Below are 113,071 nucleotides of genomic sequence, written 5' to 3' on the forward strand. Positions count from 1 at the left end.
TATAAGCGTGAAGACCATCGCGCAGGGAAGGCCGGGCGTTCTCGGCTGCACCTGTGGTACCTGCCGCCTGCATTTTTTCTCGCAGGCGGGCCGCAGGCGCCAGCCGGCGCCTGGCCTTCCCTGCGCCCTCCGACATTTCAGAGGGTGAGATCTGCAGCATGACCCGGGCAGGATCTGCCGCGGAGCGCGACGTCACGCGTCGTTCGATGCGCTCCCTCGCGCGGCATCAATGGCGTCGTCCCCGCGAACGCGGGGACCCATAACCCAAGGGAGCAGTTGGCTTGCGCAAGTCCAACCACCTCGCGTCACGACTTGGTTCGGTGGTTATGGGTCCCTGCGTTCGCAGGGACGACAGCAGTGTGTTTGGCCCGACGCTCAGCCCTGTCTTCTCACCCGTGCACCACCGCCTTCGCGATCATGCAATGAATGCCCTTGGAGCCGTTGACGGTCTGGGTCACCCGCAGGTCGGCGGCGAGGCTGCACAGGGTATAGGCGTCCTCGCGCGACAGATTGCGCTTCTCGCCGAGCAAGACGATCATGTCGCGCAGCGCCTTCACCGCGCACTGGTCGAGGTCGGGGTCCATCGCCATGGTCATGTAGTGGGTGGCCGTCTCGGCGCGCGGATAGTCGAATTTGAGATCCTTGCGCACAGTGAGACGGAAACGCCCCTGCAGCGCGGTCTCGATCGCGGTGACGCAGACCTCGCCGTCGCCCTGCACGCCGTGGCCGTCGCCGCAGGAGAACAGTGCGCCGGGCACGAACACCGGCAGATACAGCTTGGCGCCGGCGCCGAGCTCCTTGTTGTCGAGATTGCCGCCCATCGCGCGCGGGATCAGCGAGGTGATGCGGCCCCAGGCCGGCGGCGGCGCCACGCCCATCACGCCGAAGAACGGCGCCAGCGGCAGCTCCAGGCCCCACGGCAGCTTGCCGACCATCCGGTCCTTGTCGAGCGGGATGTTCATCAGCCGGCTCTCGTGGAAATCGTCGGGCAGGGTGCCCGCCAGCGGCCGGATGAAATTGTAGCCCCAGTCCTGCCGCAGCTGGACGTCGAGGATGTCGACCTCGAGCACGTCGCCGACCTCGGCGCCCTTGACCGCGATCGGGCCGGTCAGGATGTGGCCGGGCACCATGCGCTCGCTGCGGGCGTGGACGTCGAACAATTCCGGCGGCACATGGAATTTGCTGGTGTCGGGCACCACGTCGGGCCCGCCGCTGATCGAATCGATCGTGACCTCGTCACCGCTGTCGATCGTGAGCACCGGCTTCAGCCGGGATTCGAAGAAGCCCCAGTGGCAGGTCTCGGGGCTCGCGTGCAGATGGTGATGGGCCATGGTCCTCTCATTCGTACCGGTTCGGGACCAAGCATAGCGCATCCGCCGGCCGCCGCAGAGAGATGGCGACGCATGGCCGCTGTCGTGTATGAGGGCGGCCGTGGCACCTCACCCCGCGCCGGAGCTCGCAATGTTCTTTGTCCTGTCGAAGACGCTCGGCCTGCTGGCACTGCCGACCAATTTCATGATCGCGCTGGGCCTCGCAGGCGCCATCCTGATGCTGACCCGGTTTGCCGTGCTGGGGCGCAGGCTCGTGGTGTCTGCCATGCTGCTGCTGGCGATCGTCGGCCTGACGCCGCTCGGCAGCCTGATGCTCTATCCGCTGGAGAGCCGGTTTCCGAAATGGGACCCGGCGAACGGTGCGCCCGACGGCATCATCGTGCTCGGTGGTCCCGTCGATTCCGATCTCTCGGTGATGTACGGCATGCCGGTGACGGTGGCGGGCGCCGATCGGGTGATCCAGGCCGCCGCGCTGGCGCGGCGCTATCCGAACGCGCGCATCCTGTTCACCGGCGGCAGCGCCAATCTGATCGCGACCGAGGCCAAGGAGGCCGACGTCGGCGCCGAGATCCTGCTCAGCCTCGGCGTGCCGAAGGAGCGGCTGTTGCTGGAGCGGCAGTCGCGCAACACCTACGAGAATGCGATCTTCTCCAAGGCGATGATCTCCCCGAAGCCGGGCGAGCGCTGGCTGCTGGTGACCTCGGCCTATCACATGCCGCGCTCGGTCGGGCTGTTCCGCAAGGCCGGCTTTCCGGTCGAGCCCTATCCGGTGGACTGGCGCGTCGGCCGCGTGCTCGACTTCGACGGCATCTCGCTGCTCGGCCTGCGCCGCGCCGACATTGCGGTGCGCGAATGGGTCGGGCTCGTGGCCTACCGCCTGCGCGGCCGCATCGACGATCTGTTTCCGGGACCGGCCTAGGCAATCGTCTTGCAGAAGCTCGCCGCTTTCGCGGCCAGCTCGCCGCGCACGCGCGCGACGACCGGCTCGTAGCGGCAGCTCGAATCCTGCCGGAACAGCCGCGCGCTCGGATACCACGGGCTGTCGTCGCGATCCCTGAGCCAGCGCCAGTCGGCGAGGTGGGGCAGCATGATCCAGGTCGGCCGTCCGAGCGTCGCGGCGAGATGCGCGACGCTGGTGCAAACGGTGACCACGACGTCGAGACAGGAAATCAGCGCCGCGGTCTCGACGAAGTCGGTCAACTCGACGGTAAGGTCGCGGATGCCGCTCTGCTGCGCCAGCACCGCCTTGTCGGCTGGCCGCAGCTCTTTTTGCAGGCTGATGAAATCCGCCCCGAGATCGAGCAGCGGCAGCAGGGTCGCAAGCGGCATCGAGCGGTTGCGATCGTTGCCCTGATGCGGATTGCCGGACCAGACGAGGCCGACCCGCAGCCGGTCATGCGCTCCGAGCCGCCGCTCCCAGGCCGCGATGCGCTCGGCCGGCAGTGGCGGGAGATAGCTTGGCGGTGGAATGGTATCGAGCGTGGTGCCGAAGGCCAGCGGCAGGCTCATCACCGGGCAGTGCATGTCGAAGACCGGCCGCTGCAGGTCCGGCGCGTAGGCGAGGCATTGCGTCACACCGTCGATGCCGGCCATCAGCGGCCGCAGCGCCTCGCGCACCACCAAGATCACCTTGGCGCCGCGCGCGGCGACCATCGGCACGTAGCGGGCGAACTGGATGGTGTCGCCGAAACCCTCGTCCTCCTCGATCAGGATGGTCTTGCCGGCGATGTCCTCGTGGCCCAGACATTTGGACTCGGCAAAGCGCGGATAGTCGATCGAGAAATCCGGCATGGCCCAGCGCGCCTCGCGCCGGGCCCAGCCGGAGACGAAGTCGCCGCACTGCAGCTCGATATGCGCGAGCTGCCACGCCGCCTTGGGATGATCGGGGACGAGCGCGAGAATCTGCCGGTAGACGGCAGCAGCATCCTCGAAACGCAGGAGCTGCATCAGCGCAAAACCCTTGTTGAGCAGCACCTCGACGAAGTCCGGCCGCAACGCCAGGGCCTGATCGAACCACGGCAGCGCCTCCGCGCTGCGGCCGAGACAGACAAAGGCATCACCGAGATTGTTGCAGACCATCGCCTCGGTCGGCGCCAGCGCATGCGCGCGTTCACAATCGGCCAGATACGCGTCGTAGTGTTTGAGCTCGCGGAGGCACCGGGCGCGCATCTGCAGCGACTGCAGGTCATTCGGCTGCTGCGTCAGGCAGATCGTGAAGGCCTGGGCGGCTTCCTCATAACGCTGCTGCTGATGCAGCAGCAGGCCGCTCTGGAACGCGGCCTCGCGGTGCGAAGGATCGATCGTCAGCGCGTGCTGATAGCTCAGCAGCGCCTCGGCGCCACGGTCGAGCGCCAGCAGCACGCCGCCCATATGCTTCCACAACTCGGCCTCGTCGGGCTTGAGCTGGATCGCCTTGTCGAAGACGGCGAGGGCGTCGTCGAGCCGGCCCATCTGCTTCAGGGTGAAGCCGAGGCTGGTGAGATAGTCGATCTTCGGCGTCTGTCGGATCGCGCGCGAGAACCACGCGACGGCATGGTCGTGCTGGCCGGTTTGCAGCGCGATGATGCCCATCAGCGCAAGGCTGTCGGCGTGGGCCGGGTCGGCCGCCAGCGCCTGCTCGCAGCACATCTGGGCATCGAGCAGACGCCCTCCGCCGAGGTGATGCAGTCCCGCCTCGTAGAGCGCGGCGGGCGACAGCACGGGCGTTCCGCCGGGGCCGGCCGTTGCGCGCTTGGCGCCTTCCTTCCGGTCGCTGCGGGTCATCGACTGATCCTGTCCGAGGATCGAAAATTCATAAGTGATTCCCGTAATATCGAGAAGGATCATGGTATGGCGGGCGAGCCCGGAGGGCGGAAATACTGGCATCACGCGGTGCGAGGGTCTAACAAGCGCCCCGAAGTCGAACCACGCATTGGACCGGCAGGCGGTGCGGTAGGGAGGGAGCGCCACATGCAACAGCCGAACGGGACGGACAGGCTGGATCTGGCGGCCATGGTGGCCGATCTCAACGGCCTGCTGCGGCTGAAGACGACCGTGATCGGCATCAAGATGTTCGCCCGCGTCGAGGACATGGAAGCGGTGGAGAAGATCCGCCGGCCCAACGCGGTGCACACCACCGACCAGATCGTCAGCATGGCCTCGCGGCTCGGCTGGACAGTCGGCATCACCGGAGATGATCTGGTCGGCGCGCAGTGCCGCGCGGTGATCGGGCTCGGCCCGCAGGACGACACCTGGCTCGAGGGCGCGAACTATGTCGGCGTCTGGCACGGCACGGCGGAGGACGCGCGCAAGCGACAGGAGGCGTTGGATGTCGTGCCGTTCGGCCGCTACCAGGCCATGGCCGTCAGCCCGCTGTCGAGCGGCCGGCTGGATCCGCCGGACATCTGCCTGGTCTATGCGACGCCGGGACAGATGATCATCCTGATCAACGGCCTGCAATATGTCGGCTACAAGAAGTTCGAATGGGGCGTCGTCGGCGAGACCGCCTGCGCCGACTCCTGGGGACGCGCGCTGAAAACCGGCGAGCCGAGCCTGTCGCTGCCATGCTTCGCCGAGCGCCGCTATGGCGGCGTGCCGGACGAAGAGATGCTGATGGCGCTGAAGCCATCCGATCTCGCCAAGGCGATCGCCGGCATGAAACAGCTTGCCAGGAACGGCCTGCGCTACCCGATCGCCCCCTACGGCATCCAGAACGACGTCCGCGCCGGAATGAATGTGTCTTATGGAAAAAAGTAGACCCGCAAACTCCGTCATTGCGAGCGCAGCGAAGCAATCCAGGGCTGAGGACGGGACTCTGGATTGCTTCGTCGCTGCGCTCCTCGCAATGACGGGGCACTAAAATCGCAGCTGATCGCTAGGGAACAAGAATGACGTCATCCAAGTTCGATATCATCGTCTATGGCGCGACCGGTTTCACCGGGCAGCTCGTCGCTGAATATTTGGCCACGCAATATCGCGGCGACAGCTCGCTGCGCTGGGCGATGGCTGGTCGCAGCCTCGACAAGCTCGCGTCCGTGCGCGATGCGATCGGCGCGCCCGCCGATACGCCGCGGATCGCGGCCGATGCCGCCGATCCTGCATCCCTAAAGGCCATGGTGGCGCAGACGAAGCTGGTGCTGACCACCGTCGGTCCCTATCAGCTCTATGGCAACGAGCTCGTCGCGGCCTGCGCCGAGACCGGCACCGACTACGTCGATTTGTGCGGCGAGCCGGTGTGGATGCGGCAGATGATCGACAAGCATCAGGCCACCGCCGAGAAGAGCGGCGCGCGCATCGTGTTCTCCTGCGGCTTCGATTCCGTGCCGTTCGAGCTCGGCGTCTATTTCGTGCAGCAGCAGGCCAAGAAGGTGCTCGGCGCCGCAGCGTCGCGTGTGAAGGGCCGCGTCCGCGGCATGAGCGGCACGCTCTCGGGCGGCACCGCGGCGAGCGCCAAGGCGACCTTCGATGCGGTCGCCAAGGATCTGAGCCTGGTCGCGATCCTCAAGGACTCGTTCGCCCTGACGCCCGGCTTCAAGGGTCCGAAGCAGCCGTCGGGCAACAAGCCCGTCTATGAGGAAGATCTGCAGTCCTGGACGGCGCCGTTCATGATGGCGCTGATCAACACCCGCAATGTCCACCGCTCCAACATGCTAATGGGTTTTCCCTACGGGCAGGACTTCGTCTATGACGAGATGGTGCTGACCGGCCCGGGCGAGAAGGGCGAGGCCAACGCCAAGAAGGTGATGGCGGCGAATGCCGAGAAAACCGGCCCCAACGCGCCGAAGCCGGGCGAGGGTCCCTCGAAGGAGGAGCGCGAGAACGGCTACTACAATCTTCTCTTCGTCGCGATAGCCCCCGACGGCCGCCAGGTCCGCGCATCCGTGAAGGGCAACCGCGATCCCGGCTACGGTTCGACCTCGAAGATGATCAGTGAATGCGCCGTCGGCCTGTTGCGCGACGGCGCCGGCGTGAAGGGCGGGTTCTGGACCCCGGGCGCGGCGCTCCGCGACAGCCTGATCCAGCGGCTGGTGGACCACGCCGGCCTGACGTTCACGGTGGAGGGCTAAGAGCGGTGGAATCCATCCGCCGCGGCCCAGAGAGCAACCATGACGTCGGCTAAATTCGACATCGTCGTTTATGGTGCAACCGGTTTCACCGGCCAACTCGTGGCCGAGTATCTCGCCGCGCGCGGTAGCGGCGAAGCCAAGCTGACCTGGGCCATGGCTGGGCGCAGCCGCGACAAGCTCGCCAAGGTGCGCGATGCGGTCGGAGCGCCGCCTGATCTGCCGCTGATCGTGGCCGATTCCAGCGACCCCGGCTCCATTCGCACGATGGTCGATCAGGCTAGACTGGTGTTGACTACGGTCGGACCCTATCAGCTCTACGGGGCCGATGTGCTCGCCGCCTGCGTCGCTGCGGGGACCGATTATGTCGATCTCTGTGGCGAGCCGCTGTGGATGCGCCAGATGATCGAGAAGCATCGAGATGAGGCGGAGCACAGCGGTGCAAGAATCCTGTTCTCGTGTGGCTTCGACTCGGTGCCGTTCGAGCTCGGCGTGCTGTTCGTGCAGCAGCAGGCAAAACAGGTGCTAGGTGCGCCACAGCCGCGCGTGAAGGGGCGCATTCGCGGCATGAGCGGCTCGCTGTCGGGCGGCACTTCGGCGAGCGCCAAGGCAACAGCGGCGGCATTGACCGCCGATTTGAGCCTTGTGGCGATCATGAAGGACCCGTTCGCGCTGACGCCGGGATTCACCGGCCCGAAGCAGCCACCGGCCAACCGACCGATCTATGAGGAGGATCTCCAGTCTTGGGCCGCGCCGTTTGCAATGGCGCTGGTCAACACACGCAACGTCCATCGTGCCAACGTGCTGATGGGTTTTCCGTACGGGCAGGACTTTGTCTACGACGAAATGGTGCTGACGGGCGATGGAGAGGAAGGCCAAGCCAACGCCAAGTTGGTCATGGCGGCAAATGCCGAGAAGACCGGCCCGAATGCGCCCAAGGTCGGGGAGGGGCCCTCGAAGGAGATGCGGGACAACGGATACTTCGACCTGTCGTACGTCGCAGTGTCTCCCGACGGACGGCGCGTTTGCGCGTCGGTGAAAGGGAAGGGCGATCCCGGCTACGGTCTGACGGCGAGGATGATCAGCGAATGCGCCATCGGCCTGCAGCGCGATGGTGCCGTTGTGAAGGGCGGTTTCTGGACGCCCGGCGCCGCGCTCGGCGACAGCTTGATCAAGCGGCTGGTCGACCACGCCGGCCTGACGTTCACGGTGGAGGATTAGTAGGCTGCGATGTGCGGGCCGATCCCTGCGGATCGGTTCGCCTCGGCCTGATGGGCGCGCGTGGCGGCGATCATGCCCCACATCGTGCCGAGCATCAGGAAGAAATGCCGCCAGTGGTCGGTGTCGATGATGAAGCTTTCGCCGACGGTGCCGAGGAACGCCGAGAATACCGCGATGTAGGTGCGCTGCCAGGGCACGCGCACGAACAGATAGCGGAAGCCGAGAATGACAGTGGTGAACACCAGCGCGGGATAGCAGATGCCGGACAGCCAGCCACCCGACATGAAGGCGTTCAGATAGGAGTTGTGGGTGTCCTCGGGGAAGTAGTTGTGGAACTGCAGCGGCCCGATCCCGAACGGCAGGTCGAGCGCCATGTCGGCGCCGAGAATGTGGCGTCCGAAGCGTCCGAACCGGCCCTCGTCATAGCTCTGGTCGAAGCTTGCCCGCTGCTTGAACATGTCGGCGATGGAATCGATCGAGAGCAGAACGCCGATCAGGACGATGCCGGCCACGGCGGCCGCCAACGTCATGAAGATGATGCGGGAGCGCTCGCCCCGCGTCTGGCTGGTGAGCACCATCATTGCCAGCATGAAGGCGGCGGTGAGGACGAGGCCGCCCCAGGCCGCGCGCGAGAAGGCGAGCAGGATGGCGAGCGCCATCACGCCGAGCGCAAAGCTGGCGCGCAATGTCGCGGCGAAGCGGGCGGTCACGACGTTCTGCAGCGCGAGCAGCGCCGGCAGGATCAAGAACGCGCCGAGCACGTTGGGGTCCTTGAACGTGCCGCGCGCGCGGCCATACAAGGTGAGGAGATCGTAGCCACCGGGCACCAGATGGAAGTAGCCGGCGACACCCGCGAGGGCCGCGATCGCGCCGCCCATCACGAGGCCGCGCCGGAGCATGTCGAGCCGCGCTTCGGTGTCGTCCGACGTGAGCATGGCAATGAAGATCGCCGTGAACGCCATGTACCAGGAGGTGGCGATCCAGGTCGCGATCTTGGAATCGTCGAGCAGCGGTATCGCGCTGATCGTGTAGCCGAGATTGACCAGGACCAGCAACAGGAGGAGCGGCAGGAAGACGAGGCGCAGCCTGATGCCGGTCGCGAAGAACACCGCGGCGGAGGCGAGCGTGACGAGCTCATAGGGGCTCGGTTCGATGAACACGATGGCGCCGGAGACCCCGACCAGCCAGACCAGCGTGCGCTGCAGGGCGACGACGCCCGGAGGGGCCATCGGCCTGGATGCGAACTCTTCGGCTGCTGCCGTCACGGCCATCGCGAACTCACACTCATACGCAGCGCACGGCGGGATCGGCCAGACACACGCGCGAAGCGGACGTGGGCCCGCTCCGGATCCCCGCGATCAATAGGCGTTCTCGCTCTTGGTCATCAGCGCCAGCGGCGTCTTGAGCAGGATGTAGAGGTCGAACAGCACGGACCAGTTCTCGATGTAGTAGAGGTCGAACTCGACTCGCTTCTGGATCTTCTCCTGGTTGTCGATCTCGCCGCGCCAGCCGTTGATCTGGGCCCATCCAGTGATCCCCGGCTTGACGCGGTGGCGCGCGAAGTAGCCGTCGACGGCCTCGTCGAACATCCGGTTCTGCAATTTGCCCTGCACGGCGTGCGGCCGCGGACCGACCAGCGAGAGGTTGCCCTTGAACACCACGTTGAACAGTTGCGGCAGCTCATCGAGGCTGGTCTTGCGGATGAAGCGGCCGACGCGGGTCACACGTGGATCGTTCTTGGTGACGACCTTGGACGCCGTGGGATCAGCCTGATGGTGATAGAGCGACCGGAACTTGAAGACGTCGATGCGCTCGTTGTTGAAGCCGAACCGCTTCTGCCGGAACAGCACCGGTCCCGGGCTGTCGAGCTTGATCGCAAGCGCAACCAGCGCCATCACCGGCAGTGCGAGCAGCAGGATGAGGCCGCCGACCAGTCGATCGAACAGCATTTTCATCACCAGATCCCAGTCGGTGATCGGCGCCTCGAACACGTCGAGCGTCGGGACCGCACCGAGATAGGAATAGGAACGCGGACGGAAACGCAGCTTGTTGGTATGGGCCGAAAGGCGGATGTCGACCGGCAGCACCCACAGCTTCTTCAGCATGTCCAGGATGCGGGTCTCCGCCGAGATCGGCAGCGCGAACAGCACCAGGTCGACGCGGGTGCGGCGGGCAAACTCGACGATATCGTCGACCTTGCCGAGCTTCGGCGCACCGGCGCAGGCCTCGAGCGATCGCGAGTCGTTGCGGTCGTCGAACACGCCGAGGATCTCGATCTCGGAGTCGTCCTGCGCCTTCAGCGCACGCACCAGGTCCTCGCCGCTCTGGTCGGCTCCGACGATGATGGTCCGTCGATCGAGACGTCCTTGCCTGGCCCAGCTGCGGATCAGGTTGCGCAGCACGACGCGGCTCGCGATCAGCGCGCCGAGCCCCACGAAGAAGAACGCGGCGAGCCAGAGACGGGAGACTTCGCTGCCGATCTTGGCGAAGAAGGACAGTCCTATGAACAGCAGGAACACGAAGCAGTAGGACGAGATCATCCGGGTCATCTGCCGCACCTGGGCGCGGAAGACCTGGATCTGGTAGATGTCGGCGGCCTGGAAGCACACCACGGCGCTCACGGCGAGGCCGACGATGGCAACGAGATACTCCCAATGGAAGCCGCTGAGCGGAACCACGTAGCCGAAATAGACGACGCTGCCGACGACGCTCAGCAGCACGAAATCGGTGATGCGGACGATGCCGGCGAGGACGATCGGAGAGTAGGCGCGGTGAACCTTCTGATTGGCGACCGCCAGGGCCGCCGGCGACAGGCGGCGACGCCGTTCAACGGCCGGCTTGTCTGCCGCGGCCGTCGATGCGGCCGTGGCCGCAGCAGCATCCAACATCGAGCGAGCGTTGATCGGTTCCACAGTCGTACAAGCCCGGATTATGTTTGTTAGTATTTGTGGTCATGTAAGCGCTGATAGCGCCGGGGGAAATTCCCCACCGGCGGGATTAAGGGCCAAATCGGAAGAAACGGTTAGCGATGGTAAATGACGTCAGGTCTTGGTAAACGCCTCGCGGTAGCTGTCGAGCACGCCTTCGACCATCGCCTTCTGCGAGAAATGCTGGAAGATCCGCTCGCGCAGCGCCTTGGCGCGCAGCTGCGCGGTAGCCGGATCGTCCAGTGCGGCTGCGATGGCGTCGGCCAGCGCGGTCGCGTTGCCTGGCATGAACATCGCGTCGTCGTGCGCCCCGAAGATCTCGGGGATGCCGCCGACCCTCGCCGCGATCATCGGAACCCCAGCGGCTCCCGCCTCGATCACGACATAGGGCATTGAATCGCCACGCGATGGAACGACGAGCAGTCGTCCTTTGGAAAATCCGTCGCGGGCCTTCACATGGCCGATGAAACGCACTGCGGCCGCAAGACCGAGGCGTTCGACCTGAGCTTTGAGCTTCGACATCTCCTCGCCGTCGCCGCCCAAGGTCAGCGTCAGCGGCCGGCCACGGGAGCGCAACTGCGCGACAGCGTCGATCAGCAGATCCGTGCCCTTGATGTGCCTGAACTCTCCGACATAAGCCAGGTCGGTCTGGTCCTGAGCCGGCGTGACCGGGTCGAATTCGCCTGCAGTGACGCCGTTGAAGACGCAATTCACCAATCCGTTGGGATGGCCGATCATGCGCTCATAGGTATCGCGGGCGAAGGCGCTCTCGAACAGGAAGAGATCCGTCCGGTTCATCAGCGCACGTTCAAGCCGGCCATACAGCGCGCCTTTGAGCGTGTCGAGCGGGTAGTGCAGCGAGCCGCCGTGAGGCGTGTAGATGCGGATCGTTCCTGGCCGATGCGGCAGCAGGCGTACGAACGCGCCGGCTTTGGCGCCGTGGCCGTGCAGCACGTCGGGGGCGAGCGCGCGGGAGAGGCGATGGAATCGGCTGAGTGCCAGAATGTCGCTCGGCCAAGGCTCCCGATGAATGGGAACGCGGTGCACGCCGAGTGTCAGGCGAGGCGCGATCTGGGCCAGCGCGGCATCGGCGCGTTCGCCGCCGGTCAGGCTGTCCGCAATGATGCCCACGTCATGCCCGCGATCGACCTGGCCGTTGGCAAGGTCGAGGATGTGCCGAAAGATGCCGCCGACGGGAGCTCTGACCGCGTGAAGGATTTTGAGAGGTTTGTTCTGCGACGGTGCCATGTCGAACTCGCCCGCGCCTTCGGCCTGCGCGTGGTTTAGCCAGGCGTCGCTGCGCGAGCTGATCTGACGACTGGCGGATAGAGGAAGCACGGGCGCCTCTCGTCGCTGAATATTGGTAGCTCCAACCTCGATAGAGGCTTGATGGTTAACAAAGTCTCACTTGTCGTCACTGCCGGGCAGGTTCGCTCCAGCATTGTGACGATCTGGCGCAAGCCTACGTGTTGCAAGCAGCATTTGGCGAAGGATGACGATTGTTCGATAGGGCGAGGTTGCAGGCGCTCCGGTTAACCCGTCAGCAACCTTAATGGAGTGTAATTGTACCACGTATGGTAGCGGCGTGGCGTAGGTCTCGCGGGAGTGGATGATGCGGTTGGCGTTCTGGCGTGCCGGCGAGAAGACACAGGTTGACGGAGCCTCCGTCCGACCCGTGACAGGCTCGCCATCGTCGGCGGAGCCGGGCCCGGCCGGCGATCTCGATCTCCGGCTGGTCGGCCGCGCCTTGGCACGAAAGCGTGGCTTCATTCTTTTGCCGACGCTGCTCGCTCTCGTTCTGTCGATCACCGCGGTCAACATGATCACGCCGCGCTACAAGTCCGAAGCGCGGATCCTGATCGACGGACGCGAGAACGTGTTCGTGCGGCCGAACGGGGAGCGTACCGAAGAGCGGACGGCACTCGATGCCGAGGCGGTCACGAGCCAGGTGCAACTGGTCCTGTCGCGAGATCTGGCGCGCGACATTATCGCGAAGAACAGGTTGGGCGAGCTGCCGGAGTTTGATCCCGTCCTGCGCGGCGTGTCGCCGCTGAAGTCGGTCTTGGCGATGGTCGGGCTCGTGAAGGATCCGCTTGCCATGACGCCGGACGAACGCGTCATGGATGCCTATTACGAACGCCTGACCGTCTACGCCGTCGACAAATCGCGCGTCCTCGTCGTCGAGTTCCAGTCGCAGGATCCGGCGCTTGCGGCGAAGGTCGCGAATTCGATCGCGGACGGCTATCTCGTTGTTCAGCAGAACGCTCGGCAGGCGCAGGCGAAGTCCGCCAGCCAGTGGCTGGCCGGGGAGATCCAGGGCCTGCGCAAGAAGGTCGAGGAGGCGGAATCGCGGGTCGAGGAGTTCCGCGCCAAGTCGAATTCGTTCATGGGGACCAACAACACCTCGCTGTCCAACCAGCAGATGGGCGAGGTCAATACCCAGCTCAACAATGCGCGCGCCTTGAAATCGGATGCCGAGACCAAGGCGCGGCTGATCCGCGAGATGCTGCAGAGCGGCCAGCCGATCGAGGCGTCCGAGGTGCTCAATTCGGAGCTGATGCGGCGCTTGTCGGAGCAGCGCGTGAGCCTGCGCGCGCAACTCGCGGAACAGTCGTCGACGCTGCTCGACAATCACCCGCGCATCAAGGAACTGAAGGCGCAACTGGCTGATCTCGACCGCCAGATCCGCGACGAGGCCGGCAAGATCTCCCGCTCGCTCGACAGCGACGCGCGTATCGCCGACGGGCGGGTGCAGATGCTGAGCCAGAGCCTCGATCAGGCCAAGAAGCAGGCCACCTCCACCAATGGCCTCGATGTCCAGCTGCGGGCGCTGGAGCGGGATGCCAAATCGCAGCGCGACCTGCTGGAATCGTATCTCGCCAAGTACCGCGAGGCGAACACCCGTGAGTCGCTCGACACCCCGCCCGCGGATGGGCGGATCATCTCGCGGGCGGTGCTGTCCAACACGCCGGCGTATCCGAAGAAGCTGCCGATCGTGCTGATCGCCACATTGGCGACCTTGATGCTGACCTCGGGCGTGGTCATCACCGGCGAGTTGCTGCGCCTCACGGCTCCGCGTGCGGTGGGCCCAGCCGCCCCGGCCATGAGCAGCATGGCCGATGTCATGGTGCTCGCGGCGCGGGTCGAGCCGATGATCGCCCCGCGTACGGTCTCCGCATCGCCGGCCGTTGCACCACCATCGACGCCGGCGCCGGTTGAGGCCGCGCGTCCGGCTTCGGTACCGCCGCCCCCCACCGCCATGCAGCCAGCCGAGGCGCCGTCGGCCGAGCCGGTCAAGCCGGCGCCGCCACCGCCGAACGAGACCGAGCAACTCGCAGCCGATCTGCTCGGCGCGGGCGAGGGCGCCCGCAAGGTCACCGTGCTCGGCACGGTCGGCGGCGAGGCCGTCACGTCCACTGCGCTCGCGATCGCCCGCACCATGGCGGCGCAGGCGCGCGTGGTGCTGGTCGACCTCGCCGGCAGCCCGCAACTGCTTGCAGGCGTCTCGGTCGATCCGGCCGCGCCCGGGCTGATCGAGCTGATGCTGGGCGAGGCATCGTTCGCGTCCATCATCACCAAGGACCAGGCCTCGCGGCTGCACATCGTCAATGCCGGCCGTCCCGGCGCCGACCGCAGCCAACTGCAATCGCCGCGGCTCGCGCTTGCGATCGACGCACTGTTGCGCGTCTACGACCACGTCCTGCTCGACGCTGGCAATGCATCCGACCTGCCGGCCGAGCTGCTGACCGCGGGCGCGCGCGCCGTCGTCGTGCCCGATCCCAAGATGGCCGCCGAGGCGCGCAGCCAGATGGGCGAGCAGCTGCGCGAGGTCGGTTTCGGCGCCGTCACCATGCTGAAGGCACCGGCCGGAGGCGCCAACCGCAACCAGCCGGGGCCGCGCGGCGTCGCCGCCTAATCTTCGGCCCTCTCGTCAGCCTTGGCGGCGCCGCCACGCGATTGCAGCGCGCCGCGCAGCTGTTGCGCCAGACGGAACAGGGCAGGGCTGTGCTTGACGGCATGCTTGGCCCGTCCAACCGCAGCCATCGTCGTCGCGGCGACGCGACCCCGCGCGGTCAACGGCATGAAGCTGTCGAAGATCGGCTCGTCATCCTTGCAGAACATCCGCTTGTAGTCGTCCGATCCGATGCCGAGATCGAGGGCACGAAAATCCTGTTGCGCGTAGTGATCGATGATCGAGCGCATCAGGATCAGGCCGGGGCTCCAGCGCGCATTCTCCGACAACGTATAGGTGTTGAACATCATCGAGAAGCGCGCCCCGTCGGCGACGCCGGCAAACAATGCGATGATCTCGTCGTCGCAGCGCAGCGCGTGGATATCGATGGCGCGATGCCCGCAGTCGAGCTTTCCCATACAGGCGCTTCGCACGAATGCCTCGATGCCGGGCTCGGCGAATACGTTCGGCAGCCTCTGCTCGGCCATTCGGATCGGCTTGGTGCGGAAGAACCAGTCGAGCAGCTCGGCGATCTCGGCGTCGCTGCTTGCGACCATGTAGCGGTAGCCGGGCAGCGCCTGCAGCTTCTTTTCCTTGCTCTTCAGCCGCTTTCGGAACGAATTCGACAACAGCGCCGTCGGCGCAGCCCCCGGCGGCATCAACAGCACCGGACAGTCGTTCACCGACGGCTGGTGCGGCCATTGCGCCAGCGGATTGGCGAGATCGCGCCAGCGCTCCGGCTGCTGTGTCAAGGCGAGCAGGTCGACACCGCCGCGATCGCGCAGCCCTGCGAGCAGGACGTCGAGATCGCCGGCGCTGGCGCGCGCGGCGAATTCGCGATCCATCAGCGGCATGTTGAAGGTCGTATGCTTGCCGCCCATGAAGGTGGCGATGCGCACGCCGCGGGCGATGCGCACGCCGCGGGCGTGCCGCAACGTCAGCGGCAGCAGCAGCAGCGGGCGTTGCTCGGCATCACGCCCGATGACGATGAACGGCGTCGCATGTTCGCGCGCGCCGACGTCGCGCTGCCATGCGCCGAGCAGGTCGAAGCGCTGGTAGGGCGTCGAGACATGTTCGGGGACTTCGAGCGCGCGCCAGACCGGCTCGGCGGCAGCCAGATCGGACACGATGTCGACCCGCGCGAGCCCCGACGGCAGCCGCCGCGCGGGCGCCTGCGCCGTCCGGCTCTCGATCACGGCGGCCATGGTCATCGCGCTGCTCGCGTTGTCGTGGAATTTTGTTGCTTGACGTCCGGAGACCCTCGCAAAGAAGTCTCAACAAAAGGTAATGGCAATGACGTCGTCCCAAATCGGGAATGGCACAAACAAAGACCTGTTCAAATCGGCAGCGGCCACGCGATCTTGACGGCGGATGGTCGCTATCATCGGATGGCGGTGATCATGACGCGATCGCGCCACGGTCTGTCCGCATCAGGTGGGCGCGGACGGTCTGGTTTCAAGTGGGATTCGGGGAAGGGGCGCGGGAATTGTCGTCGGACAACAGGTGGCTGCGCAGCGCCCGGCTCGAGCTGGCCTATTTCAGCGGTGGCACGCTGCTCGCGTCGCGCGCCACGGGTGGCGCGGGCGCCGTGCTGCGGTTCGAGCGCGTGCGCCCGCGGCGCAAGGGCGCGTTCCAGCCGCTGAAATGCGCGGAGATCACCCCCGTTTTCCTCGACAAGGTGATCCGGGCGCTGAGGCGCTGGGGCTATGACATCGTCTCGCTCGACGAGGCCTGCGACCGCGCCGTGCGCCTTCCCCAAAGCAGCCGCTTCGCCTGCCTGAGCTTCGACGGCACCGCGAAGGACCTGATCACGCACGCCTATCCGGTGCTGGCGCGCCACGGCGTGCCGTTCACCGTTTACGTGCCCTCGGCCTTCCCCGATGGGCTCGGCGAAGCCTGGTGGCTGGCGCTGGAGGCCGTGATCGCGCGCGAGGCCCGCATCAGCCTTGTGATCGATCATCGTGAGCAGCGCTTCAACGTGGTCACGCCGGCCGAAAAATATGAGCTGTTCGCGTATCTTTCGGCGTGGCTGCGCAAGCTGCCTCCGGCCGAGCTGTCGATCGCGATCCGCGACCTCTGCGCGCGCCATTCGGTCGATCTCGCCGGCCTGAGCCGCGAGTCCTCGATGGACTGGACCGACATCGCCCGTCTCGCCGCCGACCCCAACGTCACGATCGGCAGTGCCACCGTGCACTATTCCGTGCTCGCCAATCTCCGGGATGCCGACGCCCAGCGCGAGATCACGATGGGCAAGGCGGTGCTGGAGACGGCGCTGCGCCGCCCGGTCCGGCACATGGCGTATCCGTTCGGCGACCGCTATTCGTTCCGCCGCAGCGACGTCGTGCTTGCGGAGCAGGCGGGCTTCGTCAGCGCGGCCTCGACGATGCCAGGCGTCGTGCAGAGCGAGGGCCGCACGCATCTGCACATGCTGCCGCGGATCGCCTGGGACGGCCGCTCGCGCTCGCTGCGCGCCTTGAAGGTGCTGATGGCCGGCATCACCCTGCCGCGGGAAAAATCCGCGCCGCAGCCGAAGCTCGATCTCGGCTGATCAGCCTTGCTGCCGCTCCGGATCCGGGCGCAGCATCCAGCTCACGATCGGCATCGCGGGCAGCACCCAGCCCATGCCGACGACGACGTAATAGACCGCCTGCAGCCAGCCGGAGTTGGCGATCAGGGGGAATTGCGCCATCACCATGCCCATCATCGACCAGGCGAAAGCGAGCAGGAGCAGCGCGACGGCGCCGATCAGTTTACGGGTGCGGATCGTCATGACGGGATTGTCAGCCTCGGCTGGGGGCGGCGCGGCTTGCGCGCGATTTCCCCGGGATTATAAGGGCCTGTCAGCCCCGGTTCAATCGAGCGTTCAACGTCCATGACCACGGTTCCCCGCACACGAGATCTCGCCGCGATCCGCATCTGGCTCCTCGCCGTGGCCGGCCTGATCGCGCTGATGGTGCTGGTCGGCGGCGCGACGCGGCTGACCGAATCCGGGCTGTCGATCGTCGAGTGGAAGCCGGTCACGGGCACCTTGCCGCCGCTGTCCGCGCAGGCCTGGACCGACGCCTTCGAGGCCTACAAGACCATTCCGCAGTATCGGCAGATGAACGCCGGCATGACCCTGCACGAATTCAAGACGATCTTCTGGTGGGAGTGGAGCCACCGGCTGCTCGGCCGGGTCATCGGCATGGTCTACCTGCTGCCCTTCCTGTGGTTCCTGTGGCGCGGCGCCGTCTCCGGGCCGCTCGGCCGCAGGCTGTGGCTGATCTTCGGCCTCGGCGCGCTGCAGGGCGCGGTCGGCTGGTGGATGGTGGCCTCCGGCCTCACGGAGCGCACCGAGGTGGCGCCGGTCCGTCTCGCGACGCACCTCTCGCTGGCGCTGTTGATCTATGCGTCGATCGTCTGGACGCTGCGGCGGCTCGCGCCGCGCGAGGAGGCCGAGGTGCCGGCGCGGCTGCGGCTGACGGCCTGGGTGCTGGTCGGCGTCACCTTCGTGCAGCTCTATCTCGGCGCGCTGGTGGCAGGCCTGCGCGCCGGCCTCGTCTACAACACCTGGCCGGAGATCGACGGCGGCCTGATCCCGAAGGCGGCCAATCTGTGGATCCATTCGCCGTGGTGGATCAATCTGTTCGAGAACGACCTGACGGTGCAGTTCATGCATCGCATGACCGCCTACACGCTGCTGGCATTGGCAGCCTGGCACGCCTTCGACGTGATGCGTGCCGGCGTCGGCCGCGACGTGGTGCGCGGCGCGCACCGGCTGCTCGCCGCGATCCTGGTGCAGGCCGTGCTTGGGATCTTGACCCTGCTGGCGCTGGTTCCGATCTCGCTCGCGCTGCTGCATCAGGGCACGGCCATCATCGTGCTGACGTTCGCCGTGCTGCAGGCCGAGCGCCTGTCGCCGCGACGTGTCGCTGTTGTCGCCGTGCCGCGGACGGCCGTGGCGGCCGGGCAGGCGGGGTAGGGCGTTCTCGTGCTCGCTGTTGCAGCGACCTCCGCCGTCATTCCGGGGCGCCCGCAGGGCGAGCCCGGAATCCATTGAGCCGCGAGACACGCTGGAAAATGGATTCCGGGCTCGTGCTGCGCACGCCCCGGAATGACGGTGGAGAGACATTCGCGCAAGCCAACAAGCGTGACTACGCACGCTGCGCAATGATGTGAAGACAAACATCCTCTTCCTCGCGCGCCATCACGCCGAGTTCTGCCGGTCGTTTCACCCTCGAAACACGCGAGGGCGCAGGGAAGGCCGGATGCCTGGCCGGCACCCATGGCCCGCGTGCAAAGAAAAGAGCACGCGGCGGTCACCACAGGTACGGCCTGATACATCCGGCCTTCCCCGCGCGATGGTTTTAACGCTTATACGCGATCTCCCCGGGGACCGGGCTCTCTTGCCCCCGTCATCTCGCGCGATGCGTTGAGCACCGACACGAGACTTAGCGCCAGCGTCGGGGCGCCAGGACCACGCGACTTCGCCGTCCGTGACGGATCGCTCGTCCGCGCGAACTTTCGTCCGCGCACGGCCCGCCACGTCCACCGCATTCCTGCCCTACGCAACTGGACGATCCGGAAGCGCCCCTCGGCTGGACAGGAACAAAAAGAGAACATAAGCTGATTTGCGTCGTTTGGCAAGCGTGGCGTGTCGCGGACATCACCGGGTGGGGCGGACCATGCAATTCGAGTTCGATTGGGATCCGGCCAAGGCAGAGAGCAATCTGCGCAAGCATGGCGTTGCGTTTGAGCGGGCGATGAGCATCTTCGGCGATCCGTTGGCGCTCTCGCGTCTCGATGACGGATCTGGCGCAGGCGAGGAACGATGGGTTACGATGGGACGCAATATTGCTCACGAGCTACTGCTGGTCGTGCATGCGTACACGGAGCTATCGGCAGACCGCGCAGCGATCCGCATCATTTCTGTCCGTCGCCCGACCCGGCGCGAAATCCGCTCCTACGAGAATGGGTGATCCGATGAAGGATGAATACGATTTCTCGAACGCCGAACGCGGCAAGTTCTTTCGCAAGGGCGCGCGAATGCTGCCTCCGGTGCATCTCGAGCCTGATGTGCTCGATCACCTGACCGGGCTGGCCAGCGCGCGGGGCGTATCGTTGACCGAATTGGTCAACACGCTTCTCAAGGAGGATATTGAGCGGATGGAGGCTGCGAAATAGCTCTTTGGGAGTTTATGCGAGCACCTCATGATGCCTTCGCGACCAGACTTCCGCGACACGGTTCGGGCGCGCGCGGACCGCGATCCGGCGTTTCGCGAGGCGTTGTTCCAGGAAGCCGTGAGTGCGCTGCCGCGCGGAGAGGTCGATGACGGCCGCGCCGGCCTGCGTGCGTATATCAACGCAACGATCGGCTTCGAGGCACCGAGCAAGGCGCTTGGCCGGCCGTCGAAGAGCCCGATGCGCATGTTAGGGCCATCCGGCAATCCCACGGCCGAGAACCTGCTTGGCGTGATCGGCGTGTTGCGGGCAGAGACAGGCGTGCAGTTCGACGTGCGCGTCGTGGCCGCGGAGTGAGTTACTGGCGCGCGCGGATCAACAAGATCACAGCTGCTCTCAACCAATGAAGAACGAATACGACTTCTCGAACGCCGCCGCTGATCTTGGCAATAGCCGAGGGCCGTCCGTCGCAGGCGACCGCGGCGGATGAGGCTGTCTCCGCCGTTGCCGTTGGCACGGATACCGCGGGCTTCAATCGGGCGCATACGCGTCCGGGTCGGGACTGCTGCTGGGCGACTTGAACGCCGCGCGTAAAGCGGCGGGCATCTGGTAGTTGAAGTTGATCCCGGTGGGCGGCACGGGTGACTCGAACCATTTCTTGTAGAGCACGTCGATGGCGGGGCTCTGATAGAGCTCGGCCGTGACGCGATCGGCGATGGCCTTGAACGGCGCATCGTCCTTGCGCAGCATGATGCCGAAAGGTTCGGGCTTGGAGAATGCGTCGGCGCTGATCATGTACGCCGCCGGGTCCTTCGACCGCGCGATGGCGACCGCGAGCTGGACGTCATCGAGCACATAGGCCTGAGCCCGGTCGGTCTCCAGCATCAGGAACGCTTCGGCCTGGTCCTTGGCAGGAACGATGTTGATGCCGAGCTTGCGTTCGACATTGACCTTGTTCAGCTGGGCGATGTTGGTCGATCCGGCGATCGCGACGGCCGTCTTTCCCCTGAGGTCGTCGATCGTCTGGAGCGAGAGCGATTTCTTGGCCGCATAGCGTGTGGCGCTGAGAAAGTGCGTATTGGCAAAGGTCACGAGTTTCTGGCGCTCGGTGTTGTTGGTGGTGGAGGCGCACAAGAGGTCGATCGTGCCGTTCGTCATCAGTGGTATGCGATTGGAGGACGTCACCGGAACGGTTTCGATCGTGAGGTTAGGAAGCCCCAGCTCCTTCTTGACCGCATCCGCGATCCGGGCGCAGATGTCGAGCGCGTAGCCCACCGGCTTCTGGTTGCCGTCGAGATAGCTGAACGGCACCGACGATTCCTGGAAGCCGATCGAGATCCTGTTCGTCTCCTTGACCTTCTGGAGCGTGCCCGTCAGTTCCTCGGCGCCGGCGGCGTTTGCAGCGAGCGCTGCCGTCAGCAGAAGTCCCCAAATGCGCATCAAGCCTCTCCTCGCAGCAACCCTCTTCGCGCGTGCAGCGTTGCCCGCGCAGCGGTGATGCAGCCTCGCTGCGTCCGGCCTGGATGAAAAGGGATAAAACCGCCTTATTTCTCATTCCTGGAAGTGATGGATCGCCGCGCCGGGCGTCGTCGCCGGGTTCACCTGCCCGGTCTAACCTTCGAGTTGACGGCCGAAATCGCAGGTCTGGCGCGCCAGCTCCGCTACGGCGGCCGCGAAGGCCGAGGGTCTGTCGTTGCGATACATGGCCGCATAGGGCACGGCCGGCAGCGTCGGCTTGACGGGCAGGATGACCAGCTTCTTCTGCTCGAAGAGAGGACGAAAACAGCGTTGCGGAAGATAGCTGATGCCGAGGCCGGCCACGGCGAGCCCGACCAGCGCGGTCAGATTGTCGACCGAGATGGCGCGCTTGAACGAGACGCCGTTGGCCGCGAGCCATTTGTTGACGAAGAGGCCGGAGCCCGAGCGACGGCCCTGCATCAGAATCGTATGATGACCAAGCTCGTCGAAATCGAGGCTCCGGCGCGCTCTGACCAGGCCGGGGCGCGCCGTCCACACGTTCTGCACTTCGGCAAGCCGCACCGACGTCACCTCCGGGTCGGAGAAGACGTCCGGGATGACGACGAGATCGAGGCTGCCCTCGATCAGCCGATCGTAGAGGCTTCGGGAGGTTTCGACTTCAGGCTCGATCATCACCGCCGGATGGGCTTCGCGAATCGCCGAAACCAGACGCGGCAGCCATGTCAGCGCTGACAGCTCCGTCGCCCCAAGCCGCAGGCGGCGGGCCGGTGACTGCCGGCCGTCCTTCAACTCCAGGATCTGGTCCTGCAACGCCAACATCTGTCGGCCAAGAGCAAGAATCTGTTCGCCACGTTCGGTCAGGCGAGCCCCGCGCTGGCTGCGATCAAACAGCGGAACGCGCGCGGAGGCCTCGAGCTCCTGGATGCGCTTCGAGATCGCCGATTGCGTCGTGTTCAGCTTGGCTGCGGCGCGTTCGAACGTGCCGAGCTCCGCGATCCAGTTCAAAGCTTCCAGCTGCTTCAGGGTGACCATGTTCGCATTCAAAAAAGAGATGGATCGATATCTCCATTTATCGGTTTTCTGAATTCAAGGCGAGTCCTACACCGCCGAGGCGGCGCGCCATCGAGCGACGCTCTGGACTGTGCAAGACGGGGAGCGAGAATGGGTGAGGGACAAGCGCAGCCTGGTGCGCCGATCGATGCGGCGGTCGTCGCCGCGTTCAAGAGCGTTTCCACGGCCGTGATCAGTGACAACCTTCAGCGGCTGCCTGGTGCAGCCAGTCTACGGCCATTCTATACGGGCTCGCCGATGGCCGGGATCGCGCTGACCGTGAATACGGCGCCGGGGGACAATCTCTTCATTCATCGCGCGCTCGATCTCATCACGCCTGGCGACGTCCTCGTCGTCAATGGCGGCGGCAACGAGACGCGGGCATTGGTCGGCGAGATCATCGCCGCCATCGCGAGGGAACGCGGCGCGGCCGGGATCGTCGTCGACGGTGCGATCAGGGACTCCGGCGTGCTGATGAAGTCCGACTTCCCCGTGTTCGCGCGTGCGGTCAATCACCGCGGCCCCTACAAGAACGGTCCCGGCGAGATCAACGTGCCGGTGTCGATCGGCGGCATGATCGTCACGCCAGGCGATATCGTGGTTGCCGACGCCGACGGAGTGGTCGCTTTCGCGCCGGCGATCGCACCCGAACTGCTCGCCTCCGCCCGCGCGCAGGAGCAGCGTGAAGCCGAAATCCTGGCGAGCATCCGCGCAGGGCGCTATGGCGGTGCCTACGCAAAATAGGCGTCTATTGCGGTCATCCGTACGAGCCTTGGCGGTATGCGGGACCTCGTCCTCGTCGTCCCGGATGTCGCTTCGCCCATCCGGGCTACTTGCATGCCAACGGCACCCCGCTCAGCAATACCCATACACGCCACACGCGTAGGGCAGGCGGAACATGTAGTTGGTATAGCCTTCGCCGCCGTAATAGGGGCCCTGGTAGTCGTAGGAGAAGGCGCGGCCGTAATAGCCGGGCAGCTCCTGGCGGCCGAACAGCAGCGGCGTCGAGGGCCACATCGGGGAGATCAGCGAGTCCTGGTCCCTGACGACGACGACCGTCGGCGGCGGCGCTCTCACGGCGCGGCGGGCCTTGGTGTGCACGATCTTGTCGTGGACGGCCGGCAGGTCGGCTGCGAGCACGACGCCGTTCGCCGCGATGGCCGCCAGCAGCATCATGATCACCAACGTTCGCATCCTGCTCTCCTCGACTTCTGTTCGGGTGGTATCGGCGCTTCGCGATACATCCACCGCTGCTTTCACGCGGGTCCGGAAGGCGATTCCACGGGTGGCAGGATGAGCCGGGTATGGTTAACGAAATCCTTCCGGCATCCGACGGTTGGCTGCAATCATCCGTAGAAGGACGGGCATTTTCAGCTTTTGTTAAGTTCTGCGGGTGCAAGCTTACTGCCGCCGGCGATTTTGAAGGTCGGCCGAATGCAGCCCGGCCGCTGCGTCCGGGCGCGAAAATCTCTGCTGCATTTCATCAGAGTCTCAGACCAGAAGGTTTCGAGCATGTCGGTGATCATGTTTTCGGCGTCGGCGCGCCAAAATCTCCAATCACGGACCGGCTTAGTCATCGCTGAACTCGCTGCCATCGACGAGCGCGCCGCCGGCCTGCAGGCGCTGTCGGCGAGCCGGCTGATCGCGGCCTCCGCGCTGCCTCTGGCCGGCCAGATGCACGCGCGCCTGTTGCAGCTGATGAGATGATCACCTGGAGTTAACGAGGGCGCGGTCCGAGAAGCCGGCAACGGCCCGGCCGTGGGACGAAGGAGAGCGCGGAAGCCCAAGGGGGCCGCCCGCGCTCTCTTTGTTTTCGGGGCCGCTTGCTGCCTCAGCTGTCAGTTGTTCGTCATGCGCGGGCTTTTCCCGCCTGCGGGGCCGAAGCCCCTTCGGCGCGGCGACGGCCCGCGCATCCACGTCGTCATTGCCGGGGCAAAGACATGAATGGCCGGGACAAGCCCGGCCATGACGTGGCGAGAGATGCGCTCGTCATGCCGCATGTCGACGCGCGGCGCGATCCGTGGAGCGAAACGCGCCTTACGCGCTCAGCGCCTGCTCGAGGTCGGCGATCAGGTCTTCCTTGTCCTCGATGCCGACGGAGATGCGGACGATGTCGGGGCCGGCGCCGGCCTTGATCTTCGCGGCGTCGTCGAGCTGGCTGTGCGTGGTCGAGGCCGGGTGGATCACCAGCGAGCGGGTGTCGCCGACATTGGCGAGATGCGAGAACAGCTTCAGGTTCGACACCAGCTTGACGCCGGCGTCGTAGCCGCCCTTGACCGAGAAGGTGAACACGGCGCCGGCGCCCTTCGGGCAGTATTTGCGGGCGAGCGTGTAATACTTGTCCTCGGGCAGGCCGGCGTAGTTCACCGAGGCCACGCCGGGATGCTTGCTGAGATATTCGGCGACCGCCTTGGCATTGTCGCAGTGCTTCTGCATGCGCAGCGGCAGGGTCTCGATGCCGGTCAGGATCATGAAGGCGTTGAATGGCGACAACGCCGGTCCGAGATCACGCAGGCCCAGCACGCGGCAGGCGATCGCGAAGGCGAAATTGCCGAACGTCTCGTGCAGCCGGATGCCGTGATATTCCGGTCGCGGCTGCGTCAGCATCGGATATTTATCGCCACTGCCGGCCCAGTCGAAGGTGCCGGCATCGACGATGACGCCGCCGATCGAGTTGCCGTGGCCGCCCAAGAACTTGGTCAGCGAGTGCAGCACGATGTCGGCGCCGTGATCGATCGGGCGGATCAGGTAGGGCGAAGCCAAGGTGTTGTCGACGATCAGCGGCACGCCCGCCTTGCGCGCCACCTGCGCGACCGCCTCGATGTCGGTGATGGTGCCGCCGGGATTGGCGATCGACTCGATGAATACAGCCTTGGTGCGTGGGCTCACCGCCGCCTCGAAGCTCGCGACGTCATCGGTGTCGGCCCACACCACGTTCCAGCCAAAGCTCTTGAACGAATGCGTGAACTGGTTGATCGAGCCGCCATAGAGTTTTCGCGCGGCGATGAACTCGTCGCCGGGGGACAGCAACTGCTGCAGCGCCACGACCTGCGCGGCATGGCCTGAGGCAACGGCAAGCGCGGCGGTGCCGCCCTCGAGCGCGGCGACGCGCTCCTCCAGCACGGCGTTGGTCGGGTTGCCGATGCGGGTGTAGATGTTGCCGAATGCCTGCAGCCCGAACAGCGAGGCGGCGTGGTCGGCATCGTTGAACACGAACGACGTGGTCTGGTAGATCGGCGTCGCCCGCGCGCCGGTGGTCGGGTCGGGCTGGGCGCCGGCGTGAATGGCAAGGGTGGCAAATCCCGGGGGACGTTCGGTCATGGTGTTTCCTCTTGGCTTGATCCGTTGCGCGCCGGCGCCGGCTGGCGCAGGGATCGATGATGGGAGACGGTGTCGATAGCGCGCATCGTGCGCCTCCGCGTCATCCCGGCGGAGGACATTTGCCAGCGGCCAGGATGGCGTCAAGGCTGCCGGCGCCGATCGCTCCGATTTGAAATGCGCTGCTGTGTCGCGCCGTCGTCGCGACACGTTCCTTTCGCAGATGCGTCAGGCGGGATCGCTTCTGTCCTTCGCGGCGCGGTCGGCCGCGGCCGTCGTGCCGCCGCCGACGCTGGTACGGTTCAGCGACAGCCGCATGCCTTGCGTCGGGATCGGCGCGCGCTTGGCGCTGATGGTGCGCGAGTTGACGCCCATCCAGGAGATCTCCGACGACAGCCGGCCATATTCGATCTTGGGGCAGCGGTTCATCACGACCTTCAGTCCAGCGGCCTCGGCCTTTTCGGCCGCCGCATCGTCACGCGCGCCGAGCTGCATCCAGATCACCTTCGGCAAAGGTGAGAGCTTCAGCGCCTCGTCGACGACGGGCATGATGTGCTGCGAGCTCCGGAAGATGTCGACCATGTCGAGCGGGCGGCCAATGTCGGCGAGCGAGGCGACGAAGGGGCGGCCCATCAGGCTCTTGCCGACATGGCCGGGGTTCACCGGGATCATGTCGTAGCCGCGCTGCACCAGATATTTGAAGGCGAAGAAGCTCGGCCGGATCTCCGACGGCGAGGCGCCGACCATCGCGATCACCTTCACGCCGTTGAGAATGCCGCGGATGTAGTCGTCGGGATAGGTGTCGTGATTCATGGCGGGACGCTTCTATTAGTTATTGTCATTCCGGGGCGTGCGCAGCACGAGCCCGGAATCCATACTCCCGATCGTGGTTATGGATTCCGGGCTCGCCCTCCGGGCGCCCCGGAATGACGAGCCAGTTTCAGTTTCTGTCATTGCGAGGAGCACTTGCGACGAAGCAATCCAGGGGCTCGAGCGGGACTCTGGATTGCTTCGCTGCGCTCGCAATGACGAAGGAGAGAGCAGGGCGAGCTTCACTCGTCCCGCCAATTCGGCGTCCGCTTCTCGATGAAGGCGCCGATGCCTTCCTCGGCGTCGCGGGCGAGCATGTTCTGCGTCATCACCTCTGCCGCATAGCGATAGGCGTCGGCAAGGCTCATCTCGGCCTGGCGGTAGAATGCCTCCTTGCCGAGCTTGATCGTATAGGCCGATTTGCGCGCCACTTGTTGTGCCAGCGCAATCGCGGTGTCGCGTTCCGTGCCGGCCGTGACCACGCGGTTGACGAGGCCCAATTCGCGGGCGCGGACAGCGGGAACCGGCTCGCCGGTCAGCAGCATCTCCATCGCCTGCTTGCGGGGTACGTTGCGCGACAGCGCCACCATCGGCGTCGAGCAGAACAGGCCGATGTCGACGCCGGGCGTGGCGAACGAGGCGCGCTCGGAGGCGACGGCGAGATCGCAGCTCGCGACCAGTTGACAGCCGGCGGCGGTGGCGATGCCCTGCACGGACGCGACAACCGGCTTGGGCAGATGCACGATCGCCTGCATCATCGCGCTGCAGGCGTTCATCAGCCGGGCGAAGAAGGCGCGGCCGCGGTCGGCCTCGCTGCGATGCGCGGTGAGTTCCTTGAGGTCATGGCCGGCGCAGAACGCAGGGCCATTCGCTGCGATCACCACGGCGCGCACGGCCTTGTCGGCGCCGATCTCGGCCAGGGCCCGATGCAGCTCTGCGATCAGCGGCTCCGACAGGCTGTTGCGCTGTGCCGGGCGGTTGAGCGTGAGCACGGCGACGGGGCCCGCCATCTCGCGCAACAGAATCGGCGTATCGGCGGCGTCGGCGAGGGCAGGGACGGACATTGCGATTTCCATATGGGCGCATCGATGCAGCTAATGTAACAGATGAGCAACGACGAGAGCAGGGGGAGAGATGACGGCGAAGATGACCATCGCGGAGCTGGAAACGTTCCTGCACGCGGAATTTCCCCAGGCGTTCCGCACCGGCGGTGACATTTCGATCGAGAGCGCCGACGGCAAGAGCTGCCGGATGCGCCAGCGCTTCAATGAGCGCATGTTGCGCCCCGGCGGCACCGTCTCCGGGCCGACATTGATGGCGCTGGCCGATTTCGCGATGTACGTGGTGCTCTTGTCGGCGATCGGTCCGGTCGGTCTTGCGGTGACCACGAATCTCAACATCAACTTCCTGCGCAAGGGCGCGGCCGGCGCCGATGTGCTGGCGGAGGCGCGGCTGCTCAAGCTCGGCAAGCGGCTCGCGGTCGGCGAAGTCACGCTGCTGTCAGGGGAATCGCCCGATCCGATCGCCCATGTCACGGCGACCTATTCCATTCCGAATGCGTAGGGTTTTCGAGGGTATTATTGCACCATATTTGCAAGCTACTGTTTTTGTTGCATTAATTTGACGCCGATGGCGTTGACGAATGCAGGCCGCTTCTCTAGAAGCTGCGACCAGTTCGGTGCGTCACCCGCGCCGCATTCTCCCTGTCACGGATATCTCTCATGAAAACCTTTTCGGCAAAGCCGGCCGAGGTCCAGAAGAAGTGGGTCGTGATCGACGCCAAGGGTCTGGTCGTCGGCCGTCTCGCCACGCTGGTCGCCATGCGGCTGCGCGGCAAGCACCTCCCGATCTACACGCCGCACGTCGACTGCGGCGACAACGTCATCATCGTCAATGCCGCGCACGCCGTGCTGACCGGCCGCAAGCGCGAGCAGAAGGTGTACTACAAGCACACCGGCTATGTCGGCCACGTCAAGGAGCGCACCGCGCGCCAGATCCTCGAGGGCCGCTTCCCCGAGCGCGTGATCGAGAAGGCCATCGAGCGCATGATCCCGCGCGGGCCGCTCGGTCGCGTGCAGATGGGCAATCTGCGTGTCTATGGCGGACCCGATCATCCGCACGAAGCGCAGAACCCCGAGAAGATCGACATCGCCAAGTTGAACCGCAAGAACACGAGGGCCGCATAAGATGGCCGAAAGCATCCAGTCTCTCGATCAGCTGTCGCAGCTCAAGGGTGCCGTCACGGCTCCCGACGCTCCGAAGTATGAGAAGAAGGTCGACAAGTTCGGCCGCGCCTATGCCACCGGCAAGCGCAAGGACGCGGTCGCCCGCGTCTGGATCAAGCCGGGCTCCGGCAAGGTCACCGTCAACACCCGCGACATCGAGGTCTACTTCGCCCGTCCGGTGCTTCGCATGATGATCGAGCAGCCGATGGTCGTCGCTGCCCGCAAGGGCCAGTACGACGTGATCTGCACGGTCGCCGGCGGCGGCCTGTCCGGCCAGGCCGGTGCGGTCCGTCACGGCCTGTCCAAGGCGCTGACGAATTTCGAGCCGGAGCTGCGCGGCGTCCTCAAGAAGGGCGGCTTCCTGACCCGCGACTCGCGCGTCGTCGAGCGTAAGAAGTACGGCAAGGCCAAGGCCCGCCGCTCCTTCCAGTTCTCGAAGCGCTGATCGCCTGGCTCCGGCTCCGTCCGGATCCATCAGCTTCAAATACGAACGGGCGCCCTCGCGGGCGCCCGTCTTGCTTTTGACGCAGGCTTGCGCGGGTCAGGCGCTAGCGCGGCGCGCGGTCAGCCATTGGCTCGGCGCCAGCGGTTTCGACACCACGCGGACCTCGCCGATGCTGCCGATGAAGCCGTCCGACGGCGCGCGGTCCCACCAGCCGCAGCCGAGTGCCCAGGGCTGCGACGCCGCCGTCGAGGCGATGCCGTTGCCGCCGATGACGCTGCGCACGACCGGCGCGCCCTCGATGTAGAGCACGGTCGAATTGTCGGCGGGATCGTTGACGATCGCGAGGTGATACCAGGTGTCGAGCATGATCTCGCCGGACCAGTCGGTCTGCGGCTGCCGGGTCGAACTCGACGGCACGATCTCCCACTGCACCTCGCGCAGGTTCGAGATCGCAAACAGGATCGGCGGCGATTCCGGATCGCCGCCGGCGTAGCCCGGCAGCCAGCCGCGGTTGCCGAAGCGGGTCAGGATGTTGCACCAGGCGTGGTCGGCGGCCTTCCAGTTCGGATCGATCTTGATGAAGGCTTCGACGGTGTAGCCGGATGCGAACGTTGCCGCGTTGATCGGCGCGTTGGCCGCGGTCGTGAACCAGCTGAAGCGGCCGGCGCCCTGCTTGGTCGTGTTGAGGAACTGCACGCTGCCCGGCGCCGACGACAGGCGATGCTTGTCGGCTGTGAAGACGACGTCGGCGACCTGGGCGGCACTCGCGAGCGTCGCGCGCTGCATCGGGTTGGCGGCGGTGAGGTCCGACAGCGCGGTGCCGGCGGCCACGGCCTTGCCGATCGCCGACGATGTGATCCGCCAATGCGCAACGGTCTCGGCCACGAGCGGATAGTCCTGCTCGTTCGCGGGCGGCACCACCACCGGTTCGGGCGCCTCGGTGTAGTTGGCGTAGAGATCCTGCTTGAGGCGCGGCAGGATCGGCGTGCCGGCGAAGGCCGGCAGATGGCAGAAATTGGTGAAGCGTGAAAACCGCCGGCGGAAGTCGATGGGAATCGAGAACGCGTGATTGTCCTCGGACAGCCAGGCGCGGTCGAACTGCTTCAGGCTGTCCTTCGGCTTCTCGACCACCCAGGGCGAGAACGAGGCGACGTCGATCTTGTTGGCCGTGAAGTCGAACTCGTACAGCCGCATCAGGCCGTTGCCGCCCTGATAGGCCATCTGATAGTCGACCACCATCTGGTGGACGGGGTTGTGGAAGTCGTTGATCTTCGTCAGCAGCGCGCCACCGTGATAGTGGCCGTTCAGGGTCATGAAGATCTGGTCGTTGCTGCGGATCAGCTTCTCCCACAGGTACTGGCCGTAGGCGACCTCGAGCGGGCTGACACCGTCATTGGCGATGTTCAGAAGCTGATGGTTGGCGAGGATCACCGGCAGCATCGGATGCCGCGCGATCATGCTGCGCGCCCAGGCGATCGCATCGTCCGAGGCGCGCCAGGACAGCGACAGCACCATGAAGCTGACGCCGCAGGCGTGGAACACATGCGCCTCGTGCCAGCCGCTCGGATGGCGCTCCAGGAAGGTCCGCTGCTTCGCCGCGCGGCTGGTCGGAAACCATGAGAGATAGGGCTCGGATGAAGCGCGCTGCGCATCGGTGCCCGCGCCCTGGCTCGCCGCGCTCTCGAACTCCAGCGCCGACAGCACGTCGTGATTGCCCGCGAGCACCGAATAGGGCCGGCCGGCATTTTCCAGCAGCTTCATCGCGGCATCGGCGACCGCCCATTGCTGCGGATGCTTGGACTGGTCGACGACGTCGCCGAGGTGGATCGTGAACGGGATGTGGTACTTCGCGGCGTTGTCGACGATGAACTGCGTCTGCGCGGGGTAGGGCGTGCTGCCATATTGGCGCTGATAGGACTGGCCTTCTTCTGACGTCGCATAGCGCGAGTAGAACTGCGTATCGGGAAGGACGGCGAGCGCGAAGCTGGTCGTGACGTGACGATGGTGATGGTGCATGCGCCAATGCGCGTGCGCCGCCTGGCCGGGCAGCAGGCTGGCGCCGAGGCCGAGCGCCGAGACGCCCATGGCATTGCGCAGCAGGGTGCGGCGATCGACGCCCTGCGCCGGCTGCGGATCACGCGCCGGATGATCGCCTGCGGCCGCCTTGTTGTTCGATGAATCGTCGTCGAAAGACATCCTTGTCCCCACCTCGAGCGGCGGATCGCGCCGCGGTCGGGACGTGTTAGGGAGAGATGATCTCAAATTTGAGAAGGTTTCTTATCGTTTCGATGAGTGTTCGCCGCAGGACGGGAAACCATTGATTCCGCACGATGGGGCGCACAACTATCAATGAATGACGCTGTGCCGTGTACAATCAGGGCGGGCGGTCGCGCGGATTGCCCCGGCATTTTTGAATCCTGTTTGCAGATTTCTTGCGCAGCAATTTGCTGACGAGTTGTGCCGAGCTTTTCGAGAAAACTTGGTATCCCAGGCAAACCTCTTTCCAACAAACCGCCCGCTAGGTTGATCGCGATAAGGCCGCGCTAACCCTGAATTTCCGCGCCGCCGCAGCAACCGAGGTGATCGATGGCGCTTGATAGCATGACGCTCGACATCGTAGCGACCATGGTCGCAGCGCTGCTTGGCGCTATGTTGCTCCACTTCGGCCGGCAGGAGAACACGCCGGCGCTGCGCTGGTGGGGCGCGGCCTACGTCCTCGGCGCGGTCGCGATCGCGCTGTGGACCTTGATCGGCGAGCTCTACGGCGAGGTGGTGTCGCTGTTCCTGAGCTCCATCGGCCTGATCGCCACCGCCATGGTGTGGAACGCCGCGCGCGTGTTCCACGGCAAGCCGGCGAGCGTGCCCGGGCTCGTGCTCGGCGCGACGGTCTGGATTGCCAGCGGCATGCTGCTCGATGCGTCGGCGCAGGCGCTGCGGCTGACGATCGGCGCAGCGATCGTCGTGATCTACGCCATGCTGACCGCGGCCGAGCTGTGGCAGGAGCGGCGGCGGACCCTGCACAAGCGCTGGCCGGCGCTGATCGTGCCGGTGATGCATGGCTTCGTGCTGATGCTGCCGATCCTGCTCGGCAACATGCTGCGCGATTCCGACGGCGCCTTCGCCGCGGCCTGGGTCACGATCTTCTCGATCGAACTCGTGCTGTATGCGGTCGGCACCGTGTTCGTGATCTTCATGCTGGTGTCCGAGCGCATCGTCAGCGCCCACAAGCGCGCGGCGACCACCGACCCGTTGACGGGCCTGCTCAACCGCCGCGGCTTTGCCGAGTCCTGCGCGCAGCTGATCGAGCGCGAGGCGCGCGAGCAGCGCCCGGTCAGCGTGCTGATCTTCGACATCGATCATTTCAAGTCGATCAACGACCGCTTCGGTCACGCCGAGGGCGACGAGGTCCTGAAGCTGTTCGCAAACGTCGTGGTCAACAATCTGCGCCTCACCGATCTCTCGGGCCGGATCGGCGGCGAGGAGTTCGCAGCACTTCTGCCCTGTTCCATCGAAGAGGCCATGGTCGCCGCCGAGCGTGTCCGCGAGGCGTTCGCGGCCTCCGGCGTGGTGTGCGAGGACAAGCCGGTCGATACCACCGTCAGCATCGGCGTTGCCGGCGGGCCGGGCGGGACCGATCTCGACGTGCTGCTCGCGGCCGCCGATACCTCGCTCTACAAGGCCAAGCGCTCCGGTCGCAACCGGGTCGAGGCCTCGGCGGAGCTGCCGCTGTCGCTCGACCGCTACCGCCGCCAGCGCGCTGCCGCGGCTGCCAGCCTGCCGCAGTCGGGAGAGGCGGTGTTGTCCAGCTGAGGTGCGGCTTTCGCTCTCCCGAGGTCTGGGCTAGACAAGCGGCCCACACCAGGGGAGGCCGACAGAACATGATCACGGAAATCGCCCAGATCGACGTCAAGCCGGGCACGGAGAAGGATTTCGAGGCCGCGGTCGCGAAAGCACGCGCCGCCTTCGGCCGCTCCAAGGGCTTTCACGGCTTCGAGCTGCACAAATCGATCGAGAAGCCGCAGCGCTACCGCCTGATGGTGAAGTGGGAAACGCTCGAGAACCACACGGTCGATTTCCGCGGCTCGGAGAACTTCACCGAATGGCGTGGCCTGGTCGGGCAGTATTTTGCCAATCCTCCGGATGTCGAGCACACCGAGACCGTGCTGACCTCGGCCGGCTGAGGCCGCGCGTCAGCGCTGCTCCGCCACGGAACACAACATGACGCATGACGATCTGGTCGAAGCCTACTCTGCCGGGGGACGGCACTACCACGATCTTCGCCACGTCCAGGATTGCCTGGACCAGCTCGATCGCGTCGCGGACCTCAGCGTCCGCGAGCGCGAGAGCCTGACGCAGGCGATCTGGTGGCACGACGCCGTGTATGATCCCACGCGGTCCGACAATGAGGAGCAGAGCGCCATCCTTGCCGAGCGTCACGTCGCGCCCGAGCTGCGCGACGAGGTCGGACGCCTGATCCGGCTGACCCGGACGCACGATGTCGCGCCCGACGATCGGCTGGGCGCGCTGCTCGTCTCGATCGATCTCGCCATTCTCGGCACCGACGAGGCCGGCTACGACGCCTATGCGGATGCGATCCGGCGCGAATATGCGCACGTGCCGGACGACGCCTACCGCGCCGGGCGCGCGGCGGTGCTGGACCGGTTCGCGCGGCGCCCCGTGATCTATCCGGATGCGGGCTTTGCCGCTGCGCTCGACCAGAAGGCGCGGGCCAACCTCGCGCGCGAGCTGCGCGGCCTTCGATCATAAGCAGGATCAGCTCAGGCGTTTCGCGCGGCCGCGTCGCCGCGGCAATGCAGGCTGCGCAGCATCGCATGTGCTGATAGCGCTTGTCTTTTGCCGTGGCCCGACATGCAATGGGATGACATGCGCGTCGCCATGACGTGCTCCTCATTTTCTGGAACTCCGTCATGCCGATCATCAACCGCGCCGCCGAGCTGGCGGAAGACGCCAAGGTCTGGCGCCGCGATTTCCACCAGCATCCCGAGCTCCAATATGAGGTGCATCGGACGGCCGGGCGCGTCGCCGAGCTCTTGACCTCGTTCGGTGTCGACGAGGTCGTCACCGGCATCGGCCGGACCGGCGTCGTCGGCGTCATCCGCGGCCGCGAGTCGTCGCCGCGGGTGATCGGCCTGCGCGCCGACATGGACGCGCTGCCGCTGCAGGAGGTCAGCGACATCCCGCACAAGTCCACCATTCCCGGCAAGATGCACGCCTGCGGCCATGACGGCCACACCGCCATGCTGCTGGGCGCGGCGCGCTATCTCGCCGAGACGCGCAACTTCGCCGGCACGGCCATCGTCATCTTCCAGCCGGCCGAGGAGGGCGGGGCCGGTGGCCGTGCGATGGTCGAGGATGGCCTGATGGAGCGCTTCGGCATCGAGGAGGTCTACGGCCTGCACAATGCGCCGGGCCTGCCGCTCGGAACGGTCGCGACGCGCACCGGCGCGGTGATGGCCGCTGCCGACACCTTCGAGGTGCGTCTGAAGGGGCTTGGCGGCCATGCGGCCCGGCCGAACAAATGCGTCGATCCGATCATCGCCGGCGCGCAGATCGTGACCGCGCTGCAGACGATCGTGGCGCGCAACGTCGATCCGGTCGAAAGCGCGGTGCTGTCGATCACGCGCTTTCACGCGGGGACGACCGCCGACAACATCATTCCGCAGACCGCCGTCATCGGCGGCACCGTGCGCACGCTCGATGAGGACATCCGCCGCTTGATGGACGAACGCTTCAAGGGCCTGGTGACGGCGCTCGCAAGCGGCATGGGCGTGGAGGCGGAAATCGACTACGAATGGGGCTATCCGGTCGTCATCAACCATGCGGAGCAGACCGCGTTCGCGGCCGACGTGGCGCGCAGCGTCGTCGGGCCGGAACAGGTCATCACCGACATGCCGCCCCGGCTCGGCGGCGAGGACTTCGCCTACATGCTGCAGGCGCGGCCCGGCGCGTTCGTCTTCATGGGCATCGGCGATGGGGCCGGCGTGCATCACCCGGAATATGATTTCAACGACGACGTGATCCCGCACGGCATCAGCTATTGGGCCAAGCTGGTCGAGACCGCGATGCCGGCCGGCTGAGCGGGCTCTGACCGGGCCTCAGATCGCGGCCGCGGCGTCCTCGGTGCGGCGGTCGCTCTTGAAATAGTCGATCATGACCTTGGCGATCGCCATCAGCGGCAGCGCCAGGGTCAGGCCCCAGACGCCGAACACGATGCCGAGCAGGATCTGGAACGCAAACAGCGTGGCCGGCGGGATGTCCAGCGCCTGGCGCTGGATCAGCGGCGTCAGCACGTAGCTCTCCATCGCGTGCACGCCGAGGAACAGCACGAAGGCGCTGACCGCAGCGACCCAGCCGGAGGCGAGGCTCGCCAGCACCACGATGACGCCGGCGATGATCGCGCCGACGGTCGGAATGAACGCCAGCAGGCCGGCCTGGATGCCCAGGATGAACGAGCTCTGCACGCCGATGATGGCGAGGCCGATCCAGGTGACGAGAAAGACTGCGAACATCGTCGTGATCTGGGCGATCAGCCAGCGTTCCAGCGTGTAGCTGATGCGGTCCACGATCACGGTGGCCTGGTCCCGGTACTTCGCCGGCGCCAGGAAAAGCAATCCGCTGCGGTAGACCGCCGGCTGGGCCGCGAAGGCCAATCCCAGGAACAGCACGATGAAGAAGTTGCCGACGGCGCTGACGGTGCCGAGCAGCAGCTTGAAGGTCTGGCTGACGATGGCGCCGCCGGAGGAGGCCAGCGCGCTCGGCGAGGGCAGGCCGCCCGGCAGGCCATGGGACGGCGTCTGGGTCGGTGTGGTCGAGCCGCCATCAGGCGCGGCAGTGGCCGTGCTCGCGGCGTTGAAGTCGAAGAAGCTGGTGTCGATGCCGTTGCGGTCGAGGAAGCCCTTGATGTTGCCGAGCTGCGACTTGATCGTATCGCTCAGCACCTTGGCCTGGTCTGCGATGGTGGTGCCGCCGAGGAAGACGATGCCGACGAGCACGGCGGCGAGCGCCAAGCAGACGATGACGAGGCGCGCCGGATGCGGCCAGGGCAGCACGCGGCCGAGCAGGCTGGTCATCGCGTTGAGCGCGACGCCGAGCAGCATGCCCGCGAACAACAGGAAGATCGCAGCCGCGTAATACCAGGTGAAGGCCATGCCGGCCATGAACAGGGTTACCCCGATGCCGCCCACGGCAATGGCCCAGGCCAGGTCGCTGCGGGCCTGGAGGCGTGGGTCGGCGGGGGCGGTCATGAGGCATCCTCTGTGCTGATCGGCCCCCACACATTGGCGAAAACGGCTGGCGGATCAAGCGCAGGCTTGGGGAAGCGGGGCGCTGCAGGACGCTTGCGGGGGTGTCGGAATTGGCATTGGGGACCCGCGTGGCCATATGTTGATCCTGCCGTGCGACGCAGGCATGATTTGTGCCTGCCACACTGGCGGACGCGGCCGCCAACGGCCACATAAGAGGGGAGAGAAACAAAAACAATGAAACGTCCGGTGGTCGGCGTGATCGGCAACAGCCATCGCGTCGAGAACAGGTTCACCGTGCAGATGGTGGGCGAGCGCAACCTGAGCGCCGTGGCCGAGGTCGCGGGCGCGCTACCGCTGATGTTTGCCGGCGTTCCCGAGATCACCGACATCGCCGCGCTGCTCGATGTCGTCGACGGCGTGGTGCTGACCGGCGCCCGCGCCAACGTGCATCCGACCCGCTTCAACACCGAGCCGAGCCTCAAGCACGAGCCCTACGACGTCCATCGCGACGAGGTCGCGCTGCGGCTGTCGGAAGCCTGCGTCTCCAGAGGCATCCCGCTGTTCGGCATCTGCCGCGGCTTGCAGGAGATGAACGTCGCCTTCGGCGGCTCGCTGCATCCGGAGATTCGCGAAATTCCCGGCCGCATGAACCACCGCATGCCCAGGTTGGAGAACGGCGAGATCCATCCCGATCCCAACGTCGTGTTCGCCGATCGCCACGAGGTGCGGCTCACGCCGGGCGGTGCCTTCGCCAGCATCCTCGGTTGCGACAGCATCAAGGTCAATTCGCTGCATGGTCAGGGCATCCTGGAGCCGGGCGACCGCGTCGTGATCGAGGGCATCGCCGAGGACGGCACCATCGAGGCCATCCGCATCGCGGACGCGCCATCCTTTGCGCTCGGCGTGCAATGGCATGCCGAATATGACCCGCAGAAGAACCCGATCAATCGCAAGCTGTTCGAGGCGTTCGGTGAGGCGGTGAGGAAGCGGCAGCTGTCATCCTGACGTCGGGGCTGAACCGGGTTTCCAAAACGGCAGACGAAGCTGCAGAGACGGCTCATCGTGAGCTCGTCACAAGGAAACCGTGATGCGCCACGTCCTGACTGTCGCCATTGTGCTCCGCGCCGCTCCGGCCTTGGCCCAAGGCACGCCGCCGATGGAAGGCCCGATCACCTGCTCGTCGCCGGTCGCGGCCACCGATTCGGCAAACAGCCTCAAGCAGCGCTATGGCGACGAGGCCGTGGTTCAGGATCTGCCGGGCGCCGAGGGCGAGACCTACAAGGGCCTCGTGCTGTTTCCGCGGGCGATGGACCGGCGCATCGAGGTCGGCTTCATCGACGATAAGGTCGCGACGGTGTCCGGGCTCACCTTGCGCGATACGGCCAAGACGAGCCGCTGGAGCGTGGCCGGCATCACCATCGGGGCCAGCCTCGTCGAGGTCCAGAAGGCCAATGGCAAGTCGTTCGTCGTGAGCGGCTTCGGCTGGGACTATGGCGGCTTCGTCACCGACTTCAAGAACGGCGCGCTGGGACGCATCCTGCCGGGCGGCTGCTCGATCACCGTGCGCTTCGGCAAGGACAAGGACCCACCGCGAGCGCTCTCGGGCGATGGCGTGAAGGTGTCGTCCGACAATCCGGCGCTGGTGAAATTCGCGCCCGTCGTCACCGAGATCGGCATCAATTTCGCCGCGAAGTGATGGCTTCATAGTCGCAGGACTGACCGGGATGAGCATGCGCCGAACGAGCTTGTTGTTGATGCTTCTGGCTGCGCCGGCATGGGCACAGACCGCGCCGCCTGCCGATGGGCCGATCACCTGCACCTCGCCGGTGTCGGTCACGGACTCCGCCAAGAGCCTGATGCAGCGCTACGGCCAGGAGGCGGTGACAGACGACCAGTTGTTCACCGGGGTGGAGGACATCACCTATCAAGGCGTCGTGCTGTCGCCAAAAGTGCCGGACTGGCGTATCGAGATCGGCTTTGCTGACGAGACGATGCGGCGGGTGTCACGTCTCACCTTGATCGACTCCAAGACGAGTCATTGGAACGTTGCCGGCGTGACGCTCGGCTCCACTTTGGCCGAGGTGCAGAAGATCAATGGCAGGCCGTTTCTGATCCGCGAGTTCTTCACCGATGGTGGCGGCTTCGTTGTCGACTGGAAAGGCGGCACGCTGAGCCGTCCTTTGCCGGGTGGATGCTCCGTCAGCGTTCGCTTCGGCAGTGACGACCACGAGGGAAATCCGATCGGTGATCGCATCGCATCCGACAAGGCGGAGTTGCGCAAATGGGGACCGGTGGTCGAGCAGATCGTGGTGAGGTTTCCCGAGAAATAGCGGCTGAGTGCGCCCTCGGGCCTCATGGTTCGAGACGGCGCGCACTTCTGTCGGATGATCTCATTGACTCATGGGCGCGCGCCTCCTCACCATGAGGAGAAACCACGGCCTCGCGCGACCTCCATCTCCTCATCCTTAAGGAGCTTGGCGATAGCCGAGCGTCTCGAAGGACGAGTCCCGTTGGATCATCGCAGATGAGCAGCCACCAACAAAAGGCGCCCGGTGAAGGGCGCTGGGGGCAGGGGTGGTGCGGCAAGATCTCCATCAGGAAAGCTTGCCGCGTTTCTCGATAGCCACGACAACGCAGCGCTCGTCAATGGGCGCCGGTCGCAGGCGCGTCCGGCGGATTCTCCGAGAGCGGCCGTCTCCTACGGCCAAGCCCAATCCGTGCAGTTCGTCCCGCGCGTGGCGAGAGCGCAGCTCCGCTCAGGGCTTTGCGAGATGCCAGGCGTTGTTCAGGAAGCCGTCGCCTGTGATGTCGCCGGGCTTCTGATCCTTGGCGAAGGTGTAGAGCGGCTTGCCCTTGTAAGCCCACTGCCTGGAGCCGTCGTCCCGGGTGATGATGGTGTAGTTGGCGTCGGCCTTGTCGCTGGCTTCGGCTTTCAGGACCGGCCAGTTGGTCGCGCAGGGACCGTTGCAGGCTGATTTGCCGTCGACGTCCTTGTCGAACGTGTAGAGCGTCATGCCCTTGTTGTCGGTGAGGATGTCACCCTTCGTGCTGCTGCCGCTCTTGGTTGGAGGCGCCGCGCTGGCGGACGAGATCGCCGTGAGTGAGATTGCGGCGGTCAGGAAGAGGCGCGAGATCGAAAGCCTGGTCATTCGAAATCTCCCAATGCATGTGGATCACAGGGATAGAAACTCATTCCGGCCCGATCTATTCCTTGCGCCTGTCCCTATTCGTCATTGGGAGGAATGTCGTACCGCCGTTCTGGCGCTCATGCCGGCCTTGGCATTCGCAGCACGGCACTGCGACACCAATGAAAAGGGCGCCCCGTGAGGGGCGCCCTGGTGTCGTCATCCGCCGATCAATCGGGCTGTCAGCCCGAGTAGTACATGTCGAACTCGACCGGGTGCGGGGTCATTTCGAAGCGCTCGACCTCGGTCATCTTCAGCGCGATGTAGCTGTCGATGAAGTCGTCGTCGAACACGCCGCCGGCCTTCAGGAAGGCGCGGTCCTTGTCGAGGTTCTCGAGCGCCTCGCGCAAGCTGCCGCAGACGGTCGGGATCTGCTTCAGCTCTTCCTTCGGCAGGTCGTAGAGGTCCTTGTCCATCGCCGGGCCCGGATCGAGCTTGTTCTTCACGCCGTCGAGGCCGGCCATCAGCATCGCGGCAAAGCCGAGATAGGGATTGGCGAGCGGATCGGGGAAGCGGACCTCGACGCGCTTGGCCTTCGGCGACGAGGTGTAGGGGATGCGGCAGGACGCCGAGCGGTTGCGCGCGGAGTAGGCGAGCAGCACCGGCGCCTCATAGCCCGGGACCAGACGCTTGTAGGAGTTGGTCGACGGGTTGGTGAAGGCGTTGATGGCCTTGGCGTGCTTGATGATGCCGGCGATGTAGGACAGGCAGGTCTCCGACAGGTCGGAATACTTGTTGCCCGCGAACACCGGCTTGCCGTCCTTCCAGATCGACTGGTGGACGTGCATGCCCGAACCGTTGTCGCCATAGACCGGCTTCGGCATGAAGGTGGCGGTCTTGCCGTAGATGTGGGCGACCTGATGGATGCAGTATTTGTAGATCTGCATCTGGTCGGCCATCAAGGTCAGCGTGTCGAACTTCATGCCGAGCTCGTGCTGGGCCGAGGCGACCTCGTGATGGTGCTTCTCGACCTTGACGCCCATGCGGGCCATGGCGCCGAGCATCTCCGAGCGCATGTCCTGCACCGAGTCCTGCGGCGGCACCGGGAAGTAGCCCGCCTTGGTGCGGATGCGGTGGCCGAGATTGCCGCCCTCATATTCGGTGTCGGAGTTGGTCGGCAGCTCCGAGGAGTCCAGGCGGAAGCCGGTGTTGTAGGGCGACGAGCTGTAGCGCACGTCGTCGAATACGAAGAACTCGGCTTCGGGGCCGACGAACACGGTGTCGCCCACGCCCATCGACTTCACCATCGCCTCGGCCTTCTTGGCGATGCCGCGGGGGTCGCGGTTGTACGGCTCGCCGGTGGTCGGCTCGAGCACGTCGCAGGTGATGATCATGGTGGTTTCGGCGAAGAACGGATCGATCGTCGCGGTCACCGGGTCGGGCATCAGGCACATGTCGGATTCATTGATCGCCTTCCAGCCGGCGATCGAGGAGCCGTCGAACATCGTGCCTTCGGCAAAAATGTCTTCGTCGATCATGCTGACGTCGAAGGTGACGTGCTGCCACTTGCCCCGCGGGTCGGTGAAGCGGAGGTCGACGTATTTGACGTCATTGTCCTTGATTGCTTTCAAGACGTCCTTGGCGGTCTTCATGAATACCCCTCTTGGCTTATAACGTCACGGCCCGGCGCGGGACGGCGTCCGCGGGTCATGCTCCATAGCCTCGTGCGGGAGCCAAGACAACATCGGAAACGGCAAAACGGCCGCGTGCAAGCGCCTCGCAGAGGACACTCGAGCTGCCGTGGGGGCTGCTGGCGCAGCAAACGTTCCGTGGGGGGCCTGGAGCGGACGGTCCGTTGAGGCCCCCCGGTCAGGCTAGATCGCGTCCAGCCCGGATTCTCCGGTTCGGATGCGGATGGCTTCCTCGATGTTGGACACGAAGATCTTGCCGTCGCCGATGCGGCCGGTCTGGGCGGCGCGGCGGATCGCCTCGATCGCGCGCTCGACCAGGTCGTCGCCGATCACGATCTCGATCTTCACCTTGGGCAGGAAATCAACGATGTATTCGGCGCCCCGGTAGAGCTCGGCATGGCCTTTTTGCCGGCCGAAACCCTTCGCTTCGGTAACGGTGATGCCCTGAAGTCCCACCTCCTGAAGCGCCTCCTTCACCTCGTCGAGCTTGAACGGCTTGATGATGGCTTCGATCTTCTTCACTGAGCGCCTCCCGGGCATTCCGCTATAAACAACATGTGGGTCATCGTCAGGCTGCGCCCACGCGCAAGTCGTTCGATCATTTCGTTACCGGGCCCAACACGCTCCGGCGGAGGCCCGGTGATTGATTGCCCGACTTGCCCCGTGCCGAAGTGGCTCCACAAAAGCAGGGTCTATGCCAAGTCGTTAACGGGCCCAAATGGAGCCGATATTCAGGCATTTCACCAGCACCCGACGATTCCCTCAAGGAACGTCTAGAATACCGGAGCCTTGAGATTAGGCAAACAGATCAAACATTGTGCAGGTCTTGACGGCGGGGCCGCGCGCTGTCCGAAATGCCCAGGGAAAAGGCGACGTGCCGGGTTTCGTCGCGTCTTGCCAGATGTGCAGCGCCCTTGGAAGTTGCGGGCTGGCGCGGCAATAGGGAGCGCGGGATTCGCCCGCACCGGCTCCGAGGGACGGGGCGCCGACGTCCGCTGCGAGGCGACGGGGACGACATCACGCAGCCGGCGCAAGACGGCGGCTGGGGACGAGAGCGGTAATGGACATCTTGACCACGAGCGAAATGGAGCGCGCCGACCGGCTGACCATCGCGGCCGGCACGCCGGGCTTTTCGCTGATGCTGAGCGCCGGACAGGCGGTGGCCGAGGCGGCCATGGACCTGGTCGAGACCGGGCCGATCGTGGTCGTGTGTGGGCCGGGCAACAATGGCGGCGACGGCTTCGTTGCCGCGGCCGAGCTCGCCGCGCAGGGCAGGGACGTGTCGGTCATCCTGATGTGCGAGCGCGACGCGCTGCACGGCGACGCGGCCTCCGCCGCCAAGGGATGGAAGTTTCCGGTGCTGCCGTTCACGCCGCAGGCGATCGGCAAGCCGGCGCTGATCATCGACGCGCTGTTCGGCGCAGGTCTCAGCCGGGCCGTCACCGGCGAGCCCCATGACGTCATCGCAGCGATCAACGGCAATGGCGCGCCGGTGCTCGCCGTCGACCTGCCGAGCGGCATCAACGGCACCACGGCCGCGGTGATGGGCATCGCGGTCCGCGCCACCGAGACGGTGACCTTCTTCCGCAAGAAGCCGGCGCACCTGCTGCTGCCGGGCCGCCAGCATTGCGGGCGCGTCCGGCTCGCCGACATCGGCATCGATCCCCAGGTGCTCGCCGAGATCAGGCCGCAGGCCTTCGAGAACGATCCCGAGCTGTGGCAGGGCCATTTTCCGGTGCCACGCATCGACGGCCACAAATACGCCCGCGGGCACGTGCTGACGATGTCCGGCGACGTCACCGCCACGGGCGCGGCGCGGATGGCCGCGCGGGCCGCATTGCGGGCGGGCGCCGGCCTGGTCACGCTGGCCTCGCCGCGCGATGCGCTGGCGGTCAATGCTGCGGCGCTGACGGCGGTGATGGTGCGCGCCGCCGACACCGCGATCGCGTTCGGCGAATTGCTCGGCGACAAGCGCTACAACACCTGCATCATCGGACCCGGCACCGGCGTCAGCGAGCGCACGCGCGACCTCGTCTACACCGCGCTGACGGCGCAGCGTCATCTCGTGCTCGATGCCGACGCATTGACGAGCTTCGCCGATGCGCCGGAGCGGTTGTTCGAGCAGATCAGGGCGATGACCGAGGCGCAGATCGTGCTGACGCCGCACGAGGGCGAATTCCCGCGGCTGTTCTCGGATCTCAGCAACAAGCATCCCGGCCGCTCCAAGCTCGAGCGCGTCCGCGCGGCGGCCGTGCGCTGCGGCGCCGTGGTGCTGTTGAAGGGCGCCGACACGACGGTGGCCGCGCCCGACGGCCGCGCCGCGATCGCCGCCAACGCGCCGCCATGGCTCGCCACCGCCGGCGCCGGCGACGTGCTCGCCGGCATCATCGCCGGCTTGCTGGCGCAGGGTGTGCCGGCGTTCGAGGCCGCCTGCATCGGCGTCTGGATGCATGGCGAGGCGGGCAACGAGGCGGGACCGGGGCTGATCGCGGAGGATCTGACGGAGACCTTGCCTGCGGTGTTCCGGCGGCTCTATGACCGGTTCGGCGTCGAGTATTAATAGGGGCGAGTCGTCGCCTCAACCACGCTGTCATGCCCGCGAAGGCGGGCATCCAGTACGCCGCGGCCTATCGATTTAGCCACCGATGTCTCGGCGTACCGGATCGCCCGGTCGCGGGTACGGGTGATGACAGTTGAGGGTGAGGCGGCGACGGCGCGTCCTGCTCTTGGCTGTGCTCACGTCACCTGATATTTCGCCACCGCGCTCTCGTTCCAGGCGAGCCCAAGGCCGGGACCTTTGGCTGTCACCTTGCCATCCACCACCAGCAGCGGCTCGGCGAGAATGGCGCCGGCGAAGTCCAGCACCTCGAGCCAGTGCGCCGTCGGCGTCACTGCCAGCACATGGGCGCTCGCCTCGGGCAGGATGTGGCTCGACATCGGGATCGAGGCGGCGTCGGCTTGCCCCGCGACGTTGAGCCAGCCGGTGATGCCGCCGACCTTCATCAGGTCGGGCATGATGAAGTCGGAGGCGCCGGCGGCGATCGCCTCGGCAAAGCCGCGCGGAAACCACCAGTTTTCGCCGGCCTGGATCGGGATCTCCGAGCGCTCGCGCACCCGGGCATGGCCGGAGAGGTTTTCCTGCGGCACCGGCTCCTCGATCCAGGTCAGGTCGTAGGCAGCAAGGTTGGTAATTCGACGTGTCGCCTCAGCGGGATCGAGCGACTGGTTGAAGTCGAGCATCAGCGCCATGTCCGGGCCGAGCAGGGCGCGCAGGCCCTTGGTCATCGCTTCGTCGGTCGCGAGATCGCCATGACCGCCCTTGGTCTTGATGGCGCGGAAGCCGTGCTCGTCGCGCGCGGCGCGCAAGGTGCGCTCGTCGTCCTTGGCATCGAGCACGCCATAGCTGTCATAGGCCGGAATCGGCCGCGCCGTGCCGCCGAGCAGCTCGACGACGGGCTTGCCCGCGAGCTGACCGAGCGCATCCCAGAACGCCATGTCGAGGCCCGAGACGGCCATGCCGACGAGGCCCTGCCAGCCGAGCAGGCGGAATTTGGCGTCCATGAGTTTCATCAGGTCGAACGGGACCAGGGCTTGGCCCTTGAGCTCTCGGCCGATCTCCTCGACCAGATGTAGCAGCGGTTTCAAGGCGAGCCTGGTGTAAGCGAACAGGTAGGAATGGCCGGTAACCCCCTGATCGGTTGCGACGTCGATCAGCACCAGCGGTCCGGAGTCGATGATCCCGAACGCGTTGCGCAGGGGGCGCTTCATGGGCGTGATCACGGCGCGCGCCGTGACCCCGGTGATGGCGGCAGTGGTCATGGGGACTGTTCCCTCAGGTTCGTTTCCTCACCTGATCTCATACCACCGCAGCAGCCGCGGCGCCGCCCAGTTGGTCGCCATGCTCTCGACCAGGAACCGGCCGGATTGCTCGGCAAGGAATGCAATGCGCTGGGTCTGGCCGGCCTCCAGCGCCAGCGTGTCGAGCCAATAGGGCTTCCAGCCGTCGTCGAGCCGGTCGAGCAGCCGAAACGGCTGGCCATGAAGGTGGACCACATGGGTGCCGGCGGTCTTGTTCGCCAATGCCAGCACGACCACTTGGCCGGCCTTGGCCTGGAAGGTGGGGGCGCCGGCGGCGTTGAACGCGGCGGGCGGTTGCCAGCCGGCGCCGTCGAGCGCGAGCTCGGCCCGAGCGGCGGTCCTCAGGTCCAGCTTGTCCGGCAACCCGTTCGACGGCAAAGGCGGCGCCGGCGGCAGTGGGGCGGCACGGAGCGGCGGCTCGCTCGACGCCACCAGCCGGGCGAGGGGACGCGGATTGCTGCCGTCGTGCAGCAGCACGGCCAGCACCGTCTTGGCGGCGGGCATGTCGATGAAGACGTCGGTGCGGCCGCCAGGCGGCAGCACCACCGCGCCATTTCGAGCCAGGAAAGGCTCGGCCGGCTGGCCGTCGATGGCCATCACGCGAACGGCGTCGAGGTCGGCGATTTTGATCGCGATCACAGCGCGTTGACAGCCGTTGATGAACCGCAGCCTGACCCGCTCATGGGTCCGCAGCGCGATCTCGGGCTGGACGTGCCCATTGATGGTGTAGATGAGCTCGGTGTCTCGCGCTTCGGTTCCTGGCGCAACCGCGGTGCCGTCCGCCTTGAGCCTGAAATCCTCGACCAGGAAAATTTCGTCGCGGTCGACAGTTACCGTCGCGGCCTCATCGACGATGACAGGCAGCGGGCGGATCGGCACGGCGTCGGCGAGCAGCCGCAGGTCGAGCAGGCCGGTCCCGGCGCGCGACGCCAGGGCTGGAATGGTGGCCCGGCCGCCGGGGCCGATCTCCGCCTGCGCCAGCAGCGGTGCGGGCAAAGCGAGGCCGCGGCTGGACAATGCGGCCGGGATCGAAAGGCCATTCGAAAGGTCAAGATCGAGCGCCGTGCCGCGGGCGAGCCGGACCACCGGGGCCGGTGCAGCCAGCCGCCAGAGCGGGCTGGCCGAGCGTCCCTGGGCCAGCACCAGAGATTCGCCGCGAGCGTTCAACGAAACCGAGATTCGGCCACCGGCCCGAGCCGAGCGGGTAAACGAGGCCGCGCCGGCTGCCGCAAGGCCGCCGAGCAGGGCGCGGCGGCTGAGCCCCTCCGACGGTTCCGTCATGCGACAAAACATCGTGCGATGAGGGGGATGCGGATCATGCTGTTTTCCCTTATCTGTGCGTGCGACACGGTCGATCGGCCTGCCGGTGGTGCTTTCGACAGCCCATTTTTTTGCTGCGGACGGTTTCGTGCGTGGTATAAGCCGCGCCGCCCGCGGCACCGCGGCCGGGCTATCGATGCAGTTCACGCGGGCGTGGCGGAACTGGTAGACGCGCTGGATTTAGGTTCCAGTGACGAAAGTTGTGGGGGTTCGAGTCCCTCCGCCCGCACCAAGCGCTTCTCCGGCGTTTGCCCCAAGTTTTACCGGCAGACCCGCTCTCTCGCACAGAGAAGCGGGGCCGCCGATCCCACCGGCGCAAAGCCTTTTGCTGCGCGTCGTCCACAATTGAGTCAGATGTGTCCGGATCGCAAGGGTTCGGACCGAAGCGGAAGAAGATTGACGCCATGCAGGTCACAGAAACCTTGTCGGAAGGCTTGAAGCACGAGTTCCAGATCAGCGTTCCGGCGGCGGATCTCGACGCCAAGGCGGACGCCAAGCTGGTCGATCTCAAGGACAAGGTCCGCATCAACGGCTTCCGCCCCGGCAAGGTGCCGGTCGCGCATCTGAAGAAGATCTATGGCAAGTCGGTCATGGCGGAGACCATCGACCAGACCATCCGCGACACCAACACGCAGATCTTCACCGAGCGCGGCTTCCGCCTCGCCACCGAGCCGAAGGTGACGATGCCGACGGAGGAGGCCGAGGTCGAGAAGATCCTCTCCGGCCAGTCGGACCTGACCTACACCGTGGCCGTCGAGGTCGTGCCGGCGATTGCGCTCGCCGACTTCAAGACCTTCTCGGTCGAGAAGCCGGTGGCCGACATCACCGATGCCGATGTCGACGAGGCGATCAAGCGCCTGGCCGATGCCAACCGCAGCTACGCGGCGAAGGCCGAGGGCGCGAAGGCCGCGAGCGGTGACCGCGTGAAGATCAACTTCAAGGGCACGATCGACGGCGTCGCCTTCGAGGGCGGCACGGGTGAGGGCATCGACGTCGTGATCGGCTCGAACACCTTCATTCCCGGCTTCGAGGACCAGCTGATCGGTATCGGCGTCGGCGAGACCCGCACGCTGAAGGTCACGTTCCCGACCAATTATCTCAACAACGAGCTGGCCGGGAAGGCGGCGGAGTTCGAAACCACCGCCACCGCCATCGAGGCGCCCGAAGACAAGGTGGTGGACGATGAGTTCGCCAAGACGCTCGGCCTCGAATCGCTCGACAAGCTGAAGCAGTTGATGCGCGATCGTCTCGCCGGCGAGTTCAGCCAGGCGACCCGCCAGCGCGTCAAGCGCGCGCTGCTCGACCGTCTCGACGAGACCCACAAGTTCGATGCACCGCCGTCGCTGATCGACGAGGAGTTCAACCTGATGTGGAATTCGGTCAAGGCCGAGATGGATTCCAGCGGCAAGACCTTCGCCGACGAGAACACCACCGAGGACAAGGCGAAGGAGGAGTACCGCACCATCGCCGACCGCCGCGTGCGCCTCGGCCTCGTGCTGTCGGAGATCGGCGAGAAGAACAAGATCACCGTGACCGACGACGAGGTCAGCCGCGCCGTGATCGAGCGTGCGCGCTCGATGCCGGGCCGCGAGAAGGAGGTCTGGGACTTCTATCGCAGCAACCCGCAGGCGCTCGCGCAGCTGCGCGCGCCAATCTACGAGGACAAGGTCGTCGACTTCATCCTCGAACTCGCCAACGTGACCGAGAAGAAGGTCTCCAAGGACGAGCTGTTCAAGGACGACGACAGCGACAAGGCGGCCTGATCAGGCTGTCCATCGTAGGGTTCGCGACATAAGCGCGAGATTAAGGTTGACCGGCGAAAGCGCCGGTCGTCCAGGTTCCGGCGCTGGCCGCCGCCGCGGGAATCAGCTTGAACAGGGCAACGACCTCGCTTGCGGCGGCCCAGGGCACCCGGTCTTGTCACCGGCAAATTGGTCCATATCTGTGGGCTCGGTCTTGAAGTTCTGCATCACGGGACACCTGTCCGTCGCTGCTCGTTGAAATGAGCCTCACCTGCGGCGGCCGGTCGTCTCAACTGCTGGTCCAACCCTTGGGTGATTCATGCGCGATCCCGTCGAAACCTATATGAACCTTGTGCCTATGGTGGTCGAACAGACCAACCGCGGCGAGCGCGCCTACGACATCTTCTCACGCCTCCTGAAGGAGCGCATCATCTTCGTGACCGGTCCGGTCGAGGACGGCATGGCGACCCTGATCGTCGCTCAGCTCCTGTTCCTCGAGGCCGAGAACCCGAAGAAGGAAATCGCGATGTACATCAACTCGCCCGGTGGCGTGGTGACGTCGGGCCTCGCGATCTACGACACGATGCAGTTCATCCGTCCGGCGGTGTCGACGCTGTGCACCGGCCAGGCGGCCTCGATGGGCTCGCTGCTGCTCTGTGCCGGCCACAAGGACATGCGCTTCTCGCTGCCGAACTCGCGCATCATGGTGCATCAGCCGTCCGGCGGGTTCCAGGGCCAGGCGACCGATATCATGCTGCACGCCCAGGAGATCCTGAACCTGAAGAAGCGGCTGAACGAGATCTACGTCAAGCACACCGGCCAGCCCTACAAGGCGATTGAGGACGCCCTGGAGCGCGACAAGTTCCTCACGGCGGAAGCCGCCCAGGAGTTCGGCCTGATCGACAAGGTCATCGACAAGCGGCCGGAAGATCCGGCGGCGATGGGCAAGTGAGCCAACAGTAAGCGACGCGGGGCCCGATGGACGGGCCTGGGGGATGTAACGGCGGCTCCTTTACCGGCTTCGGTCGGCAAAGGTGCTGAGGTAGGGTCCCAAAAGAGCCGCAACCTTGCCGTGCGGCCGGCAAATAGGCGTGGCAAACACGCAACGCTCCGCTGATTTCGCGTGTTATTGCCGTGTCAAGCCCCAAAATCACGGTAATGTCACGGTCTAGGGTCTGTGCTCCGATTAGCGAATTCTTGATAGTCGGATGACAGCATGATTGGCTAGAGTGTCGAGTTATGGATCGTGGGGGATTCGCGTAGGTCGTGGGTGCACGACAGGTGAAGAACAAGGTGTTAATTTTGGTACGAAATTTGCTCTTTCACCAGTCTGGTCCGGCCCGTGCCGGATCGGGACGAACGAGCGGACAAGAGCGAACCGCGGACGGAGACAGGAATGAGTAAGGTCGGCACGAGCGACTCGAAGAACACGCTATATTGCTCGTTCTGCGGCAAGAGCCAGCACGAAGTCCGCAAACTGATCGCAGGTCCAACCGTCTTCATCTGCGACGAGTGCGTCGAACTCTGCATGGACATCATCCGCGAGGAGAACAAGTCCTCGCTGGTCAAGTCGCGCGACGGGATTCCGACCCCGAAGGAGATCTGCAAGGTCCTGGACGATTACGTCATCGGCCAGAACCATGCGAAGAAGGTGCTCTCGGTCGCCGTCCACAACCACTACAAGCGGCTGAATCACCAGACCAAGCACTCGGACGTCGAACTCGCGAAGTCGAACATCCTGCTGATCGGTCCGACCGGCTCGGGCAAGACGCTGCTGGCGCAGACGCTGGCGCGCATCCTGGACGTGCCGTTCACGATGGCGGATGCGACGACCCTGACCGAGGCCGGCTATGTCGGTGAGGACGTCGAGAACATCATCCTGAAGCTGTTGCAGGCGGCCGACTACAATGTCGAGCGCGCGCAGCGTGGCATTGTCTACATCGACGAGATCGACAAGATCAGTCGCAAGTCGGACAATCCCTCGATCACCCGCGACGTGTCGGGCGAGGGCGTCCAGCAGGCGCTGCTCAAGATCATGGAGGGTACGGTTGCGTCGGTTCCGCCGCAGGGCGGCCGCAAGCATCCGCAGCAGGAGTTCCTGCAGGTCGACACCACCAACATCCTGTTCATCTGCGGTGGTGCGTTCTCCGGCCTCGAGAAGATCATCTCGGCGCGCGGCCGGTCGACCTCGATCGGCTTCGCCGCCCAGGTTCTGGCGCCGGAGGACCGCCGCACCGGCGAGATCTTCCGTCACGTCGAGCCTGAGGATCTCCTGAAGTACGGCCTGATCCCCGAGTTCGTCGGCCGTCTTCCGGTCGTTGCGACGCTCGAGGACCTCGACGAGAACTCGCTGAAGAAGATCCTGACCGAGCCCAAGAACGCGCTGGTGAAGCAGTATCAGCGGCTGTTCGAGATGGAGAACATCGAGCTCACCTTCGCCGACGAGGCGCTGGGCGCGGTGGCGCGCAAGGCCATCGAGCGCAAGACCGGCGCGCGTGGTCTGCGGTCGATCCTCGAGAGCATCCTGCTCGAGACGATGTTCGACCTGCCGGGTCTCGAGGGTGTCGAGGAAGTGGTCATCTCGCGTGAAGTGGTCGAGGGCACCGCCCGCCCGCTGTACATTTACGCCGATCGCTCCGATCGCGCGGTGGAAAGCAGCGCCAGCGCGTGAGGCGCGCTGGTACGAGAGACAGAAGACCTCGATTTATTAGATCGGCGATCGCCGCGGACGTCATGTCCGCGGCATCGCAGCGTTTCAGCGTCCCGCCGCGTAAAGCCATTTTTGGCGGGTGTTTACCGATACTTGACACCCCCCGGGTCGATAGCCACCTAATGTCGCGTGGCGATACAAATCTCAATCCCGGGATTCGCCTCAACAACGATCCGAAACAAGCGGGCGATATCGACGCGTCAGTGATGTCCGGATCAGATCGCACCTTGTGGCGGTTGCGCACGATGGCGGACTGCGTGCAAGGGGGCTAAACAAAAGGAACAGGCCATGACGACCCCCAAACCCCGGCCGACCATCGTTTACGGCGAGAGCCACGCCTATCCGGTTCTGCCGCTCCGCGACATCGTCGTCTTCCCGCACAACATCGTTCCGCTGTTCGTCGGCCGCGAGAAATCCATCCGCGCCCTCGAAGAGGTGATGAAGAACGACGCGCTGGTGATGCTCGCGACGCAGAAGAACGCGTCCGACGACGATCCAGCTCCGGATGCGATCTACGAGACCGGGACGCTCGCCAGCGTGCTGCAACTCCTGAAGCTGCCCGACGGCACCGTGAAGGTGCTGGTCGAGGGCCTGGAGCGCGCGCGCGTCGAGAAATACACCGATCGTGCCGACTACTACGAAGCCACTGCCGTTGCGCTCGAGGACACCGACGCCAAGTCGGTCGAAGCCGAGGCACTCGGGCGCTCCGTCGTGTCGGACTTCGAGAGCTATGTGAAGCTGAACAAGAAGATCTCTGCAGAGGTCGTCGGCGTCGTTCAGTCGATCACCGATTTCGGTAAGCTGGCCGACACCGTCGCCTCGCATCTCGCCGTCAAGATCGCCGATCGCCAGGGCATCCTGGAGACGCTGTCCGTCACCACGCGCCTGGAGAAGGTGCTGGGCCTGATGGAGAGCGAGATCTCGGTGCTGCAGGTCGAGAAGCGCATCCGCTCGCGTGTCAAGCGCCAGATGGAGAAGACCCAGCGCGAGTACTACCTGAATGAGCAGATGAAGGCCATTCAGAAGGAGCTGGGCGACGAGGACGGCCGCGACGAGCTCGCCGATTTGGAAGAGCGCATCAACAAGACCAAGCTCTCCAAGGAAGCGCGCGAGAAGGCCCAGCACGAGCTGAAGAAGCTACGCCAGATGTCGCCGATGTCCGCGGAAGCGACTGTCGTGCGCAACTATCTGGATTGGCTGCTGTCGATCCCGTGGAACAAGAAGTCCAAGGTGAAGAAGGATCTGGAGGCCGCGCAGGCGGTTCTGGATGCGGATCATTATGGGCTGGAGAAGGTCAAGGACCGCATCGTCGAGTACCTGGCGGTGCAGTCGCGCGCCAACAAGCTGACCGGCCCGATCCTGTGCCTGGTCGGACCTCCCGGCGTCGGCAAGACCTCGCTCGGCAAGTCGATCGCGAAGGCCACCGGCCGCGAGTTCGTTCGCGTGTCGCTGGGCGGAGTGCGCGACGAGGCGGAGATCCGCGGTCATCGCCGGACCTATATCGGCTCGATGCCCGGCAAGATCATCCAGTCGATGCGCAAGGCCAAGACCTCGAACCCGCTGTTCCTGTTGGACGAGATCGACAAGATGGGCTCGGACTTCCGGGGTGACCCGTCGTCGGCGCTGCTGGAGGTCCTGGACCCCGAGCAGAACACGACCTTCAACGATCACTATCTGGAGGTCGACTACGACCTGTCGAACGTCATGTTCATCACGACCGCGAATACGCTGAATATTCCCGGGCCGCTGATGGACCGCATGGAGATCATCCGCATCGCAGGCTACACCGAGACCGAAAAGCTCGAGATCGCCCGCAAGCACCTGATCCCCAGCGCGATCTCCAAGCACGGACTGGACTCGAAGGAGTGGTCGATCGACGACGACGCATTGCTGCTCGTGATCCGGCGCTACACCCGCGAAGCGGGCGTACGTAATCTGGAGCGTGAGATTTCCACACTGGCCCGCAAGGCCGTGAAGGAGCTCATGATGTCCAAGAAGAAGTCGGTGAAGATCACCGAGAAGACCGTTGAGGAATTCTTGGGTGTTCCGAAGTTCCGCTTCGGTGAGATCGAGAGCGACGATCAGATCGGGATCGTCACGGGTCTGGCATGGACCGATGTCGGCGGTGAGCTGCTCACCATTGAAGGCGTCATGATGCCCGGCAAGGGCAAGATGACGGTGACGGGCAATCTGCGCGACGTCATGAAGGAGTCGATCTCGGCGGCGGCGTCCTACGTCCGCTCGCGGGCGATCGTCTACGGCATCGAGCCGCCGATGTTCGACCGCCGCGACATCCACGTCCACGTTCCGGAGGGGGCGACCCCGAAGGACGGTCCGTCGGCGGGCGTCGCGATGGCAACCGCAATCATCTCGGTCATGACGGGCATTCCGATCCGTCACGACGTCGCGATGACCGGTGAGATCACCTTGCGTGGTCGCGTGCTGCCGATCGGCGGTCTGAAGGAGAAGCTCCTGGCCGCGGCCCGCGGCGGCATCAAGACGGTGCTGATCCCCGAGGACAACGCCAAGGATCTCACGGAGATTTCCGATGCGATCAAGGGCGGCATGGAGATCATCCCGGTCTCCCGTCTCGACGACGTCGTCGCCCGGGCCCTGGTCCGCAAGCCGGTGCCGATCGTCTGGGAAGAGGACACCAAGGTCCCGGTGAAAGCCGATGGCGACGAAGCCGCCGGCGGCCTGACCGCCCACTGAGGTCCGAACTGATCCAAGAAAACGGCGCCCGTAAGGGCGCCGTTTTCGTTTGGGGGATCGAGCCACCGACCCTTCGAGCGTGCGTGGTCTGCCCCCACCGTTCCCGCTGCGGCGGTTTCTCGCTGCCGCCGCGTGGTTCCGGCGTTGATTGAGGATCGGGCAGGGGGTAAAGAAGCGCGACGTGAGGGCGGCTAGCTCAGCTGGTTAGAGCATCTCGTTTACACCGAGAGGGTCGGGAGTTCGAATCTCTCGCCGCCTACCATTAGCATCCGCTGGGACGCACCCTCGCAATGGTGACGCTGCTATTGTGGTGCGTCGATTTTCCAAGCTGATGGCGATCCTCTCCAGAAGCGCGTTTGTGCGTCGGGTTTCATCGATCTGCTGCTCTCCAAGCTGAGCCACCTTGCCATCGAGCCTCGGCGGCTGAGCCAAACCCACGTCCCGATCACGATGATGGCGCCGCCGAGTGCTCAATTCGGACAAGGGTTCAAAATCCTTTGCGACAGCTGGTGCGAAGCGCCCGGACGATTTCGCGTGGCGATGAACCGTTCTTCGGCTAGCTTAGCGCGCGGCGTGAACATCGCGGGCGAACCGATGACCGACTTCCTGCGCCACTGCACCGGCGGACATGAGCGCGCCATTCCGGCGGGCACCATGCTGCTCGAGGAGGGGCACAACACTGGGCATCTCTACATCCTGCTCGACGGAGAGCTGGAGGTGATCAAGGCCGGCGCCACGGTGGCCGTCATCTCCGAGCCGGGCGCGCTGTTCGGCGAGATGTCGCTCCTGCTGGAGCAGCCGCACACGGCGACCGTGCGGGCGCTCGTCGATTGCCGGATCTACGAGATCCCGGATGCGCCACGCTTCCTCAGTGAAAATCCCGAGGCGACGCTCGCGATTGCGCGCATGCTGGCGCAGCGCCTCAACGTCGCCAACAGCTATCTCGCCGACCTGAAGCGGCAATATGCCGGCCACGGCACCCATCTTTCGATGGTCGGCGAGGTGCTGCAGAGCATGATCAACCTGCCGCCGCAGCAGGTTTCGCCAGGAACGGATCTGGAATCCGATCCACGACTCTGAGCCAGTCCGGCGCCGCCGTCACGGGCTGCGCCGGGCGTTGCAGGGGGCCGGCGAGATCGATCCATTCGGCTTGCCCCGCCGCCAACCAGAAGGCGCGCCCTTCGTCGGTGTCGAGCACCATGTAGGTCGGCGGTCGCCCGGGTTGCCGCCCGGTGTTGAAGACCCAAGTCTCACCGACGCGATCGAACCAGGACCCATCCGTGATGAAGGGCGACTGGTGGACGTGGCCGGAGATCACCATCGCCGGGCGGTGCCGCGCGATGAAGCCTTCGAGCTCGGTGTCGCCGAAGAAGCGCTTGCCGCCCCAGCTCACCGGCGAGTTGGCCGGCGGCGCATGATGCACCCAGATCCAGCGGGCTGTGTCGCGCGTCGCGGCGGCATCGAGCTGGCTTGCGATGGCGGCCTTGACGATGGGGCCGTCCCACCACGGGCAAACCGAGAACAGCGTGTCGCCGATCAGAAGGTCATCGCCGTCGGCTGCGATGCCGAGCTCGCGGACCGTCCTGATCCAGGCCGCGATCTTCTCGCCATCCGGGTTGCGCTCCTCCAGGTCATGATTGCCCGAGCAGATCATGACCCGCGTCTTGGCCGCCAGGAGCGCGAGATATGTCTTCACGACCACGATCTGGGCGCGAATGTCGACGATCGAGGCGAGATCGAGCGCATCGCCGGCGAACACCACCGCATCAAAATGATCGGCAGCCGCCACCAGCCAGTCGAACTGCGGCAGCGAGTAATGAAGATCGGCAACGATGAGAGTGCGCATGTGGCTCCTGACGCGCCTGATCGAAGCAAGAGCGAGACCAGACCCGGCGACACCAGAGGCTGTCCCGCTATTGCATTGCGCTACGGCGCTCGCCAGCAGGTCCGCGTGCATCTATCGATCCCTCACCCGCGGCGGTATGATTGGGCCGTTGTTCAGCCGCAGCTGCCAATTGCGAGTGTCCCATGTCTCGTCGTCCGCGACCGCCAATGACTGTTTCCTTCGTCCGCACCGGAGAGCGCCGCTACGCGGTGCGCGCGATGCTCGGTGATGGACGCACCCTCGAAATGAGCCCGGCGCCTGGCTTCGATCCCTGGATGCCGCATGATCTGCAACACTTCATCGTCGAAAAGCATCTCGGGATTGACGGCGCCGTATTCGGGCGGCTCGCGGCCGGCGGCACGGCCGGGACCTTTCATTTGGTCCCGCATGCGACCTCGTCCCGCGAGGCCGCGCGGCTGCGTCGCAGGCATGAGACCAGGGACCAGCGCCTGATGCCGGAACGCAGCGAGGACTATGCCCGCTCCGAGCGCGCTACATATGTGTGCTGGCAGGACTGGCTGCAGCAGGCTGACGATCCGGCGCTGCGGGCGCGCGGGGCCGAGATGGCACCGTCGGCGCGCAGCCTGCTGGACGGGATGTCAGCGGAGGAGCGCGCGGCCTACACGCCGGCGCGGCGCGACGCCATCCGACAGGAGTTCGCGCGTCTGAGCCGACGTTGGAGCGCTCTCGCCATCGGCGAAAGTCTCTCCGAACCGTGGTGAGGACCGGCCCATTTTCTTCCTCAAGCGCATCGCGGCCTCGTGCCTTGACAGGACAGGCGGCTGCATGCGCCATGCCGGCTCTTGCGATGACCTCAATCAGACAGGGCACATCATGCAATTGCCGGCAGGGGACGACCGCAACGCCGACCAGATCGCCTATTGGAACGGGCCCGGCGGCCAGCGCTGGTCCGATCGCCAGGAGGCCCAGGACATCCTGCTCGCGCCGGTGTCGCAGATCCTGATCGAGCGTATCGCCGCGAAGCCGGGTGATCGCATTCTCGACATCGGCTGCGGCTGTGGTGGTTTGTCGATCGCACTGGCCGGGCAGGTGGCGCCCGGCGGCTCCGTTCTCGGCGTCGACATCTCCGCACCGATGCTCGAGCGGGCGCGCGCGGTGGCGCCGGCCGGGCTTCCCGCCGAGTTCGTGCTGGCCGACGCGACCGTGTATCCGTTCGCGCCGGCGAGCTTCGATCTGCTGGTGTCGCGGTTCGGGGTGATGTTCTTTGCCGATCCGGTGGCGTCGTTCGCCAACATCCGCCGCGCGCTGAAGCCGAGCGGCCGGGTCGTGTTCGCCTGCTGGCGCGAGCCGAAGGCCAATCCCTGGATGATCGCGCCGCTGCAGGCGGTCTATCGTCACGTCCCGAAGCTGCCGGAGATGGCGCCGGAGGATCCTGGCCCGTTCGCCTTCGCATCCGAAGCGCGAGTGGCGCGGATCCTCGGCGAGGCCGGCTTCAGCGACGTCGCGCTGGAGGCGCATGCGCTGTCACTCGACATCGCCCGCGGGCAGGGTCTCGAGGCGGCAGTGGAGTCGGCGTTCGAAATCGGCCCCGCCAGCCGCGCGCTGGAGGGGCATCCCCAGGAGACGCGCGAGGCGGCGCGGCAGTCGGTCCGCGAGCTGCTGACGCAGTATGTACGCGGCGACAGCGTGACGCTCGCCGGCTCGATCTGGCTGGTGACGGCGCGCGTCTGACGCGCGCCGGACGGCGCTCAGGATCGCTCTTCCCAGATCATCGCCAGATGGACGATGGTCTGCGCCGCCTTCTCCATGTCCTGGACGCTGACCCATTCGAGACGCGAGTGGAAGGCATGCTCGCCGGCAAAGATGTTGGGGCAGGGCAGGCCCATGAACGACAGCCGCGAACCGTCGGTGCCGCCGCGGATCGATGTCCTGACCGGCGTCAGGCCGGCGCGGCGGATCGCCTCCTCGGCATAGGTCACGATCTCCGGATGCAGATCGATGACCTCCTTCATGTTGCGGTATTGCTGCCGAACCTCCATCCGATAGCTCGAGCGCGGATAGTCCTTCAGGACATCCCTGACGATGTCCTCGAGCAGCGCTTCCTTCTGCCGCAGGCCCTGCTCGCTGAAATCGCGCACGATGAAGTCGAGTCGCGCCTGTTCGAGCGCGCCGGAGATCCCGACCGGATGCAGGAAGCCTTCCTTGCCCTCCGTCGTCTCCGGCGAGCAGCCATCCTTCGGGAGCCGATCGACGATTGCGGACGCGATCTTGATCGCGTGCTCCATCTTGCCCTTGGCAAAGCCGGGATGGGCGCTGACGCCGTTGATGAGGATGGTGGCGCCGTCGGCGGCAAAGGTCTCGTCCTCGATGTTGCCGGCGGTTTCGCCATCCATCGTGTAGCCGAAGTCGGCGCCGAGCTTCTTCAGGTCGACCCGGTCGACGCCACGGCCGATCTCCTCGTCCGGCGTGAACAGGATCTTGATGGTGCCATGCTTGATCTGCGGATTGCTGATCAGGAACTGCGCCGCGTCCATGATCTCGGCGATGCCGGCTTTGTTATCGGCCCCGAGCAGGGTGGTGCCGTCGGTGGTGACGATGTCGTTGCCGATCTGGTCCTTCAATGCAGGATGCTCAGCCGCACGGATGATCTGGCTCGGGTCCCCCGGCAGCACGATGTCGCCGCCCTGGTAGTTGCGCACGATCTGCGGCTTCACGTTGGCCCCGGAGCAATCGGGCGACGTGTCCATGTGCGAGCAGAAGCAGATCACCGGCACGGCCTTGTCGGTGGTGGCGGGGATGGTCGCATAGACGTAGCCATGGTCGTCCAGGTGGGCGTCCGAGAGGCCCATTGCCTGCAGCTCGGCTGCGAGCATCCGGCCGAGATTCTTCTGTTTGAGCGTCGAAGGACAGGTCGGCGACGTCGGGTCCGACTGGGTGTCGATCGCGGCGTAGCGGAGCAGGCGCTCGGTGACGGAGTGGGTGTAGCTGCGAAGCGGGTCGGACATGGGCACCAAGAGAGAGAGAGGGAGACGTTACTGGAGGTATCAGTATACTAATATATCAGTTATTGCATGCCAGATACCAGGGGGTGGCAGGCTATCAAGGGTTTCCGCTCTGATCAAAGATCGTCCGCCAGCTCCCGTGCGGAATACGGCGGGTCGCGGGCCGGCGTTGATCAGCACCGCCTCGCCGACAGCAGGATTGCGCACTCCGGCGCGCGCCACCTGCAGGATACCGACTCCGGCGATTCGAAGCTCATCTTCCTCGCACCGGTGGCGGGCGATTCGTGGGCAGCGTCCGCGAGGATTCTCCTCTCACTCGCTTCCTGGTCAGCAAGTGCGCCTCGGTGGGGACCGCGGCCGGAAATTTCAATGCCCGGTCGGAAGCATGCGCGGTCGGACTTGGCGCCCATTTTGCCATATCCGGCCTGCGACGTCGTCGCGAAGCGACCGCCAGCGCCGCCGCCGCGGGGCGGGGTTGCTGCGGTCCGGAAGGAGAGACGCGGGACAGGTCGATCTGGCCCATCATCGTGCGGCGACTAACGTCGGCTGCCTGGGCCCAGCCAAGGAGATCGGGCGTCCTGCATTGCTCCCCCATCAAGGACTTCGCACAGCTGTCGGTTCATTGTCCTTGACTTCGAAACATCGCCCCTTTAAGTCGCACTCCTCCGCGGATTTCGCGATCACGCGGGAGTAGCTCAGTTGGTTAGAGCGCCGGCCTGTCACGCCGGAGGTCGCGGGTTCGAGCCCCGTCTCTCGCGCCATGTTTTCAATGGCTTAGCTTTTGATGTGATCTGTCCGCTGGCGCAATCAGCGCCGCCGCGCGATCCCCTCCCGTCTACGACCTGGCGCTCCGCCGGACTGCAAGTGCTCCGTCGCCGATTTTCCGATCGGGCATGAAAAAGGCCACCCGGCGGGTGGCCTGCGATTGCCGTCAGATGGCAGCGGAGCAGTGGCCTCAGCGGACGACCATCGAGTCGCTGGAACTCGTCATGGTCACCGGCTTGCCTGCCTTCACGACGTGCGATGCCGTCTGGCTGTAGTCGACGTTGGCGCGGGTCGCGATGCCGAAAGCGGTCACCGCGATGCCGGCGACCAGGGCAACGACGACGATCTTCAGATGGGTCGATCGGTCTGCGGAATGCAGCGAGTGGTTCATGTCAGCCTCCCGGCGTCTCAGAGCGCCACTTTGTTGCCTGGACATGTACCCCCGCTTTGTTTCGATCCCGTTTCTTCGTTTCCTCAAAATGGTTTCATCGGTTGCAGCCGTCGCGGCGGCAATCGGGAGTATGCGGCCGGGGCTAACAGTGCGCGGCGGTGCCGGTATCGACGGCGGCCGTGGATGATCTTGATCCGGCGGCCCTTCGTGACCATCTCCCGCGGTAACGGAAGCCTATCGGGTGACGGTCCCGTCGCCTCGTTTGGATCTCCCGATCGAGCGCTGATCCGCATCCGTCTCCGACCAGCCAGCCTGCGCACACCGGCGTGCGTCCTCGCGATTGCTGATCGCCTCAGCGTCCTGCGTTGGACCGTGCGGCACCGTAATGCTGCGGGTCTGCAATGCGGCTCCTGCACGCGTCATCCGCGGCGCCGTTGCTCGGTGTGTCCGGGTTTCCGCAATGTGGGGAGGGATGACACCGGCGAGACGGCTTGTCTTGCGCGGCTTGGTGCGCTGCGCTAAGGCTTCGACCAATTCCAATGCAACGAGTCTGCGGTTTGCACCGAAACCGCAGAGGAAAGTGGCGCCGATGACCGGCATCCTTCAGAACTATCTCCCCCTCGTCGTTTTCATAGGTGTCGCAGCCATCATCGGGGTGGTGCTGCTGATCGCGCCGTTCCTGGTCGCCTACCAGCAGCCCGATCCCGAGAAGCTCTCCGCGTACGAGTGCGGCTTCAATGCGTTCGACGACGCCCGCATGAAGTTCGACGTCCGCTTCTATCTGGTTGCCATCCTTTTCATCATCTTCGACCTCGAAGTCGCCTTCCTGTTCCCCTGGGCAGTCGCATTCGGCAAGCTCGGCGCGGCCGGCTTCTGGTCGATGCTGGTGTTCCTGGCCGTGTTGACGGTCGGGTTTGCCTACGAATGGAAGAAAGGCGCGCTTGAATGGGATTGAGCCCGACCACGTCCTCGACCGGGCCGGCGATCGCTCCGGCCCCGAAGGGCATTCTCGATCCCGCGACCGGCAGGCCGATCGGTGCCAACGACCCGTATTTCCTCGAGGTCAGGCACGAACTGTCGGACAAGGGATTCTTCGTCGCCACCGCTGACGATCTCATCACCTGGGCCCGCACCGGCTCGCTGATGTGGATGACGTTCGGCCTGGCCTGCTGCGCCGTCGAGATGATGCAGGTCTCGATGCCGCGCTACGACGTCGAGCGGTTCGGCTTCGCGCCGCGCGCCTCGCCGCGCCAGTCCGACGTGATGATCGTCGCCGGCACGCTGACCAACAAGATGGCGCCGGCGCTGCGCAAGGTCTACGACCAGATGCCGGAGCCGCGCTACGTCATCTCGATGGGGTCGTGCGCCAATGGCGGCGGCTACTATCACTATTCCTATTCGGTGGTCCGCGGCTGCGATCGCATCGTTCCCATTGACATCTACGTGCCCGGCTGTCCGCCGACCGCCGAAGCGCTGCTGTACGGTGTGCTGCTGCTGCAGAAGAAGATCCGGCGCACCGGCACCATCGAACGCTGAAGGTTTTTCGTTATGGACGACGGCAGGCTCGACACCCTTGGGCAGACGATCGTAAGCGCGCTCCCGGGCGCCGCGATCGGCCATACGGTCGCTTTCAATCAGCTCACGGTGAACGTGGAGCCCGCCCGGATCGTCGAGGTCGTGACACATCTGCGCGACGATCCGGCTCTCCGCTTCGTCAACATCACCGACATCACGGCGGTCGACTATCCTGAGCGCGCCAAGCGTTTCGATGTTGTCTATCACTTCCTGTCACCGACGCTGAACGCGCGCATCCGGCTGAAGGCCGAGGCCGACGAGACGACGCAGGTGCCGTCGCTGATCGATGTCTTTCCGGGCGCCGATTGGTTCGAGCGTGAGGCCTACGACCTCTACGGCGTGATCTTCGTCGGCCACCCGGACATGCGCCGCCTGCTGACGGATTACGGATTCGACGGCCATCCGCTGCGCAAGGACTTCCCGACGACGGGGTTCGTCGAGGTGCGCTACGACGATCAGGAGAAGCGGGTCATCTACGAGCCGGTGCGGCTCAACCAGGAATTCCGCAAGTTCGATTTCCTGTCGCCCTGGGAAGGTGCGGACTATCCGCTGCCGGGCGATGAGAAGGCGACGAAGTGAGTGGGAGCGCGAGCATGAACGAGCAGAGCCCGGCACTCCGCAACTTCACGATCAATTTCGGTCCGCAGCATCCGGCGGCCCACGGCGTGCTGCGCCTGGTGCTGGAGCTGGACGGCGAGGTGGTCGAGCGCGTCGATCCGCATATCGGCCTGCTGCATCGCGGCACCGAGAAGCTGATCGAGACCAAGACCTACATGCAGGCGATGCCCTATTTCGATCGGCTTGACTACGTCGCGCCGATGAATCAGGAGCATGCCTTCTGCCTCGCCGCCGAACGCCTGCTCGGCATCGAGGTTCCGCGCCGCGGCCAGCTGATCCGCGTGCTCTACTCCGAGATCGGACGGCTGCTGTCGCATCTGCTCAACGTCACCACCCAGGCGATGGACGTCGGCGCGCTGACGCCGCCGCTGTGGGGCTTCGAGGAGCGCGAGAAGCTGATGGTGTTCTATGAGCGCGCCTCCGGCTCGCGCATGCACGCCAACTACTTCCGCATCGGTGGCGTCCACCAGGACCTGCCGCCGAAGCTGATCGACGACATCGACGCATTCTGCGATCCGTTCCTGAAGGTGGTCGACGATCTCGACCGGCTCCTCACCGGCAACCGCATCTTCAAGCAGCGTAACGTCGACATCGGCGTCGTGACCCTGAAGCAGGCCTGGGAGTGGGGCTTCTCCGGCGTGATGGTGCGCGGCTCGGGCGCGGCCTGGGACCTGCGCAAGTCGCAGCCCTACGACGTCTATGCCGAGATGGAGTTCGACGTTCCGATCGGCAAGAACGGCGACTGCTACGACCGCTATCTGATCCGCATGGAAGAGATGCGCCAGTCGGTGCGTATCATGAAGCAGTGCATCCAAAAGCTGCGAGCACCGGACGGGCAGGGCCCGGTGATGATCACCGACAACAAGATCGCTCCGCCGCGCCGTGGCGAGATGAAGCGCTCGATGGAAGCGCTGATCCACCACTTCAAACTCTACACCGAGGGCGTGCACGTGCCGGCAGGCGAGATCTATGCGGCCGTCGAGGCGCCGAAGGGTGAGTTCGGCGTCTATCTCGTCGCCGACGGCACCAACAAGCCGTACAAGTGCAAGATCCGCGCTCCGGGCTTCGCGCATCTACAGGCGATGGATTTCATCTGCCGCGGCCATCTGCTCGCCGACGTCTCGGCCATTCTCGGCTCGCTCGACATCGTGTTCGGAGAGGTGGACCGCTGATGGGCCATGCGCCGATCCAGTTCGATCGTGCTTCCGGAGCGCTCGAAGGAGCGAACCTCTGGGAGCGCACGGCTGCATTGGCGCTGTCGACCGGCTCGAAGATTTCCTCGCATTTCTCGCATCGCGGCTACAACCGCTGTGCCAATCTGCTGCGGCTGGCGCTGCCCGAACGCGACATCGCGGTGAAGCTCAACCCGGACGCCGTGTTCGAGTTTCCCTATGGCGACGGCTATTGGAGCAAGCTGCTCAACCGCGACTATCACTATGAGGACGAACTCGAGTTCCTGTTTCTCGGCACTGTCGATGTCGACTACACCTTCATCGACGGCGGGGCCAATTACGGCTACTGGTCGGTGCTGGTGTCGAGCACGCCCTACGGCGCGCACAAGGCGATCGCGATCGAGCCGTCCTCGGCGAACTTCGCCAAGCTCGCGAACAATGCGCAGATCAACGGCGGCCGCTTCGAAGTGATGAAGTGCGCCATCGGCGAACGCCGCGGCGTCGCGCATCTCACCGGTACCAAGCACGAGGCCTTCAGTATCGCCGGCGACAACGCCGGCGGCGAGCAGGTGCCGGTGATGGCGCTCGACGATCTGATCGACGACGGCAAGGTCGCCGCTTCCGGCAAGTACCTGATCAAGCTCGACGTCGAGGGCGTCGAGATCGAGGCGATCAAGGGCGGGGCGCGGCTGCTCGCGACCGACAGCATGATCCTGTGCGAGGAGCACGGCCAGGATCGCAACCATACGGTCTCGCGCTACATCCTCGATCAGACGCCGATGCAACTGATGGTCTACGACCCCGCAAGCGGCCGCCTTGAGACCGTGACAGAGCTGTCGATCCTCGACCGGATCAAGGCGTCCGCCCACGTCGGCTATAACGTGTTCGGAACTGCAAGTGCCTTCTGGCAGAATCGCGTCGCAGCGCTCAATGCAAGTGCCGCGCGCCGCATGCAATGAAAGATTGAAGAGCCATGTCCGTCCGCCGTCTTGCCCCGAAGGAAGTCCAGCCCGCGAGCTTTGCGTTCACGGACGAGAACCTTGCCTTCGCCAAAGCGCAGATCGCGAAATATCCGGAAGGCCGCCAGGCCTCGGCCGTGATCGCGATCCTGTGGCGCGCGCAGGAGCAGAACGAGGGCTGGGTGTCGGAGGCGGCCATCCGCGTCGTCGCCGACATGCTCGGCATGCCCTACATCCGCGTGCTCGAAGTCGCGACCTTCTACACGATGTTCCAGCTGCAGCCGGTCGGCAAGAAGGCGCATGTGCAGGTGTGCGGCACCACGCCGTGCCGTCTGCGCGGCGCCGAAGAACTGATCGAGGTCTGCAAGCATCGCATCCATCACGATCCCTTCCACCTGTCGAAGGACGGCGACTTCAGCTGGGAAGAGGTCGAGTGCCTGGGCGCCTGCGTGAACGCGCCGATGGTGCAGGTCTGGAAGGACACCTATGAGGACCTGACGCCGGAGAGCTTCGGCAAGGTGCTCGACGGCTTCGCGACCGGCAACCTGCCGACGCCGGGTCCGCAGAATGGCCGCCAGTTCTCGGCGCCGGCGGGCGGGCCGACCACGCTGAAGGAGAAGACATGAGCCGCAATCGCACCCGCGTTGCGGCCCTGACCGAAGAGGGCGCCGCAATGAAGAACTGGCGCTACGTGGCACTGCATACGCTCGCAGCCGCCGCTTTCATTTTCGTGCTGCAGCGGTTCGCGCTCAATGCGACGCTGGAGTCCAGTCTGCTGTGGGCCTTGGTGTTCGGCGGCTGCGCCGCCTTCATCGCCACCATGCAGTCGAACCGCTGACACCCGAGGAAGCCGTCTGATCATGCTCGACGACAAGGACCGCATCTTCACCAACCTCTATGGCCTGCATGATTGGGGCCTCGAAGGCGCACGCCGGCGCGGCAGCTGGGATGGCACCAAGGCGCTGATCGAAAAAGGTCGCGACTGGATCATCAACGAGATGAAGGCTTCCGGCCTGCGCGGCCGCGGCGGCGCCGGCTTCCCGACCGGCTTGAAATGGTCGTTCATGCCGAAGGAATCGACCGACGGTCGGCCGAGCTACCTCGTGGTCAACGCCGACGAGTCCGAGCCCGGCACCTGCAAGGATCGCGAGATCATGCGGCACGATCCGCATCATCTCGTCGAGGGCTGCCTGCTGGCCAGCTTCGCGATGAACGCGCATGCCTGCTACATCTATGTGCGCGGCGAGTTCATCCGCGAGCGCGAGCGGCTGCAGGCGGCGATCGATCAGGCCTATGAGGCCAACCTGATCGGCAAGAACAACATCCATGGCTGGCCGTTCGATCTCTATGTCGCGCATGGCGCCGGCGCCTATATCTGCGGCGAGGAGACCGCGCTGCTGGAGAGCCTCGAAGGCAAAAAGGGCCAGCCGCGGCTGAAGCCGCCTTTCCCAGCGAACGTCGGCCTCTATGGCTGCCCGACCACCGTCAACAACGTCGAGTCGATCGCGGTGGCGCCGACCATCCTGCGCCGCGGCGCCGCGTGGTTTGCCGGCATCGGCCGTCCGAACAATGTCGGCACAAAACTGTTCTGCATCTCCGGTCACGTCGAGCGGCCTTGCAACGTCGAAGAGGCGATGGGCATCCCGTTCCGCGAGCTGATCGAGAAGCATTGCGGCGGCATCCGTGGCGGCTGGGACAATCTGAAGGCGGTCATCCCCGGCGGCTCGTCCGTGCGCATGGTGCCGGCCGAGCAGATCATCGATACGCCGATGGATTTCGACAGCCTGTCGAAGCTGCGCTCCGGCCTCGGCACCGCGGCCGTGATCGTGATGGACAAGTCGACCGACCTGATCCGGGCGATCGCGCGCATTTCCTACTTCTACAAGCATGAGAGCTGCGGCCAGTGTACGCCGTGCCGCGAGGGCACCGGCTGGATGTGGCGCGTGCTGACGCGCATGGCCGAGGGCCGGGCGCACAAGCGCGAGATCGACATGCTGCTCGAAGTCACCAAGCAGATCGAGGGCCACACGATCTGCGCGCTGGGCGACGCGGCAGCTTGGCCGATCCAGGGGCTGATCACGCATTTCCGTCACGAGATCGAGGCGCGCATTGACCAGTATTCGCACAAGGCCGATGTCGACGACGTGGGCGTGCGCGATCCCGCGCACATGGTAGCGGCGGAGTAGGTGATGGCGGCCCGGTTCGCCAGCAACGTTTTCCCCGCGCTCGCGCCCTCACGGTGCGCAGCGGCGCGGTGGTCCGTGGTTTGAGAGAGATGTGAGGCAATGACCAAGATCATCATCGATGGCAAAGAGATCGATGTGCCGCCGGAGTACACGCTGTTGCAGGCGTGCGAGGCGGCGGGCGCCGAGATCCCGCGCTTCTGCTATCATGAGCGGCTGTCGATCGCCGGCAACTGCCGGATGTGCCTCGTCGAGGTGAAGGGCGGACCGAAACCGGTCGCGAGCTGCGCCTGGGGCGTGCGCGACTGCCGGCCGGGCCCGAAGGGCGAGCCGCCGGAGATCTCGACGCGGTCGCCGATGGTCAAGAAGGCGCGCGAAGGCGTGATGGAATTCCTTCTGATCAACCATCCGCTGGACTGCCCGATCTGCGACCAGGGCGGCGAGTGTGACCTGCAGGACCAGGCGATGGGCTATGGTGTGGACACCAGCCGCTTCGCCGAGAACAAGCGCGCCGTCGAGGACAAGTATCTCGGCGCATTGGTCAAGACCTCGATGAACCGCTGCATCCAGTGCACGCGTTGCGTCCGCTTCTCGGCGGAAGTCTGCGGCGTGCCGGAAATGGGCGCGATCGGCCGTGGCGAGGACATGGAGATCACGACGTATCTCGAGCAGGCGCTGAGTTCGGAGCTGCAGGGCAATCTGGTCGACATCTGCCCGGTCGGTGCGCTGACCTCGAAGCCCTACGCTTTCGCCGCACGCCCCTGGGAGCTCGGCAAGACGCAGTCGATCGACGTCATGGATGGCGTGGGCTCGGCGATCCGTGTCGACACCCGCGGCCGCGAGGTGATGCGCATCCTGCCGCGCATCAACGATGCCGTGAACGAGGAGTGGATCTCCGACAAGACCCGCCATGTCGTCGACGGCCTGCGCACGCAGCGGCTCGATCGTCCCTACGTTCGCGAGGATGGCAAGCTGCGCGCCGCCTCCTGGCCGGAGGCGTTCAAGGCGATTGCCACCAAGCTGTCGCGCATCGACGGCAAGCGCATCGGCGCGATCGCCGGCGATCTCGCCGCGGTCGAAGAGATGTTCGCGCTCAAGGATCTGCTCGCCAAGCTCGGCTCGACCAACGTCGCGGTGCAAGGCGGTGACAGCTTCGATGCCAAGCTCGGCCGTGCGTCCTATCTGTTCAATCCGACCATCGCGGGTATCGAGCAGGCCGACGCGATCCTGATCATTGGCGCCAATCCGCGCAAGGAAGCGGCCGTGCTCAACGCCCGCATCCGCAAGCGCTGGCGCTCGGGCCAGCTCAAGGTCGGCGTGGTCGGTCCCAAGGCCGACCTGACCTATGCCTATGAGCACATCGGCGCGGGCACGGACTCGCTGAGCGACGTCGCCGCCGGCAAGCACTCGTTTGCGACCACCTTCCGCAACGCCAAGAACCCGATCGTGCTGGTCGGCGCCGGCGCCGCCGCGCGCCACGATGGCGGCGCGATCCTGTCGCTGGCCGCCAAGATCGTGATGGACGTCAACGCCGTGCGCGACGACTGGAACGGCTTTGCCGTGCTGCACGACACCGCCTCGCGGGTCGGCGCCCTCGACATCGGCTTCAACGGAACCGGCCTCACGGCTGCGCAGATGACGACGTTCGGCACCATGGACGTGATGTTCCTGCTCGGCGCCGACGAGGTCGATGTGCCCGAGGGCGTTTTCGTCGTCTACATCGGTACCCATGGCGACCGCGGTGCCCATCGTGCCGATGTCATCCTGCCGGGGGCTGCCTACACCGAGAAGTCCGGGCTCTACGTCAACACCGAGGGCCGGGTGCAGATGACGGGCCGGGCGTCATTCCCGCCGGGCGAGGCACGCGAGGACTGGGCGATCATCCGGGCGCTGTCCGACGTGCTCGGCAGGAAGCTCGGCTACGACTCGCTGGCCGCGCTGCGCGTTGCGATCATCAAGGCCGTGCCGCATCTTGGCCGCGTCGACCAGATCGAGGCGGGCAAGATCGCCGACATCAAGACCCTGGCTGGCAAGGGCGGCAACCTCGAGAAGGCACCGTTCAAGCCGCTGATCGACGACTTCTATCTCACCAATCCGATCGCGCGCGCATCGGCGGTCATGGCGGAATGTTCCCGTCTGGCTTCCGGGCAGATGCTGACGGCAGCGGAGTGAGCGTGACCTGATGGCTGATTTCTTCGCAAGCTCGTTCTGGACCGGCTTCCTCTGGCCGCTGATCATCATGGTCGCGCAGAGCGTCCTGCTGCTCGTCGTCCTGCTGGTCGCGATCGCCTACATCCTGCTGGCCGACCGGAAGATCTGGGCGGCGGTGCAGATCCGCCGGGGTCCCAACGTGGTCGGGCCCTGGGGCCTGTTCCAGTCGTTCGCAGACCTGCTGAAGTTCGTGCTCAAGGAGCCGATCATTCCGGCCGGCGCCAACAAGGGCGTGTTCCTGCTGGCACCGCTGGTCTCCTGCGTGCTGGCGCTGGCGGCCTGGGCGGTGATTCCGACCAATCTCGGCTGGGCGATCGCCGACATCAATGTCGGCATTCTCTTCATCTTCGCGATCTCGTCACTGTCGATCTACGGCATCATCATGGCCGGCTGGTCGTCGAACTCGAAGTATCCGTTCCTGGCGGCGCTGCGCTCGGCGGCGCAGATGGTGTCCTACGAGGTCTCGATCGGCTTCGTCATCATCACCGTGCTGCTCTGCGCCGGCACCTTGAACCTGTCGGCGGTGGTCGAGGCGCAGCATGCCCGCGGGCTTGCGAGCCTGATCGGCCTGCCGCAGCTGACGATCCTGAACTGGTACGTCTGGCCGCTGTTCCCGATGTTCGTGGTGTTCTACGTCTCGGCGCTGGCCGAGACCAACCGTCCGCCCTTCGATCTCGTCGAGGCGGAATCGGAGCTCGTTGCCGGCTTCATGGTGGAATACGGCTCGACGCCGTATCTCCTGTTCATGCTCGGCGAGTATGTCGCGATCACCACGATGTGCGCGCTGGCGACGATCCTGTTTCTGGGCGGCTGGCTGCCGCCGATCGACCTGCCGCCGTTCAACTGGGTGCCGGGCGTCATCTGGTTCTCGCTCAAGCTGTTCTTCATGTTCTTCCTGATCGCGATGGCGAAAGCGATCGTGCCGCGCTACCGCTACGACCAGTTGATGCGACTGGGCTGGAAAGTGTTCCTGCCGCTGTCGCTGGCCATGGTGGTCATCGTCGCAGGCGTGCTGCACTTCGCCGGCATCGCGCCGAAATGAGGCTGTCATGAACATTTCCGCCACCGCACGGTCGCTGCTGCTGCAGGAGTTCGTCTCCGCATTCTTCCTCGCGATGCGCTACTTCTTCCAGCCGAAGCCGACCCTGAACTATCCGTTCGAGAAGGGCCCGATCTCGCCGCGCTTCCGCGGCGAGCACGCGTTGCGGCGCTATCCCAATGGCGAAGAGCGCTGCATCGCCTGCAAGCTGTGCGAGGCGGTCTGTCCCGCGCAGGCGATCACGATCGAGGCCGGTCCGCGCCGCAACGACGGCACCCGTCGCACGGTGCGCTACGACATCGACATGGTGAAGTGCATCTATTGCGGCCTGTGCCAGGAAGCCTGTCCGGTCGACGCCATCGTCGAAGGACCGAACTTCGAGTTCGCGACCGAGACCCGCGAGGAGCTGTATTATGACAAGGCCAAGCTGCTCGCGAATGGCGACCGCTGGGAGCGCGAGATCTCCAAAGCCATCGCGCTCGACGCGCCGTACCGCTGAGGCCGTCCGATGATCCTTCCTGCGCTCTTCTTCTATCTCTTCGCGGCGGTCTGCGTGGCCTCGGCCGTGATGGTGATCGTCTCGAAGAACCCCGTTCACTCGGTGCTCTATCTGATCCTCGCCTTCGTCAACGCCTCCGGCCTGTTCGTGCTGATGGGCGCCGAATTCCTGGCGATGATCCTCGTGGTCGTCTACGTCGGTGCGGTCGCGGTGCTGTTTCTGTTCGTGATCATGATGCTCGATGTCGACTTCACGGAGCTGCGCGAGGGCTTCCTGCAGTACATGCCGATCGGACTGGTCATCGGCGGCATCTTCCTGTTCGAGCTGCTGCTGACGGTGTCCTACTGGGTCATCAACCCGACGACGCCGAAGGCGATCACCGCGGCGATCCCGACCAACGTCACCAATACCGAGGCGCTCGGCCTCGTGCTCTATACGAAGTACATCCATTACTTCCAGCTCTCCGGCATGATCCTGCTGGTGGCGATGATCGGCGCGATCGTGCTGACGCTGCGCCACAAGGCGAGCGTCAAGCGCCAGGACATCAACGTCCAGAACGCGCGCACGCCGGAGATGGCGATGGCGGTCCGCAAGGTCGCGGTCGGGCAGGGGCTGCAGGACACGGACGCGGCGGAGTGGGTGAAATGACCATCGGATTGGGGCACTATCTCGCCGTCGCGGCCATGCTGTTCACGCTCGGCATCCTCGGCATCTTCCTGAACCGCAAGAACATCATCGTCATCTTGATGTCGGTCGAGCTGATCCTGCTCGCGGTGAACATCAATCTGGTGGCGTTCTCGACATTCCTGGGCGACATCGTCGGGCAGGTGTTCGCGCTGCTGGTTTTGACAGTTGCGGCGGCGGAAGCCGCGATCGGCCTTGCCGTGCTGGTGGTCTACTTCCGCAACCGCGGCTCGATTGCGGTCGAAGACGTCAATATGATGAAGGGCTAAGGGCGCATGATCCGCACAGATGGGGGCCGGCTCGCCGGCAAGGTCATGCGTAAGGGAACGGGCGAATGATCCAGGCCATTGTCTTTCTGCCGCTGCTGGGCGCGATCCTGGCCGGCCTGATCGCGCTGCTCGGCGCGCATGCGCGCCATCCGAGCGGTGATACGGTCGAGCATCATCACGACGACGGTCATCACCACGGCGCCGCCGACGCTCACGCTCACGCGCATGACGATCACGGCCACGGACACGACGACCATCATGTCGCCGAGCCGCCGGCCTCCGGCACTTGGGCGGCGCAGGTGATCACGACGGCGCTGCTGTTCGTGTCGGCCGGCCTGTCCTGGGCGATGCTGATCAGCGTCGGCTTCATGCACCACGAGGCGGGCGTGAAGGAGCTGTTGCCCTGGATCAATTCCGGCGAGCTGCAGGTGTCCTGGGCGCTGCGCGTCGACACGCTCACGGCGGTGATGCTGGTCGTTGTGACCAGCGTGTCCTCGCTCGTCCACCTCTATTCGATCGGCTATATGGACGAGGATCCGAACCGTCCGCGCTTCTTCGCTTATCTGTCGCTGTTCACCTTCGCGATGCTGATGCTGGTGACCGCGAACAACCTCGTGCAACTGTTCTTCGGCTGGGAGGGCGTCGGTCTGGCGAGCTACCTGCTGATCGGCTTCTGGTTCCAGAAGCCGTCGGCCAACGCTGCCGCCATCAAGGCCTTCGTCGTCAACCGCGTCGGCGATTTCGGCTTCGCGCTCGGCATCTTCGCCGTGTTCCTGCTGGCGAAGTCGACCGACTTCGAGACCATCTTCGCCGCCGCGCCGAGCTTTGCCGGCAAGACGATCAACTTCCTCGGCTGGCATGCCGACGCGCTGACCCTGACCTGCCTGCTGCTGTTCATGGGCGCCATGGGCAAGTCGGCGCAGTTCCTGCTGCACACCTGGCTGCCGGACGCGATGGAAGGTCCGACCCCGGTCTCGGCGCTGATCCATGCCGCGACCATGGTCACTGCCGGCGTCTTCATGGTCGCGCGCCTGTCGCCGCTGTTCGAGCTCGCCCCGAACGCCCAGGCCGTCGTGATGTTCTTCGGCGCGACCACGGCGTTCTTCGCAGCGACCGTCGGCCTCGTGCAGAACGACATCAAGCGCATCGTCGCCTACTCGACCTGCTCGCAGCTCGGCTACATGTTCGTGGCGATGGGAGCAGGGGCCTACTCGGTCGGCATGTTCCATCTGTTCACGCATGCCTTCTTCAAGGCGCTGCTGTTCTTGGGCTCTGGCTCGGTGATCTACGCGATGCATCACGAGCAGGACATCCGCAACATGGGCGGCCTGTGGCGCAAGATCCCATACACCTTCGCGGTGATGACGGTCGGCACCCTGGCGCTCACCGGCTTCCCCGGCTTCGCAGGCTTCTTCTCCAAGGATGCGATCATCGAGGCGGCGTACGCAGCGCACAATCCGTTCGCGACCTACGCGTATTTCCTCACCATTGTCGCCGCCGGCCTGACCTCGTTCTATTCCTGGCGCCTGGTGTTCAAGACCTTCTTCGGCACGCCGCACGATCAGCACCATTATGATGCCGCACATGAGAGCCCGATCTGGATGCTGATCCCGATCGGCGTGCTCGCGGCAGGCTCGATCCTGGCCGGCCTCCCGTTCAAGGGCGTGTTCACCGATCCCCATGGCGTCGAGCACTTCTTCGGCGAGTCGCTGAAGATGAACCCGCACATTCTCGAAGACATGGAGCACATGCCGGCCTGGCTCGCTCAGCTTCCCTTCGTCATGATGGTGCTGGGATTTGTGGTCTCCTACATCTTCTACGTCAGACGTCCGGACATCCCGGAGGAGCTCGCCGCGCAGCAGCCGCTGCTCTACAAGTTCCTGCTCAACAAGTGGTACTTCGACGAGCTGTATGACGTGATCTTCGTCCGTCCGGCGAAGTGGCTTGGCCGCTTCCTCTGGAAGAAAGGCGACGGCTTCGTCATCGACGGCTTCGGTCCGGACGGTGTCTCGGCGCGGGTGCTCGACATCACGCGCAACGTCGTCAAGATCCAGACCGGGTACCTCTATCATTACGCCTTTGCCATGCTGATCGGCGTCGCCGGCCTGATCACCTGGTTCATGTTCATGGGGGGCCAGCAATGACCACCTGGCCAATTCTCTCCGTCGTCACCTTCCTGCCGATCGTCGGTGCGCTGCTGATCTATCTGGTCCGCGGCGACGACGAGGCGGCTAGGCGCAATGCGCGCTGGATCGCGCTGTGGACCACGCTGATCACGTTCGCGGTGTCGGTGATCCTGGTACTGCGCTTCGATCCCGCCCAGACCGACTTCCAATTCGTCGAGAAGTCGAACTGGCTGGCGGCCGGCATCAGCTACCACATGGGCGTCGACGGCATTTCGCTGCCGTTCGTGATCCTGACCACCGCTTTGATGCCGTTCTGCATCGTCGCGAGCTGGAAGTCGGTGACCAACCGGCTGCGCGAATACATGATGGCGTTCCTGATCCTGGAAACGCTGATGGTCGGCACGTTCTCGGCGCTCGACCTCGTGCTGTTCTATTTGTTCTTCGAGGGCGGCCTGATTCCGATGTTCCTGATCATCGGGGTCTGGGGCGGTCCGCGCCGGGTCTACGCCTCGTTCAAGTTCTTCCTCTACACGCTGCTCGGCTCGGTGCTGATGCTGCTCGCTATCATGGCGCTGTACTGGAACGCCGGCACGACCGACATTCCGACCTTGATGCATACGGCGGTGCCGCGGTCCTTGCAGACCTGGGCGTGGCTGGCGTTCTTCGCCTCCTTTGCGGTGAAGATGCCGATGTGGCCGGTGCACACCTGGCTGCCGGACGCGCACGTCGAGGCGCCGACCGCGGGCTCGGTGATCCTGGCCGCGATCCTCTTGAAGATGGGTGGCTACGGCTTCCTGCGCTTCTCGCTGCCGATGTTCCCGCTGGCCTCGCACGACTTCGCGCCGCTGGTGTTCACGCTCTCGGCGATCGCGATCATCTACACCTCGCTGGTCGCGCTGATGCAGGAGGACATCAAGAAGCTGATCGCCTACTCATCGGTGGCGCATATGGGCTTCGTCACCATGGGCATCTTCGCGGGCACCATGCAGGGTGTCGCCGGAGGCGTGTTCCAGATGATTTCGCACGGTATCGTCTCGGGCGCGCTGTTCCTTTGCGTCGGCGTGGTCTATGACCGCATGCATACCCGCGAGATCGCGGCCTACGGCGGCCTCGTGAACCGGATGCCGGTCTACGCGCTGGTGTTCATGGTGTTCACGATGGCCAATGTCGGCCTGCCCGGCACGTCCGGCTTCGTCGGCGAGTTCATGACTCTGCTCGGCACTTTCAAGGTGTCGATCCCGACCGCGTTCTTCGCGACATCAGGCGTCATCCTCTCGGCGGCCTACGCGTTGTGGCTTTACCGCAAGGTGGTGTTCGGTGCGCTGACCAAGCCGTCGCTCGCCAGCATCAAGGATCTCACCCTGCGTGAGGGCGTGATCCTGTTTCCGCTGGTGGCGCTGACCATCCTGTTCGGCGTTTATCCGAAGCCGATCCTCGACATGTCGGCGGCGTCGGTGCAGCAGCTCGTCAACAACTACAATACCGCCGTGACGGCCGTGAAGGCCGCCGCGCTGCTCCAATGATGAGACCTTGAGGGGTCGGGACACAGACGATGATCGAGAATCTTGGGCCTCAGCTTTGGGTGGTGCTGCCGGAGCTGTTGTTGGCCGTGGGGGCCATGGCGCTGTTGATGCTGGGCGCGTTTCGCGGGCAGGAGACGACGGGGCTCGTCACGTGGTTGGCGGTCGCTCTGCTGATCGTGGTCGGCATCCTCGTGCTCAGGCAGCCGGGCGGCCAGGCCTTCGGCGGCAGCTTCATCGCTGACAGCTATGCGCGCTTCCTGAAGATCCTGACGCTGATCGGTTCGATCGCGACCCTGATCATGTCGGCGGAGTTCCTGTCGAAGCCCGATCGTCGCATCTTCGAATATGCCATCCTCGTGCTGCTCTCGACCTTGGGCATGCTGGTGCTGATCTCGGCCGGCGACCTGATCACGCTCTACCTCGGTCTCGAGCTGATGTCGCTCGCGCTCTACGTCGTCGCGGCCAGCCATCGTGACAACGTCAAGTCGACCGAAGCCGGCCTGAAGTATTTCGTGCTCGGCGCGCTGTCCTCCGGCATGCTGCTCTACGGCGCCTCGCTGATCTACGGCTTCACCGGCACGGTGAGTTTTGCCGGAATCGCGGCGGCGACGAAGACCGGCAGCGTCGGCATCATCTTCGGCCTCGTCTTCCTGTTCGCCGGCATGTGCTTCAAGGTCTCGGCGGTGCCGTTCCACATGTGGACGCCGGACGTCTATGAAGGCGCGCCGACGCCGGTGACGGCGTTCTTCGCCTCCGCGCCCAAGGTCGCGGCGATCGCCGTGTTCGCGCGCGTCGCGCTGACGGCGTTTCCCGGCATCACCTTCCAGTGGCAGCAGATCATCGTGTTCGTCTCGATCGCCTCGATGGCGCTCGGCTCGTTCGCCGCGATCGGCCAGACCAACATCAAGCGCCTGATGGCCTATTCGTCGATCGGCCACATGGGCTTTGCGCTGGTCGGTCTCGCCGCCGGTACGGTCGAGGGCGCGCAGGGCGTGCTGACCTACATCGCGATCTATGTCGCGATGACGCTCGGCTCGTTCGCCGTGATCATGGCGATCAAGCGCAACGGCCAGTCGTTCGAGAAGATCAGCGACTTCTCGGGGCTGTCGCGCACCAATCCGCTGCTTGCCTTCTTCTTCGCGATGCTGCTGTTCTCGCTGGCCGGCGTGCCGCCGCTCGCCGGCTTCTTCGCCAAATGGTACGTCTTCGTCGCCGCCATCAAGGCCGGACTGTTCACGCTGTCGGTGATCGGCGTGCTCACCAGCGTGGTCGGCGCCTACTATTATCTCCTGATCGTCAAGACGATGTATTTCGACGAGCCGCTGCCGACGCTCGATCCGGTCCGTATCGAGCTGGGCACGGTGCTCGCGATCTCCGGCGTCTTCAACATCCTGTTCTTCGCCTATCCCGGCCCGCTGGTCAGCGCGGCCGCGGCCGCGGCGAAGTCGCTGTTCTAGATGACGTTTGCGCTAGGGTCCCAGGCTGACAAGGCTGGCTACCGACTCGTCACGTTCGACCAGACCGGCTCAACCAATGTCGAGGCGCTGAAGTCGGCCCGAGAGGGCGGCAAGGCGCCGTGCTGGTTTGTCACGTCTGAGCAGACGGCCGGGCGCGGCCGGCGCCAGCGCCCGTGGATCGCCCCGCGCGGCAATCTGGCCTCGAGCGTGCTGGAAGTGCTGAACGTGGCTCCTGCGATCGCAGCCACACTCGGCTTCGCCGCGGGCCTCTCCATCGAGAGCGCGTTGCGCCAGGTGAGCATCGAGGCCGCGCTGCGGTCCGGAGCACGCGCGTCATTCGCGCTGAAATGGCCCAACGACGTGCTGGCTGACGGCCGCAAGATCGTCGGCATGCTGCTCGAGGCGGAGCAGGTGGCTCAAGGGCTTGCGGTGGTTGCCGGTATTGGAACCAACGTGGTCGCGGCGCCGCTGGATACCCCGACACCGGCGGTGTCGTTGGCGGACCTCGGCATCCAGGTGACCGCCGAGGACCTGTTCTCGGCGCTGTCGGATGCCTGGGTCGAGTATTTCGGCATCTGGAACGAGGGACGGGGCTTCGGTGACATCCGGAAACTCTGGCTCGAGCGCGCCGCAGGCCTCGGCCAGCCGGTCGCCATCAGGTCCGGACATGCTATCATCGAGGGGATTTTCGACACGATCGACGAACAGGGTTGTATGCTGGTGCGGACCGCGGAGGGACGATTGGAGCCGATCACGGCCGGTGATGTTCATTTCGGCTCGGTCGCATCCAAAGGAGCGGTCTAGATGGCACGTCCCGACGAACTGACATTTGCGCCGCTCGGAGGTGTCGGCGAGATCGGCATGAACCTGTCGATCTACGGGCTCGGCAATCGCCACCAGCGCTCGTGGCTCGCGATCGATCTTGGCGTCTCCTTCGGCGACGAGGAGCATCTGCCGGGCATCGACCTGATCATGCCCGACGTCGCTTTCCTGGAGAAAGAGCGCAACAATCTCGTCGGCCTCGTGCTGACCCACGCGCATGAGGATCATTTCGGCGCGATCATAGACCTGTGGCCGCGGCTGAAATGCCCGATCTACGCGACCAAGTTCAGCGCCGCACTGTTCGAGGCCAAGTGCGAGGCCGAGCGCCTCCCAGCCAAGATCCCGGTCAAGGTGATCCCCTCCGGCGGCCGCGTCGACATCGGTCCGTTCAACGTCGAGTTCATTCCGGTCGCGCATTCGATCCCTGAATCGCACGCGCTGGCGATCCACACCGAGGTCGGCACTGTCCTGCATACCGGCGACTGGAAGATCGATCCGACGCCGGTGCTGGGCGCGCCGACCGACGAGAAGCGGCTGCGCGAGCTCGGTGATGCCGGATTGCTCGCACTGATCGGCGATTCCACCAATGCCGTGCGCGAGGGACGCTCGCCGTCCGAGGCCGAGGTTGCCAAGACGATCGCGGCTTTGGTGAAGGAAGCAAAGGGCCGCGTGGCCGTGACCACCTTCGCCTCCAACGTCGCGCGTATCCGCGCCGTTGCCGAAGCGGCGCGCGAGGCCGAGCGCGAGGTCGTCATCGTCGGCCGTGCCATGGAACGCGTGGTCCAGGTCGCGCGTGAGACCGGTTATCTCGACGGCGTGCAGAACTTCCGCGGCATGGATCTCTACGGCCATTTCCCGGCCGACAAGGTGCTCGCGCTCTGCACCGGCAGCCAGGGCGAGCCGCGCGCCGCGCTCTCGCGCATCGCCAATGACGATCATCCGCTGGTCACCTTGAACAAGGGCGACACCGTCATCTTCTCGTCGCGCACCATCCCCGGCAACGAGAAGGCGGTCGGCGCCGTCATCAACGGGCTGGTGCAGCAGGGCATCGAGATCATCACCGACCGCAACCATCTCGTCCATGTCTCCGGCCATCCGCGCCGCGACGAGCTGCGCGACATGATCGCGTGGACGCGGCCGCAGCTCCTGATCCCCGTGCATGGCGAGGCGCTGCATCTGCACGAGCACGCGAGGCTGGCGCGCGCCTGCGGCGTGCCCAAGGTCATCACCTGCCGCAATGGCGACCTCGTCAAGCTCGGCCCCGGTGATCCCGGGATCATCGACCAACTGCCGGCGGGGCGGCTCTACAAGGACGGCAGCATCGTCGAGGATTCGAAGTCGCGCGCCGTGGTCGAGCGTCGCAAGATGGCCTTTGCCGGCTGCATCTTCGTGGCGCTCGCCATCACCGAGAAGGGCGAGCTGGCCGACGATCCCGAGGTCGACATGGTCGGCATCCCCGAGAAGAATGCGGCGGGCGAGGAGATGGACGACATCGTCTTCGATGCTGTCGTTTCCACCTTCGAAGGTCTGCCGCGGGCGCGTCGGCGCGATTCTGACGCAGCGGCAGAATCCGTCCGGCGGGCGGTGCGTTCGGCGGTCAATGAGCAGTGGGGCAAGAAGCCGATCTGTCTCGTCCATGTGTTGGAAGTCTGACGCGGGCCTGCTGAACGGCCGTTCAAAAAGAAAAAGTGGAGGATGTCATGCTGGGCCGGCTCAACCACGTCGCCATCGCGGTCAAGGACGCCGAAAAGGCCGCCAGGATTTATGGCGCGGCATTCGGTGCTGAGATTTCGGCGGCGGTGCCGCTGCCGGAGCATGGCGTGATCACGGTGTTCGTCACTCTGCCCAACACCAAGATCGAGTTCATCCAGCCGCTGGGCGAGGCGTCACCGATCGCCAAATTCCTCGAGCGCAACGCGGATGGCGGCATCCATCACGTCTGCTACGAGGTGGCCGACATCATCGCCTCGCGCGACACCCTGATCAAGGAGGGCGCCCGCGTGCTCGGCGACGGCCAGCCGAAGATCGGCGCGCATGGCAAGCCGGTTCTGTTCCTGCATCCGAAGGATTTTTCCGGCGCGCTCGTCGAGATCGAGCAGGCCTGAGGCAGCGGGGCGACCATGGCCTATACGATCTCCACCTGGCTCGCGATCTACTTCGTGATGTGGTGGGTCACGCTGTTCGTGACCCTGCCGTTCGGCATCCGCAGCCAGCACGAGTCCGGCGGAGGCCCACTAGGCACCGACCCCGGTGCGCCAACGATCAGCCGAATGGGGCGGCGCCTGATCTGGACGACGCTGCTGTCGGCCGCGATCTTCGCCCTGTCACTCGTGGCCTATCAGGCCGGCTATCTCAGCATCGAGCGGCTGTCACGGCTGATGGGGATTCCGTTCTAGCCCGGCTCGCATCGCACAACGTTCTCTCGAAGCCGATGCGCGGACGTGCGTCGGCTTTTTTGCTATAGGAGGTCAAAACAAGACCGACAGGGAGGTTGCGCGTGATGACATCGGCCGAGGCCCGGAACGGGACGCAATCGGGCTATCGCATTCTGAACGAGGTTGATCTTCGAAACTATCTCGCGGGGATCCCTTCAGCTGCAGGGCAACTCGGCGGACCGGCCGAGCGCTGGTCAATCACCGAGGTCGGCGATGGCAACCTCAATCTGGTCTTCATCGTCAAGGGATCGTCCGGCGGTCTCGCGGTGAAGCAGGCGCTGCCTTACGTGCGGCTGGTCGGCGAGAGCTGGCCGCTGCCGCTGTCACGCGCCCACTATGAGCATCTGGCGCTGACGCATCAGAACCGCCTTGCCCCCGGCCTCGTGCCGGCCATCGTTCATCATGATCCGGCGCTGGCGCTGACGGCGATGGAGCTGCTGGAGCCGCACATCATCATGCGCAAGGGGTTGGTCGCGGGCACAACCTCTCCGGCCTTCGTCGATCACATCACGACCTTCATGGCGCGGACGCTGTTCTTCTCGTCCGACCTCGCGCGGTCTGCCGCCGAGAAGAAGGAGGCGATCGCAAGCTTTGCCGGCAATCATGCGCTGTGCAAGATCACCGAGGATTTGATCTTCACCGACCCCTATCGCATCGCCGAGCAAAACCGCTGGACGTCACCGTGGCTCGACGCGACCGCGGCCGACATTCGCGCCGATCTCGATCTGCACGTCGCGATCTCCAGGCTCAAGCTGAAATTCCTGTCGTGTGCCGAGGCGCTGATCCATGGCGACCTGCACACCGGGTCGATCATGGTGACGGACACCGAGACCAAGGTGATCGACCCCGAATTCGCCTTCTACGGTCCGATGGGATTCGACGTCGGTGCGGTCCTCGCCAATCTGCTGATGGCCTATTTTGCGTCCGAGGGACACGAGCAGCGGGCGGGCGAGCGGGAGCACTTCGAGGGATGGGTGCTGGCGGCAGTCGATGAGGTCTGGAACGGTTTCGCGGACAAGTTCCTGGCGCTGTGGCGCAGCGAGGCGACCGGCGATGCGTATCCGCGGTCACTGTTTCCGGGTGAAGCGGGCGCCGCGCGCCTGGAGACCGAGCGTCAGGCCTACGTGGCGAGATTGTTCCAGGACGCCATCGGTTTCACTGCGGCCAAGATCATTCGTCGCATCCTCGGCCTCGCGCACAACATCGATTTCGAACTGATCGAGGACGCCAAGCGGCGCGCGACCTGCGAGGTGCGGGCACTGCGGTTGGCACGGACGCTGATGGTGGAGACGACGACGTTTACGACGATCGGGGCGGTGACGCGGGCTGCCCGCGAGTTGCGCCACTGGCAGCCGGGGCTTTAATTCCGTCGCCTCGGCCTTCTACGTCGTTATGAGGAGCGAGCTGCGCTCGCAACGTTGCGGAAGAGCTTGTAGCCCGGATGAGCGAAGCGACATCCGGGTTTTCCGATACGGCTCGTGTGATCCCGGATGTCGCTTCCGGGCTACGGCAGCGCGCGTCGCAGCACGCTCAATCCGCCGCCTTCGCCCGCAGCCGCTGGGCATAGACGTTGATCACCAGGGCGGCGAGCAGGATCAGGCCGCGGATCAGGATCTTCAGGAAACTGTCGATGTTGACGTGGTCGAGGCCGTTGTTGAGCACGCCGAGCACGAACAGGCCGACGATGGTGTTGCCGATGCCGCCGCGGCCGCCGAACAGGCTGGTGCCGCCGACCACGACGGCGGCGATCGAGTCCAGCAGGTAGGTGTCGAACTCGTTCTGCTGCGCGCTGCCGAAATGCGCCACGCCGAGCATGCCGCCGATCCCCGAGCAGACGGCTGAGATCACCATCACGCTGCCGAGGATCAGCTTGACGTTCAGCCCCGAATACTCCGCCGCCTCGCGGTTGCCGCCGACCATGTAGACGTAGCGGCCGAACCGCGTGTAGGTCAGCACGAGGTGACCGAGCAACAGCATCAGGGCGGCCACGATCACGATCCAGGGCACCCCCGCCACGGAGCTGGAGCCGAGCGTCGTGATGATGGGGGGAACCTTGTAGGCGATCTGGCCGCGCACCAGCATCGCCGAGATGCCGGCGGCGATCTGCATCATCGCGAGCGTCATGATGAAGGAGGGAATGCCGATCACGGTCAGGCCGAAGGCGTTGACCAGTCCGAGCAACGCGCACAGCGCCAGCGCGAGCAGGATGGCGACAAAACCGGGCATCGGCACGTTGGCGATGTTGACGTAGGACTCCTGCATCGTGAAGTAGGCAACGGCGATACCGGTCACGTTGGCGATGGCGGCGATCGACAGGTCGATCTCGGCGCACAGGATCACGAAGGTGAGGCCGACCGCGATGATGCCGGTGACCGACACCTGGGTCAGGATGTTGCCGACGTTGTCGAGCGTGGCGAAGGACGGACTCGCGATCGCGAAGAACGCCGTGAGGAAGATCAAGGTCAGGAACGGCGCGATGTTGCGCATCTGCGAGCGCAGCAGCGATGCGACCCCGCCTGCGCGCCGCGACGGCGCCTCCGGCATCGGAACGGTCTCGCCATGCGCCATGACAATCTCCCTACGCCGCCTCGAGCAGACGGTCTTTGCTGATGGTTTCGCCGGCAAATTCGCGCACGACCTCGCCGCGCTTGAGCACGATGACGCGGTCGGCAAGCGACAGCACCGTCTCTGGCTCGGTCGAGAGCACGATCACGGCGATGCCCTGGTCGCGCAGCTTCCGCACGATTCCGATGACGTCGCTCTTGGCGCCGACATCCATGCCGCGGGTCGGCTCGCACAGCACGAGCAGCCGCGGCGGATGGCTCAGCCATTTGGCCAGCGCGACCTTCTGCTGGTTGCCGCCGGAGAGCAGGCCGAGGTCGATCTCGACATCCGCGGGCCTGATCTGCAACTGCTCGACCTGGCGCTTCGCCAGCGCGCGCTCGCGTGCCGGCTTCAGCAGCACGGCGTTGATGCGGTCGAGGATGCTGATCGAGATGTTCTTGTAGACGGGCTCCTGCAGGAACAGCATGTCGCGCCGGCTCTCCGGCACGAAGGCGATGCCGGCGCGGCGCGCATCCGCCGTGCTCTTGAAGCGGTTGCGCTGGCCTGATACGCGCAGCTCGCCGGCGTCGGGCGCAAGCTTGCCGAACAGGATGCGCGCCAGCTCGAGCTGGCCGCAGCCCATGAAGCCGTAGATGCCGAGCACCTCGCCGGCGCGCACGGCGAACGAGACGCGCTTCAGATTGCGCGCCAGCGACAGGCCGTCGGCTTCGACGACCACGGGCTTGTCGGCCGTCGGCGCGGGCAGGGTGATGTCGTGGGTGTAGCTGTCCTCCAGCGCATCGCGTCCCTTGCCGATCATGGCCTCGATCAGCGCGGCCTTGCTGGTGTCGGCGGCACGCGTCTCCATGATCTTGCGGCCGTTGCGGAACACCGTGACCTCGTCGGAGATCAGCAGGATGTCCTCGATGAAGTGTGAGATGAAGACGATCCCGGTGCCCTGCTCGCGCAGCTTGCGCAACGCCGCGAACAGCCGCTCGACCTCGGGCGGCGACAGCGCCGAGGTCGGCTCGTCCAGGATGATGATGCGCGCGCCGGAGAACAGCACCCGCGCGATCTCGATCAGCTGCTGAACGCCGATCGGAAGATCGCCGAGCCGGCTCATCGGATCGGCGTCGATGCCGAGCCGCTTGAGCTGCTCGGCGGCCTCGCGCGCCATGCGATGCCACTGCACGATGCCCAGCGCATTGGTCGGCTGGTTGCCGAGAAACACGTTCTCGGCCACGGTGAGGTCCGGCGCGACGCTGAGTTCCTGGTGCACCATCGCGATGCCGGCCGCGCGGGCGTCGCGCACGGAGTTGAAATGAACCTCGCGGCCGTCGAGCAGGAAACGGCCGGAGAAACCGGTGTGCACGCCGGCGATGATCTTCATCAGCGTGCTCTTGCCGGCGCCGTTCTCCCCGACGAGACCATGGATCTCGCCGGGGCGAAGAGTGAAGTCGACGCCGCGCAACGCGGTGACGCCGCCGAACGACTTGGTGATGTCCTGCAATTCCAGAAGAGGCGGGCGGCTGTTCGACATGGGGAGGGACTTCAGATCAGGAAGTGATCCTCCATCCATTGCATGCCGGCGGCATTGGCCTTGGTCACGACGGGCCCGTCGGTGATGACGTGCTTCGGAATGCCCTGGCCGCTCTTTTCGCCGGCGGTGACCGCGGCGACGCCTGCGACGATCGCGCCGCCATGGATGCGGCAGGACGGATTGCGCACGGTCGCGAACATGCGGCCCTCGCTGACCGCCTGGATCGCCGGCGGCATGGCGTCGACGCCGCCGATCAGGATGTTGGTGCGGTTGCGCGCCTTCATGATGTTGTAGGCGGCGAGGGCCATGTCGTCATTGTGGAAGAACGCCGCGTCGATCTGCGGATATTTCGTGAGATAGGTCTCCCACAGCCGTGCCGCCTTGGACACGTCCCAATCGGCCGGCTGCGTGTCCAGCACCTCGATGTTCGGGAACTGCTTGATCACCGAGTTGAAGCCCTTGGCGCGGCCCTGCGCGCCGGTGTGGCCGAGCGCGCCCTGCGTCATGATGATCTTGCCCTTGCCGCCCATCGCAGTCGCCAGAGCCTGCGTGACCGATGCGCCCATGAACTCGTTGTCGGGTGCGAGGAAGGAGTGGACGTTGATCTGATCGAGCGGCGCGATCAGCGTGTCCATGTCGATCACGGGAATGCCGGCATCGATCATCTTCTGCACCGGCTGAGTCAGGGTTCCGATGCCGAACGCCTGGATCGCGACGAAGTCCCACTTCTGCGACGCCATGTTGTCGATCGCGGCGCGCTGCTTCACCGCATCGAGCTGGCCGTCGAACCAGGTCACCTCGACATTGAGCAGCTTGCCCCACCATTCCGCGGCCTGCTTGCCCTGGGCGCACCAGGTCGCCTGCAAGCCGGCATTGGAGAAGGCTGCCTTGAGCGGCTTTTCGGAGCGGCCCATCTCGGCAGCCATCGCCGGAGTGATGCCAAAGCCGGCGAGAAGGGCCGCCGCAGAGCCCGCGGCCGTCGCCGCCTGGAGAAGATCGCGCCTCGTCGTGGACGTTTTCTTAGTGCCGGACATCCCGTGCTCCCTGTCCCATCGTTGTCCGGCGGCGTCATTGATCGCGCCGCCGAGAGCAGCAGTGTTTCACAACCCCATTGATCACGCCACAGCCGGATGTTGTGCGTTGCACCGAGTGACCTTCGCGCTGCACGCGCGATGTCAGAAAACCGTGATGCGCCCGTGGTACGCGGCAGCGCAGCTTTGGGAGAGAGCCTTTGGCAACGACGCGCATCGCCGTGATCGCCGACATCCATCACGGCCGGGATACGCCCACGAAGCGGGGATCGGTGGCGCTGCAATTGCTCGAGCGCTTCGTCACGGAAGTGAATGCCGAAGACATCGATGCGGTCATCGATCTCGGCGACCGGATTTCTGACGAAGATCCCGAGCGCGATCGGCTGCTGCAAAGCGATGTCGCGATGTGCTTCGCGAAGCTGGCACCGACGCATCATCACGTCAGTGGCAATCATGATGTCGCATTGCTCAGCCTCGCCGACAATGAAGCGATCCTAGATCGTCCGAGCGGGTCGCGCGCGGTGATCGTCGGTGATGTCAGATGTGTGTTCTGGCAGCCCGACGTGAGTCTGACTCCGACGCGCGGCTTTCGCCTGTCCGCGAGCGATCTCGACGCGCTGGTCCAGCTGCTCGCCCAGGATGACCGGCCGACCTTGCTCGTCAGCCACGTGCCGTTGTCAGGACATGCTCAGACCGGCAACTACTACTTCGAAGCCAATCCGGGACACGCGGCCTATGCCGAGACCGACGCGATCCGCGCGGCGATCGCGGATGCGCCGTGCCCGATCGTCGGGCTCGCCGGCCATGTTCATTGGAATACGCTGACAACGGTCGATGGCACACCGCATCTGACCTTGCAGTCGCTGACAGAGACGTTCATCTCGGGCGATCCAGCCGAAGCGGCGGGCATCCTCACGATCGGCGATGGTTCGTTGCGCTGGACCGTGACTGGCCGCGAACCGCTGTCGGTGACACTGCCATGGCCGAGGGCCAAGGCGCGGTGGTGCGCTCCGTTGTCGTGTTTTGCGACTGCTGCGATGGCCTGAGGTGATTGCGTGTTCAGACAGCGTTCATGCGGCCCGCGATACCGTCAGCGGGAAATATTGTGGCGCGCTGCGACGACTGCCAAAAAAATAGAGCAGGGCAGCGGGCCCTGCTCGGAAATTGTGTCGACCCTTTAGATATCCCGCAAGTTCAGATTTGATCTTGTTAAGCGGGGTGACGCTGCTTGTTGCGCGCCAGGGCTCCTCCCGAGACTTGGACCACCAGACTTCCGCAAGCGATAGCCTGAGGCCCGAATTCGTAGACGATCTTTTTGCGTTTGTCATCCTTTTCGGCAACGATTGTTCAAATTTCGCGCACTTCCTGAAATGATCGGTAAGTGCTTGCAATTGACGAGTTTTGTTTTCGAGTCTTCTCGCGATAGGTGCTGGGTTACCTTGGAGGCTGGCGTCCCGCGAAGGCCCATCCGGGCGTAGCGGATTGTTCTTAATCAACGACCGCTGGCGAAATGTGCTGACTGTGCCCTGGGCGACCTCGACTCCGGGCGTTCGCTCGGGCACAACAATTCAGTTCATTTGGCAGGCTTTCATGCGGCAGCGGCTGCAGGCGTTTCTCCCGATCATGCTGATCGCACTGATGGTGCAGATCCTGGCGCCGATCGGCGTTGCCTGGGCGGCCGCGTCAGCCGCGGCTGATCCCTTGCACGGCCTCGAAATCTGCCACAGCCAGCCCGGTTCCCAGTCGGTGGACGACGAGTCGCCGGCCAAGCCCGCGCTCCACGGCTGTTCGCTGTGCTGCCTGGCGCAGCCGGTCACCCTGGATGGGCCGGAGCTGTCCGTCATCGCCACGCCGCAACGGGATTCGGGCGAGGTCGTGTGGCGGGCCGGTGATCCGGCCGGCCGGATGACCAAGGCCTTCTCAGACGCGCAGGCAAGGGCTCCGCCCGCAGCGTGACGCGCTGGCCGCTGTGCGGCCTCATCTCCCAAATCGCAAGATTACGACCTGCGTTGTCTGCTCGGCCCTAGCCGTGCGGACACGCGCCAATCGATCAAGCTGGCGCATCGCCGCCAAGAAAAGGATAACGACATGACCTTCCTCGGACGCTCTCTGCTCGCATTCGCTCTCCTGTTGGGAGGATCTTCTGCCGCCTTCGCCGCGGACGTGAAGGCCGGTGACCTCGTCATCACCCAGCCATGGAGCCGCGCCACGCCGGGTGGCGCCAAGACGGGCGCCGGCTATCTGACCATCGAGAACAAGGGCAGCGCGCCGGACCGCCTCGTCGCGGTGACCGGCGCTGTCGCCGGGCGGGTCGAGATTCACGAGATGGCCGTCACCAACGGCGTGATGACCATGCGTCCGCTCGACAAGGGACTCACGATTGAGCCGGGCAAGACCGTCGCGCTGGCGCCGGGCGGCTATCACCTGATGCTGATGGATCTGAAGAGCCCGCTGAAGCAGGGCGACAAGCTGCCGGTCACGCTGGAGTTCGAGAAGGCCGGCAAGGTGTCCGTGACGCTCGAGGTGCAGGCGGTCGGCGCCAAGGGGCCGGGCGGCGAGGGCGGCAGCATGACGAAGCAGCACGATCATTCCGGCATGAAGATGTAGGCCGGGCGCCCCGCGACTCCGACGGAGGGCCGGTCTCGATGAAGCAACGGGTGTTGAACGCCGCCATGACAGCCGGTTCGCGCGCGAGCCGGCTGGTGGCGGCTGACCGCGCCCGACGTCCTGCCAATGTCCGTCAGAAGCTCGGCCGATATCTGCCGGTCGCGCTGCTAGCAATGCTGTTGCAGGTGCTGGCGCCAGTGGCGGCGTCCGCCCTGAGCGCCGCGACGATCGCGACGGCCGATCCGTTCGGCGGGATGGCGATCTGTCATGCCGAGACGGATGCGGCGCCCCCTGGTGGCGATACCGACCGCACCGCCTGCGGCCTTGACTGCGTCATGTGCTGCGTGCTGCACGCCGCCGCGGCGCTCGATGCGCCGCCCGCGCCGTTCGATGCGGCTCCGCTGCGTCTGACGGCGTCCATCGTCTGGACGGCGCGCGAGCTCCGCCTCGTTCATCTGCTTGCCCGGGCACAGGCGCAACCAAGAGGACCTCCCTCCCTCTCCTGAGGACAGAAATCGTCATCGGCCGCAGCCGCGCGCCGATCCGTTTTGAATCAGGAAGACCGGCCGTGCAGAGCCGGCATCGGGGAAGTCAAACATGTTCCGTCGTCATGCCCTGGGTGGTGTGAGCGTGCTCGCACTGCAGCTCTTGCTGCTGCAATCGTCCACGATCGCGCGCGCCGAGACCGAGAAGGAATTGCCGTCCGTCACCGTCGACGCGCCGCGTGCCGCACCACAACGGGCCGTGCGCAAGCCGGTCACGCAGGCAACGTCCGTCCGCACGCGCGCGCCAAAGCCGGCTGCCGCATCCGTGGCCAGCAGCTCCGGACAGGGAGGAGCGGTGTCCGATCCAGCCTCGGGTGCCGGCGCCGCCCGCAACCAGCTCAGCCAGTCGCCGACCGGCCAGACCGCGACCACGATCGACCGCAGCCGCTACGATGACCGGCCTGCGTTTTCCGTCGGCGACATCCTGCGCGAAAGCCCCGGCGTCTCGCTCAAGCAGGGCAACGGACCGCGCGACCTTGGCATCTCGATCCGCGGCTCCAATGCCCGCAACGGGTTCGGCATCCGCAACATCGTGCTGTTCGAGGACGGATTTCCAGTCACCCAGCCGGACGGGCTGTCGCGCAGCGACCTGATCGATCCCCACGCCTATGGTGCGGTCGACGTGATCCGCGGGCCGTCCTCGGCGCTCTACGGCAACTATGCGACCGGAGGCGCGATCAATTTCCGCACCCGCCCGGGCGGCAGCATCGACGGTGCGGAGATCGGCAGCGAAGGCGGCAGCTTCGGCTATCTCAGCAACTACATGACGTTCGGCAAGAAGGTCGGCAATTTCGAGGGCTCGTTGTTCACCAGCGACGTCCGCGGCGACGGCTATCTCGGCAACAGCTGGTTCAACACCCAGACCGTCAACTTCCTCGGTACCTACAGGGCGACGCCCGACGACCGCTTCACGGTCAAGATCATCAACAACGACCTGTTCACGCGGCTGCCAATCCGGTCGTCGCTGAATCAGTACTATCAGAACCCTTATCAGCAGGGCTGCGCGACGTGGACGACAGCAGCCGCGGGCTGCGGCAGCGTCACGTTGTTCAACAACGGGTTCAACAACTCGGCTGGAACTGACAAAGAGACGGCGCTGCAGGCCGGGCTCGGCCGCAACGACCGCCGCACCATCGTCGGCGGGCGCTGGGAGCACGATTTCGACAACAACACGACCTGGCGCAATCAGTTCGTGTTCGATGACCGCAACATCAGCCAGCCGACCGGGTCGACCAGCGCGGTCGGCGACTATCCGTCCTACAACTACATGAGCGACATCACCCGGCGGGGCGAGATCTTCGGCCTGGAATCGACCAGCTTCTTCGGCGCCTTCTACAATACGCTCACCGCGTCCGGAGACACGTTCAACGTCATGCCGGGCGGCAACGGCACGCTCGGCCGCTTGTCGACCAACCTTCTGAGCGAGACGACGAATTTCGGCGTGCGGGCGCGCGAGGAGCTCAAGCTGACGTCGGCCTTGACCGCGGTGGCCGGTCTCGGCTGGGAGCGCACCCACCTTCGCGGCGTGAACACGGCAGGGGGGACCGGGACGACGCTCACGACCGCGGACCGGCAGTTCGACAATCTCGCGCCCGAGTTTGCGCTGCTCTACAAGGTGAACAGCGACTGGCTGGTGCGGGCGCGCGTCGCATCGGGATATGGCACGCCGCAGGTCTCGAACCTGTTTGTGCTCCCGAGCGGCACAGCCGGAAACAACACCAATCTCGCCTCGCAAAGCAATCTCGGCTACGATTTGGGCTTTGACTGGACTCCCAACAAGTCGGTCACCCTGAGCGCAACCGGCTTCTACGAATTCTTCCGCAACGAGATCGTCAACCAGGCAACGCCGGTTGTCGGCGTGACCTATGCGTTCAACGCCCCGCGCTCGGAGCATCGCGGCGTCGAGCTGGCCGCCGACTGGAGATTCCTGCCCGGCTGGCGCTTCACGGCCGCCTACACCTATCTCGACGAGATTTATACCGACTATACGGAGAACCTGACCTCCACGACGGCGCCGACAAGCGGCACGGTCTTCCGCTTCAACCGCGCCGGCAACAAGATTCCAGGGATTTCCCCGAACGAGCTGACGGCCCGACTGGGGTATGATCACGCCAGCGGAAGGCTTGCAGGGCTGGGTGCCTTCGTCGAGGTCCAATGGAAGGATTCCTTCTATATGGACAACGCGAACCTGCTCAGGGCGCCCGGCTACGAGCTGGTCAACCTGAACGTCCACTACAGGACCGAGCTTGCGTCCGAAGCCTTCAAGTCGCTCAACGTCTTCTTCGAGGTCAGGAACGTGTTCGACCGCACCTATATTGCGTCGGCCAACAACATCGCGAACTCGGTCACGTCTGCAGGCGTTCAAAATCCCGCCAGCGTTCTGGCCAATACCACTGGCTCGATCTATGCCGGCTCACCGCGCGCCTTCGTCGCTGGCATGAAGGTGGCATTCCGATGAGGCACAACATGACAAGGACGCCATTGCTTCGAGGCTGCGTCGTCGGACTCGCCATGGCCCTGGTGTGGCCGCTGTCCGTACAGGCCCAGATGGCGCACCAGCACGGATCGGAGGCAGCATGCGAGGGCACCGAGCTCCGATGCGCCACCAAGGTGACGCCGTTCTTCGCTGAAGACGGCAAGCTCTGGCTCGTCTGGATGGCCGGAGGACGGGTGTCGGTGGCGGGCTCGACCGACGGCGGGAAAACGTATTCCGCCGCCGTACCGGTCACCGAGCAGCAGCTCAATCTCGACTGGGGGCCCGATGCCCGTCCGAAGCTGGTGGTCGACGGCAAAGGCGTCATAGCGGTGGCGTTCTCGATCTTCCGCGACCAGGCGTTCAACGGGCAGGTGCTGTACTCCCGGTCGGATGATGGCGGCAAAAGCTTCGCGGCGCCTCGTCCCATCACGCCAAACAACGAAAGCCAGCGCTTCGAGGCGCTGGCGCTGGACCAGGACGGCACCGTCTTCGTGGCGTGGCTCGACAAGCGCAACCGGGTGCCGGCGAAGGCCGCCGGGCGCGCCTACGAGGGCGCGGGATTGTTCTTCTCATCATCGCGCGATGGCGGCGCCACCTATGCCGAAGCGACGCTGGCCCAGGACAACACCTGCGAATGTTGCCGGCTCGGCGTTGCCTTCGCGGGGCCGGGACGTCCGGTGGTGATGTTCCGCAATATCTTCGAAGGCAGCGTGCGCGACCACGCCGTGATCACCTTCAGCGACCTCGCCAAACCGGGCGAGGTCTACCGGGTCAGCACCGATGATTGGCAGATCAAGGCCTGCCCGCATCAGGGGCCGAGCCTGACCGTGTCGCCGGCGGGCACGTATCATGTCGCCTGGTTCACAAGCGGCAAGGTTCGCAAAGGGCTGTTCTACGCGCATTCGCGCGACGGTGGCCGGACGTTCTCGGAACCCATGGCGATCGGCCAGGCCGACCGCAATCCGACGCGGCCCTATGTGCTCGCGACCCAGGACAGCACGACGCTGGTGTGGAAGGAGTTCGACGGCGAGCGCACCACGGTGATGGGAATGCAATCGCGGGACGATGGCGAGACGTGGTCGAAGCCGCGCGCCCTTGCCAGCACGGACAATGCGTCGGATCACCCGCTGCTGGTCGCCCATGGCAGGCAGATCTTCCTGTCCTGGATGACCAAGTCTGATGGCTATCGGTTGCAGCCGATCGGAGATGAGTCATGAAACGCCCATTCGCCGCCCTTGCGATCTTTGGCTTCGTCGCCTTGACGGCGTCGAGCACCGCAGCACCGCCATCGCTCAAGCCGTTCGAGCGCGGCACCTGGCGCGAGGTGCTGCGGGCCCATGCGGGTCGTCCGACGCTGATCCATTTCTGGGGCGTCACCTGCGGCCCCTGCAAGATCGAGCTGCCGCAGCTCGGCAAGTTCATGTCCGATCATCCCGAGATCGACGTCGTCACCGTCAGCGCCGATTTGGTGCCGAACCTGAACGCTGCGACCCAGGCCATGCTGGACAAGGCCGGACTCACCACGGCGGAGAACTTCATCTTCAACGACGGATATGTCGAGCGTCTCCGGTTCGAGATCGATCCGTCCTGGCAGGGTGATATCCCGCGCACGATACTCGTGACCCGCGAGGGCGCGGTCTCGACCATCGAAGGCAGCGCCGAGATCGGCGATCTCGACAAATGGTCCTCGGAGCAGGGGCGGGGGCACTAAGACGGCCGGGGCGCGGGGATCTTGCCCGGTCGCCCTGCGCGAGCCTCATCACGGCGACGTGCGCCGTTCATCCTCCACTTCAGCGGAACCGGTAAATTGATTGGGAATCCGGCGGCTTAGCCGCCTTTTTTCAAACCCAGCCTTGTGTTTTGCCGCCTGATCCGGTTTGACTGCGCCAGCCCGAACCGAATCTCGAAGGCCTCGCCCATGCGTCTGTCGCGGTTTTTCCTGCCCATTCTGAAAGAAAATCCGAAGGAAGCCGAGATCGTCTCGCACCGGTTGATGCTGCGCGCCGGCATGCTGCGGCAGGAGGCGGCCGGCATCTATGCCTGGCTGCCGCTGGGCTTCAAGGTGCTGAAGAAGATCGAGCAGATCGTGCGCGAGGAGCAGAACCGCGCCGGTGCGCTGGAGCTGTTGATGCCGACCCTGCAGCTCGCCGACCTCTGGCGCGAGAGCGGCCGCTACGATGCCTATGGCCCGGAGATGCTGCGTATCAGCGACCGCCACAAGCGTGAGTTGTTGTACGGGCCGACCAACGAGGAAATGATCACGGAAATCTTCCGTGCCTATGTGAAGTCCTACCGCAACCTGCCGCTCAATCTCTATCATATCCAATGGAAATTCCGCGACGAGCAGCGTCCGCGTTTCGGCGTGATGCGCGGCCGCGAGTTCCTGATGAAGGACGCCTATTCGTTCGACCTCGACGAGGCCGGCGCGCGGCGCGCCTACAACAGGATGTTCGTCGCGTACTTGCGCACCTTCGCGCGGATGGGCCTGAAGGGCATCCCGATGCGCGCCGAGACCGGTCCGATCGGCGGCGATCTCAGCCACGAATTCATCGTGCTCGCGGAGACCGGTGAATCCGGCGTCTACTGCGACCGCGACGTGCTCGACCTGCCGATCCCGCCGGCGTCCGTCGATTATGACGGCGACCTGACGCCGATCATCAAGCAATGGACGTCGCTCTATGCGGCGACCGAGGACGTCCATGACGCCGCCCGCTTCGAAGCCGAGGTGCCGGCTGAGCGGCGGGTCCATACCCGCGGCATCGAGGTCGGCCAGATCTTCTATTTCGGCACCAAATATTCCGAGCCGATGAAGGCGCTGGTCGCGGGCCCCGATGGGGCGGAGGTGGCCATCCACGGCGGCTCCTATGGCGTCGGCGTGTCACGGCTGGCTGGTGCGATCATCGAGGCCTGTCACGACGACGCCGGCATCAGATGGCCGGAGGAGGTCGCTCCGTTCCGCGCCGTGATCCTCAACCTGAAGCAGGGCGGCTCCGACACCGATGCTGCCTGCGAGCAGCTCTATCGCGATCTCCTGGCCAAGGGGGTCGACGTGCTCTACGACGACACCGAGCAGCGTGCCGGCGGCAAGTTCGCCACGGCGGACCTCATCGGCATCCCCTGGCAGATCATGGTTGGCCCCAAGAGCCTCGCCGAGGGCAAGGTCGAGGTGAAGACCCGCCGCGACGGCGCCCGCCAGATGATGTCCCCCGCGGACGTCGTGGCACGGCTCGGCGGCGGGACATTGGCTGGCTGAGACGCGCGTTCGATCATCGGATTATCCACCGGGGCTGCCCGTCCCCTTCAGGCCAATCCGGCCACATTCGGCCCGAATCATGGGATGATCGCACAATGGATGACGCCATGACCGAACCGGTGCAGACCACCACCCCCTTCGCTCCCTTCGAGTGGATGCTGTCGGGGCGCTATCTGCGCGCGCGCCGCAGGGAAGGGTTCATCTCCGTCATCGCGGGGTTCTCCTTCCTCGGCATCATGCTGGGCGTCGCCACCCTGATCATCGTGATGGCGGTGATGAACGGCTTCCGCAAGGAGCTGCTCGACAAGATCCTCGGTCTGAACGGGCATCTGCTGGTGCAGCCGCTGGAGTCGCCGCTCACCGACTGGAAGGACGTCTCCGAGCGGATCGCGCAGGTGCAGGGCATCCGACTTGCCGCGCCGGTGGTTGACGGACAGGGTCTGGGCTCGTCGCCATTCAATGCGTCAGGCGTGTTCATCCGCGGCATTCGCGCGCAGGACCTCACGAACCTGACGTCGATCGCCAAGAACATCAAGCAGGGTTCGCTGGAAGGTTTCGACGAAGGCCAGGGCGTCGCGATCGGCCGCCGGCTCGCGGACCAATTGTCGCTGCATGCCGGTGACAGCATCACCCTGGTCGCCCCGAAGGGCGCCGTGACGCCGATGGGCACCACGCCGCGCATCAAGCCCTACAAGATCGCGGCGGTGTTCGAGATCGGCATGTCGGAATACGACGCCAGCTTCGTCTTCATGCCGCTGGCCGAGGCGCAGGCCTATTTCAACCGCAACAACGACGTCACCGCGATCGAGATCTTCACCAGCAATCCCGACAAGGTGGAGGAGTTTCGCAAGACGGTCACCGAGGCGGCCGGCCGCCCGATCTTTCTCGTCGACTGGCGCCAGCGTAACTCGACCTTCTTCAATGCGCTGCAGGTCGAGCGTAACGTGATGTTCCTGATCCTGACCTTGATCGTGCTGGTCGCCGCGCTCAACATCGTTTCGGGACTGATCATGCTGGTCAAGGACAAGGGCCAGGACATCGCCGTGCTGCGGACCATGGGGGCTTCGCAGGGGGCGATCATGCGGATATTCCTGATCACCGGCGCCTCGATCGGGGTGGTCGGCACGCTCACCGGATTCGTCGTCGGCCTCCTGATCTCGATGAACATCGATTCGATCAGGAAGTTTTTGTCCTGGCTGACGAGCACCGATCTGTTTCCCAATGAACTCTATTTCCTGTCGAAGCTGCCGGCTGAGATCGATGCCGGCGAGACTGCGGCCGTTCTGATCATGGCCTTGACCCTGTCTTTCCTGGCTACGCTGTATCCATCCTGGCGCGCGGCCCGATTAGACCCGGTCGAAGCGCTTCGCTACGAGTGAGGCGCTGATGGACGAGCAGGGGGCCGAGGATGTGCCGGTCGTTTATCTCCACGAGATCAAGCGGCGGTACATGCAGGGTGAGCAGCAGCTGACCATTCTGGACGGCGCCAAGCTGGCGCTGTGGGCCGGTCAGTCGGTGGCGTTGGTGGCGCCGTCGGGCTCGGGCAAGTCGACATTGCTGCACATCGCGGGTCTCCTGGAGAGTCCCGACGAGGGCGAGGTCTATGTCGGGGGCGTGCCGACGTCGCAGTTGACCGACATCGAGCGCACCCAGATGCGCAGGACCGACATCGGTTTCGTCTACCAGTCGCACCGGCTGCTGCCGGAGTTCACGGCGCTGGAGAACGTGATGCTGCCGCAAATGATCCGCGGCTTGAAACGGTCCGAGACGGTGAAGCGGGCGACCGAGATCCTGGCTTATCTCGGGCTCGGCGAGCGCATCAAGCACCGCCCGGCCGAGCTCTCCGGCGGCGAGCAGCAACGCGTCGCGATCGCGCGTGCGGTCGCCAATGCGCCGCGTGCGCTGCTGGCGGACGAGCCGACCGGCAATCTCGATCCTGGCACCGCCGATCACGTCTTTCACGCGCTGATGCAGCTCGTGAAGGCCACGCGGGTCGCGATGCTGATCGCGACCCACAACATGGAGCTGGCCGGCCGCATGGACCGGCGCGTCTCCATCGTCGGCGGCAAGGTCGTCGAGCTCGACTGAGTCCGGCCGCAGTCAGGGCCTGATCACCGTCATCTTGAACGGCTCGCGATGGACGGCGGCATGGGCGACCGCGTCGTTGGCATGGTCGAGGTCGAAACAGGTCGGCTCGAACTGCGCGAGGTCGAGCAGTCCGGCCCTGATCAGTCCCACCATCTTCACTGTCGCTGTCGGCGGGCACATCCAAACGCCGCGGATGGTGATGCAGTCGCGCATGATCCAGGGATAGGGCAGCTCGAGCCCGGGGCCGCCGAGCATGCCGACTCCGCCCATCAACACCACGCGCCCATAGGGGCGTACGGTCATCACGGCGGTCCGCACGACATTGGTCGTGACGGAGGGCGGCATGATGTCGAGCACGCAGTCGATCGGGCCGGGCGCGGCGCGCTTCATGCGCTCGGTGTCCTCGCTTTCATGGCCCGACAGCCTGACTGGATGGATGCGTGCGCCGAACCGGCGCTGGAGCTCGGCCAGCATGGCCTCGTTGCGACCGGGCGCCACGACCGCAGCGGCGCCCATGGCGAGCGCCACCGCGACTGCGGCGCTGCCGAACCTGCCGGTGGCGCCGCTGACCAGCACGGTCTCGCCCGCCTGCAGATTGGCGGCAAGAAAGCCGCCATAGGGCACGAGCAGGGTGCCGAGCGCGCACCACCGCGCCGCGTCGCGGGCATCGATGACACCGATCGGCTTGGCGTTCTCCGTTGGCAGCCGCATGCGCTCGGCGAACGAGCCGTGCCGGAAATGCCGTTGTAGCTTGAGCCCGCCCGGTCCGCGCGCGCTCAGGCCTTGCAGGGTTATGTCGGGGGCGAGCGCATTGTCACGTGAGCGCACCGTCGGATCGCAGAACACCCAGTCGCCAATCGCAAGATGCGTGGCATCGGGGCCGAGCGCGCTGACCCTGCCGATGCCGCTCGTTCCCGGGATGACCGGCAGTTCCAGCAGATATTTGCGTTCTCCGCTGAACACTTCATTCGCATAGGACAGCACGCCGGCTGCGGCGATGTCGACGATCACCTCGCCGGTGCCGAGCACGGGGTCTTCGACATGCTCGATCTCGAGCGGCGATCCAAATCGTTTGAGCACTGCGGCCTTCATGATCTTCTCCATTTTCGCGATGGCGAGGCACCAGTCTGCCGGTCTATCCTACGCGCAAGAAGGCCTGGTATTATCCTAGGATTGAAGAAGCCCAGGCTGGGCGCACCGCCATCGGGGGCGAACCATGAGTGATCTCGGAGATGAGTGATCCAAGACATGCCGAACTCGGAAACTTCCTGCGCTCGCGGCGCGAGAAGCTGACGCCGCAAGCGGTCGGCCTCGCGGCCGGGCGGCGGCGACGGACCGCCGGGCTGCGGCGGGAGGAAGTGGCCGAGCTCGCTGGCATCGGCGTCGACTGGTACATCCGAATCGAGCAGGGCCGTGCGGTGAAGCCGTCCTCATCCACCATCGATGCGCTGGCGCGCGCCCTGCGCCTGAGCCGAACCGAGCATGCTCATCTCAAGGCGCTGGTGCGCGATCCTGCGCGCAAGCCGTTCGTGCGCGAGCAGGTGCCGGTCCGGCTGCGCGAGCTCGTGCAGAGTCTGAACCAGCCGGCCTACATCTCCGGACGGCGATGGGATGTGCTGACCTGGAATGCGGCGGCGGACGAGATCTTCGGCTTCTCGCAACTCGCCGACGATGAGCGCAACACGTTGGTGCTGATGCTGTGCAAGCCCGGCGTGCGCCGGCTGTTCGGCGCGCAATGGAAGGAGCTGGCACAGCGCATGGTCGCGCAGTTTCGCGCGACCTATGATCTGTGGGCGGGCGATCCCGCCTTCGTCGATCTGATCGCGCGGCTGCGGCGTGGCAGCCGCGAGTTCGATGGCTTGTGGGCGGCGCACGACGTCAATGCGCTTGCTGCGGGCGAGAAGCTGCTCGAGCATCCGAAGAAGGGCCGCGTGAGGCTGCGATACGCGACCTTCCAGTCCAACGACGATCCCGCGCTGAAGTTGGCGATCTACTACACGTCATGACGATGCCGCCCCGGACGAGCGTGCATTCCGCGTCGGCCGGGAAGCACCACACATTCGTCCGCTTTGCGCATGATGATGCTACGCATTCGCAAGACTCGTCGTGCTGCCCTGAAGAATTCACGACTGAGACGTGACAGGGGTCGTTCCGTGACCGAGAGTTTCCCGATCACGATTTTGCCGTCGCTCGCATTGTGGCCATGGATGGACGCCGGCCACGACTCCTCCTTACATCTTATTAGTTGTTTGTTCATGTTGCGGGCAAAGCCTTGAAAAACAGGCCTTTGCGCCCAATCCCATAAAAGCCGGAAAGAATGGTTCTGATCTGCACATCGGTTGATGTCGGCGGAGCGAATGCGGGTGGCATAGTCGCTTCGTCGCGCTGCATGTTTTTCGCACGGAACCAGGGGGCCTGGGGACTTTGGGACAGAAGCTACGGAGTTCGATGATGAAGACGCTTTTCGGCGCAACGGTGGGGCTCGGCGCAATCGCCGCGGCGACGTCTGCATTCGCAGCTGATCTTCCAATGAAGAAGGGGCCGTACACCAAGGCGCCGCCCGCCGTCGTGGCGACGGTGTATGACTGGAGCGGCTTCTATGTCGGCTTCAACGCCGGCGGAGGTTCCAGCCGGGATTGCTGGAATCTGGTTTCGAACGCCGGTGTGGCGGTGAACCCGGCAGCCAACCGCGAAGGCTGCTCGGGCGGCGGCGGCGCGGCCGTCGGCGGCCAGGTCGGCTACCGCTATCAGATGGCCAACTGGGTGTTCGGCGTCGAGGCGCAGGGCGACTGGGCGAACTTCAAAGGCACGAATCGCAACCTGATTCTTCCCAATGTCAGCGACCGTTCACGCACCAACGGCTTCGGCCTGTTCACCGGCCAGGTCGGCTATGCCTTCGACAACATTCTCGGCTATATCAAAGGCGGTGCCGCGGTCGTCGGCGATCGCTACGACACCTTCACCACGGGCACCAACGTGATGCTCGATCGCGCCAACACGACGCGTTGGGGCGGTACGATCGGTGCCGGCCTCGAATATGGCTTTGCGCCGAACTGGTCGGTCGGCGTCGAGTACGACCACATCTTCCTGGGCAACAAGAACCTGAACTTCGTCGCCGCGGCCGGCGCGCCCGCGATGACTCATCGCATCAAGCAGGATGTCGACATCGGGCTCGTGAAGCTGAACTACAAGTTCGGTCCGGGTTTCGGGATGATGCGCTGACGCAACGTCACCCTCGATTGCTCCGGTTCGTCGAAGCCGCGGCTTCGACGAACCTTCGATGGTATGGCCTGAGACGGCAGCTCGCTGCGTCGAAGGCGGGGACGGGTCAGTCCTCTTCGAACACGAACGGGTTGGGGAACGGCGCGTAGGGATTCGGCGCCGGCGGACGCGGCCTGATCCGCTGCCTGTGCGGATACGGATAGGGTGTCGCGCGCGGGTCATTGCTCACACCGGCGAAATAGGGGTTCGCGATGCAGTTCAGCAGGCGTCCCGACGCCGTCGCCTGGCATTGCGCGTAAGTGTCGAAGGTGCAGTGGCTCAAGCCCGGAAACTCATCACCCTGCAGACAGAACGCATGCCTGACACCGACGGCGTGAGCCGGCGCATGGGTTGCGACCACGAGGCCGGCTGCAGCCAGGGCCGCAAATAAAACCTCACGCATCAACGATCTCCCTTCATCCCTTGATGACCAGAACGCGCGCGCTTCATGGCGAAGCACCGGCGCGACGGCCCTCACGCGTGTGTAGTCGGTCGGCCCTCGATTGCAAGCTGGAAAGTTCCATCAACACACTGTGATTAAAGATTAATTTCCTAACATGTCTCTTGGCCTTTCAGCAGCGAGCTGTGACCGAGCGGCTACAGCAATTGTGGCGCAGATCGGTAAGAGGTGCGGCTGGCCTGGGGGCCAAATGAGACGAGACTGGACCTGTGATGAAGAAACTTCTGTTGACGACGACGGCGCTCGTGGTGCTGGCCTCGCCGGCGCTTGCCGCGGATCTCGCTGCGCGTCCCTACACGAAGGCACCGCCGCCTGTGATGGCTGCGATCTATGACTGGAGCGGCTTCTACATCGGCGTGAACGGTGGCGGCGGCTGGAGCGAGAACACCTGGGATCTGGTCGGCGGCGGCCGCGAGGGTTCGCATGATGCATCCGGCGGCACCGTCGGTGGCCAGGTCGGCTATCGCTGGCAGATGGGCCAGATCGTGTTCGGCGTCGAGGCGCAGGGCAACTGGGCCGACCTCACCGGCGACAATCAGAGCGCGCTGTTCGGAACGCGTAACCGCACCAAGACCGATGCGTTCGGCCTGTTCACCGGCCAGGTCGGCTACGCCATCAACAACGTGCTGCTCTACGCCAAGGGCGGCGCGGCCGTGACCAGCAACAAGTACACGATCACCAATGCGGCGACCGGCGCGTTCCTCGCCTCCAACGACGACACGCGCTGGGGCGGCGTGGTCGGTGCCGGCGTCGAATACGGCTTTGCGCCGAACTGGTCGCTGGGCGTCGAGTACGACCATCTGTTCATGGACCGCCAGACCGTCAGCTTCGGCGCGCTCGGCTCCGACAGCATCAAGCAGGACGTCGATCTGTTCACCGCCCGCCTGAACTACCGCTTCGGCGGCCCGGTCGCGACGCGGTACTGAGTCGATCCTCGCTCGATCGGCGGATTGGAAAGCCCCGGCGGTCGCGCCGGGGCTTTTTGTCTGCGGAGGCGGGTTAACCATTTGCTGTGCCGGCGCGGCGATGAGCCGATCAGCGCGCTTGACCTGAGAACAGAAAAGGAACATTGTTCTCCATATGTTCTGACTCAGGGAGGTCCCGATGCTGAAGGTTTTCGTTCAAGAAGCCGCCGCGCTGGCGTCGATCACGCTGTTCGTCGGCATGATCGCGCTCTGGGCGCAAATCATTCCACAGCTTTAGTTTTCCGAGCGCGGCGGCTGGGGACAAGGCAGGCGAGGGCGCCGGACTCGCCGGAGGTCGTCCGATATGATGCGGAGCGAGTCGGTCGGGGTCTAGGGTCATGGCGGTTCATGACTTCGAGCCAAGCCCAAGGCTTGGCCCCGCACCGTGATCTCGGAACAAGCCCCAGGGAAGCTGCAAGGCGAGCATGTCCAGCGCCGGATTCGTCCATCTCCACGTCCATTCCGCCTATTCGCTGCTGAAGGGCTCGATCAAGATCGGCAAGCTCGGCGAACTCGCCAAGGCCGACCGCCAGCCGGCGCTGGCGCTGACCGACACCGACAACATGTTCGGTGCGCTCGAATTCTCCGACAAGATGGCGAGCTATGGCATCCAGCCGATTGCCGGCTGCGAGCTCGCCATCGATTTCGGCGACATGGACCCGAATGCCCGCAATGCCGGCGCGGTCGCGCAGCCCTCGCGAATCGTCCTGCTTGCCGCACGCGAGGAGGGCTACCGCCACCTGATGCGGCTGAACTCGCGCGCCTTCCTGGAGACGCCGACGCACCAGGCGCCGCACATCAAGTTCGAGTGGCTGAACGAGGGTGTCGATGGTCTGATCGCGCTCACGGGCGGGCCCGATGGGCCGATCTCGCTCGCGATCCAGCACGACATGGCGGCACTTGCGACGCAGCGCTGCGAGCGGCTGGCAAGCCTGTTCGGCGACCGCCTCTACATCGAGCTGCAGCGCCACGGCGTCGACCGCGAGCGCCGCGTCGAAGGCGGCCTGATCGATATCGCCTATGGCAAGGGCCTGCCGCTGGTCGCGACCAACGAGCCGTATTTCGCGACCGCCGACGACTACGAGGCGCATGATGCGCTGCTGTGCATCGCCGGCGGCCATCTGATCGCCGACACCGAGCGCGTGCAGCTGACGCCGGATCACCGCTTCAAGACCCGTGCCGAGATGGCGGTGCTGTTCGCCGACCTTCCGGAGGCCTTGGCCTCGACGGTCGAGATCGCCGAGCGCTGTTCGTACCGGCCGCGGACGCGCAAGCCGATCCTGCCGTTCTTCACGGTCGGCGCCGGCACCGGCAGCGATGCCGTGGACGCCGCCAGCGCCGAGGCCGCCGAGCTGAAGCGACAGGCGGAGGAGGGTCTGGAGCGGCGCCTCAAGGTGCACGGCATGGCGCCGGGCATGACCGAGGAGGACTATCAGAAGCGGCTCGCCTTCGAGCTCGACGTCATCATGCGCATGAAGTACGCGGGCTACTTCCTGATCGTGTCGGACTTCATCAAATGGGCCAAGGCGCACGGCATCCCGGTGGGACCGGGCCGCGGCTCCGGTGCAGGCTCGCTGGTCGCCTGGGTCTTGACCATCACCGACCTCGACCCGATGCGGTTCGCGCTGCTGTTCGAGCGCTTCCTCAATCCCGAGCGCGTCTCGATGCCGGACTTCGACATCGACTTCTGCCAGGACCGCCGCGGCGAGGTGATCTCCTACGTGCAGCAGCGCTACGGCCGCGACCAGGTGGCGCAGATCATCACCTTCGGCACGCTGCAGGCGCGCGGTGTGCTGCGCGACGTCGGCCGCGTGCTGCAGATGCCCTACGGGCAGGTCGACAAGCTCACCAAGCTGGTGCCGCAGAATCCGGCCGCGCCGGTGACGCTCGCCGCCGCGATCGAGGGCGAGCCGAAGCTGCAGGCCTTCCGCGACGAGGACCCAGTGGTGGCGCGCGCCTTCGACATCGCGATGCGCCTCGAAGGCCTGACGCGGCATGCCTCGACCCACGCCGCCGGCATCGTCATCGGCGACCGGCCGCTGAGCGAGCTGGTGCCGATGTATCGCGATCCAAAATCGGACATGCCGGTCACCCAGTTCAACATGAAGTGGGTCGAGCCCGCCGGCCTCGTCAAGTTCGACTTCCTCGGCCTGAAGACGCTGACCGTGCTCGACGTCGCCGTGAAGCTGCTGAAGCAGCGCGACGTCCACGTCGATCTCGCGACCCTGCCGATCGACGACGCGCCGAGCTATCAGATGCTGGCGCGGGGCGACGTGGTCGGCGTGTTCCAGGTTGAAAGCCAGGGCATGCGGCGTGCGCTGATCGACATGCGCCCGGACCGCTTCGAGGACATCATCGCGCTGGTGGCGCTGTATCGTCCCGGTCCGATGGCCAACATCCCGACCTACTGCGCCCGCAAGCACGGCGAGGAGGAGCCGGAATATCTGCACCCGATCCTGGAGCCGATCCTGAAGGAGACCTTCGGCGTCATCATCTACCAGGAGCAGGTGATGCAGGTCGCGCAGCAGATGTCCGGCTATTCGCTCGGCGAAGCCGACCTCCTGCGGCGCGCCATGGGCAAGAAGATCCGCGCCGAGATGGACAAGCAGCGCGTCCGCTTCGTCGAAGGCGCCGTCAAGAACGGCGTGCCGAAGGACCAGGCCGACACGATCTTCGACCTGCTCGCCAAATTCGCCGACTACGGCTTCAACAAGTCGCACGCGGCCGCCTATGCGCTGGTGTCCTACCACACCGCCTACATGAAGGCGCATTATCCGGTGGAGTTCATCGCGGCGTCGATGACGCTCGATCTCAACAACACCGACAAGCTCTCGGAATTTCGTGCCGAGGCGCAGCGCCTCGGCATCAAGGTCGAGCCGCCGTCGATCAACCGCTCGGGGCCGACCTTCGAGGTCAGCGGCAACACCATCTTCTACGCGCTCGCGGCGTTGAAGGGCGTCGGCCCGCAGGCGATCGAGATGATCGTCGAGGCCCGCAACAAGGGCGGCCCGTTCACCTCGCTCGCCGACTTCGCCTCTCGCGTCAATCCGCGCGCGATCAACAAGCGCATCATCGAGACGTTGGCGGCGGCCGGTGCGTTCGACGTGCTCGACAAGAACCGCGCGCGGGTGTTCGCCGGCGCGGACGCGATCGTCGCCGCCTGCCAGCGCGCGCACGAGGCCGCCACCTCCGGCCAGAACGACATGTTCGGCAACGCCGCCGATGCGCCCGCGATCATCCTGCCGAACATCGAGAACTGGCTGCCGGCCGAGCGTCTGCGGCGCGAATATGATGCGATCGGCTTCTTCCTGTCGGGCCATCCGCTCGACGACTACGCGGCGGCGCTGAAGCGCCTGCGCGTGCAGAGCTGGGCCGAGTTTTCGCGTGCGGTGAAGACCGGCGCGACTGCGGGCAAGGTTGCCGCCACCGTGGTGTCGCGCATGGAGCGGCGCACCAAGACCGGCAACAAGATGGGCATCATGGGTCTGTCGGATCCGACCGGCCATTTCGAGGCCGTGCTGTTCTCTGAGGGCCTCGCACAATATCGCGACGTGCTCGAGCCGGGCGCGGCGGTGCTGCTGCAGCTCGGCGCCGAGCTGCAGGGCGAGGATGTCCGCGCGCGGGTGCTGCATGCCGAGCCGCTCGATGATGCCGCCGCCAAGACGCAGCGCGGATTGCGCATCTTCCTGCGCGACACCAAGCCGCTCGATTCCATCGTCAAGCGCCTGCAGGGGCCGGAAGGTGCCGCGGTCAATGGCAACGGGGCGATCGCCAAGAGCGCCGCGCCGCCCTTGGCGCCCCGCACCGCAGCAGGCGAAGGCGAGGTGTCGCTGGTCATGATGCTGGACCTCGAAACCGAGGTCGAGATGAAACTGCCGGGGCGCTTCAAGGTTTCGCCACAAATCGCAGGTGCCATCAAGGCGGTGACCGGCGTGGTCGACGTGCAGCAGCTGTAATCGAGGCGATCGTTCCGCTGGAGCGGCTGCGTTCGGCGATCTTGCTGGTCGAACGGGGGGACGAGGAACAAAAAAGCTGCGCGTGGGCTGTACGGACATGCCTCCGTTCAACCGCGGTTCAGCCATTCTCCCGCTGAATCCGCGGCGGGTGCCTCGAAGGGGCTTGAACCATGCGCTTGACCAAGATCACCGCGAAGATCGTCCTGAGTGTCTCGCTCTGCCTGCTCGCCTTGGCGGCCTTGCCGCGGCTTGCCGCAGCGCAGCAGCCCGGCGCCGAAAAGCGTATCGCTCTGGTGATCGGCAACGGGGCCTATGCCAAGGGCCCGCTGGCGACGGCGGCCAACGACGCCGGCCTGATCGCGCAGACGCTGCAGGCCGCGGGCTTCGATGTGGTCGGCGCGCGCGATCTCGATGCCGACACGCTGCGCAAGAGCTTTCGCGATTTCATTCACAAGGCCCAGTCAGCCGACACCAACACCGTCGCGATGGTCTATCTGGCCGGCTACGGCATGCAGCTCGCCGGCGAGAACTATTTTCTTCCCGTCGACGCCAACATCGGCAGCGACGTCGACATTCCGACCGAAGGCCTGCGCCTCAGCGACTACATCCGCCAGCTTGCGGCGACGCCGGTGAAGGCCAGCGTCGTGGTGCTCGATGCCGCCCGCCAGCAGCCCTTCATCGCCAGCGGTCCGGCGATCGCCGGCGGCCTGGCGCTGGTTGAGCCCGATGCCAACATGCTGATCGCCTTCAATGCGGCGCCGGGCACGATCGCGCCGAACGAGACCGGCGCCTACGGCGTCTACGCGCGCTCGCTCGCGGAGATGATCCGCACCGGCGGCCTGTCGCTGCCGGAGGTGTTCGACCGGCTGCGGCTGCGCGTCAACGAGGAGACCAAGGGCGCGCAGGTGCCGTGGGATGCGCAGAAGATCCAGGCCGCCTTCACCTTCTTCGAGCGGGCGCCGGACGCGCCCGCCACGCCGGATTCGCCGGAGCAGACCGCGGCGCTGCGCTCGCGCCCGATCCGCGAGCTGCCGGTGCAGGAGGCCTATGCCGCGGCGCTGGAGCGCGACACGCTGCAGGGCTATGAGGATTTCATCGCCGCCTATCCGAGCGACCCGCTGGCGCGGCGCGTGCGCGCCCTCGTCGCCGCTCGCCGCGAGGCGCTGACCTGGCGACGGACGTTTCGCACCGACAGCCCGGAGGCCTATTGGTCCTACCTGAAGCGCTATCCCTATGGCGCGCATGCCGAGGACGCCCGGCGGCGGCTGGCGATGTTGTCGGCACAGCCGGCGCCGCCGCCGACCTTCGCGATGATCGAATATGACGTGCCGCCGCCGCCGCTCGACGAGGTGATCTATGTCGAACGTCCGGTGCTGCTGTTCTCGGATCCCGAATTCGATTTCGTGCCGCCGCCCCCGCCGCCGGTCTACATCCTGCCGCCGCCTCTGCCGGAGTTCGTGGAGCTGCCGCCGCCGTTCGCTCCGGTCGGCCTGTTCATCCTGCCGCGGCCGGTGTTCGTGCCGATCCCGGTCTATGTCCGGCCGCCGGCTTTCGTTGCCCCGCCGCCGAACAACATCATCTACCAGAACATCCACAACCCGACCGTCATCAACACCGTGATCAATCGTCCGGCGCCGCCGGCCGCGCCGATCACTGCCGGCCCCGCGGCCGTGACGACGCCGGCCGTGGCGGTGGCACCGGCCCTGCCGCCGGCCGTCGCGCAGCGCGCCACGCTGATCCAGCAGGGCAAGGTCCCGCCGCCGGGAGGACCGCTCACCAATCCCACGGTCCGGCCCGGTGCAGCACCGGCCATTCAGGCCAACGCTCCGCCGGGCGGACCCTCGCCGGCCATGACGGGACCCGGGCAGGGGCATGCCAATGTCAATCCGCTGCCGGTGCCCGGTCGCGGTGGTCCGCCGGTGCCACCATCGGTTCAGGCTCCTAGTCTGCGCCAGCCGGCACCGGCATCGCCCTCTGCCGCGCTGCCACCGCCCGCGCGCCAGGATCTGCGCGCGAACCGCACGCCGCCGGGCGCAGTCGTGCCGCAGCCCGCAAGGCCATCGGTGACGCCGTCCCGTCCGGTCATGCCGTCAGCCGTTCCGCGCGGGCCTGAGGTGAGCCCGCGCATTCAGCAGGCGACGCCACCGCAGATCCAGCGCCGCCCGCCGCCACCACCGGCGACGGCGCGTCTGAGCCCGCCACCGGCGCCGCCACGACCGCCGGTTGCACCGATGGTTCGGGCGGCTCCGCCACCTCGGCCGGCGCCACCGCCGCCGCAAGTCATGCGTCCGTCCGCTCCGCCACCGATGGCGCGTCCTGCGCCTCCACCGCAGATGGCGCGTCCCAGTCCGCCGCCGATGGCCGCCGTGGCCCGGCCGGCGCCGCCGCCGATGGCGCGGCCCGCGCCGCCGCCGCCACGTCCGGCGGCCCCGCCGCCGGGCAAGAGATGTCCGCCGAACGTCCCGCATTGCTGAGCCGCGGCGCGTTGGCCTGAGGTCGGCGCGGTTGCAACATCGGCCTGTTTTCGATATGGCCGGACCGCCGGACTGATCGATCGTGGGCGCAGGACGTCGGCGGCCGACGACGTGTTGCGGGGGCATCAGTGATATCAGCGTTTGTCGGGACCTTGCGCACGCTGTCTTTGCGAAGCTCAATCATGGCCGCGCTTTGCGGCGTCGGTATCGCCGGCCTGCCATCGCCAAGCGATGCTCAAGCGCTGCCGGGCGCCGAAGCCGTCTATGCCTCGGCGCCGCCGCGCCTGCTCCAGATCCGCACGCTCGTGGCCGATGCCGGCCGCCAGACCTCGACCGGATCCGGCTTTCTGGTCTCCGCCGACGGGCTCGCGGTCACGAACTATCACGTTGTGTCGGATGCAGCACTCGAGCCGAAGACATACCGGCTCGAATATACGGGAGCCGATGGCACGCAGGGCGGCGTCACGTTGCTCGCTGTCGACCTGCCCAACGATCTCGCGCTCGTTCGCGTCGACAAGCAGAACGCGCCGTTCTTTTCGTTCGACAAGGCCGCGCTCGACGGCAGCCTGCCGAAAGGCGAGCGGCTCTATTCGCTCGGCAACCCGCTCGACCTCGGCTTCACCATCATCGAGGGAACGTATAACGGTCTCGTCGAGCACAGCTACAACGATCACATCCATTTCACCGGCGCGCTCAATCCCGGCATGAGCGGCGGGCCCGCGGTGAATGCGCAAGGCCAGGTGGTCGGCATCAACGTCGCCACGCGCCGCGGCGGCCAGCTCATCAGCTTCCTGGTGCCCGCCCGCTTCGCGGCCGCGCTCCTGGCGCGCGGCCAGGATGCCAGGCCGGCGGCGGCCGATCTGCACAAGGACGTGATCGCGCAGCTTACGAGCTGGCGTGGAGCGCTCTACAAGTCGCTGGGCGAGGAGGGCTTCCGCGATCGGGTGTTCGGCTCCTATCAGGCGCCGGAGACGCGCGCGGGCTGGTTCGAATGCTGGGCGAGCACCAATGCCAGCGCGTCGCCGAAGCCGCGCGCCAGCATCAATTCGACCAGTTGCAAGGCCGAGGCCAGCGTCTATGTCGCGTCCGACCTCAACACCGGCGTGGTCGAGGTCAGCCACTCCTACGCGAAATCGATCGACCTCAATCAATTCCAGTTCGCGACCGTGCTGACGCAGCTGGCGCAGCCGCGACTCACCCAGGGCGGCTCGTTCCGCAAATGGTACACGCCGCAGCATTGCCATGCCGATTTCGTCGGCGTGACGCCGGCGGCCGCTCATCCGCCGCTACGCGTGCTGTGGTGCGCGCAGGGCTATCGCGAGTTCGACGGCCTCTATGACGTCGTGCTGGTCGCGGTGACGCAGGACCATGCCGACGAGGCGCTGGTGTCGCGGCTGAACCTGCAGGCGATCGCCTATGACGACGCCTTGCGCCTCGGCAAGAGCTTCCTCGAACGCCTGCAGGTCGCACGATGATCTGGATCGAGATCCTCTCCAAGCATCGCGACGTCGCCGGCCGCTTCCGCGTCGATGCCGCCGAGATCAGCATCGGCCGCGGCTACGACAATCACGTCATCCTCGACGATCCCTATGTCGCCGCGCGCCATGTGCGAATTTTCCGCGACGGCGAGGGGCGCCTGGTCGCCGAGGATCTCGGCAGTGCCAATGGCCTCTTTCTCGATCGCGGCAAGAGCCGGAAGCCGCAGCTCGTCCTCGACGGCGCCAAGCCGATCCGGATCGGCCAGACGCTGCTTCGGATCCGCGACGCCGGCCATGCCGTCGAGCCGGAGCGGCTCGCGGGCTCCGAACGCGGGGCGCTGCCGATCATCGCCGCGATCGCCCTCGGTGTCGTCCTGCTCGCGATCAACGCGGTGATGACCTGGTTTGCGCAGACCTCCGAGGCGCATCTGTCCGATTATCTTGTGCCGACCGTCACGATGATCGGGGTGGTCGTCGCATGGGTTGGCGTCTGGGCGCTGCTGGCGCGGCTGTTTTCCGGCCGCTCGCATTTTCTGCGCCACCTCCTGATCGCGCAGGCGGGTCTGATTGCGTTCTGGGTCTACAGCGAGTTCGCCCAGATTGCCTCGTTCGCCCTGACCTGGAGCGCTGTCTTCACCTACGGCTACGTCGTTTCGTGGATCGTTCTCGCCGCGACCTGCTTGCTGCATCTGCGTGAGGTCGGACGCACCCATATGCTCGCCAAGGGCCTGGTGGTCGGCCTTTTGCTGGTGGTCGCGATCGCGATCCAGACCGTGCAGCGGTCGGAGGCGTTGGCGAATTCCGGCCGTCCCAATGTCAGCCACGTGCTGATGCCGCCGTCCCTGCGCCTGGTCCCGGTGCAGGACGAGCAGACCTTCTTCGAAGACGCCGCGCGGCTGAGGGCGAAGCTCGATGCCGACCGCGCCGCGCTGGCCCCGGCCGGTGTGGAGCGCTGATCACAGTTCCACTGTCTTTGCTCCCGGAGGTTGAAAGTTCCCTGGTTCCCGTCATAGCCTCGAACCCCGGATTTCTACGGGGAGGGGGCAATGAACAGGCGAGCGCTGCTGGGATTGGGAGCGGCATTTCTGGTATCAGGATGCCTGACAGGCAAGGAAGGCACCGAATACGCTGTGGTGTCACAGAAGATCGGGGCACCGCGTGCCGGGCAGTCCCGCATCATCATCATGAGCTTGAAGGATGCCTGGCTGGACCGGACCACGTGCGACGCCAAGGTCGACGGCGTCGCGCTGAGCCGCCTGATCCCCGGGACCTATGTCTACGTCGACCGGCCGGCCGGTCCGCACCACCTCGTCGCCACCCAGACCCTGTTCCCAGGCGACTCGGTGCTCGATTTCAACACAGAGCCGGGGCGGACCTATTTCTTCTCGATCAGGCCCAGTGATCGGTCCAGGGCCATGCAGGGCGGCGGCATGGCGTTCGGCCTGCTCGGCATGGGCGTCATGGCCGCGGCCTCGTCGGGCGCCGACAACAAGGGTCCGGTCGACTTCGTTCCGCTGCAGGAGGGGCAGGCCCGGACGGCGATGGTCGAGCTTCTGCAGGCCGAATGAGCCCATTTTCCTTGCGTTGCGCCAAAATCCGGCTATATAGCGCGCCATCTCACACGGAAACTTGGCTCTCCTAGAGGGCGTCCGGTGGCAAGCCGGGCCTTGACGGCCCGTTTTTGCTCACGCGTTTCCGGAGGAATCAACCGGAGAATATCCAATGGCGCTGCCTGAATTCACGATGCGTCAGCTGCTCGAAGCTGGCGTGCACTTTGGTCACCAGTCTCACCGCTGGAATCCGAAAATGGCCGATTTCATTTTCGGAGCCCGCAACAACATCCACATCATCGATCTCGCCCAGACCGTGCCGCTGCTGCACACGGCGCTGCAGGCCGTCAGCGACACCGTCGCCAAGGGCGGCCGCATCCTGTTCGTCGGCACCAAGCGCCAGGCGCAGGACAACGTGGCCGATGCAGCCAAGCGCTGCGCGCAGTATTTCGTCAATTCGCGCTGGCTCGGCGGCACGCTGACCAACTGGAAGACGATCTCGGCCTCGATCAAGCGCCTGCGTCATCTCGACGAGGTGCTGTCCTCGGGCGAAGCCAACTCCTACACCAAGAAGGAGCGGCTGACCCTGCAGCGCGAGCGCGACAAGCTCGACCGCTCGCTCGGCGGCATCAAGGACATGGGCGGTCTGCCCGACATGATCTTCGTGATCGACACCAACAAGGAAGACATCGCGATCCAGGAGGCCCAGCGCCTCAAGATCCCGGTGGCCGCGATCGTCGACACCAATTGCGATCCGAAGGGCATCACCTATGTCGTGCCCGGCAATGACGACGCCGGCCGCGCCATTTCGCTGTACTGCGACCTGATCGCGCGGGCCGCCATCGACGGCATCTCGCGCGCGCAGGGCGAGCTCGGGATCGACGTCGGCGCCTCGGCGGCTCCGCTCGAGGAAGATCTTCCGGCTGCGTCCACTTCGACGTTCCAGGGTCTGCCTGGTCCGCGCGGCACCGCCGATGATCTCAAGAAGCTCACCGGCGTGTCCGGTGCGATCGAGAAGAAGCTCAACGACCTCGGCATCTTCCACTACTGGCAGCTCGCCGAGCTCAACCACGACACCGCGCACCAGATCGGCGAAGAAGTCGGTCTCCCGAGCCGGGCCGATGCCTGGGTCGCGCAGGCCAAGTCGCTCGCCGACGCGTAAGACGACACAACACCATTCTGGCCGGCGTCTCACGCCGGCCATCGCGACTGAGATAGGTTTTTCCTGGCAGCGGGCGGCGACGAGCCATCCGCTGCGTCGCGCTTTGGACAGGCAAAAGGACGTTCAACGATGGCTAATATCACCGCAGCGATGGTGAAGGATCTGCGCGAGTCGACCGGCGCGGGCATGATGGACTGCAAGGCCGCGCTCACCGAGAACGGCGGCGACATGCAGGCCGCGCAGGATTGGCTGCGCAAGAAGGGCCTGTCGAAGGCCGCCAAGAAGGCCGGTCGCGTTGCGGCCGAGGGCCTGATCGGCGCGCTGACCTCCGGCAAGAAGGGCGTGGTCGTCGAGGTCAATTCCGAGACCGACTTCGTCGCCCGCAACGAGCACTTCCAGGGTCTGGTCAAGATGATTGCCCAGGTCGCGCTCGACGTCGGGGCCGACGTGGAGAAGATCAAGGCCGCCAAGGTGGGCAGCATCACGGTCGAGGCCGCGATTGCCGATTCGATCGCCACCATCGGTGAGAACCAGACGCTGCGGCGTGCGGCTTCGCTCGAAGTGAGCCAAGGCGTCGTGTCGAGCTACGTCCATGGCGCCGTCATCGAGGGTGCCGGCAAGCTCGGCGTGATCGTGGCGCTGGAGTCGCCCGGCAAGACCGACGAGCTCGCCGTGCTCGGCCGTCAGCTCGCGATGCACGTCGCCGCTGCCAATCCGCAGGCGATCGATGCGGCGGGTCTCGATCCGGAGCTCGTCAAGCGCGAGAAGGACGTGCTCGCCGACAAGTATCGTCAGCAGGGCAAGCCGGAAAACGTGATCGAGAAGATCGTCGAGTCCGGCCTGAAGACCTACTACAAGGAAGTCACCCTGCTCGAGCAGGCCTTCATCCATGACAGCGGCAAGTCGGTCGCGCAGGCGCTGAAGGAAGCCGAAGGCAAGGTCGGCGGTCCGATCAAGGTTGCCGGTTTCGTCCGCTATGCCCTCGGTGAGGGTATCGAGAAGGAAGAGACCGACTTCGCTGCCGAAGTCGCCGCCGCCAGCGGCAAGAAGTAACGACTGAGCACAGTCACGATCCGGCGCGGCGTTCGCGCCGGATCTCAACGCGCGGGATAGGAGAGCATTGGCACATGGCTGAGCCGGTCTATCGTCGCGTCGTGGTCAAGCTGTCCGGCGAATATCTCGCGGGCCCTCATTCCTTCGGCATCGACCAGCCGACCGTCGACCGCATCGCCGATGACCTCATCGCGGCCCAGAAGCTCGGCGTCGAGATCGCCGTCGTGGTCGGCGGCGGCAACATGGTGCGCGGCGTCGAGGTGTCGTCGCAGGGCGTGTCGCGTCCGACCGGCGACACCATGGGCATGCTCGCCACCGTCATGAACTGCCTGGCGCTGGAAGCCGCCATCCAGCGCAAGGGCACCCCGGCGCAGGCGCTCTCCGCTTTCGTCATGCCGGAGGTGTGCGAGCTGTTCACCCGCGCTGCGGCGCACAAGTCGCTGGCCGAAGGACGCATCGTCGTGCTCGGGGGCGGCACCGGCAATCCCTATTTCACGACCGATACCACAGCGGTCTTGCGGGCGGCCGAGATCGGTGCCCAGGCCGTGCTCAAGGCCACCAATGTCGATGGCGTCTATAGCGCCGATCCCAAGAAGGATCCGGCCGCCAAGCGCTTCGACCGGCTGACCCATTCGCAGGCCATCGAAGGCGGCTACAAGGTCATGGACGCGACCGCATTCGCCCTTGCCCGGGAAACGTCGCTGCCTATCATTGTGTTCTCCATTGCCGAACCGGGCTCGATCGGCGCGATGCTGCAGGGCGAAGGGCGCGGCACCATCGTCGCGGGGTGAGCCGCGGCACCGTCGGCCGCCGGTGTTGGACCGATCCCGAGCCTGCGGTAGAAGCGTAAGCGAGACAGGATTTCATCCGGGAGTCGCCCGAGTCCGGCCGCAGGCATTTCAAGGCCTGGCAGAGCCGGCCGCAACGCCCCGGATTGCAGAAAGGAAAGCGTGATGAGCACGGGCAATTTCGACCTCAACGAACTGAAGCGCCGCATGCAGGGCGCGACCCAGGCGCTGAAGCACGAGCTCGGCGGCCTGCGCACCGGCCGCGCCTCGGCGTCGATGGTGGAGCCGGTCCAGGTCGAAGCCTATGGCTCGCACATGCCGCTCAACCAGCTCGCGACCGTCTCCGTTCCCGAGCCGCGCCTGCTCTCGGTGCAGGTCTGGGACCGCTCCATGGTCAAGGCCGTCGAGAAGGCGATCGTCGATTCCAACCTCGGCCTGTCGCCGGCGACCGAAGGCCAGGTGATCCGGCTGCGCATTCCCGAGCTCAACCAGGAGCGGCGCAAGGAGCTGGTCAAGGTCGCGCATAAATATGCGGAAGCTGCCCGTGTCGCCGTCCGCCATGTCCGCCGCGACGGTCTCGATACCCTCAAGAAGCTCGAGAAGAATCACGAGATGTCCGAGGACGATCAGGAGCGCCTCGCTGCCGACGTGCAGAAGGCGACCGACAGCGTGATCTCGGAGATCGACCAGCTGCTGGCGGCGAAGGAAAAGGAAATCCTCACCGTCTGAAGGATGCGCTTGATGTCCAATGCCGCGGCCCCGATGACGGAGGCGCCGGACCGGTCCGACGGACCGGCCCATGTTGCCATCATCATGGATGGCAACGGCCGCTGGGCTGCGGCCCGCGGGCTGCCGCGCGCGGAAGGGCATCGCCGTGGCGT

103 protein-coding genes and 3 tRNA genes (1 of these 106 cut by a window edge) are annotated in these 113,071 nt (G+C 65.4%); 78 read left to right on the forward strand and 28 right to left on the reverse strand.

The window, feature by feature from the left end; all coding sequences use genetic code 11:
• Positions 1-389 precede the first annotated feature (389 nt).
• On the reverse strand, positions 390-1,331 hold the full coding sequence (locus QX094_RS24375) for an acetamidase/formamidase family protein (RefSeq protein WP_316175218.1): 942 nt from the start codon (positions 1,329-1,331) through the stop codon (positions 390-392).
• Between the two features lie 130 nt (positions 1,332-1,461).
• Here QX094_RS24375 and QX094_RS24380 point away from each other — a divergent pair, with 130 nt between their 5' ends.
• The gene (locus QX094_RS24380) at positions 1,462-2,250 is read left to right on the forward strand and encodes a YdcF family protein (protein ID WP_315755032.1); all 789 of its coding nucleotides are present in this window, start codon (positions 1,462-1,464) and stop codon (positions 2,248-2,250) included.
• Here the strand turns inward: QX094_RS24380 and QX094_RS24385 are convergent.
• Entirely contained in the window at positions 2,247-4,094 is a 1,848-nt protein-coding gene (locus tag QX094_RS24385) for a tetratricopeptide repeat protein (RefSeq protein WP_316175220.1), read from the reverse strand. The genes QX094_RS24380 and QX094_RS24385 overlap by 4 nt on opposite strands.
• A 186-nt stretch (positions 4,095-4,280) precedes the next feature.
• Between QX094_RS24385 and QX094_RS24390 the strand changes: the two genes are divergently transcribed.
• The 3 genes from QX094_RS24390 (at position 4,281) to QX094_RS24400 (ending at position 7,594) form a co-directional block, all read left to right on the forward strand.
• Entirely contained in the window at positions 4,281-5,066 is a 786-nt protein-coding gene (locus QX094_RS24390; RefSeq protein WP_315711487.1) for a DUF169 domain-containing protein, read from the forward strand.
• A gap of 131 nt (positions 5,067-5,197) precedes the next feature.
• Positions 5,198-6,376 carry a saccharopine dehydrogenase family protein gene (locus tag QX094_RS24395; protein ID WP_316175222.1) on the forward strand — a complete coding sequence of 393 codons (1,179 nt, stop codon included), beginning with the start codon at positions 5,198-5,200 and terminating at the stop codon, positions 6,374-6,376.
• A gap of 39 nt (positions 6,377-6,415) precedes the next feature.
• Complete coding sequence (locus QX094_RS24400) at positions 6,416-7,594, forward strand: saccharopine dehydrogenase family protein (protein ID WP_316175224.1); 1,179 nt, start codon at positions 6,416-6,418, stop codon at positions 7,592-7,594.
• Here the strand turns inward: QX094_RS24400 and QX094_RS24405 are convergent.
• The 3 genes from QX094_RS24405 to QX094_RS24415 all read right to left on the reverse strand — a co-directional run bounded on the left by QX094_RS24405 (position 7,591) and on the right by QX094_RS24415 (position 11,706).
• Entirely contained in the window at positions 7,591-8,865 is a 1,275-nt protein-coding gene (locus tag QX094_RS24405; RefSeq protein ID WP_315827190.1) for an O-antigen ligase family protein, read from the reverse strand. The two genes, QX094_RS24400 and QX094_RS24405, sit on opposite strands and share 4 nt — an antisense overlap.
• A gap of 87 nt (positions 8,866-8,952) precedes the next feature.
• On the reverse strand, positions 8,953-10,482 hold the full coding sequence (locus QX094_RS24410) for an undecaprenyl-phosphate glucose phosphotransferase (protein ID WP_315711493.1): 1,530 nt from the start codon (positions 10,480-10,482) through the stop codon (positions 8,953-8,955).
• A 153-nt stretch (positions 10,483-10,635) separates the two neighbouring features.
• Complete coding sequence (locus QX094_RS24415) at positions 10,636-11,706, reverse strand: glycosyltransferase family 4 protein (protein ID WP_315712597.1); 1,071 nt, start codon at positions 11,704-11,706, stop codon at positions 10,636-10,638.
• On the opposite strand from QX094_RS24415, the gene QX094_RS24420 reads away from it, so the two are divergent.
• Both QX094_RS24420 and QX094_RS24425 read left to right on the forward strand, forming a co-directional pair.
• The gene (locus tag QX094_RS24420; RefSeq protein WP_315712657.1) at positions 11,656-11,808 is read left to right on the forward strand and encodes a hypothetical protein; all 153 of its coding nucleotides are present in this window, start codon (positions 11,656-11,658) and stop codon (positions 11,806-11,808) included. The two genes, QX094_RS24415 and QX094_RS24420, sit on opposite strands and share 51 nt — an antisense overlap.
• Before the next feature lie 325 nt (positions 11,809-12,133).
• Positions 12,134-14,437 (forward strand): lipopolysaccharide biosynthesis protein, encoded by a 2,304-nt coding sequence (locus QX094_RS24425; protein WP_315711494.1) that lies wholly within the window; start codon positions 12,134-12,136, stop codon positions 14,435-14,437.
• Here the strand turns inward: QX094_RS24425 and QX094_RS24430 are convergent.
• Positions 14,434-15,684: a GNAT family N-acetyltransferase gene (locus QX094_RS24430; protein ID WP_315711495.1), complete on the reverse strand. Its 1,251-nt coding sequence runs from the start codon at positions 15,682-15,684 to the stop codon at positions 14,434-14,436. The genes QX094_RS24425 and QX094_RS24430 overlap by 4 nt on opposite strands.
• A gap of 275 nt (positions 15,685-15,959) precedes the next feature.
• On the opposite strand from QX094_RS24430, the gene QX094_RS24435 reads away from it, so the two are divergent.
• Positions 15,960-17,021 carry a polysaccharide deacetylase family protein gene (locus QX094_RS24435; RefSeq protein WP_316188223.1) on the forward strand — a complete coding sequence of 354 codons (1,062 nt, stop codon included), beginning with the start codon at positions 15,960-15,962 and terminating at the stop codon, positions 17,019-17,021.
• Here the strand turns inward: QX094_RS24435 and QX094_RS24440 are convergent, their stop codons facing one another.
• On the reverse strand, positions 17,022-17,243 hold the full coding sequence (locus tag QX094_RS24440; RefSeq protein ID WP_315711497.1) for a DUF2842 domain-containing protein: 222 nt from the start codon (positions 17,241-17,243) through the stop codon (positions 17,022-17,024). It lies immediately after the preceding gene.
• Positions 17,244-17,345: 102 nt separating this feature from the next.
• On the opposite strand from QX094_RS24440, the gene QX094_RS24445 reads away from it, so the two are divergent.
• The 4 genes from QX094_RS24445 (at position 17,346) to QX094_RS24460 (ending at position 19,990) form a co-directional block, all read left to right on the forward strand.
• The gene (locus QX094_RS24445) at positions 17,346-18,434 is read left to right on the forward strand and encodes a COX15/CtaA family protein (RefSeq protein ID WP_315827187.1); all 1,089 of its coding nucleotides are present in this window, start codon (positions 17,346-17,348) and stop codon (positions 18,432-18,434) included.
• A 703-nt stretch (positions 18,435-19,137) separates the two neighbouring features.
• Positions 19,138-19,431: a BrnT family toxin gene (locus tag QX094_RS24450; protein ID WP_315827186.1), complete on the forward strand. Its 294-nt coding sequence runs from the start codon at positions 19,138-19,140 to the stop codon at positions 19,429-19,431.
• 4 nt (positions 19,432-19,435) lie between these two features.
• Entirely contained in the window at positions 19,436-19,636 is a 201-nt protein-coding gene (locus QX094_RS24455) for a hypothetical protein (protein ID WP_315827185.1), read from the forward strand.
• Positions 19,637-19,663: 27 nt separating this feature from the next.
• The gene (locus QX094_RS24460; RefSeq protein WP_410051830.1) at positions 19,664-19,990 is read left to right on the forward strand and encodes a transcriptional regulator; all 327 of its coding nucleotides are present in this window, start codon (positions 19,664-19,666) and stop codon (positions 19,988-19,990) included.
• Positions 19,991-20,164: 174 nt separating this feature from the next.
• Here QX094_RS24460 and QX094_RS24465 read toward each other — a convergent pair whose 3' ends face one another.
• Together QX094_RS24465 and QX094_RS24470 are read right to left on the reverse strand one after the other, a co-directional pair.
• Positions 20,165-21,073 (reverse strand): amino acid ABC transporter substrate-binding protein, encoded by a 909-nt coding sequence (locus tag QX094_RS24465; protein ID WP_315827184.1) that lies wholly within the window; start codon positions 21,071-21,073, stop codon positions 20,165-20,167.
• A 171-nt stretch (positions 21,074-21,244) separates the two neighbouring features.
• Positions 21,245-22,144 (reverse strand): LysR family transcriptional regulator, encoded by a 900-nt coding sequence (locus QX094_RS24470; RefSeq protein ID WP_315711504.1) that lies wholly within the window; start codon positions 22,142-22,144, stop codon positions 21,245-21,247.
• A 129-nt stretch (positions 22,145-22,273) separates the two neighbouring features.
• Between QX094_RS24470 and QX094_RS24475 the strand changes: the two genes are divergently transcribed.
• Complete coding sequence (locus QX094_RS24475) at positions 22,274-22,906, forward strand: RraA family protein (RefSeq protein WP_315711505.1); 633 nt, start codon at positions 22,274-22,276, stop codon at positions 22,904-22,906.
• Positions 22,907-23,017: 111 nt separating this feature from the next.
• On the opposite strand, the gene QX094_RS24480 is transcribed toward QX094_RS24475, so the two are convergent.
• Positions 23,018-23,356 carry a hypothetical protein gene (locus tag QX094_RS24480; protein ID WP_315750861.1) on the reverse strand — a complete coding sequence of 113 codons (339 nt, stop codon included), beginning with the start codon at positions 23,354-23,356 and terminating at the stop codon, positions 23,018-23,020.
• A 318-nt stretch (positions 23,357-23,674) separates the two neighbouring features.
• Between QX094_RS24480 and QX094_RS24485 the strand changes: the two genes are divergently transcribed.
• A complete protein-coding gene (locus QX094_RS24485) occupies positions 23,675-23,869 on the forward strand; it encodes a hypothetical protein (protein ID WP_316188224.1) in 195 nt (64 codons plus the stop codon).
• 330 nt (positions 23,870-24,199) lie between these two features.
• Here QX094_RS24485 and QX094_RS24490 read toward each other — a convergent pair whose 3' ends face one another.
• From QX094_RS24490 to QX094_RS24500, 3 genes are all read right to left on the reverse strand, one after another.
• Positions 24,200-25,483 (reverse strand): O-acetylhomoserine aminocarboxypropyltransferase, encoded by a 1,284-nt coding sequence (locus QX094_RS24490; protein ID WP_316188225.1) that lies wholly within the window; start codon positions 25,481-25,483, stop codon positions 24,200-24,202.
• Between the two features lie 225 nt (positions 25,484-25,708).
• Complete coding sequence (locus QX094_RS24495) at positions 25,709-26,293, reverse strand: CoA-binding protein (RefSeq protein WP_315711509.1); 585 nt, start codon at positions 26,291-26,293, stop codon at positions 25,709-25,711.
• Positions 26,294-26,532: 239 nt separating this feature from the next.
• Complete coding sequence (locus tag QX094_RS24500; RefSeq protein WP_315750868.1) at positions 26,533-27,354, reverse strand: enoyl-CoA hydratase; 822 nt, start codon at positions 27,352-27,354, stop codon at positions 26,533-26,535.
• A 70-nt stretch (positions 27,355-27,424) separates the two neighbouring features.
• Here QX094_RS24500 and QX094_RS24505 point away from each other — a divergent pair, with 70 nt between their 5' ends.
• The 3 genes from QX094_RS24505 to rpsI all read left to right on the forward strand — a co-directional run bounded on the left by QX094_RS24505 (position 27,425) and on the right by rpsI (position 28,960).
• On the forward strand, positions 27,425-27,853 hold the full coding sequence (locus QX094_RS24505) for a PaaI family thioesterase (protein ID WP_315827182.1): 429 nt from the start codon (positions 27,425-27,427) through the stop codon (positions 27,851-27,853).
• Between the two features lie 158 nt (positions 27,854-28,011).
• Positions 28,012-28,476, forward strand: coding sequence for a 50S ribosomal protein L13 (rplM, locus tag QX094_RS24510; protein WP_315711511.1), 465 nt, complete (start codon positions 28,012-28,014; stop codon positions 28,474-28,476).
• Position 28,477: 1 nt separating this feature from the next.
• The gene (gene rpsI / locus QX094_RS24515) at positions 28,478-28,960 is read left to right on the forward strand and encodes a 30S ribosomal protein S9 (protein ID WP_172109671.1); all 483 of its coding nucleotides are present in this window, start codon (positions 28,478-28,480) and stop codon (positions 28,958-28,960) included.
• A 96-nt stretch (positions 28,961-29,056) separates the two neighbouring features.
• Here the strand turns inward: rpsI and QX094_RS24520 are convergent, their stop codons facing one another.
• Positions 29,057-31,156: a LamG-like jellyroll fold domain-containing protein gene (locus QX094_RS24520; protein ID WP_316188226.1), complete on the reverse strand. Its 2,100-nt coding sequence runs from the start codon at positions 31,154-31,156 to the stop codon at positions 29,057-29,059.
• 390 nt (positions 31,157-31,546) lie between these two features.
• On the opposite strand from QX094_RS24520, the gene QX094_RS24525 reads away from it, so the two are divergent.
• The 4 genes from QX094_RS24525 to QX094_RS24540 all read left to right on the forward strand — a co-directional run bounded on the left by QX094_RS24525 (position 31,547) and on the right by QX094_RS24540 (position 35,058).
• Entirely contained in the window at positions 31,547-32,770 is a 1,224-nt protein-coding gene (locus QX094_RS24525; RefSeq protein WP_316188227.1) for a GGDEF domain-containing protein, read from the forward strand.
• A 68-nt stretch (positions 32,771-32,838) separates the two neighbouring features.
• Positions 32,839-33,141 carry an antibiotic biosynthesis monooxygenase family protein gene (locus QX094_RS24530; protein ID WP_315711517.1) on the forward strand — a complete coding sequence of 101 codons (303 nt, stop codon included), beginning with the start codon at positions 32,839-32,841 and terminating at the stop codon, positions 33,139-33,141.
• A 37-nt stretch (positions 33,142-33,178) separates the two neighbouring features.
• The gene (locus QX094_RS24535; protein WP_316188228.1) at positions 33,179-33,727 is read left to right on the forward strand and encodes a phosphohydrolase; all 549 of its coding nucleotides are present in this window, start codon (positions 33,179-33,181) and stop codon (positions 33,725-33,727) included.
• A 161-nt stretch (positions 33,728-33,888) separates the two neighbouring features.
• On the forward strand, positions 33,889-35,058 hold the full coding sequence (locus QX094_RS24540; RefSeq protein WP_315711520.1) for a M20 aminoacylase family protein: 1,170 nt from the start codon (positions 33,889-33,891) through the stop codon (positions 35,056-35,058).
• Positions 35,059-35,076: 18 nt separating this feature from the next.
• Here the strand turns inward: QX094_RS24540 and QX094_RS24545 are convergent, their stop codons facing one another.
• Positions 35,077-36,225: an AI-2E family transporter gene (locus QX094_RS24545; protein WP_315711522.1), complete on the reverse strand. Its 1,149-nt coding sequence runs from the start codon at positions 36,223-36,225 to the stop codon at positions 35,077-35,079.
• Positions 36,226-36,459: 234 nt separating this feature from the next.
• Between QX094_RS24545 and QX094_RS24550 the strand changes: the two genes are divergently transcribed.
• The 3 genes from QX094_RS24550 (at position 36,460) to QX094_RS24560 (ending at position 38,555) form a co-directional block, all read left to right on the forward strand.
• A complete protein-coding gene (locus QX094_RS24550) occupies positions 36,460-37,230 on the forward strand; it encodes a gamma-glutamyl-gamma-aminobutyrate hydrolase family protein (protein WP_316188229.1) in 771 nt (256 codons plus the stop codon).
• Between the two features lie 82 nt (positions 37,231-37,312).
• On the forward strand, positions 37,313-37,921 hold the full coding sequence (locus QX094_RS24555; protein ID WP_315711525.1) for a hypothetical protein: 609 nt from the start codon (positions 37,313-37,315) through the stop codon (positions 37,919-37,921).
• A 58-nt stretch (positions 37,922-37,979) separates the two neighbouring features.
• Positions 37,980-38,555, forward strand: coding sequence for a hypothetical protein (locus QX094_RS24560; protein WP_410051865.1), 576 nt, complete (start codon positions 37,980-37,982; stop codon positions 38,553-38,555).
• Positions 38,556-38,981: 426 nt separating this feature from the next.
• Here QX094_RS24560 and QX094_RS24565 read toward each other — a convergent pair whose 3' ends face one another.
• The 3 genes from QX094_RS24565 to QX094_RS24575 all read right to left on the reverse strand — a co-directional run bounded on the left by QX094_RS24565 (position 38,982) and on the right by QX094_RS24575 (position 41,563).
• A complete protein-coding gene (locus QX094_RS24565; RefSeq protein ID WP_316188230.1) occupies positions 38,982-39,374 on the reverse strand; it encodes a hypothetical protein in 393 nt (130 codons plus the stop codon).
• A gap of 218 nt (positions 39,375-39,592) precedes the next feature.
• Positions 39,593-41,002 carry a type I glutamate--ammonia ligase gene (gene glnA / locus QX094_RS24570; RefSeq protein ID WP_006611030.1) on the reverse strand — a complete coding sequence of 470 codons (1,410 nt, stop codon included), beginning with the start codon at positions 41,000-41,002 and terminating at the stop codon, positions 39,593-39,595.
• Between the two features lie 222 nt (positions 41,003-41,224).
• Positions 41,225-41,563, reverse strand: a complete 339-nt coding sequence (locus QX094_RS24575) for a P-II family nitrogen regulator (RefSeq protein ID WP_009027873.1) — start codon at positions 41,561-41,563, stop codon at positions 41,225-41,227.
• A gap of 538 nt (positions 41,564-42,101) precedes the next feature.
• Here QX094_RS24575 and QX094_RS24580 point away from each other — a divergent pair.
• A complete protein-coding gene (locus QX094_RS24580; RefSeq protein WP_316188231.1) occupies positions 42,102-43,601 on the forward strand; it encodes an NAD(P)H-hydrate dehydratase in 1,500 nt (499 codons plus the stop codon).
• A 176-nt stretch (positions 43,602-43,777) separates the two neighbouring features.
• On the opposite strand, the gene QX094_RS24585 is transcribed toward QX094_RS24580, so the two are convergent.
• Together QX094_RS24585 and QX094_RS24590 are read right to left on the reverse strand one after the other, a co-directional pair.
• The gene (locus tag QX094_RS24585; protein WP_316188232.1) at positions 43,778-44,860 is read right to left on the reverse strand and encodes an enolase C-terminal domain-like protein; all 1,083 of its coding nucleotides are present in this window, start codon (positions 44,858-44,860) and stop codon (positions 43,778-43,780) included.
• Between the two features lie 27 nt (positions 44,861-44,887).
• Complete coding sequence (locus tag QX094_RS24590; RefSeq protein ID WP_316175286.1) at positions 44,888-46,192, reverse strand: multicopper oxidase family protein; 1,305 nt, start codon at positions 46,190-46,192, stop codon at positions 44,888-44,890.
• A 174-nt stretch (positions 46,193-46,366) separates the two neighbouring features.
• Between QX094_RS24590 and QX094_RS24595 the strand changes: the two genes are divergently transcribed.
• The 7 genes from QX094_RS24595 to QX094_RS24625 all read left to right on the forward strand — a co-directional run bounded on the left by QX094_RS24595 (position 46,367) and on the right by QX094_RS24625 (position 54,463).
• Positions 46,367-46,451: transfer RNA gene (locus QX094_RS24595), tRNA-Leu, on the forward strand.
• Between the two features lie 172 nt (positions 46,452-46,623).
• Entirely contained in the window at positions 46,624-47,982 is a 1,359-nt protein-coding gene (gene tig, locus QX094_RS24600; RefSeq protein WP_315711530.1) for a trigger factor, read from the forward strand.
• Between the two features lie 298 nt (positions 47,983-48,280).
• Entirely contained in the window at positions 48,281-48,913 is a 633-nt protein-coding gene (locus tag QX094_RS24605; RefSeq protein WP_315711531.1) for an ATP-dependent Clp protease proteolytic subunit, read from the forward strand.
• A gap of 444 nt (positions 48,914-49,357) precedes the next feature.
• Complete coding sequence (clpX, locus tag QX094_RS24610) at positions 49,358-50,632, forward strand: ATP-dependent Clp protease ATP-binding subunit ClpX (RefSeq protein WP_012044595.1); 1,275 nt, start codon at positions 49,358-49,360, stop codon at positions 50,630-50,632.
• Positions 50,633-50,959: 327 nt separating this feature from the next.
• Positions 50,960-53,383, forward strand: coding sequence for an endopeptidase La (gene lon / locus QX094_RS24615; protein WP_315711533.1), 2,424 nt, complete (start codon positions 50,960-50,962; stop codon positions 53,381-53,383).
• Between the two features lie 185 nt (positions 53,384-53,568).
• Positions 53,569-53,645 (forward strand) — tRNA-Val (locus QX094_RS24620).
• 332 nt (positions 53,646-53,977) lie between these two features.
• Positions 53,978-54,463 (forward strand): cyclic nucleotide-binding domain-containing protein, encoded by a 486-nt coding sequence (locus QX094_RS24625; protein WP_316185773.1) that lies wholly within the window; start codon positions 53,978-53,980, stop codon positions 54,461-54,463.
• Here QX094_RS24625 and QX094_RS24630 read toward each other — a convergent pair.
• The gene (locus tag QX094_RS24630) at positions 54,402-55,229 is read right to left on the reverse strand and encodes a metallophosphoesterase (RefSeq protein ID WP_316188234.1); all 828 of its coding nucleotides are present in this window, start codon (positions 55,227-55,229) and stop codon (positions 54,402-54,404) included. The two genes, QX094_RS24625 and QX094_RS24630, sit on opposite strands and share 62 nt — an antisense overlap.
• Before the next feature lie 206 nt (positions 55,230-55,435).
• Between QX094_RS24630 and QX094_RS24635 the strand changes: the two genes are divergently transcribed.
• Both QX094_RS24635 and QX094_RS24640 read left to right on the forward strand, forming a co-directional pair.
• The gene (locus tag QX094_RS24635; protein WP_315711538.1) at positions 55,436-55,990 is read left to right on the forward strand and encodes a hypothetical protein; all 555 of its coding nucleotides are present in this window, start codon (positions 55,436-55,438) and stop codon (positions 55,988-55,990) included.
• A gap of 112 nt (positions 55,991-56,102) precedes the next feature.
• A complete protein-coding gene (locus QX094_RS24640) occupies positions 56,103-56,960 on the forward strand; it encodes a class I SAM-dependent methyltransferase (RefSeq protein WP_315711540.1) in 858 nt (285 codons plus the stop codon).
• Positions 56,961-56,977: 17 nt separating this feature from the next.
• On the opposite strand, the gene pepT is transcribed toward QX094_RS24640, so the two are convergent.
• Positions 56,978-58,234, reverse strand: coding sequence for a peptidase T (pepT, locus tag QX094_RS24645; protein WP_315711541.1), 1,257 nt, complete (start codon positions 58,232-58,234; stop codon positions 56,978-56,980).
• A 681-nt stretch (positions 58,235-58,915) separates the two neighbouring features.
• Here pepT and QX094_RS24650 point away from each other — a divergent pair.
• Positions 58,916-58,992 (forward strand) — tRNA-Asp (locus QX094_RS24650).
• Between the two features lie 194 nt (positions 58,993-59,186).
• Here QX094_RS24650 and QX094_RS24655 read toward each other — a convergent pair.
• Complete coding sequence (locus QX094_RS24655; RefSeq protein WP_315711542.1) at positions 59,187-59,387, reverse strand: hypothetical protein; 201 nt, start codon at positions 59,385-59,387, stop codon at positions 59,187-59,189.
• Between the two features lie 589 nt (positions 59,388-59,976).
• On the opposite strand from QX094_RS24655, the gene QX094_RS24660 reads away from it, so the two are divergent.
• From QX094_RS24660 to mtnK, 21 genes are all read left to right on the forward strand, one after another.
• Positions 59,977-60,342: an NADH-quinone oxidoreductase subunit A gene (locus QX094_RS24660; protein ID WP_008964559.1), complete on the forward strand. Its 366-nt coding sequence runs from the start codon at positions 59,977-59,979 to the stop codon at positions 60,340-60,342.
• Positions 60,339-60,923 (forward strand): NuoB/complex I 20 kDa subunit family protein, encoded by a 585-nt coding sequence (locus QX094_RS24665; RefSeq protein ID WP_173424458.1) that lies wholly within the window; start codon positions 60,339-60,341, stop codon positions 60,921-60,923. The genes QX094_RS24660 and QX094_RS24665 overlap by 4 nt, the downstream gene beginning before the upstream one ends.
• Positions 60,924-60,935: 12 nt before the next feature.
• A complete protein-coding gene (locus tag QX094_RS24670) occupies positions 60,936-61,541 on the forward strand; it encodes an NADH-quinone oxidoreductase subunit C (protein ID WP_315711544.1) in 606 nt (201 codons plus the stop codon).
• Between the two features lie 14 nt (positions 61,542-61,555).
• Positions 61,556-62,752 (forward strand): NADH-quinone oxidoreductase subunit D, encoded by a 1,197-nt coding sequence (locus tag QX094_RS24675; protein ID WP_315711546.1) that lies wholly within the window; start codon positions 61,556-61,558, stop codon positions 62,750-62,752.
• On the forward strand, positions 62,752-63,711 hold the full coding sequence (locus tag QX094_RS24680; RefSeq protein ID WP_315711548.1) for an FkbM family methyltransferase: 960 nt from the start codon (positions 62,752-62,754) through the stop codon (positions 63,709-63,711). The genes QX094_RS24675 and QX094_RS24680 overlap by 1 nt, the downstream gene beginning before the upstream one ends.
• Positions 63,712-63,725: 14 nt before the next feature.
• Positions 63,726-64,337 carry an NADH-quinone oxidoreductase subunit NuoE gene (nuoE, locus tag QX094_RS24685; RefSeq protein ID WP_172109602.1) on the forward strand — a complete coding sequence of 204 codons (612 nt, stop codon included), beginning with the start codon at positions 63,726-63,728 and terminating at the stop codon, positions 64,335-64,337.
• Positions 64,334-64,549: a hypothetical protein gene (locus QX094_RS24690; RefSeq protein WP_315711550.1), complete on the forward strand. Its 216-nt coding sequence runs from the start codon at positions 64,334-64,336 to the stop codon at positions 64,547-64,549. The genes nuoE and QX094_RS24690 overlap by 4 nt, the downstream gene beginning before the upstream one ends.
• 22 nt (positions 64,550-64,571) lie before the next feature.
• Positions 64,572-65,897, forward strand: a complete 1,326-nt coding sequence (gene nuoF / locus QX094_RS24695) for an NADH-quinone oxidoreductase subunit NuoF (protein WP_315711552.1) — start codon at positions 64,572-64,574, stop codon at positions 65,895-65,897.
• A gap of 99 nt (positions 65,898-65,996) precedes the next feature.
• Entirely contained in the window at positions 65,997-68,066 is a 2,070-nt protein-coding gene (nuoG, locus tag QX094_RS24700; RefSeq protein ID WP_316188235.1) for an NADH-quinone oxidoreductase subunit NuoG, read from the forward strand.
• Between the two features lie 10 nt (positions 68,067-68,076).
• Entirely contained in the window at positions 68,077-69,147 is a 1,071-nt protein-coding gene (gene nuoH / locus QX094_RS24705; protein ID WP_315711556.1) for an NADH-quinone oxidoreductase subunit NuoH, read from the forward strand.
• A 7-nt stretch (positions 69,148-69,154) separates the two neighbouring features.
• Positions 69,155-69,643, forward strand: coding sequence for an NADH-quinone oxidoreductase subunit NuoI (gene nuoI, locus QX094_RS24710; protein WP_006611003.1), 489 nt, complete (start codon positions 69,155-69,157; stop codon positions 69,641-69,643).
• A gap of 9 nt (positions 69,644-69,652) precedes the next feature.
• Positions 69,653-70,291 carry an NADH-quinone oxidoreductase subunit J gene (locus QX094_RS24715; protein ID WP_015666525.1) on the forward strand — a complete coding sequence of 213 codons (639 nt, stop codon included), beginning with the start codon at positions 69,653-69,655 and terminating at the stop codon, positions 70,289-70,291.
• The gene (gene nuoK, locus QX094_RS24720) at positions 70,288-70,596 is read left to right on the forward strand and encodes an NADH-quinone oxidoreductase subunit NuoK (protein ID WP_315711558.1); all 309 of its coding nucleotides are present in this window, start codon (positions 70,288-70,290) and stop codon (positions 70,594-70,596) included. The genes QX094_RS24715 and nuoK overlap by 4 nt, the downstream gene beginning before the upstream one ends.
• A 65-nt stretch (positions 70,597-70,661) precedes the next feature.
• Complete coding sequence (gene nuoL / locus QX094_RS24725; RefSeq protein WP_315711559.1) at positions 70,662-72,740, forward strand: NADH-quinone oxidoreductase subunit L; 2,079 nt, start codon at positions 70,662-70,664, stop codon at positions 72,738-72,740.
• Positions 72,737-74,245, forward strand: coding sequence for an NADH-quinone oxidoreductase subunit M (locus QX094_RS24730; protein WP_315827168.1), 1,509 nt, complete (start codon positions 72,737-72,739; stop codon positions 74,243-74,245). Before nuoL ends, QX094_RS24730 begins: the two co-directional genes overlap by 4 nt.
• A gap of 29 nt (positions 74,246-74,274) precedes the next feature.
• Entirely contained in the window at positions 74,275-75,702 is a 1,428-nt protein-coding gene (gene nuoN, locus QX094_RS24735) for an NADH-quinone oxidoreductase subunit NuoN (RefSeq protein ID WP_316188236.1), read from the forward strand.
• Complete coding sequence (locus QX094_RS24740; RefSeq protein ID WP_315711562.1) at positions 75,703-76,506, forward strand: biotin--[acetyl-CoA-carboxylase] ligase; 804 nt, start codon at positions 75,703-75,705, stop codon at positions 76,504-76,506.
• Complete coding sequence (locus QX094_RS24745; RefSeq protein ID WP_315711563.1) at positions 76,507-78,177, forward strand: ribonuclease J; 1,671 nt, start codon at positions 76,507-76,509, stop codon at positions 78,175-78,177.
• Positions 78,178-78,224: 47 nt separating this feature from the next.
• A complete protein-coding gene (gene mce / locus QX094_RS24750; protein WP_315711564.1) occupies positions 78,225-78,629 on the forward strand; it encodes a methylmalonyl-CoA epimerase in 405 nt (134 codons plus the stop codon).
• Between the two features lie 15 nt (positions 78,630-78,644).
• Positions 78,645-78,920, forward strand: a complete 276-nt coding sequence (locus QX094_RS24755; RefSeq protein ID WP_316188237.1) for a DUF1467 family protein — start codon at positions 78,645-78,647, stop codon at positions 78,918-78,920.
• Positions 78,921-79,021: 101 nt separating this feature from the next.
• The gene (mtnK, locus tag QX094_RS24760; RefSeq protein WP_410052927.1) at positions 79,022-80,323 is read left to right on the forward strand and encodes an S-methyl-5-thioribose kinase; all 1,302 of its coding nucleotides are present in this window, start codon (positions 79,022-79,024) and stop codon (positions 80,321-80,323) included.
• 166 nt (positions 80,324-80,489) lie between these two features.
• Here mtnK and QX094_RS24765 read toward each other — a convergent pair whose 3' ends face one another.
• From QX094_RS24765 to QX094_RS24775, 3 genes are read right to left on the reverse strand one after another with little or no spacing between them, the layout of a single operon-like run.
• Positions 80,490-81,527 (reverse strand): ABC transporter permease, encoded by a 1,038-nt coding sequence (locus QX094_RS24765; RefSeq protein ID WP_315711566.1) that lies wholly within the window; start codon positions 81,525-81,527, stop codon positions 80,490-80,492.
• Between the two features lie 10 nt (positions 81,528-81,537).
• Complete coding sequence (locus QX094_RS24770; protein ID WP_316188238.1) at positions 81,538-83,043, reverse strand: sugar ABC transporter ATP-binding protein; 1,506 nt, start codon at positions 83,041-83,043, stop codon at positions 81,538-81,540.
• An 11-nt stretch (positions 83,044-83,054) separates the two neighbouring features.
• Positions 83,055-84,077: a sugar ABC transporter substrate-binding protein gene (locus QX094_RS24775; protein WP_315827164.1), complete on the reverse strand. Its 1,023-nt coding sequence runs from the start codon at positions 84,075-84,077 to the stop codon at positions 83,055-83,057.
• 197 nt (positions 84,078-84,274) lie between these two features.
• Between QX094_RS24775 and QX094_RS24780 the strand changes: the two genes are divergently transcribed.
• The 10 genes from QX094_RS24780 to QX094_RS24825 all read left to right on the forward strand — a co-directional run bounded on the left by QX094_RS24780 (position 84,275) and on the right by QX094_RS24825 (position 95,043).
• Positions 84,275-85,120, forward strand: coding sequence for a metallophosphoesterase family protein (locus QX094_RS24780; RefSeq protein WP_315750897.1), 846 nt, complete (start codon positions 84,275-84,277; stop codon positions 85,118-85,120).
• A gap of 544 nt (positions 85,121-85,664) precedes the next feature.
• Positions 85,665-86,030, forward strand: a complete 366-nt coding sequence (locus QX094_RS24785; protein WP_316188239.1) for a DUF2946 family protein — start codon at positions 85,665-85,667, stop codon at positions 86,028-86,030.
• A gap of 132 nt (positions 86,031-86,162) precedes the next feature.
• Positions 86,163-86,681: a copper chaperone PCu(A)C gene (locus QX094_RS24790; protein WP_316188240.1), complete on the forward strand. Its 519-nt coding sequence runs from the start codon at positions 86,163-86,165 to the stop codon at positions 86,679-86,681.
• A 53-nt stretch (positions 86,682-86,734) separates the two neighbouring features.
• Entirely contained in the window at positions 86,735-87,187 is a 453-nt protein-coding gene (locus QX094_RS24795; protein WP_316170118.1) for a DUF2946 family protein, read from the forward strand.
• A 91-nt stretch (positions 87,188-87,278) separates the two neighbouring features.
• Positions 87,279-89,684 carry a TonB-dependent receptor gene (locus QX094_RS24800; RefSeq protein ID WP_316188241.1) on the forward strand — a complete coding sequence of 802 codons (2,406 nt, stop codon included), beginning with the start codon at positions 87,279-87,281 and terminating at the stop codon, positions 89,682-89,684.
• Positions 89,685-89,692: 8 nt separating this feature from the next.
• Positions 89,693-90,919: a sialidase family protein gene (locus QX094_RS24805; RefSeq protein WP_316188242.1), complete on the forward strand. Its 1,227-nt coding sequence runs from the start codon at positions 89,693-89,695 to the stop codon at positions 90,917-90,919.
• Complete coding sequence (locus QX094_RS24810) at positions 90,916-91,413, forward strand: TlpA disulfide reductase family protein (RefSeq protein ID WP_315750901.1); 498 nt, start codon at positions 90,916-90,918, stop codon at positions 91,411-91,413. Before QX094_RS24805 ends, QX094_RS24810 begins: the two co-directional genes overlap by 4 nt.
• A gap of 207 nt (positions 91,414-91,620) precedes the next feature.
• Positions 91,621-92,955: a proline--tRNA ligase gene (gene proS, locus QX094_RS24815; protein WP_316188243.1), complete on the forward strand. Its 1,335-nt coding sequence runs from the start codon at positions 91,621-91,623 to the stop codon at positions 92,953-92,955.
• 95 nt (positions 92,956-93,050) lie between these two features.
• Positions 93,051-94,334, forward strand: coding sequence for a lipoprotein-releasing ABC transporter permease subunit (locus tag QX094_RS24820; RefSeq protein ID WP_315711581.1), 1,284 nt, complete (start codon positions 93,051-93,053; stop codon positions 94,332-94,334).
• Positions 94,335-94,341: 7 nt separating this feature from the next.
• On the forward strand, positions 94,342-95,043 hold the full coding sequence (locus QX094_RS24825) for an ABC transporter ATP-binding protein (RefSeq protein WP_231324716.1): 702 nt from the start codon (positions 94,342-94,344) through the stop codon (positions 95,041-95,043).
• Between the two features lie 12 nt (positions 95,044-95,055).
• Here QX094_RS24825 and QX094_RS24830 read toward each other — a convergent pair whose 3' ends face one another.
• On the reverse strand, positions 95,056-96,135 hold the full coding sequence (locus QX094_RS24830) for a zinc-binding alcohol dehydrogenase family protein (RefSeq protein ID WP_316175256.1): 1,080 nt from the start codon (positions 96,133-96,135) through the stop codon (positions 95,056-95,058).
• A gap of 140 nt (positions 96,136-96,275) precedes the next feature.
• Here QX094_RS24830 and QX094_RS24835 point away from each other — a divergent pair, with 140 nt between their 5' ends.
• Positions 96,276-97,049 carry a helix-turn-helix transcriptional regulator gene (locus tag QX094_RS24835; RefSeq protein ID WP_316175258.1) on the forward strand — a complete coding sequence of 258 codons (774 nt, stop codon included), beginning with the start codon at positions 96,276-96,278 and terminating at the stop codon, positions 97,047-97,049.
• A 442-nt stretch (positions 97,050-97,491) separates the two neighbouring features.
• Entirely contained in the window at positions 97,492-98,265 is a 774-nt protein-coding gene (locus QX094_RS24840) for an outer membrane protein (RefSeq protein ID WP_315711586.1), read from the forward strand.
• A gap of 106 nt (positions 98,266-98,371) precedes the next feature.
• On the opposite strand, the gene QX094_RS24845 is transcribed toward QX094_RS24840, so the two are convergent.
• Positions 98,372-98,707: a DUF3551 domain-containing protein gene (locus QX094_RS24845; RefSeq protein ID WP_315711587.1), complete on the reverse strand. Its 336-nt coding sequence runs from the start codon at positions 98,705-98,707 to the stop codon at positions 98,372-98,374.
• A gap of 269 nt (positions 98,708-98,976) precedes the next feature.
• Between QX094_RS24845 and QX094_RS24850 the strand changes: the two genes are divergently transcribed.
• The 11 genes from QX094_RS24850 to QX094_RS24900 all read left to right on the forward strand — a co-directional run.
• Positions 98,977-99,690 carry an outer membrane protein gene (locus tag QX094_RS24850; protein WP_315711588.1) on the forward strand — a complete coding sequence of 238 codons (714 nt, stop codon included), beginning with the start codon at positions 98,977-98,979 and terminating at the stop codon, positions 99,688-99,690.
• Between the two features lie 464 nt (positions 99,691-100,154).
• Complete coding sequence (gene dnaE / locus QX094_RS24855) at positions 100,155-103,685, forward strand: DNA polymerase III subunit alpha (protein ID WP_315711589.1); 3,531 nt, start codon at positions 100,155-100,157, stop codon at positions 103,683-103,685.
• 170 nt (positions 103,686-103,855) lie between these two features.
• On the forward strand, positions 103,856-106,159 hold the full coding sequence (locus QX094_RS24860) for a caspase family protein (protein ID WP_315711590.1): 2,304 nt from the start codon (positions 103,856-103,858) through the stop codon (positions 106,157-106,159).
• 182 nt (positions 106,160-106,341) lie between these two features.
• Positions 106,342-107,634: a serine protease gene (locus QX094_RS24865; protein ID WP_315827151.1), complete on the forward strand. Its 1,293-nt coding sequence runs from the start codon at positions 106,342-106,344 to the stop codon at positions 107,632-107,634.
• Positions 107,631-108,593 carry an FHA domain-containing protein gene (locus QX094_RS24870; protein ID WP_315711593.1) on the forward strand — a complete coding sequence of 321 codons (963 nt, stop codon included), beginning with the start codon at positions 107,631-107,633 and terminating at the stop codon, positions 108,591-108,593. Before QX094_RS24865 ends, QX094_RS24870 begins: the two co-directional genes overlap by 4 nt.
• Positions 108,594-108,683: 90 nt before the next feature.
• The gene (locus QX094_RS24875; RefSeq protein WP_315711595.1) at positions 108,684-109,205 is read left to right on the forward strand and encodes a hypothetical protein; all 522 of its coding nucleotides are present in this window, start codon (positions 108,684-108,686) and stop codon (positions 109,203-109,205) included.
• Positions 109,206-109,359: 154 nt separating this feature from the next.
• Complete coding sequence (locus QX094_RS24880; protein WP_315711596.1) at positions 109,360-110,349, forward strand: 30S ribosomal protein S2; 990 nt, start codon at positions 109,360-109,362, stop codon at positions 110,347-110,349.
• A gap of 129 nt (positions 110,350-110,478) precedes the next feature.
• Entirely contained in the window at positions 110,479-111,402 is a 924-nt protein-coding gene (gene tsf, locus QX094_RS24885) for a translation elongation factor Ts (protein ID WP_315711597.1), read from the forward strand.
• A 74-nt stretch (positions 111,403-111,476) separates the two neighbouring features.
• Positions 111,477-112,193: a UMP kinase gene (pyrH, locus tag QX094_RS24890; protein ID WP_315711598.1), complete on the forward strand. Its 717-nt coding sequence runs from the start codon at positions 111,477-111,479 to the stop codon at positions 112,191-112,193.
• Positions 112,194-112,355: 162 nt separating this feature from the next.
• Positions 112,356-112,919, forward strand: a complete 564-nt coding sequence (frr, locus tag QX094_RS24895) for a ribosome recycling factor (RefSeq protein ID WP_315711599.1) — start codon at positions 112,356-112,358, stop codon at positions 112,917-112,919.
• Between the two features lie 12 nt (positions 112,920-112,931).
• On the forward strand, positions 112,932-113,071 hold the 5' portion of the coding sequence (locus QX094_RS24900; RefSeq protein ID WP_315827149.1) for an isoprenyl transferase. Its footprint extends 619 nt past the window's final position; only the first 140 of its 759 coding nucleotides appear in the window; the start codon lies at positions 112,932-112,934; its stop codon lies beyond the right edge, outside the window.

This window comes from Bradyrhizobium sp. SZCCHNS1050 (assembly GCF_032484785.1).
In the GTDB taxonomy this organism is placed as follows: domain Bacteria; phylum Pseudomonadota; class Alphaproteobacteria; order Rhizobiales; family Xanthobacteraceae; genus Bradyrhizobium.

What these genes read in the sequence shown, in the direction of transcription:
- QX094_RS24375 (WP_316175218.1), bottom strand. Translation starts at nt 1,331, where the DNA reads ATGGCCCATCACCATCTGCACGCGAGCCCCGAGACCTGCCACTGGGGC.
- QX094_RS24380 (WP_315755032.1), top strand. Translation starts at nt 1,462, where the DNA reads ATGTTCTTTGTCCTGTCGAAGACGCTCGGCCTGCTGGCACTGCCGACC.
- QX094_RS24385 (WP_316175220.1), bottom strand. Translation starts at nt 4,094, where the DNA reads ATGACCCGCAGCGACCGGAAGGAAGGCGCCAAGCGCGCAACGGCCGGC.
- QX094_RS24390 (WP_315711487.1), top strand. Translation starts at nt 4,281, where the DNA reads ATGCAACAGCCGAACGGGACGGACAGGCTGGATCTGGCGGCCATGGTG.
- QX094_RS24395 (WP_316175222.1), top strand. Translation starts at nt 5,198, where the DNA reads ATGACGTCATCCAAGTTCGATATCATCGTCTATGGCGCGACCGGTTTC.
- QX094_RS24400 (WP_316175224.1), top strand. Translation starts at nt 6,416, where the DNA reads ATGACGTCGGCTAAATTCGACATCGTCGTTTATGGTGCAACCGGTTTC.
- QX094_RS24405 (WP_315827190.1), bottom strand. Translation starts at nt 8,865, where the DNA reads ATGGCCGTGACGGCAGCAGCCGAAGAGTTCGCATCCAGGCCGATGGCC.
- QX094_RS24410 (WP_315711493.1), bottom strand. Translation starts at nt 10,482, where the DNA reads ATGTTGGATGCTGCTGCGGCCACGGCCGCATCGACGGCCGCGGCAGAC.
- QX094_RS24420 (WP_315712657.1), top strand. Translation starts at nt 11,656, where the DNA reads ATGCCCGCGATCGACCTGGCCGTTGGCAAGGTCGAGGATGTGCCGAAA.
- QX094_RS24425 (WP_315711494.1), top strand. Translation starts at nt 12,134, where the DNA reads ATGCGGTTGGCGTTCTGGCGTGCCGGCGAGAAGACACAGGTTGACGGA.
- QX094_RS24430 (WP_315711495.1), bottom strand. Translation starts at nt 15,684, where the DNA reads ATGACCATGGCCGCCGTGATCGAGAGCCGGACGGCGCAGGCGCCCGCG.
- QX094_RS24440 (WP_315711497.1), bottom strand. Translation starts at nt 17,243, where the DNA reads ATGACGATCCGCACCCGTAAACTGATCGGCGCCGTCGCGCTGCTCCTG.
- QX094_RS24445 (WP_315827187.1), top strand. Translation starts at nt 17,346, where the DNA reads ATGACCACGGTTCCCCGCACACGAGATCTCGCCGCGATCCGCATCTGG.
- QX094_RS24450 (WP_315827186.1), top strand. Translation starts at nt 19,138, where the DNA reads ATGCAATTCGAGTTCGATTGGGATCCGGCCAAGGCAGAGAGCAATCTG.
- QX094_RS24455 (WP_315827185.1), top strand. Translation starts at nt 19,436, where the DNA reads ATGAAGGATGAATACGATTTCTCGAACGCCGAACGCGGCAAGTTCTTT.
- QX094_RS24460 (WP_410051830.1), top strand. Translation starts at nt 19,664, where the DNA reads ATGATGCCTTCGCGACCAGACTTCCGCGACACGGTTCGGGCGCGCGCG.
- QX094_RS24465 (WP_315827184.1), bottom strand. Translation starts at nt 21,073, where the DNA reads ATGCGCATTTGGGGACTTCTGCTGACGGCAGCGCTCGCTGCAAACGCC.
- QX094_RS24470 (WP_315711504.1), bottom strand. Translation starts at nt 22,144, where the DNA reads ATGGTCACCCTGAAGCAGCTGGAAGCTTTGAACTGGATCGCGGAGCTC.
- QX094_RS24475 (WP_315711505.1), top strand. Translation starts at nt 22,274, where the DNA reads ATGGGTGAGGGACAAGCGCAGCCTGGTGCGCCGATCGATGCGGCGGTC.
- QX094_RS24480 (WP_315750861.1), bottom strand. Translation starts at nt 23,356, where the DNA reads ATGCGAACGTTGGTGATCATGATGCTGCTGGCGGCCATCGCGGCGAAC.
- QX094_RS24485 (WP_316188224.1), top strand. Translation starts at nt 23,675, where the DNA reads ATGTCGGTGATCATGTTTTCGGCGTCGGCGCGCCAAAATCTCCAATCA.
- QX094_RS24490 (WP_316188225.1), bottom strand. Translation starts at nt 25,483, where the DNA reads ATGACCGAACGTCCCCCGGGATTTGCCACCCTTGCCATTCACGCCGGC.
- QX094_RS24495 (WP_315711509.1), bottom strand. Translation starts at nt 26,293, where the DNA reads ATGAATCACGACACCTATCCCGACGACTACATCCGCGGCATTCTCAAC.
- QX094_RS24500 (WP_315750868.1), bottom strand. Translation starts at nt 27,354, where the DNA reads ATGTCCGTCCCTGCCCTCGCCGACGCCGCCGATACGCCGATTCTGTTG.
- QX094_RS24505 (WP_315827182.1), top strand. Translation starts at nt 27,425, where the DNA reads ATGACGGCGAAGATGACCATCGCGGAGCTGGAAACGTTCCTGCACGCG.
- rplM (WP_315711511.1), top strand. Translation starts at nt 28,012, where the DNA reads ATGAAAACCTTTTCGGCAAAGCCGGCCGAGGTCCAGAAGAAGTGGGTC.
- rpsI (WP_172109671.1), top strand. Translation starts at nt 28,478, where the DNA reads ATGGCCGAAAGCATCCAGTCTCTCGATCAGCTGTCGCAGCTCAAGGGT.
- QX094_RS24520 (WP_316188226.1), bottom strand. Translation starts at nt 31,156, where the DNA reads ATGTCTTTCGACGACGATTCATCGAACAACAAGGCGGCCGCAGGCGAT.
- QX094_RS24525 (WP_316188227.1), top strand. Translation starts at nt 31,547, where the DNA reads ATGGCGCTTGATAGCATGACGCTCGACATCGTAGCGACCATGGTCGCA.
- QX094_RS24530 (WP_315711517.1), top strand. Translation starts at nt 32,839, where the DNA reads ATGATCACGGAAATCGCCCAGATCGACGTCAAGCCGGGCACGGAGAAG.
- QX094_RS24535 (WP_316188228.1), top strand. Translation starts at nt 33,179, where the DNA reads ATGACGCATGACGATCTGGTCGAAGCCTACTCTGCCGGGGGACGGCAC.
- QX094_RS24540 (WP_315711520.1), top strand. Translation starts at nt 33,889, where the DNA reads ATGCCGATCATCAACCGCGCCGCCGAGCTGGCGGAAGACGCCAAGGTC.
- QX094_RS24545 (WP_315711522.1), bottom strand. Translation starts at nt 36,225, where the DNA reads ATGACCGCCCCCGCCGACCCACGCCTCCAGGCCCGCAGCGACCTGGCC.
- QX094_RS24550 (WP_316188229.1), top strand. Translation starts at nt 36,460, where the DNA reads ATGAAACGTCCGGTGGTCGGCGTGATCGGCAACAGCCATCGCGTCGAG.
- QX094_RS24555 (WP_315711525.1), top strand. Translation starts at nt 37,313, where the DNA reads ATGCGCCACGTCCTGACTGTCGCCATTGTGCTCCGCGCCGCTCCGGCC.
- QX094_RS24560 (WP_410051865.1), top strand. Translation starts at nt 37,980, where the DNA reads ATGCTTCTGGCTGCGCCGGCATGGGCACAGACCGCGCCGCCTGCCGAT.
- QX094_RS24565 (WP_316188230.1), bottom strand. Translation starts at nt 39,374, where the DNA reads ATGACCAGGCTTTCGATCTCGCGCCTCTTCCTGACCGCCGCAATCTCA.
- glnA (WP_006611030.1), bottom strand. Translation starts at nt 41,002, where the DNA reads ATGAAGACCGCCAAGGACGTCTTGAAAGCAATCAAGGACAATGACGTC.
- QX094_RS24580 (WP_316188231.1), top strand. Translation starts at nt 42,102, where the DNA reads ATGGACATCTTGACCACGAGCGAAATGGAGCGCGCCGACCGGCTGACC.
- QX094_RS24585 (WP_316188232.1), bottom strand. Translation starts at nt 44,860, where the DNA reads ATGACCACTGCCGCCATCACCGGGGTCACGGCGCGCGCCGTGATCACG.
- QX094_RS24590 (WP_316175286.1), bottom strand. Translation starts at nt 46,192, where the DNA reads ATGTTTTGTCGCATGACGGAACCGTCGGAGGGGCTCAGCCGCCGCGCC.
- tig (WP_315711530.1), top strand. Translation starts at nt 46,624, where the DNA reads ATGCAGGTCACAGAAACCTTGTCGGAAGGCTTGAAGCACGAGTTCCAG.
- QX094_RS24605 (WP_315711531.1), top strand. Translation starts at nt 48,281, where the DNA reads ATGCGCGATCCCGTCGAAACCTATATGAACCTTGTGCCTATGGTGGTC.
- clpX (WP_012044595.1), top strand. Translation starts at nt 49,358, where the DNA reads ATGAGTAAGGTCGGCACGAGCGACTCGAAGAACACGCTATATTGCTCG.
- lon (WP_315711533.1), top strand. Translation starts at nt 50,960, where the DNA reads ATGACGACCCCCAAACCCCGGCCGACCATCGTTTACGGCGAGAGCCAC.
- QX094_RS24625 (WP_316185773.1), top strand. Translation starts at nt 53,978, where the DNA reads ATGACCGACTTCCTGCGCCACTGCACCGGCGGACATGAGCGCGCCATT.
- QX094_RS24630 (WP_316188234.1), bottom strand. Translation starts at nt 55,229, where the DNA reads ATGCGCACTCTCATCGTTGCCGATCTTCATTACTCGCTGCCGCAGTTC.
- QX094_RS24635 (WP_315711538.1), top strand. Translation starts at nt 55,436, where the DNA reads ATGACTGTTTCCTTCGTCCGCACCGGAGAGCGCCGCTACGCGGTGCGC.
- QX094_RS24640 (WP_315711540.1), top strand. Translation starts at nt 56,103, where the DNA reads ATGCAATTGCCGGCAGGGGACGACCGCAACGCCGACCAGATCGCCTAT.
- pepT (WP_315711541.1), bottom strand. Translation starts at nt 58,234, where the DNA reads ATGTCCGACCCGCTTCGCAGCTACACCCACTCCGTCACCGAGCGCCTG.
- QX094_RS24655 (WP_315711542.1), bottom strand. Translation starts at nt 59,387, where the DNA reads ATGAACCACTCGCTGCATTCCGCAGACCGATCGACCCATCTGAAGATC.
- QX094_RS24660 (WP_008964559.1), top strand. Translation starts at nt 59,977, where the DNA reads ATGACCGGCATCCTTCAGAACTATCTCCCCCTCGTCGTTTTCATAGGT.
- QX094_RS24670 (WP_315711544.1), top strand. Translation starts at nt 60,936, where the DNA reads ATGGACGACGGCAGGCTCGACACCCTTGGGCAGACGATCGTAAGCGCG.
- QX094_RS24675 (WP_315711546.1), top strand. Translation starts at nt 61,556, where the DNA reads ATGAACGAGCAGAGCCCGGCACTCCGCAACTTCACGATCAATTTCGGT.
- QX094_RS24680 (WP_315711548.1), top strand. Translation starts at nt 62,752, where the DNA reads ATGGGCCATGCGCCGATCCAGTTCGATCGTGCTTCCGGAGCGCTCGAA.
- nuoE (WP_172109602.1), top strand. Translation starts at nt 63,726, where the DNA reads ATGTCCGTCCGCCGTCTTGCCCCGAAGGAAGTCCAGCCCGCGAGCTTT.
- QX094_RS24690 (WP_315711550.1), top strand. Translation starts at nt 64,334, where the DNA reads ATGAGCCGCAATCGCACCCGCGTTGCGGCCCTGACCGAAGAGGGCGCC.
- nuoF (WP_315711552.1), top strand. Translation starts at nt 64,572, where the DNA reads ATGCTCGACGACAAGGACCGCATCTTCACCAACCTCTATGGCCTGCAT.
- nuoG (WP_316188235.1), top strand. Translation starts at nt 65,997, where the DNA reads ATGACCAAGATCATCATCGATGGCAAAGAGATCGATGTGCCGCCGGAG.
- nuoH (WP_315711556.1), top strand. Translation starts at nt 68,077, where the DNA reads ATGGCTGATTTCTTCGCAAGCTCGTTCTGGACCGGCTTCCTCTGGCCG.
- nuoI (WP_006611003.1), top strand. Translation starts at nt 69,155, where the DNA reads ATGAACATTTCCGCCACCGCACGGTCGCTGCTGCTGCAGGAGTTCGTC.
- QX094_RS24715 (WP_015666525.1), top strand. Translation starts at nt 69,653, where the DNA reads ATGATCCTTCCTGCGCTCTTCTTCTATCTCTTCGCGGCGGTCTGCGTG.
- nuoK (WP_315711558.1), top strand. Translation starts at nt 70,288, where the DNA reads ATGACCATCGGATTGGGGCACTATCTCGCCGTCGCGGCCATGCTGTTC.
- nuoL (WP_315711559.1), top strand. Translation starts at nt 70,662, where the DNA reads ATGATCCAGGCCATTGTCTTTCTGCCGCTGCTGGGCGCGATCCTGGCC.
- QX094_RS24730 (WP_315827168.1), top strand. Translation starts at nt 72,737, where the DNA reads ATGACCACCTGGCCAATTCTCTCCGTCGTCACCTTCCTGCCGATCGTC.
- nuoN (WP_316188236.1), top strand. Translation starts at nt 74,275, where the DNA reads ATGATCGAGAATCTTGGGCCTCAGCTTTGGGTGGTGCTGCCGGAGCTG.
- QX094_RS24740 (WP_315711562.1), top strand. Translation starts at nt 75,703, where the DNA reads ATGACGTTTGCGCTAGGGTCCCAGGCTGACAAGGCTGGCTACCGACTC.
- QX094_RS24745 (WP_315711563.1), top strand. Translation starts at nt 76,507, where the DNA reads ATGGCACGTCCCGACGAACTGACATTTGCGCCGCTCGGAGGTGTCGGC.
- mce (WP_315711564.1), top strand. Translation starts at nt 78,225, where the DNA reads ATGCTGGGCCGGCTCAACCACGTCGCCATCGCGGTCAAGGACGCCGAA.
- QX094_RS24755 (WP_316188237.1), top strand. Translation starts at nt 78,645, where the DNA reads ATGGCCTATACGATCTCCACCTGGCTCGCGATCTACTTCGTGATGTGG.
- QX094_RS24765 (WP_315711566.1), bottom strand. Translation starts at nt 81,527, where the DNA reads ATGGCGCATGGCGAGACCGTTCCGATGCCGGAGGCGCCGTCGCGGCGC.
- QX094_RS24770 (WP_316188238.1), bottom strand. Translation starts at nt 83,043, where the DNA reads ATGTCGAACAGCCGCCCGCCTCTTCTGGAATTGCAGGACATCACCAAG.
- QX094_RS24775 (WP_315827164.1), bottom strand. Translation starts at nt 84,077, where the DNA reads ATGTCCGGCACTAAGAAAACGTCCACGACGAGGCGCGATCTTCTCCAG.
- QX094_RS24785 (WP_316188239.1), top strand. Translation starts at nt 85,665, where the DNA reads ATGCGGCAGCGGCTGCAGGCGTTTCTCCCGATCATGCTGATCGCACTG.
- QX094_RS24790 (WP_316188240.1), top strand. Translation starts at nt 86,163, where the DNA reads ATGACCTTCCTCGGACGCTCTCTGCTCGCATTCGCTCTCCTGTTGGGA.
- QX094_RS24800 (WP_316188241.1), top strand. Translation starts at nt 87,279, where the DNA reads ATGTTCCGTCGTCATGCCCTGGGTGGTGTGAGCGTGCTCGCACTGCAG.
- QX094_RS24805 (WP_316188242.1), top strand. Translation starts at nt 89,693, where the DNA reads ATGACAAGGACGCCATTGCTTCGAGGCTGCGTCGTCGGACTCGCCATG.
- QX094_RS24810 (WP_315750901.1), top strand. Translation starts at nt 90,916, where the DNA reads ATGAAACGCCCATTCGCCGCCCTTGCGATCTTTGGCTTCGTCGCCTTG.
- proS (WP_316188243.1), top strand. Translation starts at nt 91,621, where the DNA reads ATGCGTCTGTCGCGGTTTTTCCTGCCCATTCTGAAAGAAAATCCGAAG.
- QX094_RS24820 (WP_315711581.1), top strand. Translation starts at nt 93,051, where the DNA reads ATGGATGACGCCATGACCGAACCGGTGCAGACCACCACCCCCTTCGCT.
- QX094_RS24825 (WP_231324716.1), top strand. Translation starts at nt 94,342, where the DNA reads ATGGACGAGCAGGGGGCCGAGGATGTGCCGGTCGTTTATCTCCACGAG.
- QX094_RS24830 (WP_316175256.1), bottom strand. Translation starts at nt 96,135, where the DNA reads ATGAAGGCCGCAGTGCTCAAACGATTTGGATCGCCGCTCGAGATCGAG.
- QX094_RS24835 (WP_316175258.1), top strand. Translation starts at nt 96,276, where the DNA reads ATGAGTGATCCAAGACATGCCGAACTCGGAAACTTCCTGCGCTCGCGG.
- QX094_RS24840 (WP_315711586.1), top strand. Translation starts at nt 97,492, where the DNA reads ATGATGAAGACGCTTTTCGGCGCAACGGTGGGGCTCGGCGCAATCGCC.
- QX094_RS24845 (WP_315711587.1), bottom strand. Translation starts at nt 98,707, where the DNA reads ATGCGTGAGGTTTTATTTGCGGCCCTGGCTGCAGCCGGCCTCGTGGTC.
- QX094_RS24850 (WP_315711588.1), top strand. Translation starts at nt 98,977, where the DNA reads ATGAAGAAACTTCTGTTGACGACGACGGCGCTCGTGGTGCTGGCCTCG.
- dnaE (WP_315711589.1), top strand. Translation starts at nt 100,155, where the DNA reads ATGTCCAGCGCCGGATTCGTCCATCTCCACGTCCATTCCGCCTATTCG.
- QX094_RS24860 (WP_315711590.1), top strand. Translation starts at nt 103,856, where the DNA reads ATGCGCTTGACCAAGATCACCGCGAAGATCGTCCTGAGTGTCTCGCTC.
- QX094_RS24865 (WP_315827151.1), top strand. Translation starts at nt 106,342, where the DNA reads ATGGCCGCGCTTTGCGGCGTCGGTATCGCCGGCCTGCCATCGCCAAGC.
- QX094_RS24870 (WP_315711593.1), top strand. Translation starts at nt 107,631, where the DNA reads ATGATCTGGATCGAGATCCTCTCCAAGCATCGCGACGTCGCCGGCCGC.
- QX094_RS24875 (WP_315711595.1), top strand. Translation starts at nt 108,684, where the DNA reads ATGAACAGGCGAGCGCTGCTGGGATTGGGAGCGGCATTTCTGGTATCA.
- QX094_RS24880 (WP_315711596.1), top strand. Translation starts at nt 109,360, where the DNA reads ATGGCGCTGCCTGAATTCACGATGCGTCAGCTGCTCGAAGCTGGCGTG.
- tsf (WP_315711597.1), top strand. Translation starts at nt 110,479, where the DNA reads ATGGCTAATATCACCGCAGCGATGGTGAAGGATCTGCGCGAGTCGACC.
- pyrH (WP_315711598.1), top strand. Translation starts at nt 111,477, where the DNA reads ATGGCTGAGCCGGTCTATCGTCGCGTCGTGGTCAAGCTGTCCGGCGAA.
- frr (WP_315711599.1), top strand. Translation starts at nt 112,356, where the DNA reads ATGAGCACGGGCAATTTCGACCTCAACGAACTGAAGCGCCGCATGCAG.